The 115343-nt window shown below is 70.2% G+C and carries 95 protein-coding genes and 1 pseudogene (1 of these 96 running past the window's edge); 42 read left to right on the top strand and 54 right to left on the bottom strand.

What is annotated here, in order from left to right; genetic code table 11:
• Both arsB and ACGFIQ_RS30115 read left to right on the top strand, forming a co-directional pair.
• Nucleotides 1-139, top strand: the 3' end of a protein-coding gene (gene arsB / locus ACGFIQ_RS30120) for an ACR3 family arsenite efflux transporter (protein ID WP_393248875.1). The gene continues 959 nt to the left of window position 1, outside the view; 139 of the gene's 1098 nt are visible here — the last part of the coding sequence; its start codon lies off the left edge, out of view; the stop codon is at nucleotides 137-139.
• 17 nt (nucleotides 140-156) lie between these two features.
• Entirely contained in the window at nucleotides 157-564 is a 408-nt protein-coding gene (locus tag ACGFIQ_RS30115; protein WP_393248874.1) for an arsenate reductase ArsC, read from the top strand.
• A 140-nt stretch (nucleotides 565-704) separates the two neighbouring features.
• On the opposite strand, the gene ACGFIQ_RS30110 is transcribed toward ACGFIQ_RS30115, so the two are convergent.
• Nucleotides 705-3797 (bottom strand): NACHT domain-containing protein, encoded by a 3093-nt coding sequence (locus ACGFIQ_RS30110; RefSeq protein ID WP_393248873.1) that lies wholly within the window; start codon nucleotides 3795-3797, stop codon nucleotides 705-707.
• Nucleotides 3798-4495: 698 nt separating this feature from the next.
• Between ACGFIQ_RS30110 and ACGFIQ_RS30105 the strand changes: the two genes are divergently transcribed.
• Nucleotides 4496-5965: a flavin monoamine oxidase family protein gene (locus ACGFIQ_RS30105; protein ID WP_393248872.1), complete on the top strand. Its 1470-nt coding sequence runs from the start codon at nucleotides 4496-4498 to the stop codon at nucleotides 5963-5965.
• Nucleotides 5966-6080: 115 nt separating this feature from the next.
• On the opposite strand, the gene ACGFIQ_RS30100 is transcribed toward ACGFIQ_RS30105, so the two are convergent.
• From ACGFIQ_RS30100 to ACGFIQ_RS30070, 7 genes are all read right to left on the bottom strand, one after another.
• Complete coding sequence (locus ACGFIQ_RS30100) at nucleotides 6081-7913, bottom strand: acyl-CoA dehydrogenase (RefSeq protein ID WP_393248871.1); 1833 nt, start codon at nucleotides 7911-7913, stop codon at nucleotides 6081-6083.
• A gap of 37 nt (nucleotides 7914-7950) precedes the next feature.
• Nucleotides 7951-8613, bottom strand: coding sequence for a TylF/MycF/NovP-related O-methyltransferase (locus ACGFIQ_RS30095; RefSeq protein WP_393248870.1), 663 nt, complete (start codon nucleotides 8611-8613; stop codon nucleotides 7951-7953).
• A gap of 1 nt (nucleotide 8614) precedes the next feature.
• Nucleotides 8615-9742: a transposase gene (locus ACGFIQ_RS30090; RefSeq protein ID WP_393248869.1), complete on the bottom strand. Its 1128-nt coding sequence runs from the start codon at nucleotides 9740-9742 to the stop codon at nucleotides 8615-8617.
• A gap of 257 nt (nucleotides 9743-9999) precedes the next feature.
• The gene (locus tag ACGFIQ_RS30085) at nucleotides 10000-11370 is read right to left on the bottom strand and encodes an FAD-dependent oxidoreductase (RefSeq protein WP_393248868.1); all 1371 of its coding nucleotides are present in this window, start codon (nucleotides 11368-11370) and stop codon (nucleotides 10000-10002) included.
• An 11-nt stretch (nucleotides 11371-11381) separates the two neighbouring features.
• Nucleotides 11382-13133, bottom strand: coding sequence for a thiamine pyrophosphate-binding protein (locus ACGFIQ_RS30080; protein WP_393248867.1), 1752 nt, complete (start codon nucleotides 13131-13133; stop codon nucleotides 11382-11384).
• Nucleotides 13130-14155, bottom strand: a complete 1026-nt coding sequence (locus tag ACGFIQ_RS30075; protein WP_393248866.1) for a 3-oxoacyl-ACP synthase III family protein — start codon at nucleotides 14153-14155, stop codon at nucleotides 13130-13132. Before ACGFIQ_RS30075 ends, ACGFIQ_RS30080 begins: the two co-directional genes overlap by 4 nt.
• Nucleotides 14152-14691, bottom strand: a complete 540-nt coding sequence (locus tag ACGFIQ_RS30070; RefSeq protein ID WP_393248865.1) for an SRPBCC family protein — start codon at nucleotides 14689-14691, stop codon at nucleotides 14152-14154. The genes ACGFIQ_RS30075 and ACGFIQ_RS30070 overlap by 4 nt, the downstream gene beginning before the upstream one ends.
• A gap of 334 nt (nucleotides 14692-15025) precedes the next feature.
• Between ACGFIQ_RS30070 and ACGFIQ_RS30065 the strand changes: the two genes are divergently transcribed.
• The 8 genes from ACGFIQ_RS30065 to ACGFIQ_RS30030 all read left to right on the top strand — a co-directional run bounded on the left by ACGFIQ_RS30065 (nucleotide 15026) and on the right by ACGFIQ_RS30030 (nucleotide 22748).
• Entirely contained in the window at nucleotides 15026-15277 is a 252-nt protein-coding gene (locus ACGFIQ_RS30065; protein WP_393248864.1) for an acyl carrier protein, read from the top strand.
• Complete coding sequence (locus tag ACGFIQ_RS30060) at nucleotides 15274-16143, top strand: class I SAM-dependent methyltransferase (RefSeq protein ID WP_393248863.1); 870 nt, start codon at nucleotides 15274-15276, stop codon at nucleotides 16141-16143. The genes ACGFIQ_RS30065 and ACGFIQ_RS30060 overlap by 4 nt, the downstream gene beginning before the upstream one ends.
• A complete protein-coding gene (locus ACGFIQ_RS30055; RefSeq protein ID WP_393248862.1) occupies nucleotides 16143-17474 on the top strand; it encodes an NAD(P)/FAD-dependent oxidoreductase in 1332 nt (443 codons plus the stop codon). The genes ACGFIQ_RS30060 and ACGFIQ_RS30055 overlap by 1 nt, the downstream gene beginning before the upstream one ends.
• Entirely contained in the window at nucleotides 17471-18463 is a 993-nt protein-coding gene (locus ACGFIQ_RS30050; RefSeq protein WP_393248861.1) for an SDR family oxidoreductase, read from the top strand. The genes ACGFIQ_RS30055 and ACGFIQ_RS30050 overlap by 4 nt, the downstream gene beginning before the upstream one ends.
• An 11-nt stretch (nucleotides 18464-18474) precedes the next feature.
• Nucleotides 18475-19410: an SDR family NAD(P)-dependent oxidoreductase gene (locus tag ACGFIQ_RS30045; protein WP_393248860.1), complete on the top strand. Its 936-nt coding sequence runs from the start codon at nucleotides 18475-18477 to the stop codon at nucleotides 19408-19410.
• On the top strand, nucleotides 19407-20405 hold the full coding sequence (locus tag ACGFIQ_RS30040) for an acyl-CoA desaturase (RefSeq protein ID WP_393248859.1): 999 nt from the start codon (nucleotides 19407-19409) through the stop codon (nucleotides 20403-20405). Before ACGFIQ_RS30045 ends, ACGFIQ_RS30040 begins: the two co-directional genes overlap by 4 nt.
• A 13-nt stretch (nucleotides 20406-20418) precedes the next feature.
• The gene (locus tag ACGFIQ_RS30035; RefSeq protein WP_393248858.1) at nucleotides 20419-22041 is read left to right on the top strand and encodes an AMP-binding protein; all 1623 of its coding nucleotides are present in this window, start codon (nucleotides 20419-20421) and stop codon (nucleotides 22039-22041) included.
• A gap of 62 nt (nucleotides 22042-22103) precedes the next feature.
• The gene (locus tag ACGFIQ_RS30030; protein ID WP_393248857.1) at nucleotides 22104-22748 is read left to right on the top strand and encodes a hemerythrin domain-containing protein; all 645 of its coding nucleotides are present in this window, start codon (nucleotides 22104-22106) and stop codon (nucleotides 22746-22748) included.
• A gap of 42 nt (nucleotides 22749-22790) precedes the next feature.
• On the opposite strand, the gene ACGFIQ_RS30025 is transcribed toward ACGFIQ_RS30030, so the two are convergent.
• A complete protein-coding gene (locus ACGFIQ_RS30025) occupies nucleotides 22791-23381 on the bottom strand; it encodes a TetR/AcrR family transcriptional regulator (protein ID WP_393248856.1) in 591 nt (196 codons plus the stop codon).
• 195 nt (nucleotides 23382-23576) lie between these two features.
• Between ACGFIQ_RS30025 and ACGFIQ_RS30020 the strand changes: the two genes are divergently transcribed.
• Both ACGFIQ_RS30020 and ACGFIQ_RS30015 read left to right on the top strand, forming a co-directional pair.
• Entirely contained in the window at nucleotides 23577-25037 is a 1461-nt protein-coding gene (locus ACGFIQ_RS30020; protein ID WP_393248855.1) for an MFS transporter, read from the top strand.
• Between the two features lie 222 nt (nucleotides 25038-25259).
• Nucleotides 25260-25790: a hypothetical protein gene (locus ACGFIQ_RS30015; RefSeq protein ID WP_393248854.1), complete on the top strand. Its 531-nt coding sequence runs from the start codon at nucleotides 25260-25262 to the stop codon at nucleotides 25788-25790.
• A gap of 59 nt (nucleotides 25791-25849) precedes the next feature.
• On the opposite strand, the gene ACGFIQ_RS30010 is transcribed toward ACGFIQ_RS30015, so the two are convergent.
• Entirely contained in the window at nucleotides 25850-26911 is a 1062-nt protein-coding gene (locus ACGFIQ_RS30010; protein WP_393248853.1) for an NAD(+)/NADH kinase, read from the bottom strand.
• A gap of 217 nt (nucleotides 26912-27128) precedes the next feature.
• Here ACGFIQ_RS30010 and ACGFIQ_RS30005 point away from each other — a divergent pair, with 217 nt between their 5' ends.
• The gene (locus ACGFIQ_RS30005; RefSeq protein WP_393248852.1) at nucleotides 27129-30176 is read left to right on the top strand and encodes a tetratricopeptide repeat protein; all 3048 of its coding nucleotides are present in this window, start codon (nucleotides 27129-27131) and stop codon (nucleotides 30174-30176) included.
• Here the strand turns inward: ACGFIQ_RS30005 and ACGFIQ_RS30000 are convergent.
• Both ACGFIQ_RS30000 and ACGFIQ_RS29995 read right to left on the bottom strand, forming a co-directional pair.
• A complete protein-coding gene (locus ACGFIQ_RS30000) occupies nucleotides 30130-30609 on the bottom strand; it encodes a hypothetical protein (RefSeq protein WP_393248851.1) in 480 nt (159 codons plus the stop codon). The genes ACGFIQ_RS30005 and ACGFIQ_RS30000 overlap by 47 nt on opposite strands.
• 123 nt (nucleotides 30610-30732) lie before the next feature.
• Nucleotides 30733-30855: a hypothetical protein gene (locus ACGFIQ_RS29995; RefSeq protein ID WP_393248850.1), complete on the bottom strand. Its 123-nt coding sequence runs from the start codon at nucleotides 30853-30855 to the stop codon at nucleotides 30733-30735.
• A gap of 85 nt (nucleotides 30856-30940) precedes the next feature.
• Between ACGFIQ_RS29995 and ACGFIQ_RS29990 the strand changes: the two are divergent.
• Nucleotides 30941-31255: pseudogene (locus ACGFIQ_RS29990) on the top strand (glutathione-dependent formaldehyde dehydrogenase); the annotation flags it as partial.
• A gap of 31 nt (nucleotides 31256-31286) precedes the next feature.
• On the opposite strand, the gene ACGFIQ_RS29985 reads toward ACGFIQ_RS29990, so the two are convergent.
• From ACGFIQ_RS29985 to ACGFIQ_RS29975, 3 genes are all read right to left on the bottom strand, one after another.
• Complete coding sequence (locus tag ACGFIQ_RS29985; protein ID WP_393248849.1) at nucleotides 31287-32414, bottom strand: hypothetical protein; 1128 nt, start codon at nucleotides 32412-32414, stop codon at nucleotides 31287-31289.
• A 283-nt stretch (nucleotides 32415-32697) separates the two neighbouring features.
• Nucleotides 32698-33285 (bottom strand): VanZ family protein, encoded by a 588-nt coding sequence (locus ACGFIQ_RS29980; RefSeq protein WP_393248848.1) that lies wholly within the window; start codon nucleotides 33283-33285, stop codon nucleotides 32698-32700.
• Nucleotides 33286-33365: 80 nt separating this feature from the next.
• The gene (locus ACGFIQ_RS29975; RefSeq protein ID WP_393248847.1) at nucleotides 33366-34610 is read right to left on the bottom strand and encodes a serine hydrolase domain-containing protein; all 1245 of its coding nucleotides are present in this window, start codon (nucleotides 34608-34610) and stop codon (nucleotides 33366-33368) included.
• A 118-nt stretch (nucleotides 34611-34728) separates the two neighbouring features.
• On the opposite strand from ACGFIQ_RS29975, the gene ACGFIQ_RS29970 reads away from it, so the two are divergent.
• Both ACGFIQ_RS29970 and ACGFIQ_RS29965 read left to right on the top strand, forming a co-directional pair.
• Nucleotides 34729-35385: a response regulator transcription factor gene (locus ACGFIQ_RS29970; protein WP_393248846.1), complete on the top strand. Its 657-nt coding sequence runs from the start codon at nucleotides 34729-34731 to the stop codon at nucleotides 35383-35385.
• Nucleotides 35382-36491: a sensor histidine kinase gene (locus ACGFIQ_RS29965; RefSeq protein ID WP_393248845.1), complete on the top strand. Its 1110-nt coding sequence runs from the start codon at nucleotides 35382-35384 to the stop codon at nucleotides 36489-36491. The genes ACGFIQ_RS29970 and ACGFIQ_RS29965 overlap by 4 nt, the downstream gene beginning before the upstream one ends.
• Nucleotides 36492-36689: 198 nt before the next feature.
• On the opposite strand, the gene ACGFIQ_RS29960 is transcribed toward ACGFIQ_RS29965, so the two are convergent.
• Nucleotides 36690-37100 carry a winged helix-turn-helix transcriptional regulator gene (locus ACGFIQ_RS29960; protein WP_393248844.1) on the bottom strand — a complete coding sequence of 137 codons (411 nt, stop codon included), beginning with the start codon at nucleotides 37098-37100 and terminating at the stop codon, nucleotides 36690-36692.
• On the opposite strand from ACGFIQ_RS29960, the gene ACGFIQ_RS29955 reads away from it, so the two are divergent.
• Complete coding sequence (locus ACGFIQ_RS29955; protein WP_393248843.1) at nucleotides 37092-38024, top strand: NAD(P)H-binding protein; 933 nt, start codon at nucleotides 37092-37094, stop codon at nucleotides 38022-38024. The two genes, ACGFIQ_RS29960 and ACGFIQ_RS29955, sit on opposite strands and share 9 nt — an antisense overlap.
• Before the next feature lie 106 nt (nucleotides 38025-38130).
• Here the strand turns inward: ACGFIQ_RS29955 and ACGFIQ_RS29950 are convergent, their stop codons facing one another.
• The 7 genes from ACGFIQ_RS29950 to ACGFIQ_RS29920 form a co-directional block, all read right to left on the bottom strand.
• Nucleotides 38131-39348, bottom strand: a complete 1218-nt coding sequence (locus ACGFIQ_RS29950) for an iron-containing alcohol dehydrogenase (protein WP_393248842.1) — start codon at nucleotides 39346-39348, stop codon at nucleotides 38131-38133.
• Nucleotides 39349-39435: 87 nt separating this feature from the next.
• On the bottom strand, nucleotides 39436-40896 hold the full coding sequence (locus ACGFIQ_RS29945) for an NAD-dependent succinate-semialdehyde dehydrogenase (RefSeq protein WP_393248841.1): 1461 nt from the start codon (nucleotides 40894-40896) through the stop codon (nucleotides 39436-39438).
• Nucleotides 40897-41244: 348 nt separating this feature from the next.
• Nucleotides 41245-42321 carry an ABC transporter ATP-binding protein gene (locus ACGFIQ_RS29940; RefSeq protein ID WP_393248840.1) on the bottom strand — a complete coding sequence of 359 codons (1077 nt, stop codon included), beginning with the start codon at nucleotides 42319-42321 and terminating at the stop codon, nucleotides 41245-41247.
• Nucleotides 42321-43388 (bottom strand): ABC transporter ATP-binding protein, encoded by a 1068-nt coding sequence (locus tag ACGFIQ_RS29935; RefSeq protein WP_393248839.1) that lies wholly within the window; start codon nucleotides 43386-43388, stop codon nucleotides 42321-42323. The genes ACGFIQ_RS29940 and ACGFIQ_RS29935 overlap by 1 nt, the downstream gene beginning before the upstream one ends.
• Nucleotides 43388-44299, bottom strand: a complete 912-nt coding sequence (locus ACGFIQ_RS29930; protein ID WP_393248838.1) for a carbohydrate ABC transporter permease — start codon at nucleotides 44297-44299, stop codon at nucleotides 43388-43390. Before ACGFIQ_RS29930 ends, ACGFIQ_RS29935 begins: the two co-directional genes overlap by 1 nt.
• Nucleotides 44299-45246 (bottom strand): carbohydrate ABC transporter permease, encoded by a 948-nt coding sequence (locus ACGFIQ_RS29925; RefSeq protein WP_393248837.1) that lies wholly within the window; start codon nucleotides 45244-45246, stop codon nucleotides 44299-44301. The genes ACGFIQ_RS29930 and ACGFIQ_RS29925 overlap by 1 nt, the downstream gene beginning before the upstream one ends.
• Nucleotides 45243-46676, bottom strand: coding sequence for an extracellular solute-binding protein (locus ACGFIQ_RS29920; RefSeq protein WP_393248836.1), 1434 nt, complete (start codon nucleotides 46674-46676; stop codon nucleotides 45243-45245). The genes ACGFIQ_RS29925 and ACGFIQ_RS29920 overlap by 4 nt, the downstream gene beginning before the upstream one ends.
• Nucleotides 46677-46945: 269 nt before the next feature.
• Between ACGFIQ_RS29920 and ACGFIQ_RS29915 the strand changes: the two genes are divergently transcribed.
• The 3 genes from ACGFIQ_RS29915 to ACGFIQ_RS29905 all read left to right on the top strand — a co-directional run bounded on the left by ACGFIQ_RS29915 (nucleotide 46946) and on the right by ACGFIQ_RS29905 (nucleotide 49184).
• Entirely contained in the window at nucleotides 46946-47689 is a 744-nt protein-coding gene (locus ACGFIQ_RS29915) for a GntR family transcriptional regulator (protein WP_393248835.1), read from the top strand.
• An 84-nt stretch (nucleotides 47690-47773) separates the two neighbouring features.
• Nucleotides 47774-48343: a DJ-1/PfpI family protein gene (locus tag ACGFIQ_RS29910; protein WP_357078339.1), complete on the top strand. Its 570-nt coding sequence runs from the start codon at nucleotides 47774-47776 to the stop codon at nucleotides 48341-48343.
• Between the two features lie 19 nt (nucleotides 48344-48362).
• Nucleotides 48363-49184, top strand: coding sequence for an alpha/beta fold hydrolase (locus ACGFIQ_RS29905; protein WP_393248834.1), 822 nt, complete (start codon nucleotides 48363-48365; stop codon nucleotides 49182-49184).
• A gap of 246 nt (nucleotides 49185-49430) precedes the next feature.
• Here the strand turns inward: ACGFIQ_RS29905 and ACGFIQ_RS29900 are convergent, their stop codons facing one another.
• From ACGFIQ_RS29900 to ACGFIQ_RS29885, 4 genes are all read right to left on the bottom strand, one after another.
• Nucleotides 49431-50177, bottom strand: a complete 747-nt coding sequence (locus tag ACGFIQ_RS29900) for a hypothetical protein (protein ID WP_393248833.1) — start codon at nucleotides 50175-50177, stop codon at nucleotides 49431-49433.
• A 148-nt stretch (nucleotides 50178-50325) separates the two neighbouring features.
• Nucleotides 50326-51657, bottom strand: coding sequence for an amino acid permease (locus tag ACGFIQ_RS29895; protein WP_393248832.1), 1332 nt, complete (start codon nucleotides 51655-51657; stop codon nucleotides 50326-50328).
• 122 nt (nucleotides 51658-51779) lie between these two features.
• On the bottom strand, nucleotides 51780-51944 hold the full coding sequence (locus tag ACGFIQ_RS29890; RefSeq protein WP_393248831.1) for a hypothetical protein: 165 nt from the start codon (nucleotides 51942-51944) through the stop codon (nucleotides 51780-51782).
• A gap of 120 nt (nucleotides 51945-52064) precedes the next feature.
• Nucleotides 52065-52814 carry a phosphotransferase gene (locus ACGFIQ_RS29885; RefSeq protein ID WP_393248830.1) on the bottom strand — a complete coding sequence of 250 codons (750 nt, stop codon included), beginning with the start codon at nucleotides 52812-52814 and terminating at the stop codon, nucleotides 52065-52067.
• Nucleotides 52815-52991: 177 nt separating this feature from the next.
• Here ACGFIQ_RS29885 and ACGFIQ_RS29880 point away from each other — a divergent pair, with 177 nt between their 5' ends.
• On the top strand, nucleotides 52992-53753 hold the full coding sequence (locus tag ACGFIQ_RS29880; RefSeq protein ID WP_393248829.1) for an ABC transporter permease: 762 nt from the start codon (nucleotides 52992-52994) through the stop codon (nucleotides 53751-53753).
• A gap of 33 nt (nucleotides 53754-53786) precedes the next feature.
• A complete protein-coding gene (locus ACGFIQ_RS29875) occupies nucleotides 53787-54365 on the top strand; it encodes a hypothetical protein (RefSeq protein WP_393248828.1) in 579 nt (192 codons plus the stop codon).
• A 108-nt stretch (nucleotides 54366-54473) separates the two neighbouring features.
• Here ACGFIQ_RS29875 and ACGFIQ_RS29870 read toward each other — a convergent pair whose 3' ends face one another.
• The 4 genes from ACGFIQ_RS29870 to ACGFIQ_RS29855 form a co-directional block, all read right to left on the bottom strand.
• Nucleotides 54474-55679 (bottom strand): esterase-like activity of phytase family protein, encoded by a 1206-nt coding sequence (locus ACGFIQ_RS29870; protein WP_393248827.1) that lies wholly within the window; start codon nucleotides 55677-55679, stop codon nucleotides 54474-54476.
• 133 nt (nucleotides 55680-55812) lie between these two features.
• Nucleotides 55813-57144 (bottom strand): M1 family metallopeptidase, encoded by a 1332-nt coding sequence (locus ACGFIQ_RS29865; RefSeq protein WP_393248826.1) that lies wholly within the window; start codon nucleotides 57142-57144, stop codon nucleotides 55813-55815.
• Nucleotides 57141-61049 carry a Pls/PosA family non-ribosomal peptide synthetase gene (locus ACGFIQ_RS29860; RefSeq protein WP_393248825.1) on the bottom strand — a complete coding sequence of 1303 codons (3909 nt, stop codon included), beginning with the start codon at nucleotides 61047-61049 and terminating at the stop codon, nucleotides 57141-57143. Before ACGFIQ_RS29860 ends, ACGFIQ_RS29865 begins: the two co-directional genes overlap by 4 nt.
• 87 nt (nucleotides 61050-61136) lie before the next feature.
• Nucleotides 61137-61634, bottom strand: a complete 498-nt coding sequence (locus tag ACGFIQ_RS29855) for an alpha/beta fold hydrolase (RefSeq protein ID WP_393248824.1) — start codon at nucleotides 61632-61634, stop codon at nucleotides 61137-61139.
• A 22-nt stretch (nucleotides 61635-61656) separates the two neighbouring features.
• Between ACGFIQ_RS29855 and ACGFIQ_RS29850 the strand changes: the two genes are divergently transcribed.
• Entirely contained in the window at nucleotides 61657-62379 is a 723-nt protein-coding gene (locus ACGFIQ_RS29850; RefSeq protein WP_393248823.1) for a fatty acid desaturase, read from the top strand.
• A 52-nt stretch (nucleotides 62380-62431) separates the two neighbouring features.
• Here the strand turns inward: ACGFIQ_RS29850 and ACGFIQ_RS29845 are convergent, their stop codons facing one another.
• Nucleotides 62432-63142 (bottom strand): siderophore-interacting protein, encoded by a 711-nt coding sequence (locus ACGFIQ_RS29845; RefSeq protein ID WP_393248822.1) that lies wholly within the window; start codon nucleotides 63140-63142, stop codon nucleotides 62432-62434.
• Nucleotides 63143-63319: 177 nt separating this feature from the next.
• On the bottom strand, nucleotides 63320-64888 hold the full coding sequence (locus tag ACGFIQ_RS29840; protein WP_393248821.1) for a mucoidy inhibitor MuiA family protein: 1569 nt from the start codon (nucleotides 64886-64888) through the stop codon (nucleotides 63320-63322).
• A 131-nt stretch (nucleotides 64889-65019) separates the two neighbouring features.
• Between ACGFIQ_RS29840 and ACGFIQ_RS29835 the strand changes: the two genes are divergently transcribed.
• From ACGFIQ_RS29835 to ACGFIQ_RS29825, 3 genes are all read left to right on the top strand, one after another.
• Nucleotides 65020-65685 carry a GAD-like domain-containing protein gene (locus ACGFIQ_RS29835; RefSeq protein WP_393248820.1) on the top strand — a complete coding sequence of 222 codons (666 nt, stop codon included), beginning with the start codon at nucleotides 65020-65022 and terminating at the stop codon, nucleotides 65683-65685.
• Entirely contained in the window at nucleotides 65682-66038 is a 357-nt protein-coding gene (locus ACGFIQ_RS29830; protein ID WP_393248819.1) for a hypothetical protein, read from the top strand. Before ACGFIQ_RS29835 ends, ACGFIQ_RS29830 begins: the two co-directional genes overlap by 4 nt.
• Before the next feature lie 79 nt (nucleotides 66039-66117).
• A complete protein-coding gene (locus ACGFIQ_RS29825; protein ID WP_393248818.1) occupies nucleotides 66118-66693 on the top strand; it encodes a hypothetical protein in 576 nt (191 codons plus the stop codon).
• On the opposite strand, the gene ACGFIQ_RS29820 is transcribed toward ACGFIQ_RS29825, so the two are convergent.
• Complete coding sequence (locus ACGFIQ_RS29820) at nucleotides 66665-67822, bottom strand: hypothetical protein (protein ID WP_393248817.1); 1158 nt, start codon at nucleotides 67820-67822, stop codon at nucleotides 66665-66667. The genes ACGFIQ_RS29825 and ACGFIQ_RS29820 overlap by 29 nt on opposite strands.
• A gap of 159 nt (nucleotides 67823-67981) precedes the next feature.
• Between ACGFIQ_RS29820 and ACGFIQ_RS29815 the strand changes: the two genes are divergently transcribed.
• The gene (locus tag ACGFIQ_RS29815; protein ID WP_393248816.1) at nucleotides 67982-71665 is read left to right on the top strand and encodes an NACHT domain-containing protein; all 3684 of its coding nucleotides are present in this window, start codon (nucleotides 67982-67984) and stop codon (nucleotides 71663-71665) included.
• Between the two features lie 32 nt (nucleotides 71666-71697).
• Here ACGFIQ_RS29815 and ACGFIQ_RS29810 read toward each other — a convergent pair whose 3' ends face one another.
• The gene (locus ACGFIQ_RS29810) at nucleotides 71698-72609 is read right to left on the bottom strand and encodes a GNAT family N-acetyltransferase (RefSeq protein ID WP_393248815.1); all 912 of its coding nucleotides are present in this window, start codon (nucleotides 72607-72609) and stop codon (nucleotides 71698-71700) included.
• Nucleotides 72610-72734: 125 nt separating this feature from the next.
• Between ACGFIQ_RS29810 and ACGFIQ_RS29805 the strand changes: the two genes are divergently transcribed.
• From ACGFIQ_RS29805 to ACGFIQ_RS29795, 3 genes are all read left to right on the top strand, one after another.
• Nucleotides 72735-73571, top strand: a complete 837-nt coding sequence (locus ACGFIQ_RS29805; RefSeq protein ID WP_393248814.1) for a TIGR02452 family protein — start codon at nucleotides 72735-72737, stop codon at nucleotides 73569-73571.
• Nucleotides 73564-74079, top strand: coding sequence for a hypothetical protein (locus tag ACGFIQ_RS29800; RefSeq protein WP_393248813.1), 516 nt, complete (start codon nucleotides 73564-73566; stop codon nucleotides 74077-74079). Before ACGFIQ_RS29805 ends, ACGFIQ_RS29800 begins: the two co-directional genes overlap by 8 nt.
• 114 nt (nucleotides 74080-74193) lie before the next feature.
• Nucleotides 74194-74448, top strand: coding sequence for a hypothetical protein (locus ACGFIQ_RS29795; protein ID WP_393248812.1), 255 nt, complete (start codon nucleotides 74194-74196; stop codon nucleotides 74446-74448).
• Between the two features lie 67 nt (nucleotides 74449-74515).
• Here the strand turns inward: ACGFIQ_RS29795 and ACGFIQ_RS29790 are convergent, their stop codons facing one another.
• Both ACGFIQ_RS29790 and ACGFIQ_RS29785 read right to left on the bottom strand, forming a co-directional pair.
• Entirely contained in the window at nucleotides 74516-75205 is a 690-nt protein-coding gene (locus ACGFIQ_RS29790) for a cation transporter (protein ID WP_393248904.1), read from the bottom strand.
• A gap of 19 nt (nucleotides 75206-75224) precedes the next feature.
• Nucleotides 75225-75569 carry an ArsR/SmtB family transcription factor gene (locus ACGFIQ_RS29785; RefSeq protein WP_393248811.1) on the bottom strand — a complete coding sequence of 115 codons (345 nt, stop codon included), beginning with the start codon at nucleotides 75567-75569 and terminating at the stop codon, nucleotides 75225-75227.
• Nucleotides 75570-75715: 146 nt separating this feature from the next.
• On the opposite strand from ACGFIQ_RS29785, the gene ACGFIQ_RS29780 reads away from it, so the two are divergent.
• The gene (locus tag ACGFIQ_RS29780; RefSeq protein WP_393248810.1) at nucleotides 75716-76636 is read left to right on the top strand and encodes a cation diffusion facilitator family transporter; all 921 of its coding nucleotides are present in this window, start codon (nucleotides 75716-75718) and stop codon (nucleotides 76634-76636) included.
• Nucleotides 76637-76723: 87 nt separating this feature from the next.
• Nucleotides 76724-77572 (top strand): hypothetical protein, encoded by an 849-nt coding sequence (locus tag ACGFIQ_RS29775; protein ID WP_393248809.1) that lies wholly within the window; start codon nucleotides 76724-76726, stop codon nucleotides 77570-77572.
• Here the strand turns inward: ACGFIQ_RS29775 and ACGFIQ_RS29770 are convergent.
• Nucleotides 77569-77898, bottom strand: coding sequence for a DUF6223 family protein (locus ACGFIQ_RS29770; RefSeq protein WP_393248808.1), 330 nt, complete (start codon nucleotides 77896-77898; stop codon nucleotides 77569-77571). The two genes, ACGFIQ_RS29775 and ACGFIQ_RS29770, sit on opposite strands and share 4 nt — an antisense overlap.
• Before the next feature lie 192 nt (nucleotides 77899-78090).
• Between ACGFIQ_RS29770 and ACGFIQ_RS29765 the strand changes: the two genes are divergently transcribed.
• A complete protein-coding gene (locus ACGFIQ_RS29765; RefSeq protein ID WP_393248807.1) occupies nucleotides 78091-79197 on the top strand; it encodes a sensor histidine kinase in 1107 nt (368 codons plus the stop codon).
• Nucleotides 79194-79856 carry a response regulator gene (locus tag ACGFIQ_RS29760; protein WP_393248806.1) on the top strand — a complete coding sequence of 221 codons (663 nt, stop codon included), beginning with the start codon at nucleotides 79194-79196 and terminating at the stop codon, nucleotides 79854-79856. The genes ACGFIQ_RS29765 and ACGFIQ_RS29760 overlap by 4 nt, the downstream gene beginning before the upstream one ends.
• Nucleotides 79857-79879: 23 nt before the next feature.
• Here ACGFIQ_RS29760 and ACGFIQ_RS29755 read toward each other — a convergent pair whose 3' ends face one another.
• Nucleotides 79880-80275 (bottom strand): VOC family protein, encoded by a 396-nt coding sequence (locus ACGFIQ_RS29755; protein ID WP_393248805.1) that lies wholly within the window; start codon nucleotides 80273-80275, stop codon nucleotides 79880-79882.
• Between the two features lie 15 nt (nucleotides 80276-80290).
• On the bottom strand, nucleotides 80291-81061 hold the full coding sequence (locus tag ACGFIQ_RS29750; protein WP_393248804.1) for an ArsR family transcriptional regulator: 771 nt from the start codon (nucleotides 81059-81061) through the stop codon (nucleotides 80291-80293).
• A 122-nt stretch (nucleotides 81062-81183) separates the two neighbouring features.
• Between ACGFIQ_RS29750 and ACGFIQ_RS29745 the strand changes: the two genes are divergently transcribed.
• Together ACGFIQ_RS29745 and ACGFIQ_RS29740 are read left to right on the top strand one after the other, a co-directional pair.
• Entirely contained in the window at nucleotides 81184-84138 is a 2955-nt protein-coding gene (locus ACGFIQ_RS29745; protein ID WP_393248803.1) for an ATP-binding protein, read from the top strand.
• Between the two features lie 247 nt (nucleotides 84139-84385).
• Nucleotides 84386-90571 (top strand): S8 family serine peptidase, encoded by a 6186-nt coding sequence (locus ACGFIQ_RS29740; RefSeq protein WP_393248802.1) that lies wholly within the window; start codon nucleotides 84386-84388, stop codon nucleotides 90569-90571.
• A gap of 61 nt (nucleotides 90572-90632) precedes the next feature.
• Here the strand turns inward: ACGFIQ_RS29740 and ACGFIQ_RS29735 are convergent, their stop codons facing one another.
• Complete coding sequence (locus ACGFIQ_RS29735) at nucleotides 90633-91523, bottom strand: helix-turn-helix domain-containing protein (protein ID WP_393248801.1); 891 nt, start codon at nucleotides 91521-91523, stop codon at nucleotides 90633-90635.
• On the opposite strand from ACGFIQ_RS29735, the gene ACGFIQ_RS29730 reads away from it, so the two are divergent.
• Entirely contained in the window at nucleotides 91522-92502 is a 981-nt protein-coding gene (locus tag ACGFIQ_RS29730) for a GNAT family N-acetyltransferase (protein WP_393248800.1), read from the top strand. The two genes, ACGFIQ_RS29735 and ACGFIQ_RS29730, sit on opposite strands and share 2 nt — an antisense overlap.
• A gap of 90 nt (nucleotides 92503-92592) precedes the next feature.
• On the opposite strand, the gene ACGFIQ_RS29725 is transcribed toward ACGFIQ_RS29730, so the two are convergent.
• Both ACGFIQ_RS29725 and ACGFIQ_RS29720 read right to left on the bottom strand, forming a co-directional pair.
• Nucleotides 92593-93951 carry a carbohydrate-binding protein gene (locus tag ACGFIQ_RS29725; protein WP_393248799.1) on the bottom strand — a complete coding sequence of 453 codons (1359 nt, stop codon included), beginning with the start codon at nucleotides 93949-93951 and terminating at the stop codon, nucleotides 92593-92595.
• Between the two features lie 200 nt (nucleotides 93952-94151).
• A complete protein-coding gene (locus ACGFIQ_RS29720) occupies nucleotides 94152-96362 on the bottom strand; it encodes a hypothetical protein (RefSeq protein ID WP_393248798.1) in 2211 nt (736 codons plus the stop codon).
• A 211-nt stretch (nucleotides 96363-96573) separates the two neighbouring features.
• On the opposite strand from ACGFIQ_RS29720, the gene ACGFIQ_RS29715 reads away from it, so the two are divergent.
• Nucleotides 96574-97776, top strand: a complete 1203-nt coding sequence (locus tag ACGFIQ_RS29715; protein WP_393248797.1) for a low temperature requirement protein A — start codon at nucleotides 96574-96576, stop codon at nucleotides 97774-97776.
• Nucleotides 97777-97822: 46 nt separating this feature from the next.
• Here ACGFIQ_RS29715 and ACGFIQ_RS29710 read toward each other — a convergent pair whose 3' ends face one another.
• The 6 genes from ACGFIQ_RS29710 to ACGFIQ_RS29685 all read right to left on the bottom strand — a co-directional run bounded on the left by ACGFIQ_RS29710 (nucleotide 97823) and on the right by ACGFIQ_RS29685 (nucleotide 104631).
• Nucleotides 97823-98698, bottom strand: a complete 876-nt coding sequence (locus tag ACGFIQ_RS29710) for an FkbM family methyltransferase (RefSeq protein WP_393248796.1) — start codon at nucleotides 98696-98698, stop codon at nucleotides 97823-97825.
• Nucleotides 98699-98759: 61 nt separating this feature from the next.
• Nucleotides 98760-99902 (bottom strand): glycosyltransferase, encoded by a 1143-nt coding sequence (locus ACGFIQ_RS29705; RefSeq protein WP_393248795.1) that lies wholly within the window; start codon nucleotides 99900-99902, stop codon nucleotides 98760-98762.
• A gap of 33 nt (nucleotides 99903-99935) precedes the next feature.
• The gene (locus ACGFIQ_RS29700) at nucleotides 99936-102197 is read right to left on the bottom strand and encodes a glycosyltransferase (protein WP_393248794.1); all 2262 of its coding nucleotides are present in this window, start codon (nucleotides 102195-102197) and stop codon (nucleotides 99936-99938) included.
• On the bottom strand, nucleotides 102187-102942 hold the full coding sequence (locus tag ACGFIQ_RS29695; RefSeq protein WP_393248793.1) for a sulfotransferase family protein: 756 nt from the start codon (nucleotides 102940-102942) through the stop codon (nucleotides 102187-102189). Before ACGFIQ_RS29695 ends, ACGFIQ_RS29700 begins: the two co-directional genes overlap by 11 nt.
• A gap of 38 nt (nucleotides 102943-102980) precedes the next feature.
• The gene (locus ACGFIQ_RS29690) at nucleotides 102981-103865 is read right to left on the bottom strand and encodes a glycosyltransferase domain-containing protein (protein ID WP_393248792.1); all 885 of its coding nucleotides are present in this window, start codon (nucleotides 103863-103865) and stop codon (nucleotides 102981-102983) included.
• A gap of 16 nt (nucleotides 103866-103881) precedes the next feature.
• Nucleotides 103882-104631: a class I SAM-dependent methyltransferase gene (locus tag ACGFIQ_RS29685; protein WP_393248791.1), complete on the bottom strand. Its 750-nt coding sequence runs from the start codon at nucleotides 104629-104631 to the stop codon at nucleotides 103882-103884.
• 534 nt (nucleotides 104632-105165) lie between these two features.
• Here ACGFIQ_RS29685 and ACGFIQ_RS29680 point away from each other — a divergent pair.
• Genes ACGFIQ_RS29680 through ACGFIQ_RS29670 form a run of 3 tightly spaced genes read left to right on the top strand, consistent with a single transcriptional unit; the run spans nucleotide 105166 to nucleotide 107752 of the window.
• Nucleotides 105166-106512 carry a glycosyltransferase gene (locus ACGFIQ_RS29680; RefSeq protein WP_393248790.1) on the top strand — a complete coding sequence of 449 codons (1347 nt, stop codon included), beginning with the start codon at nucleotides 105166-105168 and terminating at the stop codon, nucleotides 106510-106512.
• Between the two features lie 25 nt (nucleotides 106513-106537).
• Nucleotides 106538-106867 carry a LuxR C-terminal-related transcriptional regulator gene (locus ACGFIQ_RS29675; protein WP_393248789.1) on the top strand — a complete coding sequence of 110 codons (330 nt, stop codon included), beginning with the start codon at nucleotides 106538-106540 and terminating at the stop codon, nucleotides 106865-106867.
• Nucleotides 106868-106912: 45 nt separating this feature from the next.
• Nucleotides 106913-107752 carry a hypothetical protein gene (locus ACGFIQ_RS29670; RefSeq protein ID WP_393248788.1) on the top strand — a complete coding sequence of 280 codons (840 nt, stop codon included), beginning with the start codon at nucleotides 106913-106915 and terminating at the stop codon, nucleotides 107750-107752.
• Between the two features lie 33 nt (nucleotides 107753-107785).
• Here ACGFIQ_RS29670 and ACGFIQ_RS29665 read toward each other — a convergent pair whose 3' ends face one another.
• From ACGFIQ_RS29665 to ACGFIQ_RS29645, 5 genes are all read right to left on the bottom strand, one after another.
• Nucleotides 107786-109102: a glycosyltransferase gene (locus ACGFIQ_RS29665; protein ID WP_393248787.1), complete on the bottom strand. Its 1317-nt coding sequence runs from the start codon at nucleotides 109100-109102 to the stop codon at nucleotides 107786-107788.
• A gap of 59 nt (nucleotides 109103-109161) precedes the next feature.
• Entirely contained in the window at nucleotides 109162-109917 is a 756-nt protein-coding gene (locus ACGFIQ_RS29660) for an ABC transporter permease (protein WP_393248786.1), read from the bottom strand.
• A gap of 30 nt (nucleotides 109918-109947) precedes the next feature.
• Entirely contained in the window at nucleotides 109948-110895 is a 948-nt protein-coding gene (locus ACGFIQ_RS29655) for an ATP-binding cassette domain-containing protein (protein ID WP_393248785.1), read from the bottom strand.
• A gap of 37 nt (nucleotides 110896-110932) precedes the next feature.
• Nucleotides 110933-112162, bottom strand: coding sequence for a cytochrome P450 (locus tag ACGFIQ_RS29650; protein ID WP_393248784.1), 1230 nt, complete (start codon nucleotides 112160-112162; stop codon nucleotides 110933-110935).
• The coding region (locus ACGFIQ_RS29645; RefSeq protein ID WP_393248783.1) for a thioester reductase domain-containing protein at nucleotides 112128-115343 on the bottom strand (3216 nt) is incomplete at its 5' end. The genes ACGFIQ_RS29645 and ACGFIQ_RS29650, both read right to left, overlap by 35 nt.

Below are 115343 nucleotides of genomic sequence, written 5' to 3'. Positions count from 1 at the left end.
CTTCGGCGTCACCTCCGGCCAAGCCCTCGCCGGAGTCGTCGGCCCCCTGATCGAGGTGCCCGTCCTCGTCGGGCTCGTCTACGTCTCCCTGTGGGCACGCCGCCGCTTCTTCACCCCCACGAACTCCGCAACCGCGTAACCCGGAAGGCACCCGCCGTGAGTGACAAGCCCAGCGTTCTGTTCGTCTGCGTCCACAATGCCGGCCGGTCCCAGATGGCCGCCGGCTGGCTGCGACACCTCGCCGGCGACGCCGTCGAGGTTCGCTCCGCCGGCTCCGCCCCCGCCGACACCGTCAACCCCGCCGCCGTGCAGGCCATGCGGGAAGTCGGCATCGACATCACCGACCAGACCCCCAAACTTCTGGAGTACGCGACAGCGGAGTCCTCCGACGTCATCGTGACCATGGGCTGCGGCGACGCCTGCCCCGTCTTCCCCGGGAAACGCTACGAAGACTGGAAGCTCGACGACCCCGCCGGCCAGGGTGTCGAGGCCGTCCGTCCGATCCGTGACGAGATCCGCACCCGGGTTCAGGCACTCCTCGCCGACCTCGTCCGCGCCCCCTGAGTCACACGCACCCGCCCCCGCGCGGGTTGACTCGATGTCTCAGCAGGCGATCTGGCTGCTGCCCCACCGGTGCCCCTCGCCCACACCGGTAGCCGTGTTGTAGAGGACGGTGGTTGGGAGGATGCTGACGCAGCGGCTGCTCATCCGGGGGAATCCTCGACCAGCCGCTCCTTCAGCTCCCGGTGGCGGAACTGGTAGGCGGCGCCCGAGCTGCGCAGCATCTGCTTCGCGCGGTGCGCGTCGTCGAGGAACGTCATGGACCGCCACGGCAGGAGCCCGTGGTAGGCCAACCGGGTGCGGGCCACGAGGAAGGTCGGGAAGCGCGTCGACGTCTCGGCGATGACCAGTCCGGCGGACACTCCGTACGTGAGGATCGTGCCCAGCCCGGCGAGGAACGCGACGGGGAGGGAGCCGGCGACCGACATGGCGCGCGCCATCACGGCCAGGCCGATGACCAGCGCCACCACCGCAGTGAGGAACAGCGACGCGGCCCGGTCCTGCCGGTACGAGCCCAGCGGGGACACGGGTGCCGTCCGCTCCGGGTCGCGCGCGTCGACGCCGAAGGCGAAGGCACCGGCCACACCGCTGGTGACACCGATGGCCAGCAGCCACACCGGCGCGGTGCCGTTGTAGGCGGCGCCCATGAGCGGCACGCTGCCGAGCAGGATGCCGGCTCCCGCGCCCCGCAACGACGGCCGGGGCGAGGCGCCGGAGGGCTGCCGGCGACGGGCGATGTCCCGCGCCACCCGGCAGCCAAGTGCGGCGACGACGCCGACCAGCAGGCCGTACGCGAACCCCGCGAGGAGCCCGACGAGCGACAGCGCGAAGATGCCCACCTCGACCGGGGACGCGCCTGCGGCGCTGGTCTCGACGTGGCGCTGTGCCCGCCGTGCGGTCAGGAAGACCAGCACCAGCCCGATGCCGACCGCGGTCGCGACGCCCCGCGCGACGCCCGCGGAGACCGCGTCGAGCGCACCGGCAAGGAGTGCGATCGCGACGGCGGGAGTGAGCCGCAGGAGGTGCCGTGGCGGCGGGGGAGTCCCGCCGATGTCGCGGGCGGGCGTCCTCCTCCCGGCCAGGTCGAGAGCGAGCCAGACGAGCGCGGCGCTGCAGATCGCTTCGGACAGGGCGCGGGACCAGCCGGAGTGGATGTCGGTGCGGGTGGAGTAGCCGACGGTGTGGAGGATGCAGGCGACCACTCCGACTACCACGCCGGCCAGCGGCGGCCGGGGCAGCCGGCGGGGCCTGGTGGGCTCGGACCACAGGTGGATCCAGTGCGACACCCACCACACGGCGAGCCCGGCGGCGAAGCCGTCGGCGGGGGCGATCAGCCAGGCATGCTCCACCTTGCCGAAGCGGTCCGCCCAGGAGTTGACCGCGGTGACCACGACACCGACCGCCAACCCGTGCACCAACGGACGAGCGAGCCAACCCCGTACCTGAAGGGCGGTCCGCCCACGGTCGACGACCAGGCCGGCCCAGGCGGTCAGTGTCACGACCAGGCCGGTCGCCAGGAAACCGTTGACCTCCTCGTCCCAGCGGCTGGTGAAGCCGTCGACCGAGCCGCTGGCGAAGCCCGTGGTCAGTGAGGGTGTCAACGGCAACAGCTCGCCGGCGCCCCGGATCGCCGCGGCGGCGACCGCGGCCGCCGCTCCGACGAGCACCGCGTCTCGTAGTCTGCCGCGACGCATCCGCGGGAGCTCGCCATGCCAGGAGAAGCGCCACGAGAAGCCGACGACGAGCCCGATGACGACGGCCAGGTCGTACGTGCCACTCAGGCAGCCGGCGATGTAGGCGCCGACGGACGCCAGGACCGCGTCGCTGTAGGCGCCGGTCAGGTAGAGGAAGACGAGGTACACGAGCAGTGCCGCCGCGGAGATCCGCAGCGCGTTAGTAACGCCGGTGTATGGCTCGGTGAAGATCCATTCGTTGAGGAGGCCGGCGGACAGGGCCGTCCAGGCGACGACGACGAATGCCGTTGCCACGTTGCGGACCCACACGCCCTGGGTCGCTGCGGCTGGCACCGGCAGGTCCCACCAGCGGATGTCGTCCGAGTCGGTCGCGGCGGCCAGGTATCCAAGCCACCGGCGGGCCTGCCCGACCCGGGGCCACCTGCCGGAGCGATCCGTCGGATACCGTGCCGTCACGACGTCACCGAGGAGGTGGTGCGCCAGCGCGGCGCCGTCCCGGTAGGCGAGAAGGTCGCTCGGCTCGGGGACGTTGCTGCCGTCCTTGCGGCTCGGCTCGGCGTTGTAGATGGCGTCGGCGAGCGTGACCATCAGCGGCGTCTCGAACGCCTTCGTCAGGACGGGGGCCCGTGGAATGCGATTCTCCACTTCGGCCCACCGCTCGGGCGACTCGCTGCGGTTCTTCAGGTAGCGCATCACCTGCTCTCGCCGTTGAGGTTTGATCACGATGCCACGAGCGTCGGTGAGCACTCTGCCGACGTTGCGCAGCGCCTGGTATTCCGAGGTCCGGCTGCTCAACAGGACTGGCCAGGCCGAGGGGAGGGTGTTGAGGCTGCGCAACACGTCGGCCCGGTGCTCCGGCGCGATCTCGTCGAACCCGTCCAGGATGAAGATCAGCCGGTTGTCCTCCGCGAGCGCGTGCGCAAGCGTCCGTCCGTCGTCGGCGGAAACGGGTTGCCTGAGGAAGCCGTGGTTGGTGGTCAGCCAGTCCACGAGCCAGCGCCGCGGGTCGTCCGCCGATCGCCACGCGGTCATCGGGACGAAGACCGGGACCCGCCGGTCGTCGCCGGACCTGTCCAGGAGCGACTGGAAGGCGCCGACGAGCAGCTCGGTCTTGCCGCTGCCCGCTTCGCCGAGGACAACCAGTCGCGACGGTGCGCCGGTGGCGGTCACCAACGCGGCGAGGCGGGCGCCGTCCCCAAGGCGCTTGCGCTCCTGCCAGGCCCGATTGTTGGCCGGGAAGAGCGCGGTGGGGACGGCGTCCCAGCGGACGGGTAACCGGTCGCCCTCGCGTACGCTCCGCCACACCGGATCGGTCATCCACCGCCGCTGCAGATCCCGCCGAAGCGACGTGACGGCCCGACCCAGCGGGTCCTTCTCCACCGGGCGCCCGAGCCGCCAAGCAATCGCGCCACCCACGATGCTGACAAGGAGCAGCGCCATCCAGATCGCGATGCGGCCGAATGCGCTCTCCACTTCGACGCCGGCCGTCGCGACGTTGACGAGCACACCGACAACCGCGGTGATCAGCGGTATCACCAGCACAATGACGACCGCGCGGTGTCGAGGGCGCAACCGTTTCCCCTCCGGACTGCTCGCCGGCCCCCAATCTCCCATCCCGGCCCATCCGTCCGGTGTCATCTGTCGGGGAGTTGACGAAGCCGCCGGTGGCTGAGGTCGTAGCCGACGCGCTGACCATCCAACTAGCCCGTGCTATCCATAATTGGAAGAAGCCCTCCGAGGTATTTGCCTCGTCGCGGCGAGGTGCCGCAACGACTCCCAGGGCTCCACCCGGCGGCCTCGGCTGCGGTTGGGCGGTGAGGTTGCGGCGCAAGGAGATGCGTCTGTCGGCGGCGAGCGTCCCTCTATTCGTCTCCGCCGCGAAACGCGGATATGGCGGTAGTCGTCGGCCGACATTGACCGGACTCGCAGAGCCCGCCCGAGTCCACCATCTACGCACTTCGAGAATTGACGATGATGGGTCCACCGATTCCCGCGTGACCACGTTAGAATGACCACTTCCGGTATAGGGGGAGGCCGGGGCATTGCGTGTCGGATGAGTTAGCCGCGGCCATACGGGTGATTTGCGCACGCGGCCGTTCCCCACCGGCGATCGGTTGTCAGATCGAGTCACAGGAACGAGCGGGGTCCGGCCGATCGCCGAGGGGGCGATGGTGCTGCCGTCGGCCCGCGCCGCAGATTCACCCTTCCTCATCACCGACGTGCGATCGGGGTTCAAGCGCATGGAGAGGTTCACCGCAGGACCGGGCCGAGGCGACGTCACAGATGCCACGATCGCCGTGCTCGGCGCCGGTGTGGCCGGGCTGGTCGCGGCGTACGAACTCGTCCGCCGCGGGCACCGCGTCGTAGTGCTGGAGGCCGACTCGCGGGTGGGTGGCCGGATATTCACCCACCGGTTCGGCGGCGACGCCGGACCGGTGGTCGAGCTGGGCGCGATGCGGATCCCCGGCGACCACGAGCTGACTCTGCGCTACATCGACGAGTTGGGCCTGGGCGACCAGCTGCGTCCGTTCACGAACGTTCTCACCGATCCCGACAATCTGCTGCGTATCGGCACGCGGTTCGTGCGGGCACGCGATGCCGCGGACGCCCTCGTCCACGAGACGGCACGATCCTGCCCGGGAGTGGCCCACCGGCCCGACGCACTGCTCTTCGTGGGCTGGATGCACGCCATGGTCCGGGCGCTGGCGCCACGCGAACAGCGCGACATCATGCGCGCCGATCTGGCGGGTCTGCTCGACGTGGTGGGCGGCCTGGACGTGACACCGTTCCTTCGCGACGGACGCGCCGATCTCAGTGCGGCGTTCCGCCGGCACCCGGAGCTTCGCGCTGCCTGCAGCGGTGCCCTGAAGGGCTTCCTCGATGACATTCTGCGCAGGTTCAGCACCGGGATGGTGTGCCTTCCCCACGGCATGGATCAGCTACCCAACGGTCTGGCGAGACGACTGCCGGGCCGGATACACCTGCGTCATGAGGTGACCGCCATCGACGTACGCCCGGAGGGCGTGACGGTCGGGCTGGCCACCGAGCGGGGGCGGACGGCAGTGACCTACCCCGCGGTCCTCTGCACCCTCCCCTTCTCCGTTCTGCGGAACCTCCCGCTGCGGGGATTCGATGCCGACAAGGTGGAGACCATCAAACGGCTGGACTACGGGTCCGCCACCAAGGTGGGGCTGCTCTGCGCGGAGGCCTTCTGGAACCGGCACCGCACCGTCGGCGGCGGATCAGCATCGGGCGGCAGCATCCGGCAGACCTACTACCCGGCTCCGATCACCGATCCGGCCGGTGGGGCGGCACTTCTCGGTAGCTACACCATCGCCGAGGATGCCGACCAACTCGGCCGGCTCTCTGTCGAGGAGCGGCACCGGATCGTCGTGGACGAGTTGACGGCGATGCACCCCGAGCTGCGGGCCGCGGGAATGATTCAGGACGTCGTCAGCATCGCCTGGGGAGAACGGCGCTGGAGCCGAGGGTGCGCGGCAGTCCGGCAGGGGCTCACCGGCGCCGAGCTCGAGCAGGACGCCGCTCAGGCCATCCGCGCGCAGGGCGGCCTGTTCTTCGCCGGCGAGCACTGCTCCGTGACACCGGCCTGGATCCAGGCCGGCATCGAGACCGCACTGACCGCGGTACAACAGATCGACAGGTTCGCCGCCGTGGTCGCCGAACACCGGGGCAGCACGGCACTCCGGTGAATGTCCTCGATCCCGGGGCTCCCCGCCGCGGTTGCCGGAGCTTGCCGGGTGTGGTTCGGCGAAAGCCCCGCCGTACCGGTGGGTACGGCGGGGCCGGATCGGTCGCGGACGGTCGTCAGAGCTCCGCGGCACTCATCGCCATCAGGGTGCCGCCGCTGTTCTCCACCAGCCGGCGCCGCACGGACAGCTCGGGCAGCACCGTCGTCGCGAAGTACGTCGCCACCGCGACCTTCCCCCGATAGAAGTCGGCGTCCGGCCCCGACGCCCCGGCATCCAGCGCGGCGATGGCGACATCCGCCTGGCGCAGCAACAACCAGCCGATGACCAGGTCACCGATGCTCATCATGAACCGGACTGTGTGCTCCCCGACGGCCAGCATCTGGTCCGGGTCGCTCTGCACGGCGAAGAGACGCTCGGCCAGCTTGGCGAGCATGGCCTCGATGTCGTCGGCCGCCTCGCCCAGAAAGCTCCGCCCCTCCTTGAGCCTGCCGTTGCCGGCCTCGCCGCTGTTGAAGGCGCGGATGTCGCTGATCAGCGCGGTCAGCGTCTGCGCGTTGTCCCGCACGATCTTGCGGAACAGCAGATCCATGGACTGGATCGCGGTCGTGCCCTCATAGAGCGAGTCGATCCGCTGGTCCCGCACGTACTGTTCGAGCGGATAGTCCTGCAGAAAGCCGGAGCCGCCGAAGATCTGCAGGGCGTGTTGCAGTTGCTCCGCGGCCCGTTCCGCGCCCACACCCTTCACCAGCGGCAACAGCAGCTCGTTGAGGCTTCGGGCGAGCCGCACGTCACCCTCGTTCGCCTCCACCTGGTCCAGGAGCGTGGCGGCGTACAGGTACAGCGCCCGCAGACCCTCCGCGTACGCCTTCTGCAGCAGCAACGAACGGCGTACCTCCGGGTGGTCGACGATGGGGATGCTCGGCGCACCCTTCTCGAAGATCCGCCGCAGGTCCGAGCCCTGCACCCGTTGCTTGGCGTATTCGACGGCGTTCAGGTGGCCGGTGGAGAGCGTGCCGATGGCCTTGATGCCGACCGTCATCCGGGCCCACGAGATGACCTGGAACATCTGGGCGATGCCCTCGTGCACGTCGCCGAGGAGCCAGCCCTGGGCCGGCACGCCGTGTTGACCGAAGGACAACTCGCAGGTGGCGGACCCGCGAATGCCCATCTTCGACTCCAGGTTTGTCGCGTACACACCGTTGCGCGCCCCAGGAACGCCGGATTCCGGGTCGAAGAGGAACTTGGGCACGAGGAAGAGACTCAGCCCCTTCGTTCCCGGCCGTGACGTGATGCCGGGGCCCTCCGGCCGGGCCAGGACGAGATGCAGGATGTTCTCGGTGATGTCATGGTCACCACCGGTGATGAAGCGCTTCACCCCGTCGATGTGCCAGGAACCGTCGGGTTGCCGGATCGCCCGGGTCCGGGCAGCACCGACCTCGGACCCCGCGTCGGGCTCGGTGATCACCATCGTGGCGCTCCAGCCCCGCTCCACCATGAACCGCGCCCATCGCCGCTGCTCCTCGGTGCCGGTGCGGTCGATGATGGCGGCGCAGTTCGGCGCGGCGCTGAAGTACAGGTGCAGTGCCGGGTTGGCGCTGACCAGCAGCTCGACCGCCGCCCACTGGACGCTGGGGGGCACGCCGAACCCGCCCAGCTCACTGGGGAGCATGAGACGGTGCCAGTCATCGGCCCACAGCTGCCGGTACATCCGGGCCAGCGAGGGCGTGACCGTCACACTGTGTGACTGCGGGTCGAACACCGGTGGGTTGCGATCGGCGTCCGCGAAGCAGTCGGCCACTGCCCCGGAGGCCAGCGCCGCTGTCTCCCGCAGGAGACGCCGTGCGGTGTCGGCGTCCGTCTGCGCGAACGGCCCCCGGCCGATTCCGGTGTCGAAGACCTCGAAGAGGTTGAACTCCAGGTCCCGTACGTTGCTGCGGTAGTGCCCCAAGACTGTCGTCCCCGTTCCTGTGCATGGCGTCGGCTGATCAGTGCCCCGGGGGCGCCACCCAGCCCTTACGGATGTAGCCGAAAGCGAGGTCGCCCGACCCGACCAGCACGGACACCTTCTCCGGCTTGTCGGCGAAGAACTCGTCGCACGCTCGCTTCGGGCCGGAGAACCGGTCGAACGCCTGCGGATTGCGCCCGCTGTCGCAGTAGTCGTCGACGATGAGGATGCCGCCGTCGCTGAGTCGCGGGTAGACGTGCTCGAGACTGACCCGGATCGAGTCGTAGTAGTCGCCGTCGAGATAGGCGAAGCAGACCCGGTCGGGCAGCTGGGTGGGCAGTGTCTCGTCGAACCACCCGGCGTGGACGTTCGGGAGCGGTAGCTCCCACTTCGCGAACGTGGCCTTCAGGTCGGTGAGATCCACCTTGAGCGCGCCCTCGGTGAGGAACGTGTCGTGTTCGCTCGGCTTCGGCAGGCCCTCGAAAGAGTCGTAGAGGTGCAGCTCGCGCTCGGGAGCGAACTCCTTGATGAGCCGTTGCAGGAAGACGCTTGTGTTGCCGGCATGGCAGCCGGCCTCCACCACGTCCCCTGCTACCCCCTGCACCAGGGCGCTGGACAGTGCCCAGTAGATGTTCACCAGACGGTCGACATCGCCGTACTCGACGTTGTCGGCCGCCAGCTTGAGGATCATGTCGTTGTCCACGTCAGGCTCCGAGTTCTCCGTCAGCCGGACCGGCCAGGGTCAGCTCGTTGGCCAGCTGCACGGTCATGGCGAAAGTCATGTGCCGGTACCAGCCACGCCAGCTGCGCACCTCGTACCGGTCCATCCGGATGTCGCTCCGGATGTCCTTCCAGCGACGCTCGACGTAGCGACGCTCCGCGATGCTGCGGACCACGTCGTTGGTGAACATCGGGTAGCCGGCCCTGGCTTGGTAAGGGCTGGCACCGCGGCCATCTCGGCTGTTCACCGGCGCGAACCGTACGGTGACGGGGCCGCGTGGGAGGGCTTCACGGCCGCGCTGCGCGATGTCACCCGAACGCCGTGCGTCGTCGCGCGTCGCCGGGCCCGCGTCGATCCGGGCCACCCTGCTCAGTTCGTCGAGGCTGAGGCCGGTCAGGTGCGGGATCTGACGCTGCTGCAACGCTTCCAGCACGCCCCGGTCGTCCCTGCAGTGCAGGGACAGGTAGACCCGGTCGGGCCGGAAACCGTTGTCCATGGCAGAGAGGATCAGGTCCCGAGCTATCGCTGATTTCGACCGGTAGGTCAGGCCGTCCGGGATCCGGCCGCGCGCGCGTCGGTCGCGGTCGGTGATCCAGGCGGGCGGCAGGTAGAGACCGAGGTCCAGCATGAACAATCGGATATCCGGCGTGACGTGCAGCAGAAACAGCGCACACTGGCAATTCTGTGCCCGCCCGCTCTCGGGCCGGTACTGGTATTCCACCCCGGCCGGGGCATTGCCCTTCTTGGGAAACGTCGCCTCGACGACGTAGAGGCAGCCCGCCGCTCCGACGCTGGACCGGACGACCTCGCGCAGCTTGCGTCGCGCGTCGGCGTCGTCCCACTGCGCGGTGGTGAGCAGGCGCTGTGCGCCGTCCGCGCGTGCCTCGCGTGAGTAGCTGGCGACATTTCGCCGGCCGGCCGCATCGACGCCGGATCCCCCGGCGAGGCCGAGGAGATACTGCAACGCTCGTTCCCGCGGTTCCGCTCGGGCGAAGCAGCCGGAGATCCGGCCGTGCAGTCGCCGCAGCATCGTCTCCACATTCAGAGCCAGGTTGGGATAGACGTTCCCCAGCCTCGGATCGCGGTCCAATTTGTCGAGTTCCCGAACCATTTGCAATGGATATCCCCATCCCCGATTGGAGCTATCTTCTACACGTTGAGAATTCCACGACCTGCACTGGAATTGATCAACTTCATGTTCCAGTCACCCCGGGTTGCGTCCCCCCACCTCTCTTGATCAAGAGTGTCGACTCCTCCGGGGCCCCCTCCGGATGGCACGTGAAACGATCAATCCACCCTGAATGGTGGCACGGTAACGACTTCCCGCAGTGATACCAAGCCGAAAGCGCGGATATGGCGGGCTCGGCCTCAGAGCGGAACCCTCGACCATCGGCCCGCGCGAGCCGCCGCTCTCTCGGCCCGGCCGCCTTGCCAGGCACGTTGCCATACTCGGCGCGCCATGGCCGCCATCGTTATCAGGGAAACGGCGATATCCGCGCCACAGCGGCGCAACAGGCGGTCCTGCTGCTCGGCGCGTGCCACGCAATCCATATACGGCGTGGCAGAGTGAGCGATCATCGTGTATATGGGCACAATCCGGCCACCTGACCGCCTGTACAGCCAATGCAGCAGATACTTGCGGGCCGCTACCCGGTGCTGCGGACCGGACTCGCGCATCTCCGCGAAGTTGTCGAGGGACAGCTTCGCCAGAATCGCGCTCTGCGGCTCCCTGCGGCGCTGGTAGGTGGCGAACGCGGTCGCCCGGTCGGGGGTTTCCGCGATGCACCGGCTGAGCTCCAGGCAATCCTCGAACCCGGCGTTCATTCCCTGCCCGAAGAACGGCACGACACTGTGGCAGGCATCGCCCACCAGCACCACCGTGTCGCCGTGGTACCACTGCGACGTGAGCATGGTCGGAAACGCGGAGACAGGGCTTCTGGACACCTGTTCCTCCAGGTCAGGAATGAGCCTGGAGACATCGCCGAAGGTCTCGTCGAAGCAGCGACGGATCCGCTCCGGCGTGTCCAGCGCGTCGAAGCCGTCGGCTTCGCCGGCCGGCAACACGCACACCCCGTTGAACGTGCCGTCCACGTTGGGCAGGGCGAACATCATCCGGTCCCCGCGCGGCCACGCGTGCAGCACGGTAGGGTCGAGTTCCCCCTTGATGACGATCTCCTTGTACCGCCAGGGCACGTAGTGCATCTGGAGGTCGGCGAACGCGCCGTGCTGGACGTGCCGGCGGACCGTCGAATGGGTGCCGTCGGCGCCGACGACGAGATCACCGGTGAAGCGCCGACGCCGGCCGGTGGCGGTCTCCAACCCGACCACTGCGGGCGCCGTCCGGTCCACCTCCAGACATTTCACGCCGAAGTGAAACCGTACGCCGTGGCACTTCTCCGCCGCGTCGACGAGCAGGGAGGACAACCCGGCGCGGGACACCGCGTAGAGAACCTGCTCTCCGTTGTGCCCGTAGGGCAGCAGGTTTACCGCGCCGCTGGCGAGGTGTACGGCACGAGCGCGCAAGGGCTGCCCGAGTTTGGTGATCACCTCCTGCTCGAGTCCCACTTCGCGCAGCGCACGCAGGCCACGTTCCGACAGGGTCAGGTTGACCGACCGCAGCGTCCGCTCGCCGCCGAGCCGCAGGTCGGGTCGGCCCTCGATGATGTCCACCTCGTAGCCACGACGCGCCAGGAGCATGCCGAGCAGCGGACCGGTGAGGCCCGCACCGACGATCACCACTCGGCCGGCTGTCATGATCGGTCTCCCGGACGCACCCGCCGCCCGGTGAGCGCGTGGGTGGGGGCGTCCGCGGCCACGAACGGCATCATGGGCGGAATCTCGTCGCGAGGCAGCCGCAGCTCCAGCACCCCGGGCCGATCGTCATGGCCCGCGTGGTAGTCCGCCAGCAGTGCGCGCAGCTCAGGAAGTGCCCCGGCGGAACCTACCCAGAGATCGTCAGGCCGCCCCAGCCCGCGCGCCACCGAGACGACGTCCACCGGGTGGTAGAGAGAGCCTTCGATCCGGCCACCGAACATCTGCCGTTGCCGGGACGCGCACATGGCGTGTCCCGCGTTGTTGAAGACGACGTACAGGATCGGCAGGCCCAACTCGACTGCCGTGTGGATCTCCAGGCCGTTCATGAGGAAGGCACCGTCGCCGAGCATGACCACGGTGCGTCCGGACGGAGCACCCAGTTGCATGCCGATCGCGGCGGGCACCGTGTACCCCATCCCACCCATGCCGAAGGCCGTGAACGCCCGTCCTCCCGGCGGCAGCGTCATCAGGTGGGCGGCTGCCGCCCCGCAGTTGCCCGCGTCGGTGAGCACCCGGTCACCCGGCCGCAGGTACTCGCCGAGCAGGTCGATCGCCTCGCTGGCCAGCAGGGAGTCCTCCGCCGGCACGACGCTCTCCACCTCCAGCTCCGGCGTGTAGTGGCGCAGCTCGTACTCGAACGGTGGGGCTTGGAAGGGCTCAGCGGTGAGCAGGTCGCCGAGGGCCCGGAACATCCGACCGGCATCGGCCTCGAGAACCAGGTCCGCCGAAGCGGACCGGCGGGCAACCGACCCGTCGTGAGCGATCACCACCACGCGGTCGGGCTTCAGGTCGAGGATCGGGCCCCGGGTCAGGAAACCCAGGTCCGAACCGGCCGCCACCACGAGGTCGGCCTGTTCGAGCAGGTACCGGTGCACCGACGGGTGGCCGGCGACGCCGACGACGCCGAGGTACAGCGGATCGTCCTCGTCGACATCGCCACGGTTGGACATCGAGGTCGCCACCGGAATACGGGCCCGGCGAGCGAAGGCGACCACCGCGTCCCCGTCCGGCGACGAGCGCAGTTCCGGGCCGAGGAGCAGCACCGGCGCGACGGCCCGGCTCAAGGCGTCGAAGACCTCCCGCAACGGCCCCGGGGGCACGTCCTGGCGCGCGACGAACTCCGACAACCCGGCCGGCCAGTCCGCCGGTGCCGGGCCGGCCGGCGCCGCGAACACGTCCCGCGGCACCAGGAGCGCCGCCGGGCCGGGCCGGCCGGACAGGGCCGCGGTCAGCGCCGCCCGCAACTGCACCCAGCAGTCGTCGCTGCCGGTGATCCGGCCCGCGTACTTGGTGATCGACCGCAGCAGGCCGTGCGCGTCGACCGTACCGGGCCGGCCGGTGGACTCCTGGAAGGCGCCGAGCCCGTCGGAGACGGCGGGCGACTGCCCCACCAGGGCGAGCACCGGAATCCCGTCGTTGTGCGCCTCGGCCAGGCCGACAGCCAGATTCATCATGCCGCCACCGGACGTGCAACAGCACACACCAAGCGTGCCGTAGGCCCGGGCGATCCCGTCGGCCATGAACGCCGCGCCGTCCTCCCGCTTGGCCAGAAACGAGCTGATTCGGCCGGCGCCCCGCTGGTGCAACGCGTCGAACACGTGCTCGATGTTGGCCCCGCCGACCCCGAACACGTGCCGTACGCCCAGGTCGTCGAGGGCGTCGATGAGCGCGCCGGCGATCGTCCTCATGCCGCGGCCCTCCACCGCAGGGCCGCGGCGGCGGCCAGGTCTCCGGCATGGGCGAAGCCCGCCACGACGACCAGCGCGCCGGCCGGGATCGTGTCCTCCTCGATCGCGTGGGACAGCGTGATCGGCGCTCCGGCACCGAACAGGTTGCCGTACCGGTCGAAGGTGTCCAGGTGCCGGCCAGGTGGCAGTTGCAGCGCCTCGGACCAGTTGCGGAGGAACATCCGGTTCGGCTGGTTGGTGACGAGGACGTCGATCTCGCTGGGCTTGGCGCCGATCCGCTGGCAGACCGTTTCGACGACCTCGGGGACGAGCCGGTTGCCCCGCGAAATGATCTTCGCGACGCTGGCCTCGGTGAACTTCACGTTCAGTTCGGCCTCGCCCGGCTCCCAGTACAGGCTGCCGTCCTCGCGCTCGATCTGCATGTCCGGCGCCGCCTCCGGCCGGTTCACCACCTCGACATCGAGGACCGGCGACTCGGCAGAGGCGGTCACGTAGGCCACCGCGGCGCCGTCGCCGGGGATGGCCGACGGCGGATTGCGCAGGTTGTTCGGCTGGGTGAAGACCAGTCCGGCAGAGTTCTGCACGTTGCAGAGCAGAGCCGAGCGCGCCGGCGTCGTTTCGATGAGCATCTTGGCGAGCCGCAGCATCACGACGAACGACGCGCAGCCCGCGTTGTGGATGTCCAGGACCCAGCTCGGGCTCGCGCCGAGCCGGTGTGCCACAGTCGCGCCGGCACCGGCGTGCGGCATGTCCGGCAACAGCACGTTGGTGAGGACGATGTCCACGTCCCGGCGGGCCTGCCCGCCCAACCTGGCGAAGAGCGTGTCCGCCGCCCGTTCGATCATGTCCGCGGCAGTGGTGTCCCGGTCGACGAGATGTCGCGACTTCGGCGGCACGAACATGGGATTTTCCCAGTTCAGCCTGCTGTCCGGAGCGATTCGCTCGGCGAAGTACTCGGTGCCGACCGGCTCGCCGGGGAGATACCGGGCGATGTCGACGATACTGACCGGCGTGGTGGTCACTGGGCGACCTGCCGTGCCCCGCTCCCGTGCCGCCGCTCCAGAATCGCCTTGAGATTGGCCAGCTCCACCGCGTGGCCGGCGTAGAAGAGACCCCACATGTCACCGACCCAGGTCCGGTTGGGGCTCGGCGAGAGTTCGGGGTACGGGTTCTTGTCGTAGTTGGGGTGGTGGCAGTTCGTCCACACCAGGACCGTTCCCGGCCGGTTGAGAACGACATTCGCGTCGATGAGCCTGATCAGATAGACCATCCAGAGGTCTTTGCCCTGGTCCCAGGCGCAGTGGTAGTCGAGCGTACGGGCCTGCGGGTCAGCCTGCACTCGCATGTAGATCTTCGTGTCGTCGACCAGGGTGTCCACTCCCACGAACAACCCGTCCTCGTCCGTCTCGTCGAACCCCCGGGTGCTGTACGTCCACTCGTTGAGGTTCTGGATGTCGGCCAGGTAGTCGTAGACCTCGTCGATCGGCGCGTCGATGTAGTCCTGAAGCGTGCAGAACTGGCCGTAGATCTGCTCATGCGAATAGACGGCACGCGTCATGTCGGCGGCCAGGGCGAATCCCTCGTCCCGAGTGGTCGTCTCGCACCGGATAAGGCCCGGGATCTCCGCTAATTCAATTTTCTGATATGCCATTTCAAACCCCTCACCTGAGCCCGACGCTCGCTGAACGGCCCACGTAACCACAGGGCGGCGAGATCAGGCAACGGCTTACGGTGGCTAAACAAGGGAATGGCGACAAGCGCGTAATTAGCGGCCGGCCACTCCCGCAACCGCAGCTATACGGCCTTGCCCACGCCCGGCCCTCCGTGTCAGGCTCTGACCACAGGATCGAGTGAGTTAATTCAGTTTGAAACCAGAATTTGGGGAGACCACTGTGTCGGTTACGGTTCAGGACGTCGTCGATCTGATCAACGCGAAGCTCGGCAGCCACGCCGACCACGGCCTCGACGCTAATTCCTCACTTCGCGACATCGGCCTTTCAAGTCTGCAGACGGCGGACATCGTATTCACCATCGAGGACCGCCTGGGAATCGAGTTCGACGCCGGCCGTGCAGCCGACATCGTCACCATCGGCGACCTCGTCGAACTGGCGAACAGCACCGCCCTGACCGAAACCCAGTCATGACGACGGGTTACCTCGGAGCAACCGCCAAGGCCATCACCCACCACTACGACGTCTCCAACGAGTTCTTCGGGCTGTGGCTGGACGAAAGCCGCACCTACACCTGCGCCCTGTGGGAACCCGGCGACACCCTTGAGCGCGCCCAGCAGCGCAAGCTGGACTACCTGCTGAACGGCGCCAAGGCCAGCATCGCGGAGCGACTTCTGGACGTGGGCTGCGGCTGGGGCAGTGCGCTGCGCCGGGCGGGGTACGGATACGGCGTGCGGCAGCCGATCGGCCTGACGCTGAGCCCTTCCCAGGCCGAGTGGGTACGCGACCAGGCGCAGCCGCCGGGCCTCGACGTCCGCGTCGAGAACTGGATCGATCACCGTCCGGACGCGCCGTACGACGCCATCGTGTCCATCGGCGCGTTCGAGCACTTCGCGCGGTTCGACCTGCCCCGGGTCGAGCGGATGCGCGCCTACCGGTCGTTCTTCGAGTTCTGCCGCGAGTCGATGCGCCAGCCCGGCAACCGGCTGGCCCTGCAGACCAACGTCAAGGGCAACAACAACCGGATGGACCGGCAGACGGTCCGGGACATGATGTTCATCATCGAGACGATCTTCCCGGAGTCGGTCCTGCCAACCATGACGGAACTGGTGGAGGCCAGCGAAAACCTGTTCGAGGTGGTCTCCGTGCGCAACGATCCGGATCACTACGTGTCGACCCTTCAGGAATGGCTGCGCCGGCTGAAGCGCAACCGTAGTGAGGCGATCGCGATCGTCGGGCCCGAGGTGGTGGCGGACTACGAGCGCTACCTGAGCGCGGCCGCCGAACAGTTCCAGCGCCGGCACCTGGGCCTGGCCCGAGTGGTCTACGAGGCGGTGTGATGGCCACGAGGACTTCGACGCCGCGCCGCAGCCCGATCTTCTGGCAGGACGGCACCACGGACGCCCCCGCCGCGCCGCTGGAGGGCACGACGACCGCGGACGTGTGCATCGTCGGCGGCGGCTTCACCGGGTTGTGGACTGCGTACCTCCTCAAACAGGAGGCTCCGGCACTGAACGTCTGCGTGGTCGAACGCGACCTGGTGGGTGGTGCGGCATCGGGCACGGCCGACGGCTTCGTCACGCCGACGATCGGCAAGGACCTCGAACAGATCGTCCGCCTGCACGGGACGGAGCGGGCCGCCGCGGCCTGCGACGCCATCGGCCGGTCGATCCTCGACATCGGGCGGTTCCTGCGCCGCCACAGCGTCAACGCCGACTACGAGGCGAACAACTACCTCATGGTGGCCGTGAACCGGGCCCAGGTCGATCGGCTCAAGGAGGGCCAGGCCCTGGCCGCGCGGCTCGGCCCCCGGTTCGAGATGACAGTGCTCGACGCCGCGGCGGCGCGGGACCACATCGGGTCGCCGGCGATCCAGGCCGCCGTGCTCACCGGAGGCGCGATCGTCAACCCGTTCAAACTGGCCCGTGGTCTGTACGCGACGGTACGCGCCATGGGCGTCACCGTGTACGAACAGACGCCTGCCGACGCGGTGGAGCCCGCGGCCGGCGGCTGGCGGGTCCGCACGCCGCACGGCCGGGTCGACGCCGCGAAGGTCGTGCTCGCCACCAGCGCGGCACAGCACCGGCTCCCCGGGTACGGCCGTCAGGTCCTCCCGGTGTGGAGCTACGCCATGGTCAGCGAGCCGTTGACCGACGAGCAACGGGCCAGGGTGCACTGGCCGCGGCGCGAAGGCCTGGTGGAGACCCGGACGTTCCTCAACTGTGGTCGGTTCACCGCCGACAACCGCGTCATGTGGGCCGGTGGCCCGGCCCGGTACCACCTCCGCCGTGACATGGGTGCGCGGCGGGCAAGCGACGCTGCGGTCTTCGCCGATCTGCGGGCGTCGTTCGCGCGGTACTTCCCGATGTGGTCCGACGTGCGGTTCAGCCACACGTACGGCGGTTGTGTCGACATCACCCGGGACCTCGTCCCGCACTTCGGCAGTCGCCAGCCGGGCCTCTACCACGGCTACGGCTACTGCGGTAACGGCATCGCCGCCAGCCACCTGGGCGGCAAGGTGCTGCGCGACCTCGTGCTGGAGAAGGACTCCGACTTCACCAACCTGTTCTTCGTCAACGGCCGGGAGCCCCGCTTCCCGCCGGAGCCGCTCGCCTTCGTCGGTGTACGGGCGATGAGCCGGCTGATCGAGTGGAGGGAAGCGAACAGATGACCGCGCGAGCCATCCTGCTCACGGGAGCCGCCGGGGTGGTCGGGCAGGCCCTGCTGGCCGAACTGACCGGCCGACCGGTGATCTGCCTGCTGCGGCGCGGCCGGCTGCCCGCCGCCGGGCCGGAGGTGGTGACAGGTGACATCTCCCGTCCGAGCTTCGGCCTGCCACCGGAGGTGTACGAGTCCCTGACGCGCCGCGTGGGTACCGTCATCCACTCCGCGGCGCTCACCGAGTGGGGACGGCCGGCCGAGGACTACGAGGGCGTCAACATCGCCGGCACCAGGCACGTCATCGACTTCGCGCGGGTCGCCGGGGCCTCCGTCCACTACATCAGTACGGCGTTCGTCGCCGCGCTGGCCGGCGAGGCGCCCGTGCGGCTGCGCCCCGACAACGTGACCACGAACTACGTGCTGTCGAAACGGGCATCCGAGCTGCTGCTCGCGGAGTCCGGTGTACCGCACAGCGTGTACCGGCCGACCAACCTGATCGGCCACTCGACGACCGGTTGGACCAGCAAGCCACAGATCGTCCAGCTGGTCGCCGACTGGGTGGGCCGGGGTCGCGCCGAAGTGTTCCCGGCGCACCCGGGCAACCTCATCGACGTCGTCGCACAGGATCTGTGCGCCAAGGCGGTGGCGGAGGCGATCCGCCGGGACGACGTGGGGCGCCAGTTCTGGCTGACCTACGGCAAAGCGGCGATGACCGTCGACGAGGCCGTCGAGCTCCTCATCGAGCATGCCCGGTCGACGGGCCGCCGGATCCGGATCCCCCGCATCGTTCATCCCGCCGACCTCGATGAGGCGGAACTGAACGCGCTGCCGCCGTCCTCACGGCGGTTCGTGCAGGTCCTCGGCGATGTCAGCGAGGTGACCGCGGCCAGCGGCGGCATCCTGCCGAGTTCCATGAGCGAGCTCGTCGAGGAGTACGGCCTGCCCGAGATCGGCGACAAGGACGCGTTCCGGCGCAGCCTGCTGGCCGCGGCCAACTGACGGAGGACAATGTGCAGGACGTTTGGCAAGCACCCGATCTGCGGTCCGTGGTGGCCGTGGTCACCGGCGCCAGCCGCGGAGTGGGCAAGGGCGTGGCCATCGCGCTGGGATCGGCCGGCGCGACCGTGTACGTGACCGGACGCAGCACCAAGGGCAAACCGACCACCGAGGACCTTCCCGGCACTGTCGACGACACCGCCGCCGCCGTGTCCCAGGCCGGCGGAACCGGCATCGCGGTGCGCTGTGACCACACCGACGAGGGCGAGATCGCCGCACTGTTCGGTCGGGTCGAGGAGGGGCACGGGCGGATCGACCTGCTGGTCAACAACGCCTGGGCCGGGTACGAGAGGTCCACCGACGCGAAGTTCGACGCCCCGTTCTGGAAGCAGCCGGCCTGGCGGTACGACCTGTTCGCGGCTTCGCTGCGCGGCCAGTACGTCACCAGTCAGCATGCCGCCCGGCTGATGGTCGCCGCGAAGCGGGGCCTGATCGTGTCGATGAGCTACCAGGACGGCGACACCTACCTCGGCCAGGTCGCCTATGACACGTGCAAGTTCGCGGCCACCCGGCAGACCTTCGGGATGGCACGGGAACTGGCCCGGCACGGGGTGGCAGCGGTCAGCCTGCTGCCCGGCTTCGTGCGTACCGAACGCGTGGAGGCCGCCTGGTCGGCGCTGGGCGAGGGGCCCGCCGCGGTGATGCACACGCCGCAGTACGTCGGCCGCGCCGTCGCCGCCCTGATGGCCGATCCGGACCTGGTCCGCCACTCCGGCAGCACCCTCGCGGTCGGTGACCTGGCGGCGGAGTACGGCTTCACGGACGTCGACGGCCGGCAGCCACCGGCGTTCCGGTTGGAAGGGCTGATGTCCCTGGCCACCCGCATGGATCGACTCAACCGGGTGGTCGCCGCCGCGGACGCCCGAACCAGAAAGGAAGACGCCGCATGAACGGCAGAGAACACCGTTGGTTCATCCTGGCCGCGTCGGTCATCCCGCTGTTCGGCATCGCCGCCGCGATGGCGCTGCTGTGGAACCGCATGTTCGGCTGGTCGGACGTGGCCGCCCTCGTCACCATGTACGTCCTCTGCGGGCTCGGTATCTCGATGGGCTATCACCGGCTCTTCGCGCACCGCGCCTTCGAGACGACCAAGGTGATCCGGTACTCGCTGGCCACGGTCGGTTCGATGGCCGGGCAGGGACCACCCCTGATCTGGGTGTCGCACCACCGGCACCACCACCGGGTGGCCGACCGGCCCGGTGACCCGCACAGTCCGCATCTCGATTTCGAGCCCGGCTTCCGCGGCATGATGGCCGGCCTCTGGCACGCGCATCTGGGCTGGCTGTTCAACGAGAACCTGGAATCCAGTCCGATGCGGTACTGCCCCGACCTGGTGCGGGAGAAGCCGATGCGGTGGATCAGCGAGCACTTCGTCGGCATCGTGCTGGCCGGCATCGTGCTGCCGGGAATCATCGGCGCGGCGATCGGGCAGAGCGTGACGGCGTTCCTCACCGGCATGCTGTGGGGCGGGCTCGTCCGGATCTTCCTGGTCAATCACATCACGTACGCCGTGAACTCCGTCGGTCACTACTTCGGCAAGCGGGCGTACCCGACAGAGGACGAGTCGCGCAACGTGGCCTGGCTCGCCCTGCCCTCGTTCGGCGAGGCCTGGCACAACAACCACCACGCCTTCCCCCGCTCCGCCCGGCACGGTCTGCTCTGGTGGCAGATCGACGTGACCGCGACAGTCGTCTGGGCCCTGGAGCGGGTGCACCTCGTCACGAAGGTGATCCGGATCGACCCGGAACGAATGGCGATCAAGGCGGCCGGCGGCAGCCTCGTCGCGGCCGCCGCGGACCGCGGCGTGTCGTTCCCGGTCGCCCCGGACATCCCGCTCGCCAATCGGGACCGGACGCACGTCATGACCGTCACGGACGTGGAGTGACAGTGGTGTCATCGTGCTGATCTGGGACATGCTGACCGGCGGTCGGCCCCGCCGTTCACTGCGCACCTGGGTGGACGGGCAGTGGGCCGAGCTGCCGTGGGCCGAGGTCATCGACCGTGCGTACCGGGCCGCGACCCACCTGCGCGAGCAGGGTGTACGCCCGGGCAGCCGGGTTGCCTGCGTACTGACCAACACGGCGGAGGCCGTCGTCGGACTGCTCGCCGTGTGGCTGGCCGGGGGAGTGGTCGCCTCGCTGCCGCTGCCGAGCCGCGGGATGAGCGGGGAAGAGTACGCCGGGCTGGTGAACCGGATCATCGATGAGCTGGACGCCGAACTGTTGCTGCTCGACGACGACGTGCGCGCGAAACTGGGTGACCCACCACCGGACGCGGTCACCACGCGGTCCTGGGCCTCGCTCGCGGGCCCCGGCGAACGCATCGACCCGACGCTGCCCGCCGGCAACGAGATCTGTTTCATCCAGTTCTCCTCGGGAAGCACCGGACGGCCGAAGGGTTGCGTGCTGACGGCCGACGCGGTGTCGCGCCAGCTTTCCATGATCCACTCGATGCTGGGGGCGGAGCATCGCACGGAACGGGTGGCGTCCTGGCTTCCGCTCTCCCACGACATGGGCATCTTCGGCTGCCTGCTGTACACCTTCGGCTTCGACAGCGACATCTGGCTCTCCGCACCGGAACGGCTGTTCTCGTCACCCCGGAGTTGGTTCCGCGACCTCGCCGAGCACGGCATCACGATGACCGCGGGCACGAGCACCGGGCTGCATCTGGCGACCAGGGCGCAGGGCAGGCATCCGCTGTCGAAGCAACTGGCGCTGCGGGTGTGCGTACTCGGTGCCGAACGCGTTGATCACGCGGTGCTGTCCGCCGCGGTCGCGACCTTCGGGTCGTCCGGGCTGCGGATGGAACACTTCATGCCGGCATACGGCCTCGCCGAGGCGACGTTGGCGGTCACCGCCTGCGACCACCGCGAGAAGCCGCGGACGATTGTCCTGGACGCGGTCGAGCTTGCCGACGGGCGGATCGTCGAGACGTCCGCGGAGCACGAGCACGCCACAGTCGTGGTGTCCGTGGGCCGGCCTTGTGCGGGGGTTACTGTGGAAACGGCGGAGCCTGGCCGGCTCGCGGAGATCGTCGTCAGGTCACCGAGCCTGGCCGAGGGCTACCACAACGATCCGGAGCGGACCGCCAGAGTGTTCACCGGCGGTCGCCTCCGTACCGGAGATCTCGGGTTCCTCGCCGACGGCGAGCTGTACATGGTGGGCCGGACCGACGACATGCTCTCCGTCGGCGGTCGCAAGGTGTACGCCAGGGAGTTGGAGGCCACGGTGGAGAGCCTCGGCACGGTGCGGGAGGGCTGCTCCGTGGTGCTGGACGAGCCGGGTGTCAGCCCGGGCCTGGTCCTGTTGGCGGAGCTGAAGCGCACGTCGAGCGACGCGGGGCTGGTGGCCGCGGAGGCCGCGGCCGCCATCCGGGTCAAGTGCGGGATCGCCCTGACCCGTTGCCTCTTCGTCAACAGGAACGGACTGCCCCGGACCCCGAGCGGGAAGATCCAGCGGTTCCAGACCCGGTGGCTGCTGGAGCAGCAACGCCTGCCGGTCACCGCCACTGTGGACTTCTAAGGCCCCCGAGCAGCTCACCAGCGCAGTTAGAATCTCCCAAACGAATCGAAGGAGGCAGACCATTGGGCACGACAACCGAACCGGTGGCAAACGGCTACCTCGTGATGGTCGTCGTCCACCGGGCGATGGCGCGCGACCTGCAACAGATCAGCGACGCCGCGCGGGAGTTGTCGCAAAGACCTGACGATCGGCGGACGGCGGCCCTCATCCAGTACGCGGACCGGGTCCTCCAGCTCATCGATCACCATCACGAGGGCGAGGACGACGTCCTGTGGCCGATGCTGCGCGAGCGCGGAGCCCCGGCCGAGGCACTCGAGCTGATGACCTCCGAGCACCACGAGCTGGCCGAACTGCTCCATCAGCTACAGAAGACCATCGGCTCGGTGGGTGACGACCCGGCGGTGCTCGCCGAGATCGCCGACAAGACGGCGACGTTGCGGCAGTTGTTGGTGGTGCACACCGCCGACGAGGAGCGTGAGCTCAACGGCCGGCTGAAGCCCGCGCTGGGCAAGAAGGAATGGGACGTCTTCGAGCGCCAGATGGTCAAGTCGGCGCCGAAGTGGACACTGAGGTTCATGCCGCCGTGGATGGCATCCGCCGCCACCACCGAGGTGGAGCGCAAGGCGCTGCCCGCCGCGCCGGTCGCCTGGCTGATGCGTGGCTGGCTCCGGCGGCAGCGAGAGGCGGCGTTTGGCGCCTCGGCGTGAGCCGGCAGCGAGTCACCTCCCCTCGGCCACTCACCTGTTCGATCAGTGGGTGGCCGAGGTGTCTCCGGTCACCGCCCGCAGGAGGCGGGTCAGGAACGTGGCGAGGTCACCGCTCTCCATCCCGCTCGGACTGATCAGCAGGCCCAGCAGGACACCGTCGAACGCGGACATGAAGAACCTGGCCGCGCCCACGGGATCAACGGCTCCCATCTGAGCCATCATCGGCTCCAGGAGCTGAATGAAGTTTCCACGCCAGTGCGCCACGGCAGCTTCGGCTTGCTCCGGCCGCCGGGCGGTGTAGAGGAAGATCTCGTACCGCGCCAGGGAGAGGGCCCTGCTGCGGCCCACGAACTCCTCGACCAGGCCGGCGAGGAGGCGGCCGACCTCCTGCTCCGTAGCCGCCTCCCGGAGCAGCTCCAGGATCGGGGACTGCGCCAACGCGGCCTGATCGCGCTCGGCGAGATGTTGCAGGACGGCGGCGATGAGCCCGTCCTGATGCTTGAAGTAGTAGATCGTCGAGCCGTGCGAGGCCGAGGCTGCCTCTTCGATCGCGCGGAAGGTCAGCGCACGGAGGCCGTCACGCGCGATGATCTCGATCGCCGCGTCGAGCATGCGGGTGCGAGTCGATGACACAAGTCCGGCTCCATTCATCCAGTGCGGATCAAGGTACACCGCCGGAAGACCACAAACGTGGCACGAGGGCCCGGACGGGTTGACGGCTCATACCGGGCGTCCTAATCTCTTCTCCAGTTGGAGTAATACTCCACTTGGAGAAGAGTGGGGAGAGTGCGCTCAACACGGGACACGTCAGCCCAAGGAAGGCCCGCCATGTCGGTGACAAAGCCGCCCAGGGTGTCAGCCACCCGCACCCTGCGCCCCGGACTGGTGCTCGGCATCACCTGCACCGCGCAATTCCTGGTGATCGTCGACGAGACGGTGGTCAACGTCGCGTTGCCGTCGATCAGCAGCGACCTCCATTTCGCCAACCCGTCCGCGTTGGCCTGGGTCGTCGGCGCGTACATGGTGCTGTTCGGTGGTTTTCTCATGCTCGGCGGACGCGGGGCGGACCTCTTCGGCCGTCGCAAGGTGTTCGTCACCGGGCTTCTGCTCTTCGTCGGCTCGTCTCTCGGCGCGGGTCTGGCGGACACCTCGACCCAGCTCATCGTCGCCCGGGCCGCCCAGGGTCTGGGTGCGGCACTGATGAGTCCCGCGGCACTCAGCCTTCTGGTCGCCACGATGACGGACCCGGCCAAACGCCGGCAGGCACTCGGACTGTGGGGCGGCCTGTCCGGCATCGCCGGTGTCTCCGGCGTCGTCCTCGGCGGCCTGCTGACCGATTCGGTGAGCTGGCGGTGGGTCTTCTGGGTCAACGTGCCGATCGGCATCGTCCTGGCCGCCGCCACCCTGACCCAGCTCCCCAGGGATCCCGGCCTCCGCGAATCCGGTACGAGCGGCACGAAACTCGACTGGCTCGGCGGCGTTCTCATCAGCGGCGGTCTGGTCCTGCTGCTGTACACGGTCATCAACACCGAACATCGCTCCTGGGGCGACTCACTGACCATCGGCGGGCTCGTCGGAGCGGCCCTCCTTCTGCTCGCATTCGTCCTCCACGAGCGTCGCGCCGCCGATCCCCTGATCCGGCTCGGCATCTTCCGGCACCGCGCCGTGTCGGTCGCCAACGGGCTGATGCTGCTCGCCGCGGCCGGGCTGTACGGGATGTTCTTCTTCACGACCCTGTACCTGCAACTGGTCCTGGGCTGGGAGCCCTTGCAGGCCGGCCTGGCCTTCATCCCGATCGGCGTCAGCATCGCCGTGCTCAGCGGCGTGGCCATCCAGCTGATGCCCCGGATCGGCGCCCGTGCGCTCCTGGTGCTGGGCCTGACCACCGCCGCCGCAGGGCAACTTCTGCTGCTGCGGACGACCACGGAGGGCAGCTACGTCGGCCAGATGCTGCCTGCCCTGGTGCTGTCCGGTTGCGGATTCGGGCTGTCCCTGGTGCCGGTGATCAATGCCGCAGTGAGCGGACTGCGCCGTGACGAGACCGGCGCCGGATCGGGCCTGATCAACGTCTCCCAGCAGGCCGGAGGCGCGATCGGAGTGGCGGTCCTGGCCGCCGTCGCCACCAACCAGTTCGAGAAGAACCTCGCCGGTTCCACACCACCGGCCGCGATGCTCGACGGCTTCCACACCGCCTTCACCGTCGGTGCCTGCCTCACCCTGGCCGCCGCCCTGCTCGCGTTCGCCCTACCCGCGCTGCGCAAGGAGGTTGATCTGGAAGCGATGGTCTGACGGACTCATGATGACACCGTGGCCACGCCTCCTTCGACCACCGCTACCCGTCTCCTCCGGCTGACCCGCCACCCTGGACGAGCGCGCCGCCAGAACCCCCGTGTCTGGCGGCGCGCTCCCGTGCGGCCACCTCGACCATCGCGAGCGCGTCGGCAAGGGCCGGATGGTGATATCGGGCTGGTTCAATGAATACGGTGGTGGAGCTCCCGGGGGGTGATGGACATGTCCGTTGGCAAGGCGGCCGGGGCGAAGGCGCTCCAGGCGCTCGCGGTGTGCATCGTGTCCGCGCCGTGCCTCGTGCTGTGGGGCGGGCTGGTGTACTGGCACGACGAGAGCACGGACCCCACGCCGGGGCTGACCTACCGGTCCGGTGACCGACCCCGCGAGCACAACCGCCCCATCTGCGTCCAGCAGGGCGTGCCTCATTGCCCGCCCCGGCAGATGATGTGGACGGTTCCCGGCGGCGGGTCGGTCACCACTCAATTTGCGCTCGACGATGCCGAGGACACTCGGGTGACCGGGTCGTTCGAGGTGCGGGGCGGCTGCTCGCCGGTGGTCGACTGGACGATCACCGCACAGGGTCGGACGATCGCCGGGGCCAGAACGCGGGTCCGGCTGGTGGACGAGCAGTTCCTCGGCGAGGCCCGGTTGCTGCCGGGCGACCGGGCCGTGACCCTCACCGCGCGGCGTGCCGATCGCGGCTCCTGCGAGGCCGTACTCGTGTGGAACGCCGCGGGTACGACGACTGACTAGGGTCAGTCCCCGGCGCGGCGGCTTCCTCGTCGCGGGGCTGGAGGCGTGCGCCGTGAGGCTCAGGCCGGATCGGAATCCTCTGCCGGCAGGTGCAGGTGTTGTAGGTCCTCCGGCACCGGCAGGTCCGGCCGGTAGACCAGCAGCGGGGGCTGGCTGTCGGTGTCGGCGCGGGCCGCGGGAGCATCGGCCAGCGAGAACTGGTCCCGGAGCCGGCCGAAGAAGTCGTCGACGTCGGCGACGATGAGCTTCGCGCGGCGTCGGGCAGGGTAGACGGCGACCCAGTCGCCGGGGTCGAGGATTCCGTGTACGCGCCCATCGACGACGACGGCGACCTGACCCGATCGCGGAAGCACCTGGACACCCACGGGTTCGTCCGGGGCGGTGACCATGCTGCGGTTGAACGCCATGTGCGGGGCGACCGGGGTGAAGACGAGGGCGTTGAGGCGCGGCGACAGGACCGGTCCGCCGGCCGCGAACGAGTACGCGGTGGAGCCCGTCGGCGAGGCCACCAGGACGCCGTCGGCGGAGTAGGTGGCGAACAGCCGACCGGACAGGTACACCGCCACGCTCGTCTGCCGGTCCCGGCCAAGCTTTTCGAACACGACGTCGTTGAGGGCGCTGAGGCCCAGCGGGACACCCCAGCCCACCTGGTCGGACGTGCCCGGTCGGGAGATGGGTTGGGCGGGTGCGGGACCGCGGCCGTAGCGCAGCAGGGTTCGCAGCTCCGGCGGGACCTGCAGCGGGCGCGACGCCCGCAGGGTGAGGAGCATGCGCTGCTGGATGGGTGCGCGGCCGGTCAGGGCGGCGCCGAGCACCCTCGGCAGGTCCGTCGCGGCGAACGGGGTGAGGAAGCCGACCCGGCCGGCCTTCACGCCGAGAACTGGTGCGTCGGCCTCGACCGCGACGGCCAGCCCGCGCAGGAGGGTTCCGTCGCCGCCGATGGTGACGACGAGCTGCGGTCGCCGCGTCATCCCGGCCAGCACGTCGGCGGGGCTCTGCTCGTCCTGCCAGACGTCCAGGGTCTGCGACGCGGCACCGTGCTCGGCGCAGATCCGCGACACCAGCTCCGCCGTCTCAGCGGCCTGCGGCCTGGTCGGGTGTACGACGACGCCAACGAGCATCCGACTACCCACCTCCTCTCGGCTGTCGACGTCATCTGACGTGACCACTGCGGAAATACTCTACGGACAACAGGCCTGGGCACCTCACCACCGGCGCAGATGGGTCCCGTCGGCGGCGCGGGCGAACGCGTTTGGCGAGCGGAGGGACCGCGGACGCTACAGTCCACAGCAGCCGCGCGTGAGGCGGTCGCGTGGCCCAGAAGAGGAGCCGGGTGGCATGGGTGCGAGACGATCGCGCGACCGCCGGATCATCCTCGCCGTCGCCGGGCTCGCGCTGCTGACGGCGACGCCCGCGGCCCTGGTCGCGGCGAACGTCACAAATCTGTGGATCGTCGCGGCGGTGACGGCGATCGCCGCCGTCGCTGCCGCGCTAGGGGCGATCTGGCAGGGGCGGGCGCAGCGGTACGGGCAGCGCCGCGACGACCAACAGTTGGGTGTCGTCGACGGTTGCCTGGTGCTGCGCGGCCGGCTGCCCCGGGTGCGGGAGGTTGGCAGGCCGACCTGGCTGGGCGTCAACCCGGCGGTGGCGGCAGCCGACACGTCGGCACCGGAGCGTCTGCCGCCGTACGTGCCCAGGGACATCGACGCCGAACTGCGCCGGCAGCTGACCGGAAGCGTGTTCGTGCTGCTGGTCGGTGACTCGCTGGCCGGCAAGTCGCGTGCGGCGTACGAGGCGATCCGAGAGCTGCTGCCCAACCACGTCCTGGTGGCGCCCAGCACGCGCGACGCGATCCCACACGCGGTCGTCGCCGCGGCAGGGGAACGTCGGAGTGTGCTGTGGCTCGACGACATCGAGCAGTTCCTCGGTCCAGGTGGGTTGACCCGAGCCGGTGTCGCCACCGTCCTCGGCGCGGGCCGCGGTCACCGGGTCGTCATCGCGACGCTGCGGGCCGTCGAGGCCGAACGGCTGGCTCGTGACCGACTCGCCGCCGACGACGGACAGCGGCAGGCCCACAAGGAAGCGCGTTCCGCGCTCGCGCAGGCGTACCGGATTCGGGTGGAACGACAGTTCACCAGAGCCGAACGGACCCGCGCCCGAGGCATGGCCGGTGACCGTCGGATCGGGGACGCGCTGGCCGTTGCCGACGACTACGGCGTCGCCGAGTATCTCGGCGCCGGACCGGATCTGCTCAGTGCGTGGGAGAACGCGTGGAGCCCGAACCAGGACCCCCACGTACCCAGTCACCCGCGCGGCGCCGCGCTCGTCGCCGCCGCGGTCGACGTGCGGTGCGCCGGTTATCCGTCGCCGATCCCACGGGCGGTGCTGGAGCTGCTGCACCACCGGTACCTCGACGACCGTGGCGGCGAGCGCCTGCGGCCGGAGACGGTGGCGGAGGCGTGGAACTGGGCTACCCAGGCCCGCCGGGTCACCACCGCTCTGCTGCAACCGGCCGCCGACGAACGGATCAAGGTCTTCGACTACCTCGTCGACGCCGTCCAGCGCGGTCGCCCGCCCGACCACCACGTCCCGGAGCCGGTGATCCGGGAAGTCCTGTCGATCAGCTCGGCCACCGAAGCCGACAGCATCGCCGCGGTCGCGCAGCAGCAGGGCCGCCCACACCTGGCCAGGCTCGCCTGGCTTGTCGCGTACGAGCAGCGCGTCGAGCACCTCGGCCGCACCCACGCCGACACCATCGCGGCGCATGGCAGGCTCGCCACCGCCGTACGGGATCTCGGGCACCGAGCCGAGGCGGAGGCCCTGTACCGCGCGGCCCTCGCGGACAGCACCGAGACGCTCGGCGTCACCCACCCCCAGACCCTGCTCCTGCGCGGCAACCTCTCCATCCTTCTCGTCGATGCCGGTGAGTACCGCACAGCGGAGGGCGAGCTGCGAGACGTCCTCGCCGCCTGCCTCGAAACCCTCGGTCCGGCACACACGCACACCCTGCAGATCAGAACCCACCTCGCGCTGGTCCTGCTGGCGACTCACCGCGCCGGCGATGCCGTGGCCGAGCTGACCGAGGTGGTGTCGGTCCGGACCCGTCTGAACGGACCCGACCACCCGGACACGCTGTCCGCCCGGCACCACCTGGCCGGCGCCCACGCCACACTCGGCCACCAGGCACAGGCCGAGACCGGCTACCGCGAGGTCCTGACCGCTCGCGCACGGGTTCTCGGCCCGAACCACCCGGCCACTCTCGGCACCCGCGAGGCACTCGGCCTCCTCCTGGAGCCGGTGCCGTCGTTCAACGTCGTCCTGCTCGGCACCCGAGGCGCGGGAAAGTCGGTACTGCTGGCGTCGATGTTCACGCATCTTCGCGGCGACGCCGCGATCGACGGTGTGCGGGTACGTGGCGACATGGCCACCACCATCCAGCTCACCTCGCTGTACCAGGACGTGGTCGACCGGGACGGCTGGCCGCCAGGCACCGCCATCGCGGACCGGAAGGTCTTCTCGTTCGGGGTCCTCGCCCGTCACGAGCATGCCGAGAAGCCGATGCTCACCATCAACTTCCTCGACTACGCGGGCAGCCTGCTCGAATCGCGGGAGCCAGGAGACCCGGCCGTCGCCGACCTGGCCGCGGCGGTCGCGAGCGCCGACGCCCTGTTCGGAGTGCTCGACGGCCTGCGCCTGCGGCGCTGCCTGCGCGGCGAGCCGGTCGGCGACCGGTACCTCGACACCATCGTCGATCCGCTGCTGTCGGTCATGGCGGCGGCGAAGGTGCCAGCCCACCTGCTCGTCACCAAGTGGGACGTGTTTGGTGGCACGGAGGGCAGCGGTGACCGTGAGGTACTTCGGCGGATCCGTGACCTGCTGATGCGGCGCCCGCACTTCCAGGATGTCGTGAGCGACCAACCGGTGAGGCTGATCCCGGTCAGTGCCGTCGGCCGCGGGTTCACCACCGTCGACGACGACGGCATGGTCCACAAACGCCCCGGCGGGCAGCCAGCACCGTTCAACGTCGAGATCCCGTTCTGCACGGTGGTACCGGACCTGTTCGACCGGATCGAGCGCAACCTGGACAGCGCGCTTCGGGAGGCGACGGATCGAGGGCCCAGGTGGGACTGGCGGGTGGCCAGCAGACTGCGGCAGGGCATCCTGGCGTACGTCGTCACTCGCGCCGCATTCCGCAGGCGCGACAGCCGGTGGGACGATCTGGGCCCGATGCTCGACGACGATGTCGCCGCCACCGACGGCTCCCGGGCCCGCCAAGCGCTGCTGCACCGGCTGCGATCCGTCATCGCCGCGTTCGAGGCCCAGTTCCCCGAGGCGATGGTCACCCGAAGCGGCAGCGACGATCCGACCAGGACCGAACGGCAGTGACGCCGCGGCCGGCTGTCCGTCCAGTGACGTCTGGCGCACTGTGTGGTGTACTCACCGGGTTTCGCAACCCGACCGACAGGGTGCTGTGCGCGCCGGCCTGGGCGGCGGTCTGGGTCCAGCCGGGCCACCGCTGCTCGCTGCCGGTGTCCGGCACCATCAGGCTGGTGGTGCTCTCCGCGGCCTGCAGGCACGGGCCGTAACCACGTTCGTACGGCTTCTCGGCGAGCGCGAGAGCGAGGGCGCCGGTGAACGCGGCGGTCTGCGGCTTGTTGCCGTGCAGCAGGGTGACACTGACCTCACTGGCCCCGGGGATCGTGCGCTTGGCCAGCTGGGCGATGCTGTCCAGCAGGGTGTCGAGGTCGATGTCGGCGAGTCGGATACGGCCGAGCTCGGCGAACGCCTCGTGCGGGTCCATGGGGTCGACGTGCGTCATCAAAGCGTCCTTAGCGAGGGCGCGTACCACCACCAGGCGCCTGGGGTGGGGTGCGCGGATCGCTGCAGGCCCCTGATTTCGGAGTCCGGGATCCGCGCCGCTTTTTGACGCAAACCAGCGCCTTCACAGTCGTCCCTCCCGCCGACGCTGTTGGGTGGCCATCCGCAGTGGTTTGTTCATCGGAGTCGGCTCGGTGGTGGGTGGGCAGTCCGGGTGCAGGACCTCACTGGTCTCGGACGTGTGCATCGAGGCAGTCGGTATGGAATCGCACAGCAGCGGTCCGCAGTTCTGGTACGACCAGGTCAAGCAGCAGCTGCGCATCGAGTCCGACCGCCCGATCGCTGCCCGCGAGGCGATCTACAACTGTCGCAAGGGTGGCAGCGTGTTCGTGTTGGGCGTCTTCGCCGGCCTGGTGGACAAGTTTCCGCTCGGAGCGGTGATGAACAAGGGGCTGACACTGCGCGGCGCACAGCAGCACGGACAGCGCTACATTCCCATGCTGCTGGAGCGGATGGCCCGCGGTGAGCTGGTCACCGAACATCTCGCGACGCACACCATGCGGTTGGACGACGCGCCGCGCGGCTACGAGATGTTCAAACAGAAGATCGACGACTGCGTACGGGCCGTCTTCCAGCCCACCAGCTGACCGTCGCGACTCGGACGGGTGCCCGCGCCGCCTACCTGCCGCGGTGGGACTGCCCGCCCTTCTCGTCCCGCCAGCCGTCGGGTTGCGGATGGTAGCCGTACGCGGCAGCCCGGACCGTCTCCTCGTTCTCCAGCCCGGAGCCGATCGCGCCGCCGACGGTGGCCAACGAACTGGTGATCCAGGCGAGCGTCAGATAGTCGGTGAAGTCGACCGGCCGCTGCAGGATCTGTTCCAGCACGGATGTGTCGATCAGCAGCGCCGCGACGAGCACCGTTCCCACGAACAACACCACATAGGACACCGCCGTCGCCAGCGTGAGAGTGAGGACCGTACCCAGGTTGAACAGCCGGGCCAGCTCGGTCGGTGTCTCGCGGTCGGGTTTCTCCCACAGGTCGTGCGCGACGATCAGCCAGGCCACCAACGCGGCCAGCCCGAGCAGCATGATCACGGTGAGCCGGAGTCCGCCGAGGGCGTCGCCCATCTGCCAGATGGTGTCCGTGGTGAGCGCGAACGCGGCCGTGCCGAACGCGCCGACCAGCAGCTTGGACAGGCCCAGCAGGGCGCGTCCCGGGCGGTTGGCGCGGACCATGCCGGTCACCAGCCGCGCCCGGCCGATCAGCCCGGAGGCGACGTAGCGCCGCTCGCCGGTGTCGGCCTCGCCGACCACCCGGTGAACGGCGGGCATCCGGCGTGCCATCTCGGCCGGTGCCTGGGCGGTCGGAGGCACCCGCTTGTCGGACGCATCGGTCAGCAGCCTGTTCACCAGGTCCGGGACGGCCGCACGTGCCGCTCGTAGCTGGCGCAGCCCCAGCGCGGGCAGGGACACCACCGCGACTCGACGCCGAGCGGAGGTCTGCGCGACCAGCGGCACCCCCTCGGCATGCAGCGGCAGGTCGGTCAGACAGATCGCGACGTCCCACTGGTCGTCGGCGCGCCGCTGGGCAAGATCGTCAAGTAGTGCCTCGACGCCGTGGTCGCGGCGCGGCGCCACGTCGCCCCAGCCTTCCCGGACGATCCACCGTACGTCTGCGTCAACCCGATCGGCGAGCCCACCGGCCAACTCGGCCCTGAGCGGTGCGGCCACCCGGGCGGGGTGGTCCGGCGGGGTCGCCACCAGCCCGACGACGATCTCCGGGCGATGGTGTTCGCTGTGGGTCATCGGTGCTCCTCACCTTTGGCGGCCCGGCCGCCGGCGGTGAACTGGGGCGTCACCGCCCTCGTGGCAGCTCCCTGCCGACTCACCCAGTGGTAGAGCCAGGCGACCGAGAGGGGCGACCAGTCCGTACAGCGCCGACGCGACGCCCTCGTCGAACCGGGCGGCCCGCCCACGCAGCCTAAGAGACCACCCCGAAGGGTGCAGTGGATTCGGTGGAAGGCGCTCTCGCGGCTCGCACCACCACCGGTGCACGAGGCCGGCAGTTGACCAGCCCCGCCCAGGCCCTTCAGTCAGTGATCGCGCGGTTTCTGGTGGCCAGCTGCCGCGTTTGGTCCCGGGCCGTGGCGCGCCACCAGCGACGCGCCGCCAGCGCGGCCAGCCCGGCGCCGGCGGCATTGAGCAGTACGTCGTCCACGGACGACACCCGATCCAGCCGCAGGACGTACTGTGCGGTCTCGACCAGGACCGAGCAGCCCGCCGCGAGCGCCACGATCCGCGGCACCGACGTCAGCGCCGCGAACCGCAGCGGGGCGAGGAATCCCAGTGCCGCGAAGACGATCAGGTTGCCGACGACCTGGCCCGTCAGTGTCACCGGCCCTCGGTCGGTGAGGATCGTGAGCAGGTCCCGCAGCGGTACCAGGCTCGTCCCGGCCCGGGTGCCCGGCAACAGGATCATCCATACCCACGGCACCGTCCCGTAGACGATGCCGATCTCGGCCAGCGACATCCGCCACGCCCACCCGGGCGTGGCGCCGGTGGCGATGCGACGGCGTGCCAGAACCGACACCGCCAGCGCGGCCAAGGGCAGTGCGGCCACCGTGGTGTGGGCCACGCCGGTGAACGTACCGATCCAGTCGTGCCAGTCTCTGCGCATGTCAACCCCGCTTCCGTCCGTACACTCGGGGCCGCCCCTGCTCGGCGGTCACCACCCACGAAAATGTCCGGAGAGTCGCGTCAGCCGCCCCCACCCGGCCCGCCGCCGGGCGAACCCCCGGTGACGGCCCGCATCTCCCGCTGGCTCATCTCCTGTAGCGGCGCGCCGTCGCTGTTGCTGAGGATGACGCCGACCCAGCCGGTGTACGGGTAGATGCTCCAGCTCGCACCGACACCGGGGTTGCCACCGGCACGCGCGAACATCCACTGGTCGTTGACGATGCGGACTGGAATCGTGTATGACCCGAACGACGCCGGCCCGTGCGGGATCTTGGCGGCGGTGAGCAGGTCGGCCCAGGGCTGGTTCAGCACCGTGCCGTCGCCCAGTGCGTGCGCGAACCGGACCAGATCCGGCGCGGTGGCGAAGCCGCCGTCCCCGGGGGCGTCGATGAAGGCGCGGCCCGGGTTCTTGCCGGCCAGGTACGGGCTGCTCTGGTCCAGGTTGCGGACGGCGTCGACCCGGCTGCCGTCGGCCAACAGCATGTACGGGTGCGCGATGTGCCGGTCGGTGAGCCACTGGGGCCTGGTGGAGAACGCCGTGCCGGTCATGCCGCAGCGCCGGAAGATGTTCTCCTGGACGTAGTCCCAGTACGTCTCGCCGGTCACGGCCTCGATGATCAGCGCGGGGATGGCGACCTCGGCGCCGGCGTGGTCGGTGGGAGTGCCGACGGGGGCCACCAGCTTCGACTGCCGGGCCCACTGCTCGCAGTACTCGCGCACCTCCTCCCGGCTCTGGAAGACGCGTTGCGTGTCCTCGGCCGGCGTGTTCATCCCGGAGTTGCCGGCCAGCATGTGGTGAATGGTCACCTGCTCGGCGATGTCCTTGGTGAAGCCCGTCAGGTACCTGCCCACCGGGTCCGTCAACTGCACCTTGCCCTGCTGCGCCAACTGCAACATGGCCACCGCGTGGAACGGCTTGCCCGCCGAGCTGAGGCTGAACGCGATCCCCTCGTGGTTGCGGATCCCCTTCTCCCTGTCGGCCATGCCGTAACTGCGGGACAGCACCGTCCGTCCCCGGTGCGACAGCAGCACCACACCGGAGAACCTGCCCTCCGCGGCCAGTTGCGCCACGTACCGGTCGTAGGCCCCACCGGGCAGGGCGTCCGGTGGGATCCGGTCGTGCCCGGACGGGCCGGTCGAGGCCGGGGCTGCGTGGCCGACCCCGGCGCTCACCAGCGGCACTCCGGCCACTGCGCCGGCGGCGGCCAAACCGCCCCAGCCGACCAGCCGCCGCCGGTCGATACCACCTACCGAAGCCGATTCCATGAGCACGGTCCTTTCCCGATCGACACACGGACCGTTGCAGGTCTACCGACGACCGCGCATCGGCAACCGATCGCCGACCCATACACCACTCATATGCGCTGCTGGGGATACTGGGCGGATGCGGGTGCTGCTGGTCGAGGACGAACAACCCCTGGCCACGTACGTCGCGGCTGGGCTGACCAAGAATGGCTGCGCCGTGGACGTGGCACACGACGGTCAGCAGGCGCTGGACAAGTGCGACATCATCCCGTACGACGTGGTGGTCCTGGACCGGGACCTTCCGGTCGTGCACGGTGACACCGTGTGCCGGCTGTTGGCACAGCGCGGCGCGGCGCGGGTGCTGATGCTCACCGCGTCCGGTGCCGTGTCCGACCGGGTGGACGGGCTGGCCCTGGGCGCCGACGACTACCTGGCCAAGCCGTTCGCGTTCTCCGAGTTGGTCGCCCGGGTGCGTGCGCTGGCCCGGCGCAGCACGCCGGCCCGCCCTCCGGTGCTGCGCGCGGGGGATGTCGAACTCGATCCGTCCCGGCGCACCGTCGAACGGGCTGGCCGGCTGCTGTCGCTGACCCCGAAGGAGTTCGGGGTGCTGGAACGGCTGCTCGCCGCCGACGGTGCCGTGGTGAGCGCGGAGACGCTGCTGGACAAGGTGTGGGACGAGCACGCCGACCCGTTCACCAACGCCGTGCGGATCACCGTCAGCACCCTGCGGCGCAAGCTCGGTGATCCACAGCTCGTCGAAACCGTGACCGGCGCCGGGTATCGGATCGCCTCATGATCCGGCGACTGACCGCCCGCAGCCGGCTCACGCTCGTGTACACCGGCCTGGTGCTGGCCGCCGGGTTCCTGCTCCTGGCACTGACGTACGTGCTGTTGGTGCGGGGCGACCTGCGGCTGCCTTCCCCGGGTCCGGACGGCAACATCGGTGGGCGGCTGCGGGAGGAGGTGCTCGCCGATCTGGTGGCTCGGGCCGCGCTGGCGCTGCTGGTGGTGACCGCGCTGGCCGGGGTGACCGGCTGGCTGGTGGCCGGGCGGATACTGCGGCCGATCCGGACGATGTCCGGTACGGCGAACCGGCTGTCCGTGGAGAAACTGTCCGAACGGATACCGGTCCACCGACCCGCCGACGAACTCGCCACGCTGGCCGCCACCATCAACGGCATGCTGGACCGCATCCAACACGGCATCACCGAACGCGACCGGGTCCTCGACAGCCAACGCCTGTTCGTCGCCAACGCCGCGCACGAACTCCGCACCCCGCTCACCACCATGCGCACCGCCATCGACGTCACCCTCGACGGCGAACCCGACCGCGCCGAACTCGTCGCGATGGCCGGCGACATCGCCACCGCCGTCGAAACCAGCCAGCGCACCCTCGACGGACTCCTGGTCCTGGCCCGCAGCCAGGCCGGCCCGCCCCGCCGAACCCCCGTGGACCTGGCCGACGTCGCCGCGACAGTTGCCGACGCCGCCGACCGGGCGGCGAACGGTGCCGTCACCCTCCGTACCGACCTGCGGCCGGCGCCGGTCAGCGGCGAGCCGGTGCTGCTGGAACGGATGGTCGGCAACCTGCTGGAGAACGCGCTGCGCTACAACCACGCCGGCGGAGACGTCACGGTGACCTCCGGCATCGCGAACGGGCTCGCGTTCCTGCGGGTGGTCAACACCGGCCCGCTGGTCACGCCGGAGGAGGAGCGGCGGTTGTTCGAGCCGTTCGTCCGGGGCACCGGCAACGGCACCCGCGGGGCCGGGCTCGGCCTGTCCATCGTCCGGGCGGTCGTTACCGCGCACGACGGAGAGATCTCCAGCGCCGCACGGCCGAGCGGCGGTCTGGACATCGCCGTACACCTGCCGCCGGCCCTGGAGGCCGCTCCCTCCGGATGAGGCCCCCGCACGGCATCTCCGCGACGGACGGCCTAGGGCCTGTGTCAAAGCCCTCGGTCGAGCCGAGGCGGAGTCCAGGCGGCGATCCGGCAAGGCGGAGATTGGCCCGGATACCGGTGTTGTATCCGGGCCAATCTCCAACGCGGCCGGTCGTCGTCTGGGCCCGCCGCAGGCCGGCCAGGGGCTTTGACACAGGCCCTAGCGCAGGGGCCGGCGGCTGCCGACCCGGTGCGTGGCGTCGTAGTGCCGGCGGGCCTGCTCGACCTTGTCCAGGTTGCCCGACCAGTGGGCGAGGGTGGCGAACAGCGGTGCCAGGCTGCGTCCCAGCTCGCTGATTTCGTACTCCACGCGCGGTGGGACCTCTGGGTGGTAGGTGCGCGTGACGAGACCGTCGCGTTCCAGTTGCCGGAGCCGCTGGGTCAGCACCTTGGGTGTGATGGTGGTGATGCGGCGCTCCAGTTCCACGAATCGATGACGGCCGTATTCGTTGAGGGCCCACAGGATCGGGGTGGTCCAACGGCTGAAGACGATGTCGACCACCGGGGCGATCGGGCACGCCTGCTCCGGGGCGACCTCGGCACGAGTCGCCGGGTGCATGTCGTGGGTCACAGTTGGCCTTTCTCCCATTACTTTCCTGTAGGTACCTACTATCACGACGTTGATAGCTTCCGTCGAGCCGCAGAACTCGACAGCAGGGGGCAGACAATGATTGTGGTAACTGGGGCAACCGGCAATGTCGGACGGCCGCTCGTGCGGGCGCTCGCCGAGGCCGGCGAACACGTGACGGCGGTGTCGCGGCGGATTTCGGCGTTGGACGTCCCGGCGGGGGTGCGGCATCGGCAGGCCGACCTGGCCGATCCGGCGAGTCTCCCGTCCGCGTTCGACGGGGCCGAAGTGCTGTTCCTGCTGACCTCGGGCGACTTCGTGTCCGCCGGAGGCAGGGTCAGCGACGTGCTCGACGCTACGCGGGCGGCGGGGATCCGCCGCGTCGTCCTGCTCTCCTCCCAAGGCGTTGCGACGGGAAGCCATCCCTCCACGCTGGAGGACCCCATCGTGCAGTCGGACCTGGCATGGACAATGCTGCGACCAGGAGGTTTTCACTCGAACACGTTCGGGTGGGCGGAAATGGTCCGGAGCCAACGGATGGTCGCCGCCCCGTTCGGCGATGTCGCCCTGCCGACCATCGACCCCAGCGACATCGCCGAGGTGGCCGCCGCGGTGTTGCGGGACACCGCGCACGTCGGCAGGGCGTACGTGTTGACCGGTCCCGCACCGATCTCACCCCGACAGCAGGCGTCGGCGATCGCCGACGCGCTGGGTGAACCGGTGCGGTTCGTCGAGCAGAGCCGCGCGGAGGCTCGGGCACAGATGCTGCGCTTCATGCCCGAGCCAGTCGTGGAGAACACCCTGACCATTCTGGGCACGCCGAAAATCGGCGAGCAACAGGTGAGCCCACACGTCGAACGGATCCTCGGCCGTCCGGCCCGCACCTTCGCCGCGTGGGCCGTACGCAACACCTCGGCCTTCAAGTAGTCGATCGAGCCCTGGGTCGGCCGCGGTGAGCGGGCAACCACCGCGGCCGGGCCGATCGGTCTTGCTCGTCGTCAGGTGGAAGGCCGGTCACTGTCTCCGCTCGACGTCAGGACTTCCGGGTCCGGTCCCCGGCCCAGGCCGCTTCGAGGATCGCGGTCAGGCTGTCGGTGTCGGTCGGGCCCGGATGGTTCTGGATCAGGCGGGTGACGCCACTGGCCATCTCCGCGAAGCGCGGGAGGTCGGCGCGTGCCACGCCGATGTCGGCCAGGGTGGGAGGGATGCCGATGTCGGCAAGGAGCCCGTCGAGCCAGGTGAGGAACGTGTCCGCGGCCTCGGCATCCGAGGCGTCGGCCACGTCGAGGCCGCACACCCCGGCGAGGACGGCCAACCGGCCGGCGATGGCATCCCTGGCCGCGTCCAGCGCGTAGGGCAGCAGCAGCCCGACGCCCAGGCCGTGCGGCGTGTGCGTGGCCGCGCCGATGGGGTACTGGAGGGCGTGCGGGGCCGCGTTGCCCGCGTGGGAGAAGGCGAGCCCGGCGAGCATGGACCCGTAGGACATGTCCGCGCGCGCGTCCGTGTCGCCGCCGTCCCGGACCGCCCGACGCAGACTACGGGCGATCCGCTCCGCGGCCAGGAGCGCGTAGTGGTCGGTGATCGGGTTGCGGCCGAGGAACACCTGCTCCACCGGGTCGCGTGGTCCGTGGGCCCGGGGTCGCGCGGTGTAGCTCTCCACCGCGTGGCAGAACGCGTCGATGCCGGAGTGGGCGGTGACTGTCGCCGGGCAGCTGTAGGTGAGCTCGGGGTCGACGATGGCGAAGTCGGGCACGATGTGGACGCTGGAAACCCCCACCTTCAGCTCGCGGTCCGGGTCGGTCAACACCGAGACGGGGGTGAGCTCGGAGCCGGTGCCTGACGTCGTCGGGACCGCGACGAGAGGCATCGTCGGCCCCGGCACCTTCGACTCGCCGTAGAAGTCGCGCGGTGTCCCACCGTGGCGCCGGATGACGCCGACGATTTTGGCCAGGTCGATCACCGTGCCACCCCCGATGGCGAGGATCACGTCGGCGTTCACCTCGGCGGCGACCGAGACGGCCAGGGCGACATCGGCGAGTGGCACGTCCGGCGTCGCGTCGGAGAACACCTCGACGGCCTGGACCTTCTCCCGCACGGCGGCCACGATCTCGGCCACGCCCGGCTGTCCCAGAAGAACCTGGTCGGTCACGATGAGGACGCGCGAGCCACTCTCGGCCACCACTCGCGGGATGTTCTGCGCGACCCCTTCGCCCACGATCAGTTGGCGTGGTCCGCGGACGGTCTCAAGCATCTCGGTGCCTCTCCGGAACGTCGGCGGCGGTTTGCTGGGCGCACGGGGCGCGGTGATCCTCGGCGGGCGCCCGGAGCAGCAGGCCCGTCACGGTAGGTCGATCGCCGCGTAGGTGAGGTCGAGGTACTCGAGGATGCCCTCGTGAGACCCCTCCTTGCCGATCCCGGACTGCTTCACGCCGCCGAACGGAGCCGACGGGTCCGAGATCAGACCACGGTTGATGCCGACCATCCCCGTCTCCAGACCCTCGGCGAACCGGAGCGCCCGCTGCAGGTCACGGGTGAAGATGTATCCGACCAGTCCGAACTCGGTGTCGTTGGCCTTCGCCAGCACCTCGTCGTCGGACGTGAACGAGATGATCGGCGCCACCGGGCCGAAGACCTCCGCCGCCAGCATCCGCGCATCGTCGGGCACGTCGACGAGGACCGTGGGCGGGTAGAAGTGGCCCGGCCCATCCGGTCGCTCGCCGCCCACCAGGACCCGGGCGCCGCGCTCGACCGCGTCGACGACGAGCTCGTCGATCTTGGCGACCGAGGCCTCGTCGATCAACGCCCCGACGTCCACGCCGTCGTCGAGACCATGGCCCACCGAGAGCGCGCCCATCCGCTCGGCGAAGCGCGCCGTGAACTCCTCGCGCACCGGCTCCTCGACGTAGATCCGGTTGGCCGCGATGCAGGACTCCCCGATGTTGCGCATCTTGGCCACCATGGCGCCGTCGACCGCCACGTCCAGGTCGGCGTCCGCACACACGATCAGGGCCGCGTTGCCGCCCAGTTCCATGGAGGTACGCAGCACGTTGTCGGCGGCCTGTCGCAGCAGTACGCGCCCGACCTCGGTCGACCCGGTGAACGAGAGCTTGCGGGTCCGCCTGTCGGCCAGCAGTGCGGAGACCACCTCGCCGGAACGCTTGGTGGTCACCACGTTGACGACGCCCGGGGGAACGCCGACCTCCTCCATGATGCGGGCCAGCAACAGCATGGTCAGTGGCGTCTGACCAGCCGGCTTGGTGATCGTCGTGCAGCCCGCGGCCAGCGCGGGAGCGATCTTGCGGGCGCCCATCGCCAACGGGAAGTTCCAGGGCGTCACGAAGACGCACGGCCCGACCGGCTTCGGCACGGTGAGGATGCGATATCCACCCGCGGGAGCGGCGCTGTAGCGCCCCTCGACGCGTACCGCCTCCTCGGCGAACCACCGGAAGAACTCGGCGCCGTAGGCCACCTCGCCCCGAGCCTCGGCGAGCGGCTTGCCCATCTCGAGCGTTATCAGCCGGGCGACGTCCTCGGACCGCTCGGTCAGTGCCCGGTACGTCGCGGTCAACAACTCCGACCGTTTCCGTGGCGGTGTCGCCGCCCACTCCGCCATTGCCCTGCTCGCCACGTCCAGAGCGGCGAGCCCGTCCACGACGCCGGCGTCCGCCACCTCGGCGATGGTCTTGCCGGTGGCCGGGTCCTCGACGGCAAAGGTGGCTCCGCTCGCGGCGTCGCGCCAGGCGTCGCCGATCCGGAGCCGCCGGTGTTCGGGGGCCAGGACGTTCATCGGGTCACTCACTGCGTCGCCTCCTGTGTTCTTCTTGGTGCTGTCCGGCGTGCCTCAGTGATCGCGACGCCCCGCGCCACCGATCGCCTTGTCGGAGCACGTCCGTCCCCGTGTCGTCAGGCCGTGCGCACCGGTGACGGTCCGTCGAGGCTCGACCGCCACGTGCGGGCGCATGTCGCCGTCGCCGCCAGGCCCTAGGGCCTGTGTCAAAGCCCTCGGTCGAGCCGAGGCGGAGTCCGGGCGGCGATCCGGCAAGGCGGAGATTGGCCCGGATACCGGTGTTGTATCCGGGCCAATCTCCAACGCGGCCGGTCGTCGTCTGGGCCCGCCGCAGGCCGGCCAGGGGCTTTGACACAGGCCCTAGCGCCCAGCCTCGGACAGCGACAGCCCGGTGCCCGCGTCGAACAGGTGCGCACGGTCCAGGTCGACAGTGACGTGCAGCCGCTCGCCCTGCGTACCGGTGACTGTGGGTCGTGCCTTGACCTTGAGGATCTCCGTCCCCACGAGGACGTCGACCACCGTGCGGTCACCGAGCGGCTCAAGCCCGTAGAGCTCCCCGGACAACGACGCGTCCCCACGCTGCTCGACGGACAGGTCCTCCGCGCGTACGCCCAGCAGAAGCGCACGACCGTCCTCGGCCGTGGTCCAGCGCGGCCGGGGCAGCGTCCAGCCTTGCGCACCGACCAGACGATCTCCCTCGGCGTGGCAGGCCAGCAGGCTGATCGGCGGGCTTCCGACGAATCCGGCGACCCACTTGTTGGCGGGACGCTCGTACACCTCGGTCGGTGTTCCGACCTGTTGCACCTTCCCCTCCTTGAGGACCGCGACCTGGTCGGCCATGGACAGGGCCTCGACCTGGTCGTTCGTCACGTAGACGAAGGTCGCCCCGAGGCTGCGGTGGATGCGGGTGAGTTCGGTGCGCATCTCGACGCGGAGCTTGAGGTCGAGGTTCGTCAGCGGCTCGTCCATGAGAAACGCGCGCGGGCTACGGACCAGCGCCCGGGCCAGGGCGACACGCTGCATCTCACCACCCGACAACTGCGCGGGACGACGCTGCAGCAGACGTTCGATGTGCAGCAGGTTCGACATCTGCTCGACGGCAGCGGCGATCTCACTCGACGAACAGCGGCGTGCCCGCAGCGGCGAGGCGATGTTCTCGTACACCGTGCGTCGCGGGTAGAGGGCGTAGCTCTGGAAGACCATGGCCAGGTCGCGTGCGGCCGGGGTGTCATTTGTCGCGTCCCTGCCGTCCAGATGCACCGACCCGGCGTCGAGCTTGTCCAGCCCGGCGATCGCTCGCAGGGTCGTCGTCTTGCCTGCCCCGGAGGGCCCGAGCACGACGAAGAACGAGCCGTCGGGCACGTCCAGCGTCACCCCGTCCAGGGCCTGGACCTTACCGAAGGACTTGCACAGCCCCTGTACTGCCACGGTTCCCATCAGGCCACCAGCTCTTCCGTGCGCACGTCGTAGACCACCGGGGTCCCACCGGTGTGCCGCAGCCCGACCTTCGCGTCGGCGGCGAAACGGACGGTCGGTGGCATCCGAACCCGTACCTCGCGCTGGCCGCTGTGGTCGACCACGTAGATGATCTCGTCGCCCAGCCACTCCGCCGAGACCACGCGGGCCGGGACCGACCGTTCCGCCCCTGGCTCGGTGACCTCCAGCGCCTCCGGCCGGACGCCGGCGACCAGGGCACGGTCGCGGGGCAGGCCGGGCGGTGGGGTGAGGACCAGGCCGCCCTGACCGCGTAGCTCCCCGTCGGCCACCTCCACCTCGATGAGGTTCATCGGCGGGGAGCCGATGAACGCGGCGCAGAAGAGGCTCGCCGGACGGTCGTAGACCTCCAGTGGCGTGCCGACCTGCTCGACGCGGCCCTTGTTGAGGATGGCGATCCGGTGACCGAGCGACATCGCCTCGACCTGGTCGTGGGTGACGTAGACCATCGTCGCCCCCAGCTCCCCCTGTAGGTGCTTGATCTCCGTGCGCATGTCCGCCCGCAGTTCCGCGTCCAGATTGGTGAGCGGTTCGTCCATGAGGAATGCGCGCGGTCGTCGCACCAGGGCACGAGCGAGCGCGACGCGCTGCTGCTCCCCGCCGGACAGCTGGCGTGGTCGCCGGTCCAGGAGTGGACCAAGCTGCATCAGCCGGGCGGCCTCCTCGACCCGCCTGTGCACCTCCGCCTTGGGCAGACCCTCGGCCCGCAGTGGGAAGGCCAGGTTGTCGCGGGTCTTCAGGTGCGGGTAGAGAGCGTAGAACTGGAACACCATGGCGATGTCCCGCTCGGCGGGCGGCAGGTCGTTGACCAGCGTGTCGCCGATGCGGATGTCGCCGGTCGTCTGCCTCTCCAGGCCGGCGATGGCCCGCAGCGTGGTCGTCTTGCCGCAACCCGAAGGGCCGAGCATCACGAACAGCTCGCCGTCACCGATGGACAGGTCCACGTGCTCGACCGCGACAGTCCCGTCCGGGTAGCGCTTGTGCAGGGCGGTCACCTCGATGCCCGCCATCAGCGTCGCACCGCCCCGAGCGTGACACCGGCGATGAGGTGCTTGCGCACCAGGTAGGCGAAGACGAGCACCGGCAGGGCGAACACCACGGAGGCGGCGGCCACGAGACCCCAGTCCGTGGTGGTGCCGCCGATCAGGCCGGCGATGGCGGGTGGGGCCGTCCGGACGCTGTCGCTGGAGGTGAGGAAGGTGGCGAACACGAACTCGTTCCAGGAGAAGATGAGGGCGAAGACCGCCGTCGCGGCGATGCCGGGCACGAGCAGGGGCAGGGTGAACAGCCGGAACGCCTGCAAGCGGGTGTAGCCGTCGAGCATGGCGGCATCCTCGTACTCGGCGGGCACCTCGTCGACGAATCCCTTCATCATCCAGATCGTGAACGGGACGTTGAACGCGGCGTAGATGAGGATCAGGCCGAGCTTGCTGTCGATGAGTCCGACCTGGCGGTACATGAGGAAGATCGGGACCACGACCACCACGGGCGGCATGAAGCGGGTGGACAGGATGAAGAAGAGTTGGTCCTTCTTCGCCTTCACCGCGAAGCGCGAGTAGGCCCAGGCCGCCGGGACCCCCAGCAGGGTGGCCAGCAGCGTGGAGACCCCGGCGACCACGACGGAGTTGAGGAACGCCACGGACAAGGCCGAGCGACCGCCGCCGGGGGCGACGAACACGTCCTTGTAGTGCTCCAGGGTGACCCTGAAGTCGAAGAACTTGGCGGGGATGGCGTAGACGTCCCGGTTCTCCTTGATGGACGTCTCGATCATCCACAGCACCGGAAAGAGCATCACGACGGCCAGCAGGGTCAGCAGCGCGATCTCCAGCACCGAGCGGCCCCGGCCGCCCAGGCGTCGCGTCGGGGGCGTGTGATCCCGGGCCGGACCTGTGGCCACGGCCTCGTCGACGGAGACGGCCATCAGCCCTCCTTGAGCTTGTTCAGGTAGCGCAGGTAGAGCTGCGTGAGGACGATGACGACGAGGACCATGAGGATCCCGTACGCCGAGGCGGTGCCGGTGTTGAAGCCCAGGAACGCGACCTTGTAGATGTGGAACGACAACGTCTCGGTGGAGACGCCCGGGCCTCCGTTGGTGAGGATGTAGACGAGGTCGAACAGCCGGAAGGCCTCGATGGCCCGGAACAACACGGCAATGAGGAGCAGCGGCCACACCAGCGGAAGAGTGATGGTCCGGAACCGGAACCACTCGGACGCCCGGTCGATCGAGGCGGCCTCGTACAGGTACTTGGGGACCGCGGTGAGGCCCGCGAGTGCGATGAGCATGATGAACGGCGTCCACTGCCAGGTGTCGACCACGATCAGGGAGATCAGCGCCGTTCGCTGCCGGGTGAGCCACTCCACCTGCCCCAGGCCGAGCGAGCCGAGCATGCTGTTGACCACGCCGAACTGCGCGTCGAGCATGAACCGCCAGAACAGGCCGACCACGACCGGCGACAGCATCATCGGCACCAGGAACAGCGTGGTCAGCACTCCTCGCCCGTGTGTGCGCCGGGAGATCAGGTAGGCGATGCCGAAACCGAGCACGGTCTGCAGACCTACCGCGCCGACCACGTAGATCAACGTCGTCAGGGCCCTCGTGTGGACCTGCGCCGACGTCAGGATGGCGGTGTAGTTCCCGAACCAGACGAAGTTGGCGGGCCCTCCGCGGGTGGCCGAGTAGTCGGTGAACGACAGGTACAACGCCCACAGCAACGGGAACACCGACATCGCGAGCAACAGCAGCAGCGCGGGGGAGACGAAGGCCACGGCGAGCCCGCGGTCGCTCAGCCGGCGGGACCGCCCCGGTACAGGTGGCGTCGCGGACGCCACCTGCCCGGGGTCGGTCGTCAGAGGGACGGAGTCACTCACAGTCCGCCGCCACCCTTGCGGTTGCTGGAGTCGAGCACGCCCTGCTGCTCCTTGGCGATGTCGTCGAGCGCATCCTTCGGCTTCTTCGCGCCGTTGAGAGCCGCGTTCACGTTGGTGTTCTCGATGTTGACGAGACGCGCGTACTCGGGGACGTTCCACATGTCCCGCATCCGCGGAACCGAGTCGGTGTACACCTGGTTGAACGGCCCGGCATTGAGGAACTCGGGCGACTGCAGGGCGTCCGTACGCGACGGCACGCCACCGGCCGCGGCCCACTTCTTCTGGATGTCAGCCCGCTCGAACCACTCCATGAAGTTCAGGGCCTCCGCCTGGTTCGCCGCGGAGGAGTAGGCCGACACGTGCATCCCCATGCCGCCGAGCGGGACCAGGTTCGTCTTCTGGGTCGGCAGGGTGGCAAAGCCCAGCTTGTCGAGAATCTGCTCCCGCGTGGTGCCGAGCGTCGACTCCTTCGGATCGAGCAGGCCGCCGCTCGCGGCGATCCAGTTGAACGCGATGCAGGCCTTGCCCTGGGCGACCGCCGCGTTCACCTCGTCGATGAACCAGTTGCCGGAGCCCTTGGCGGTCAGCGGTTTCATCTTGTTGACCAGGACGTCCATCGCCTCCTGGCCCGCGGTGTCGTTGAGGATGCCGTCGATCTTGCGCGCCTTGGGGTCCCAGAGGTTGCCGCCGTAGACGCCGTTGACCGTGTTGTAGGTGACGGCCGCGGCGTCGGAGCCGTTGGCCTGGTGGAAGGCCAGTCCGCTGACGCCGGGGTTCTCCGACTGGCACTTCTCGGCGGCTGAGATCATCTGGTCCCAGGTCTGCGGCGGCTTGTCGCCGATCAGGTCCTTGCGGTAGATCATCGTCCAGGTGTCGCCGAGCAGCGGCAGTCCGTACAGGCTGGCGTTCTCGTCGCGCTTGCCGGTCTCCGCCTGGGGGTACTGGCCGTAGGCCGCCAGGAGGTACGGGTTGTAGGCCGTGACGTCGATGTTCTTCTTGACGAAGTCGGTGAGGTCGAGGATGTTGCCGTTCGTCACGGCCTCGCCGATGTGTTGCGAGTCCAGGATCGCGATGTCGAAGTCGGTCTTGCGCGCCGCGAACTGGGTGAACATCGCGTCGTGCCAGTTCGCGTTCGGCACGGTGTTGACCTTGATGGTCGCGTTCGGCCGCTCCTTCTTGTACTCCGCGTTCGCGAAGGCTTCCAGTGCCTTGGCGGGCGGCCAGTCGAACCAGATGAAGCTGAGGGTCAGCGGATCCTTGGTGAGTTCCGGGATGGTCGCCGGCGCCTTGGGGGCGCTCGCCTTCGTGCCGTCGTCCTTGCCGTCGCCGCAAGCCGTCACGGTCGTGGCCACCAGCAGCATGGCCACCGTCGCCAGCCGCACCTTTCGCCCGGGAACGGATATTCGTCCTATTCGCTTCGGATACCGCATCTTCTCGCCTGCTTTCTGGGTGGGGACTTCTAGAGCCTCGCTATGTGGTTCGCCGAGCAGGTGCTGGGTTGTTCAGGCGTGTTGCCAGGCTGTTGCGGGGGAGTTCCGGGTGATCGAGGTGAAGCGCTGGCGGGGTGGTTCCGCGATGGTGCAGGATGGCGATCATCCGGCACTTTTCCTATACGATCCCGTGGGGGCGTCAGCATCCCGCAGCGTTGTGACTGATGTCAACAGGTTCCCGAAGGCGCAAGAAAGGACCTCACGTCACGATGGTCGAGGAAGCGATGAGCGCGCGGGGCCGTAGGGCCGTGACGGGCGGAACGCCGCCGGCAAGAGCTGGCGGCCGGCTTGCCGACGAGGTGTACGACACGCTGCTCGGACAGCTGATGTCGCTACGGATCGAGCCTGGCTCCCGCGTCACGATCGATGTCCTCGCCCGAGAGCTGGGGGTGTCGCAGACGCCGATCCGAGACGCTCTGAACCGGATGGAGGCCGAGGGTCTGGTCGTGCGTGTGCCCCATGCCGGCTACCGCATTCCCCCCCAGATCACCCGTCACCGATTCGAGGACATGCTCGAGGTCCGCCTGCTCCTTGAGCCGGCTGCGGCGCGGAGATCCGCCGAACGCGCGTCCTCTGAGCAGGTGGCCGGTCTGCGACGAATGCTGGAGGAGATGGCGGAGTTGGAGGGGGGCGACGGACCCACGGCCTATGGCGCCTTCGGGCTCCGCGACGCCGCCTTTCACGATCTCGTCGCCCTGAGCGCGGAGAACCAGGTCATCCGTGAAGCGCTCGCTCGCCTGCACAGTCACGTGCACCTCTTCCGGCTGCACCACGACACCCAGGTCACCCACCTGGCCATGGCCGAGCACGAGGAGGTGGTGGCCGCGATCGCCGCGCGTGACCCCGACGCCGCCGCATACGCGATGCGTCGGCACATCCTGCGATCCGGCGAACGTTTCCGACGATTGTTCGACGAGGTCAAGGACGCGGACGCAATGGCGGTAGAGGCTTGACGGGCGGGCTGGGCCGAGGAATGCTGTCAATCGATCGGATCGGATTGGATTCCCCTCACCACCACCAGACGCGAGGAGAAGCAGGTGCCCAGAGCGCTGCTCCTGACCGGCGACGCCGCCGAGGAGCTCGACACCATGTATCCCTACTATCGCGTGCAGGAGGGCGGCTGGGACGTCGACGTCTCGTCCCGGACGTTGCGTGACGTGCAACTGGTCATCCACGAGTTCGACCCCAACTCCGACGCCTACGTGGAGAAGAACGGCCGGAAGCTGCCGGTCGACGTGCCGTGGGCCGAGGTCGACGTCGAGCGCTACGACGCCCTCATCATCCCCGGGGGGCGTGCTCCCGAGTGGATCCGGGTCGACGCCGACGTCAGGCGCATCACCGAGCACTTCTTCGCGCGCAACCTTCCCATCGCACTGGTGTGCCACGGTGCGCAGGTGCCAGCGGTGTACGGGCTGCTGAAGGGTCGGAAGACGGCCTGCTTCCCGCCCATCACCGGTGACATGGAGAACGCGGGCGCGACGGTCATCGACGCTCCCGACGTCGTGGACGGCAACCTCGTCTCCTGCCGGGGATGGCCCGACATGCCGCAGTTCGGCAGGGCGATGATGGAGCTCTTCGCGAAGTCCGTCAACTCCGCATCGGCATGAGCGCACCCGGCCTGCCCCGGTGACGGCACTTCGGACCGTCACGGTCGACGGCTCCCCTGTCCACGTCCTGGAGGGCGGCGCCGGGCCCGCGGTATTGATGCTGCACGGCTCCGGACCCGGTACGACCGGGTCCGGCGCCTGGGCAGCGACGGCGCAGGCACTGGGCACGTCCTGGCGCCTGGTGGCTCCTGACCAGGCGGGGTTCGGCCGTACACCCGTCCCGGCGGGCTCCAGGGGTGGGCTCCGGCTGTGGACGGAGCAGGCCGCGGGCCTGATGGATGCTCTCGGCATCGAGCACTACGCCGTGGTGGGCCACTCCATGGGCGGTGCCGTGGCGTTGGCGTTGGCGGCCGCGCGCCCTCAGCAGGTCACCCGTGTCGTGGCGGTCTCGACGATGGGCGCCCCCGGGGCGCCGCTGTCCGCCGACCTCGACGCGGTCTGGGCCGCCCCCGCCGGCCCGCTCGGGGCACGAGACATGCTGAGTCGCCTCGTCCTCGACCAGGCGCTCGTGACCGATTCGGCAGTCGAAGCCCGAGCGGCCGCGATGCGAGCGGCGGAGGCCGCATTCGCGTCGTTGTTCCCTCCGCCCAGGGCACGATGGGTCGACGATCTCACCCTCTCGGCGCAGACGCTGGCAGCGGTACGCGCGCCAGTGCTGCTCGTCCATGGCGCCGAGGACCGGGTCACCCCGCTCGGGACGGCAGCCACGCCCATGCTCGAACACCTGGCCGATGTCCGTCTGCACGTGTTCGGCCGATGCGGGCACGTGCCGGCGATCGAGCACCCGCACGAGTTCAGGCAACTGCTGTCGTGCTTCCTCCGCCGGGACCGGGACCAGTAGGGCGTGTATCGGAAGCGCCGGCCGGCCTGCGCCGGGCCAGCCGCCGCCCGGCGGCGCTGTCGCGGTGTGCGCATGGACCGGTTCTGGCAACGAGCTCCGCGGTGTTGCCGGTAACTCGCCGACGAGCTGGGTCGCCCTCATCGTCGGTGGCCCGGTCCTGTTCGTGCTCGGGCGAATGAGCTCCGAGTACGTACTCCTCGGTCAGCTCCCGCGGTCGCGGGTGGGCTGGTAGGAACGACCGGGTGTCTACTTCTTGAGACGCCGGCTCCCTGCGTGCCAGTCCTCGACCTTGCCCGTCTCCTGCGCGGGGACTCCGCACGACGGCAGTTGTGGCTGCTCGCGCAGGCTGCGCTTGAGCTCGGCAAAGCCGGGAAACTGGGCGAGGCCGACGACGTGGTCCCACAGCTGTGCGGCTTGCTTCTCGTCGGGCAGCCGGCTGATCACCGGCCCGAAGAACGCGGCGCCGTCCGGCGGCTCGAAGTGCACGATCGGCGTGCCGACGTCCTTACCCGTCAGCGCCAGCGCCTCGTCCGACTCGGCCTGGATCTCCGCGTCACGGGACGTGTCGTCGAGGAACTCGACAAGCGATTCTGGCAGGCCGGCCTCGGCGAGCGCGACGGTGGCGAGGTCGGGAGCACCTTGCCAGCCCGGCTCCCGGCCGTCGTCGGGGCCCACCTCCAGGATGTGGGTGCCGTACGCCGTGTACAGGGGGCCGATCGCCTCGCGGCCGTGCCTTTCGCGCACCGCCGAGGCCATCCGCAGCAGACGCAGCCCCGCCGTGTGCTCGGCTTCGTACCCTGGCGGGAAGTGGCTGTCGTAGTCGATGTGCGAGTTGATGAGGCGCAGCGAGATGAACCGCCAGTCGACGGTGTAGTCACGTTGTGCCTGCACGATCCTGATCCACTTGCTTGTCATCCACGCGAATGGGCAGATCGGATCGAAGTAGAAGTTGATGTCGGCGGCCCTGGCTGAGCCCGCGCTCGGAGATTCCATGTGTGTGACCTACCCACTCGTCCATGCCGACATGCGTGCGCTGCTAACGGGTCGCGACCGTGACGTGGTCGACAACCGGGTCGACGACATCGCCCTCGTCGGTAAGCGGTGCGGGCTGCGGACCGGGGGAGGGCGATGTCGTCGTAGGTCACGGTTGCGGGCGCGGGCGCCGTACCGTTCGGGTCAGCGCGTACGTCACCACGATCACCACCACGGTCGGCGCGCCGACCGTCCACGCGACCCGGAACGTCTCGACGAACAGCATACTCACGACCACCGCCGCCATCGCGACCGCCGCCGCGGCACTGGTGCGCCAACCGCCGGGCAGTGACAGCGGCGACCGGCGGGCCTCGTCGGCGGTGCGCGGGCGGCGGCGGAAGGCCACGTGGGTCGCGAAGATGAGCACCCAGGTCGTGGCGACGCCGAACAACGCGATGCCGAGCAGCTTCGCGAACGCGTCGTCGGGCGAGACGAGGGACACCGTCACCGCCAGGGGAAGCCCGATGGCCGACGCGGCGACCGCGTTCACCGGCACGCCGTGCCGGCTGACGCGTCTTGCCCAGGCCGGCGCCTGGCCGTCGACCGCGAGCGAGTGCAGCGTGCGCGTCGACACGTAGAAGGCCGTGTTGAGGGCCGACAGCGCGGCGGTGAGCACCACGAAATTCATCACCGCGGCGGCGGCCGGCAGCCCGGTCCACTCGAAGACCAGCACGAACGGGCTGGTGGTCAGCGCGCCGTCCGGCGCCCGGCCGACGGCTTGCGACACCGACAGAATGACCACCATGCTGAGCAGGTAGTACAGGCATACGCGCAGAATCGTCCCGCGAGCGGCGCGCGGTAGGTCGCGCCCTGGGTCGGCCGATTCGGCGGCGGTCAGCGCCAGCGCCTCGGTGCCGCCGAAGCTGAAGGTCGCCACGATCAGCGCGACCACGAGGCCGGTGAGTCCGTGCGGCAGGTAGGACGGCGCGTCGGTGACCGCCGACAGGCCGGTCGCCGGCCGGTCGGGCAGCCCGACGGTGAGGAGCACAGCGCCGAGGACGAGGAACACCACGATCGCGGCGACCTTGACGGACGAGAACCAGTACTCGACCGTGCCGAAGGCCCGCACCGGAAACACGTTGACCGTGATGACCGCCGCGGCGGCGAGCGTGACCGGTATCCACAGTGGCACCTGCGGCCACCAGTACCGGACGTAGATCCCCACGGCGACGGCCTCGGTGCCGGCGCCGATCGCGACCACACCCCAGTACAGCCAACGTTGGGTGAACCCGGCGAGGGGGCCGAGGTAGCGGTGGGCGAGCGCGCCGAACCCGTGCAGGTCGGGATGGGCGACCGCCATCTCGGTGGCGGCGTAGGTGAGGGCGATCGCGAGGAGCCCACCGACGACGAAGGTGAGCAGCACGGTCGGTCCGGCCATGGAGACGGCGAGGCCGGAGCCGAGGAACAGGCCGGTGCCGATGACCCCGCCGATCGTGAGCATCCCGATCTGGCCCGACGTGAGGCCGCGATGGAGCGATGACGTGACAACAGAGGGTGAAATGACCATGCCACAATGCAAACAAGCAGGTCGGGGCCGAACAACGAAGGAAAATACGCAGGACGTCAGGCAGGGTCGGTGCCGTCGAGGATGGCCCGCGTCGCCCGGGCCTTGCCCCGCAGGACGAGCGCGAAGGTAACGCGGTCGTCGTCCCGGTTCTGGAGTGCCCGTCCGGCCGCCCGCAGCGCGGTCGGCGGCGTCTCCGGGATGGAGACTCCGCCGGCCGGCACGGCTGCGTTCCGGGCCAGTGGCTGTCGTGCTCGAACGCGTACCCGGTGCCACGCTCGACCTGGTCGAAATGCTGGCCTTGCTCCGCGCGGCACCCGACAAGGCGGCACTGTGACCGGCGATCACTGCAGCGCGGTGTTCCACGCCTCGCGGTGCGCGTCGAGATACTCGGCCGTGGCCCTCCAGTACGGGCCGTCCTCGTCCCAGATCCTGGCCCACGGTTGGCGCCGCTGCCGGGCTCCCTCGTGCAGCAGGTCGTACATGGCTCCGGCTCGACGGCCCAGCATGCCCGCGAGTGCCGGTCGTGCGGCCGGTTCGAGGCCGTAGCCGTCGACGAATGCCCGCAGTCGGGCCGCGGACTCCGCGACGGGACGGTCCGCCCGCAAGCCGGCCATGCTCTGCGCGGCGTAGGCGATGTCCCACAACCGCGAACCCGGCGCGGTCGCATCCCAGTCGATCAGCACCCAGCCTCGGTCCGATCTGACGAGGTTCCACGGGGCCACATCGTTGTGGTAGATCATGTCCTCCCGATCCGGCGGAATCAGTCGGTTCCACACCGCGTCGGGCGGCGGCACGAAGTCGGCCAGCGCTTCGTGCAGTTCCGCCAGCATCCGACCAATCGAGAACAACTCCGCCGCCGGGTACGTGCCGGACGCCGCGCCCACCTCGCCGGAGACATACTCCAGCACCTGCCGACCCTGCGCATCGCGGCCCAACGGTCGAGGTGCCCCAGTGAATCCCACCGCCCACAGGTGCCCCAGCACCGCATCGACCGAGTCGGTCCACGGCCCGACCGGACGGCGAACGGTCTCGCCGATACGCACCACCCCGGTCGTGGTGTTCCCCGCCAACGGCTCCTCGTCGCTACTCACTCCAAGATCATGACTCGGCCCGACGCGGACGCCAACTCGCCTGCACTCACTCTGATCGTTTGGTACGGCACCTGCCGAGCGGCCACCACGACAGCGCGCCGAGGCACTACGGCACACGCTCGGCTGGGGTCCGGCGGCGCGTGCGTCCCTGGCCGGGCCTGAAGGGACACTTGTCGCATGTCCTCGACGATGCTCGTGGTCGGCCCGAAGCTCGGTGTCGCGCTGGTTGTGCTGACCCTTGTGGCGGCGGCCGTCGTGACCCTCGGAAAGCTGGGCCACGGTCGGCAGGTCGTGGTCGCCGCCGTCCGTGCTGCGATCCAACTGGGTGCCGTGTCGCTGCTGATCGTGGGCATCGTGGTGTCGCTGTGGGCCACGGCCGCGTTTGTCGTCCTGATGTGTGTGGTGGCGACGGTCACGTCCGGTCGGCGGGTCACCGGCGGCAGCCGGGGATGGTGGGCGGGCGCGCCGATCGTCGCGGGCAGCATGTCGGTGGTGGCGGGGCTGCTGTCGGCGGGCCTGGTGCCGACGCGCGGTATCGCGATCATCCCGGTCGCGGGGATCCTGATCGGCGGGGCGATGACCGCGACGTCGCTGGCGGGTCGCCGCGCGCTTGACGAGTTGACCAGTCGGCGGGGTGAGGTGCAGGCCGGCCTGGCCCTGGGCCTGCTACCTCGCGACGCGGTGCTGCTGGTGTGCCGTCCGGCAGCGGGACAGGCGTTGGTCCCGGCGCTCGACCAGACCCGGACGGTGGGCCTGGTGACCCTGCCCGGTGCCTTCGTCGGGGTGCTGCTCGGTGGTGGGAGCCCTCTCGTCGCAGGGGTGACACAGTTGGTGGTCCTCGTCGGACTCCTTGCCGTGGAGGCTGTCGCCGTCGTCCTCACCGTCGAGTTGGTGGCCCGCGGCCGTCTCCGGCCCGCCGGATCGCAGACGGGCCACTGACCCTCGCCCCGCCCGCCGCTGAGGTGTGTGCGGATGCCAGGTGCGGTGCCGACCGGGTATTTTCCAGGCGTGACCGGGTACGCCACTCTGCTGCACGCCTACGGCCTCGCCGCGGACACCCCCGGCCATCTGGCGGCGCTCGCCGGCGACGACCCGGCGGCCCGCGCGAGGGCGATCAAGCACCTGTGGTCGGCGATCGTCCACCAGGGAACGCCGTGGACCGCGACCGCGCCGGCCGCCCTCGACGTGGCCGCGCTGCTCGCCGACCGGCGGGTGACCGACCCCGACCTGCGCGCCGAATTGCTCAACTTCCTGGCCGCGGTGGCCGAGGCGGGCAGCAGCACGGACAGGGAGCTGCCCGAGCCGGACTTCGACGTGGACGCCGCTCTGGCCGAGGCGCTTCGCGACGGCGGCGAGGAGGGGATCTGGGAGGACGGGCGGTTGCAGGGCGCCCTCTACGTCCGGGCCGTACTCGGCTGTCGGCAGATCGTGCCGGCGTTGCTGGCCACGGCCACCGCGGCGTTGTCCGATCCGTCCCCGCAGGTCCGGGCCGCGGCCGCGCGCACGATCGGCGCCTGCGGTGGGGTGACGCCTCCCGGCCGGGGGAGGTGACCGGCCGGCCGGGCCGTACGGCCGGGGCCCCTGTGGGCGGATGCGCTGGCTGGTGTCCCGCTCCAGGGGTGGGTGGCGGAACAGGCCACCCACCCCTGGGTGTCCGGGTCAGTAGCGACGCAGGACGCGCCTGTCGGCGTCCAGGCCGCGGTCCAGCCTGATCACGATGAACTCGTTGTTGTCCGCCTGGCCGGCCGTGCGGCCCGAGGAGGACGGGAAGTTGTTGTCGTTGAGGACGGCGATCGTGCGGTCGTCGAGGATCACCACGTCCTCGATGGTCTGGAACGGGAACGTGAAGGTGCTGCCGAACCCGCCGACGTGCCGGGGGTTGGCGATGTTCATCAGGTCGGCGACAAGCGTCTTGTCGAGACGCCCGTCCCGGTTCCGGTCGCGCTTGTCGGCCAGGTAGATCCTCTTCACCTTCGCCGTCGCACCCTGGCCGTTGTCCCGCTCGATGATCAGGAAGCGGTCGCGATCGACCATGATGGCGTCACCGATCGCGTGGTCGGCGGCGTCGAGCGCGTAGGTCCAGTGCCGACCGGTGTAGGTGTTGGTCCGGACGTCGAACTCGTTGAGCCGGAGTGTCCCCGTCGGGTCGCCGGCGACCGTGCCCTCAAGCAGCGGATAGAGCGTGCCGCCGTCCGGTGACTGGGCCATGCCCTCGAAGCCCTTGCTGCTGGACAGGTTGGCCGGGGTCGTACCGCGGGTCGGGTTCTCGGGAGCGAACACGCCGGGCAGTTGCACCGGCGCCTGCAGGAGACGGCCCGCGCGGTCGAAGTGCAGCAGGTACGGACCGAATTCGTCACCGATCCAGTACGTGCCGTCGGCCGTCCGAGTGATCGACTCGACGTCGAAATCGGCACCGGTGAGCACCCGGTCGGCGCGGGTGAGAGCGAACGGGACCTTGCCGTACGGGTCGGTCAGGTTGATGCCGCCGACAACGTCGACGGCGCCGCTGGCGAAGCCGGGCGCGACCCGCTGGACCCGCAGCAGGAAGTCGGCACTGTTGGCCTTGTTGCCGAAACCGTTGTCGGACAACACGTCGAAGGTGCCGTCGGTGTTGCGAAGGACACCGCTGAACCCCTGGACCGGTTGGTCGGCGAACGGCGGGACGATGCCGTTGATCGGGGCAGTGCCCAGCGACGAGCCGGACGGTTCGCTACCGGGAACGAAGGTCGCCGCCGGCAGCACGGCGAACTTGATCAACTCGGCCCGGTGCCGCGTGCTCTGCTCGGCCGCGGACGCGGCGCCCGGCAGCGTCAGGACCAGCGCGGCCACCGCGGCACCCAGGCCGACCCGCTTGCTTACTGCCATCAATCCTCATCTCGTCAGGAACGAAGGATCATGGTGATCCGATGGCACGGTAGAGAGACCCGGTGAACTCGGACTGGCCACAGGGAATCCGCGCCCGAACCGTGCGGTGACCCTTCAAGGCGGGTCCGTGGTGTCAGCGGGGCAACGGGGGCAGCGTCGGGCTGTCGAGCCAGGCGGCGAACAGATCGGCCAGGGGCTCGCGGGCGAAGCGCTGGGCGTGCAGCCGGAACTGCTCGGTCGTCACCGTCGCGTGCTGGTGCTCGGCGACCCAGGCTCGCAGCAGCGCGAAGAACGACTCCTCACCGACCCTCCTGCGCAGGGCGTGCACCGCGAGCGCGCCACGCTTGTAGACAAGCGGGTCGAACATCCGGTCGACGCCGGGATCCGCGACGATGACGTTCCGCGGGCGCTCCGCGACCCACGCGTACCACCGCGCGGCCAGGGCATCCGTCGGCAGCTCGCCGCAGACGCCGGACCACAGCCACTCGGCGTACGTGGCGAAGCCTTCGTTGAGCCAGATGTGCCGCCAGTCCGCCACCGTGAGGCTGTTGCCGAACCACTGGTGGGCCAGCTCGTGCACCACAAGTCGCTCGTGCGTGCGCCGCCCGTCGACGTGGTTGCGACCGAAGACCGCCATGCCCTGCGCCTCGACCGGATCGTCGAGGTCGTCGTCGGCGACCACGACGACATACCGCGTGAAGGGGTACGGCCCGAAGAGCCGCTGTAGCGCCGACATGATCTGGCCGTGCCGGCCGAAGTCGTGAGCGGCGTTCCTGCGCAGCGCGGGCGGGATCGCGGCGCGCTGCACCACCTCGCCGACCGCCAGGTCCACCAGCTCGTAGCGTCCGATCTGGACGCTCATCAGGTACGGCGAGGTGGGCTCGCGCCGCTCGTACACCCACGTCGTGCCGCTCGCGCCCCGGCGCTGGAGCACGGGATCACCGGTCACCAGCACCGTGTACGGGGAGGAGGTCGTGACCGCCACCCGGAAGGTGGCCTTGGCGCCGGGCTGGTCATCGCACGGGAACCACGATGGCGACCCGTTCGGCTGACTGGCCACCAGCACCCCGTCGGTGAGCTCCTCCCACCCGAGGTTGCCCCAGCGGCCGGAGATGGGCACCGGCTTACCCGCGTACCGGATCTCCACCCGGAAGGTGTCCCCGGCGCCGATCGGCCGCTCGGGTTTGATCTGTAGCTTGTCCGGGCGGTGCAGGTACTTCGCCGGGCGCCCGTCCACCCGGACGTCCTGGACGCGCAGCCGACCGAGATCGAGGGTGAACCGCGACAACGACTGCACGGCCACCGCGGTGAGGTCCGCCCGGCCGGCGAGGCGGTTGGACACGACCCGGTAGTCCAGGTCGAGGTCGTAGTGCCGCACCCGGTAGCCGCCGTTGCCGTGCTCGGGCAGGTAGGAGTCGCCGGAGCGTTCGGCGCCGGGCGTCGCCGACGCCGCCTTCGGATTCATGCCGACCGTGCCGCTGGCGCCGGCCAGGTGGTGATCGGGTTACCCAACCACCGGCTGTCGCACGGCACGGCGTCGCCGCGGGTCACCAGCGAACCGGGCCCGACAGTGGTCCGCGCCCCGATGCTCGCGCCCGGCAGGACGATGCCGTGCGGGCCAAGCGCGGCTCCCGCGCCGAGTGTCACCTCGTCCATGCTCATCACACGATCATGGAACAGGTGGGTCTGCACCACACAACCGCGGTTCACCGTCGCGCCGTCGCCGAGGCGCACCAGGTCGTACTCGGGCAGCCAGTAGGTCTCCAGCCACACGCCGCGGCCGATCTTCGCGCCGAGCGTGCGCAACCATGCGCTGAGCAGTGGCGTGCCGGTCGCGAAGCGGACCAGCCACGGCGCGGCGAGGACCTCGACGAACGTGTCCGCGAGTTCGTTGCGCCAGACGAAGGAGGTCCACAGCGCCCGCTCGGCGACCCGGAAGCGCCCGACCAGCAGCCACTTCGCGGCCGTCGCGAGGGCGGCGGCAGTGATCGCCGCGCCGAGCAGCACCGGCCCGGCGGCCAGCGCCGCCGCCCACCACCCGCCGGCCCGCCAGACGATCGCGAGGACGGCCAGGACGCCGACCGCCAGGGCACCGGCGCACATCACCGGGACGATCCGGCACAGCTCGATCGCGGCCCGGGCCAGCTTCAGCCGCAGCGGCGGGTCGAAGGTGCGGCTGGTGTCGGCCGCTTCCACGGTCCGGCGCAGCGGCATCGGCGGCGCGCCGAGCCACGACGAGCCCTTCTTCGCCTTGAACGGCGCCGACGACAACACGCCGACAAGCCCGCGCTTGGGCACCGAACGCCCGGGTGCCGCCATCCCCGAGTTACCGAGGAACGCCTGCTTACCGATGCGGGCCGGGGCGACCCGCAGCCAGCCGTGGCTCAGCTCGTAGGTCGCGACCATGGTGTCGTCGGCCAGGAAGGCCCCGTCGGCGACGGTGGTCATCGCCGGCAGTGCGAGCACGGTGGACGCCTCCACCCCGCGCCCGACCCTGGCGCCCAGCAGCCGCAACCACACCGGCGTGAAGAGGCTTGCGTAGAGCGGGAACAGCCCGACCCGCGCCATCCCCATCAGCCGCTCGGTCGTCCACACCTGCCACGCCACCCGCCCCTGCACCTGGTGGTATCCGGCGCGCAGGCCGATGCTGAGCGCCCGCACCGCCCCGAGCACCAGCAGCGTATAGCCCACCAGATAGGCGACGGTCGCCACCGCGACGGCGGCCAGCACCGCACCGACAGTTGGCCGGACGGCGAACGTCCAGCCGAGCAGGGTGAGCGCCGGCAGGGCGGCCACGACCGGCAGCAACCCCAGCAGCTGGGCGGTCAGCGAGTACGCGATCGGCCAACCGCGAGACCGCAGTCGCGTTCGCACAGGCCGCTGACCGGGCCACTCGGCGGGATCCTTGGCAGCGGGGGCGGCAGGTGAGCCGGCCCAGCGCTGATTCGCCGGTACGGCACCGGTCACGGTCGAGCCGGCGGCGATGCGCGCGCCCTTGCCGACGCGGGCGCCGGGCATCAGGGTGCTGCGGGAACCCACCCGGGCACCCGCGCCGACGCGGACCCTGCCGACGTGGACGAGATCACCGTCGACCCAGTGGCCGGCCAGATCGACCTCTGGCTCGATCGCCGCGCCGCGGCCCAGTTTCAGCAGGCCGGTGACCGGCGGTGCGGAGTGTAGGTCGACGTCGGGAGCGATGGACGCGCCGAGCGCCCGGGCATACGTGATCATCCAGGATGCCCCGGCGACGCTTGTGGCGCCGGTCAGCTCGGCGAGGCGTTCGGCGGCCCACAGCCGCAGGTGCACGCCGCCGCCGCGCGGGTAGCTGCCGGGGCGCACCCCGCGCAGCAGCAGTCGCGCTCCCGCGGCGGCCAGGGCGATCCGGCCCAGCGGGCTGAACAGCAGAAGCCAGCCCAGCGCCACCCACCACCAGGACACGACAGGCGCCCAGGGTGCCGGCGTGAGCAGGGTGAGCACGTTGCCGAGGGCGGCCAGGACGGTCAGCCACCGCAGCCCGACCAGCGCGAGCATCGGCACCATCAGCGCGGCCTGGATCAGCCCGGCACGCCTCGGCGTCGGCCGGACCTCCCGGCGTGTCGCCGCTGTGCTGTCGAGCGCGTCGAGCATCGTCGCGAGCCGTGACAGTCTCGGGTGGAGGTAGATGTCCGCCACCGAGACCCGGGGGTGCCGGCGCCGGATCCAGGCCACCAGTTGCGCCGCGTTCAGGCTGCCGCCGCCGTGGGTGAAGAAGTCCGCGTCCGCCTCGGTGGGGCGTACGCCGAGGATTTCCGCCCAACCGCCGGCGAGCCACTCCTCGGTCGGGGTCAGCTCGCCCGCGGTGTCCTGCCCGGTGGCCAGCGGCCAGGGCAACGCGGCCCGATCCACCTTGCCGGACGTCCGGGTCGGCAACGCGTCCACCACGGCCAACAGCGGCACGAGCGCGGCCGGCAGTTGGTCGCGGATCCGCAGCGCCGCCGACGCGGTGTCGAAGGTGACGCCGTCGTGCGCAACGACGTACCCCACCAGCAGTTGGTTACCCGCGGCGGTGCGCCGCACGGCCGCGGCGGCACCGGCGACACCGGGCAGCGCCTGTAGTGCGGCGTCGATCTCACCCAGCTCGATCCGGCGTCCGCCGAGCTTCACCTGTTCGTCACCACGGCCGACGAACAGGAGCCCTTCGGGCTCCGCAAGGACGATGTCACCGCTGCGGTACGCCCGCTGCCAGCCGAGCGCGGGCAGCGCCGCGAACTTCTCGGCGTCCTTGCCCGCGTCCAGGTAGCGGGCGAGCCCCACCCCGCCGATCACCAGCTCGCCGGTCTCACCCATCGCGACCGGAGCGCCGGAGGCGTCGACCACCGCGAGGTCCCAGCCGGCCAGCGGCAGCCCGATCCGGACCGGCCCCTCGCCGGTCATCCGCGCGGCGCAGGCCACCACTGTCGCCTCGGTCGGCCCGTAGGTGTTCCAGACCTCGCGGCCCTCGACGGCCAGGCGCTGCGCCAGCTCCGGTGGGCAGGCCTCGCCACCGAAGATCAGCAGCCGGACCTCCTCCAGCGCCTCGACCGGCCACAGCGCGGCGAGCGTCGGAACCGTCGACACCACCGAGATGCGCTGCTCGGCCAACCACGGACCGAGGTCGACGCCGCTGCGGACGAGCGACCGCGCGGCCGGCACCAGACAGGCACCGTGCCGCCACGCCAGCCACATCTCCTCGCAGGACGCGTCGAACGCCACCGACAACCCGGCCAGGACCCGGTCCTGCGGGCCGATCGCCTCGCTGGCCTCGTCGGCGAGGAACAACCGCGCCTCGGCGTCGACGAAAGCCGCCGCCGCGCCGTGGCTGACCGCCACCCCCTTCGGGGTGCCCGTCGAGCCGGAGGTGAAGATGATCCAGGCGTCGTCGTCCGGGCCGGGCCGGCCGATCCGACCCCCGGGGGTACGCCGCACCGACACCGCCAGCCCGTCACCGAGCACCGCCGCGACTCCCGCCTCGGCGAAGACGAGCTCGACGCGTTCCTCCGGATCGTCCGCGTCCACCGGTACGTAGGCCGCGCCCGCCGCGAGAACGCCGAGGATCGCCAGGTAAAGCTCGGTCGTACCGGAGGAGATCCGGACGCCCACGCGGTCGCCGACACCGATGCCGTGCCCGGCCAGCGACCTCCGGACGGCCTCGACCTCGTCGGCCAGGTCGCGGTACGTCAGTGCCGTGACGCCGTTGTCGAGTGCGAGAGCCTCGGCGTGCGCGCGCACGGAGTCGTCGAGAATCTCGACGAGTGTGCGGCGGGCTGCCGCCGGGGAGGATGGGAACACCGCGGGGATCCTCGGTGCGGCAGTTGTCGGCGGTAGCGACACCACCTGGGGTTCACTCGTCACGGGCACCCGGCGTTCACCAGCTTCGTTTCGGGGATCGGCGTCAACCAGGCATGCGGCATGCGGACCCGCCCTGGGCAGCCCTCAACGCTACGTCGCACCGGCCGGAAACGACGGCGAAGTAACGGCTTCGTGTCCACCACCACAGCGATCCCTCCCACGAAAACCGATCGGCCGCGACATGGCCGCCCAACACCATCGCCAGCCGCTCGGCAAACGGGGCGTGGCGGAGTCGACGCGGAGCAACTGCGCGACGGCGTCCGGGCGGTCCAGTGGCACGATGTGGCCGCTGCGCGGAACCAGCTCACCGGAAAGGTCGTCGGCGATGGGGGTGAGTTGCCGGTAGAGCAGGTCGCCGACGACGTTGCCGCTGACGGCCAGGGTGGGCGTGGTCAGCCGACCCGCCGCGGAGATCGCCGCCGCGTTCTGCTCGGCGGCGCGGTAGTAGCCGAAGCCGCAGCGCAGCGCCTCTCGACCGGTGTACGCGCTGACGAATGCGTCTCGGATCTCCGGGGGCACCCCCCGGCGTTCGAAGGTGCCGGCCAGGAGGAAGAAGTCGAGGTGTTCGGCCTCGTGGCCTTCGAGCACCGTCTCGGCCAGCCCAGGGGCCGTGTGGAAGCCGAACCACCACGGTGGTGCCGGGAAGCCACCAGGCAGGCCGGGCAGCTTCCTCGGCAAGCTCGGGATCCTGGCCCTGCTCACCGCGGCCGGGGCCACCCTCGCCCTGCGTCCCGAGCCGGTCGCGGTCGTCGCAGGCGTGCTGCTGCTCGCCGCCATGTACACCCACGCGGTCGAGCTCCAACACCAGGCACTGCACCACTCCGCGTTCCGCAGGGCCTGGCCCCACCGCATCCTGGTCGTACTGAGGGACGTCGTCCGCAGCGCTGCCGGCCGGTGGAACTACGAGTTCGGCGACATCAGCCCGAAGATGCGGCGTCACGTCGTGCAGGAGCACCTTGTCCAGGGCGCCGCGGTTCTCACCGCCACCGGTCTGGCCCTCGCCGGTCTCGGCGAATATGTGTTGCTGCTCTGGGTGCTGCCCGTCGTCGCCGCCGTGCCGATGCACTTCCTCGTTGAGCTGCCCGAGCACATTCTCTGCGACACCGAGACCACCGACGTGCTGCACAACACCCGTTCGATCCGCGGTAGCTGGTTGAGTACCTGGTACACCAACGGCAACAACCTGCACATCGAGCACCATGCCGCGATGAGCGTACCCATCAACCAGCTCCCCGCCCGGCACGAGGAGACGAGGCGGTTCGCCAGACACGTCGAGCGGACGTACACCGACTTCTACCGCACGCTGTGGCAGGCGCTGCGCGCCCCGAAGTAGCACCCCGAGCAGCCGCGAGAGGACCGCGGGACCGCTGCGCGGCCTGCGCGGATCAGTCGAGGCCGGTGCGGCCCTCGGCCCAATACGCCTTGCCCATGACCTGTCGGGGTCTCCGCTCCCACCCACGGCTGTCCCGCCGCACCGCGTGCACCGTCGCCGCGTCGCCGGTGACGACGAGGGTGTACGGCGCCTGGACGGCCGCTGTGCGCCCGTGCTGGAGAAGCTCGACCCGGTCGGCGTCCTTCCCGACGACCGCCACTCGTTCGGTGATCCCCAGTTGGGCGAGTACGTCGGTGAGCGCGCGGGGATCGCGTGCCTCGAAGACGTACGACGTCTCGGCGGGAATGGTGCGCAACGCGTGGGCGAGCGCCACGCTCGTCTCGTCCCCGACGAAGAGCACGGGACCGGTGGCCCCGCGCAGGTCGAGGGAGCGCCGTGGCCCGAAGACCGCACAGGTCTGGCCCTCTGTCACCCGCTCGAACCACTGCGCCGCCGGACCGTTTCCGTGCGTGTACACGACCAGCTCCGTCACACCCCGGTCGGCGTCCCAACTCGTGGGTGTGTAGGTGCGCAGGCTCATCGAGCCGCGCCGGGGGCGGAGCTGGAGTTTCGCTCCGGGCACCCAGGTCGCCTTTCGGAACGCCTCGGCCGACAGCGTCATCCGAACGAACTCGGGGGAGAGGTGGCTGAGGCCGGTGACGTCGGCGTTGTCCAGCATGACGCCACTGGCGAGGTCGGCCAGGCGTTCGGCGAGTCCGGGCATTTGGTCCTCAATTCAGGCGTTGTCGTGGTGTCGTTCATCGGCGTGAGCGCCATGCCGGCGCAGGCGTGGGTCCCCGAGTGCCCTGTCGATTCGGAGTGTGGCGGTTGCGGTGAGGGCGGCGGCGGCAGCACCCCGCCCACCCCCGACCTACAACCCTCCGACCACGAGATGCGGTGTCTACTCCCGCCAGCCGGTCAGCTCCACCCCCTTGGCCAGCTCCACCCGGAAGCCGATGCTGATCTCAGCGCTGTCGCCCGGCGCGAGCGACAGCCGCCAGGCCAGCTCTCCCAGCTCCGTACGCTCCGCCGGTGCCGGCGCCAGGTTCGTCTCCCGCACCACCACCGCCTCGTCGCGGGACACCGGCAACTGGTCGCGTACCTCGACCGTCGCCGACCGCGGCGTGTGGTTGGCGACGGTGATCCGGTAGTCCACCTCCCGCCGCCGCGTCGACCCGAGCGCGGCCCTGGTCTCCGAGCGCCGGTGCAGCTTCCGCTCCACCCGCAACCGGTCGTCGACCCCGAGCCCCAGCTCGATCTCCTCGCCCGGCGCCCACATCGGCAGCCCGGTGGCCGCGACGAAATCGGCGCCGTGGAAGACCGCCGCCGGACCGGGCAGCATCGTGTGCTCCGACGTGTTGCGTACCGTGGCACGCAGGTGCGCCTCGGCGGCGCGGACCGGCACGGTCACGTGGTCCAGTCGGGTTGGCAGCTCCAGCACGGCGATGGTGGCTCGGTGCGCGCTGCCGTCGGCCGGCACCGCCGCCGGCCGGGCCGGCCGATAGGTGGCCGCGCTGACGCCCTGTTCGACCTGGGCGACGCTCTCCTGCAACCGTTGCCGGGGCGCCGCGGACGGGGCCGGCGCCCCACCCGGTGCCGGGGGCGGCATCCCGACCGGCATGGCCGCCGCGGCGCCCGCGACCGGCATCGGTCGAAGCCGGTCGAGATACCAGGGCGACAACTCGGGTACGACTGTCGTCGCCGCTGGCCGGGCGGTCGAGAGCCGGAGCTCGCACTCCGGCCAGTCCTCTCCGGTGCTCTGGCTGACCAACCCGAACCAGGTGACGGTCATCGTGTCCTCGACCAGCCGCAGGTCATAGGAGGGCTGCCACACCGCACCGTCGACCAGATAGGTCAACTCCAGCTCCACCTCCGCGTCGTCGGCCGCCACCGAGACCGTCACCTCGGCGGCCAACCGGTCCGGCGTCCGCTTGCCACGCGCGGCGTTCAGGTCGCGCTCGACCGCGGCCACCTCCGCGGCCAACTCGGTGCGCCGCCGAGACAGTCCGCGCCGCCGGCCGCGTGACTCGGCCAGCTGACCGGCCACCGAGTCGCTGAAGGCCGCCACGTCGGTCGGCGCCGCGTCGCCGGAGGCCAACGCACGGGCGTACGTGCCACCGGCTCGCTCGGCCAACCGGGTGAGGAACTCCCCGCGCTGTTCCTCGATTTCGTCCGCGTCCGAGACCTCGGCCAACTCGTCGACCAGCTCGCGGCGTCGCTGTTCGAGGTCGACGATCTGCGGGTCGGCGCTGCGGGCCTGCCGCCAGGTGGTCACGTCCACACCGAGCACCGTGGCCGCGCCCCGCCCACCGACCCGGATGGAGTCCCGCCGCAGGCCGAGTGGGAGTGGCGCGACGCGTAGACGGTGCTCGCCGGCGGTGAGCCGAGGGCTGCCCCGGCGGGTGACCCGGGCCCGGTCCGGGTAGACGGTGACGCCGACGATGGGTGCGTCGATCTCGGTGCTCTCCACGGCGCGAGGGTAGTCCAAACGCCACGTCGTCTTCGACGCGCGGCACCGTACGCTGCTGCCCGTACTCGCTGGACCTGTGGTGTTCTGGTCGGGCAGGCAGTTGATTCGCGGTACGAGGAAAGGGCGACGCGATGGCGCATGGTGACGTAGCGGAATTGGCTGAGATCTGGGGACCTCCCACCTGTTCCGCTCCGGTCCGCGCTGATCGGCTGGCTCAGTTTGCCGGTGTCGTGCCCGATCTGCTGCTGGCGTGTTGGCGTGAGTACGGATTCGCCGGCTTTGGCGACGGATCGTTCTGGTTGTGTGATCCGGAGGTGTGGCAGCCGGCGGTCGACGCGTGGACAGACGGCCTCGAGCTGCCGAGAGAGGAACGATGGGTCGCGGTGAGCCGCAGTGCGTTCGGCGACCTGCAGGTGTGGGGGCAGCAGACGGGTTCGCGGTTGACGATCAGTGCGCACCACGGGTGGGTGATCCCTTCCGATCATTCCGGCCGCGCGCTGTCCGACGATGGCCGCGATGACCGGCTGTACACGCTGTTGATGTGCCAGGACCGCCGCAGTGTCGACCTTTACGGTGCCGACAGGGGGCCGTTGTTCGAGCGGGTACGCGCACTGCGTGGCCCGGTGGGCCCGGACACCATCTACGGCTTCGTCCCGGCCCTGGGTCTCGGCGGGGCGCTGCGTCCCGAGCGGGCCGAGATCTTCGACGGCCCCGTCCACCTGGAGTTGCTCGCGGAGCTCTCCGAGCGTCGCGTCGTGGACAAAGAGGACCTGCTGCACATGTGGATCGGTAAGTGACCGGCCCAGGCGCTGCCGAGGATCCGACGGCAGTTGAGCACCCACCGAGCACGGCCGCGCCGCGGGTGCCCGTCGAACAGCCGAGCGGACCGGCGTTGACGGTGTGGCGGCCGGTGCGGGCCACCGAGACGGGCCTGAGTGGACGCCCCGCGCGCCTCCTGACCAGTGAGCCGACCGACGACGCGGGATGGCCGGCCGACCTGCCGGCCGACGTGCTGGACGTGGTCATCGTCGAGGACACTCCCGGCCCGACAGCCACTCTGAAGGTGCGGACCAGCGGGAACGCCGCGCCGAGGACCGCGCGGGTCAGGTTTGACCAACTCGCTGTGCACGACCCGTTCGGAGGAGGGTGACCGCCGTCGCGCGACTGCCGGATCGGGGTGACAACGGGCGGTAGGGTGAGTTACCGATCACTATGAACGGTGGTGCCGGTTGAGTCTGATCCAGGCGGGTGTCACCGCGGCGACGACGATGCTGGCGGTCCTGATCGGCGGGTGGCTCACCGTCCGGGCCCAGGACCGGCTGTGGCGGCGCGACCAGGATCGCCAGTGGCGTGACATCCGGCTGAGGGCGTACACCGACTTCGTCGGCGCGGTCCGGGAGTACGTGGCCTTCGTCCTCAACCCGGCAGCCCGCATCACCGCGGTGCCGCGCCCGCGTGCTCCCGGTGATCTCATGCCGTTCTTCGACGAGGAGGGCAGCCGCTACCGGGAGCGGCTGGAGAGCACCAAGACCGCGCTTCGGCTGGTGGCCGGCCAGGTTGAGGTGGTGAGCGGCTCGTCGGAGCTGGTGCGCCAGGCCCGGCTGTTGGCGTCCGCGCGGGCAGGCAGCGGCATCGAGGCGTTGCCCGCCGATCGGTTCGACGCCTTGTGGCAGGCCGAACGCCGGTTCATCGACGTGGCCCGGGCCGAACTCGGTCTGCCCTCCGCGTTCGCGCCAGGACCGGTGAGCGCCCAGTTGCCGCCCGACACCGAACGTCTCATCGGCCTTCGTCGAAGGACCGGATGATGTGCGGGGCGAAGACCTCCCGGCGGACATGGGTGAAGCTGGGCCGGAGCAGAGCGTGCGGGGAGCGGGCACGCTCGATGAGATAGCGGTCCCGAAACTTTCGCTCGAAGGCGCGCAGCCGAGGACGGCACCCTCGCTCGTCCCAGCGCAGGTCCAACAGGGGGAGCAGGATCGTCTGCAGGAAGCCCGGGCAGTAGCAGTCGGCGTCGTCGAACTGGCAGGCGGTGGTCGACCGCAGCCAGCCCGAGGCTGCCTCCGTCAGGTCCGCGAGGACCGGAAGCTCGCGTCCCGCGAAGGTGCGCGGCAGGTCGGGACGGGTGGTCCTGGTGTCCCGGTAGGCGCGGACCGTCCGCACCCCGCCTACCGTGCTCCGCTCCAGTGTGGGGCTCGACTCCACCAGCGCGTAGCCGAGGACCCGCTCGGTGATCAGGTGCAGGCTGAGCGGATAGTCACCGGGAAGCCCCGCTCCGACGAGCATCGAGTCGTCCCGATCGGTCCACAGCCGGATCTTGTGGCTCAGGATGGTGCGGCCGTCGTCGTACCGGTCGCGGAACAGCCCGGCCCGGGTCCGCAGCAGTTCGACCGAGGCTGGGGCGACGCCGGGGAGGCCGCCCAGCCGGTCCGCGACGACGGCGGCGGCCGCGGCTGTCTCGATCACGATGACGAAGTCCAGGTCGGAGGTCGAGCGCACGTTGTAGAAGGGTCCGTAGCTGGTGGATCCGCAGAGGATGCCCGACGTCCCCGTACCGGCGAGGGCGTCCTCGATCCGCCACGCGTCGCGCAGGCGCCGAGCGGTCTCGACCGCGGCTTCGAACAGCGCGGGCAGCGGCTCTCCCGGCGCGGCCCGGCCAGGGCCGTAGTGCCGGCGGAACAAGCCGACGTCGAACACCTCGTCTCGGGAGACCTCGGCGATCACCGCGAGCACGTACGCGACGAAGCGGTCCTCCCGTCCGCGGAAGTCACCCACCAGACCGGTCAGGCACTCCGCCAGGGCGTCGCGGAGTTCGGCGGGCAGGAACGGCAGGTGCCTCGCCTGTTCGATCAGGGCGCGTAGCCGGCTCAGGTCGGTGGTCGCGTACGCGGACGCCAAGATCTCACCGACGCTGTCGAGCTGCTGTGGTCTACCCACCTCGGCCTCCTCGTCCTGGGGTTCGACGAGAGCAGGCTCGGGCCGCCGCAGGCCGTCTCGCACACCGGCGAGACGCTCGATTCGGCGTTGTCGCCCGTCAGTGGCCGCGGCGATAGCATCCGGAGGCGAGACGCCACGAGACGCACGAGACGAGGCGACATGACGGGCCTTGACCCGGTGCGCGAAGCCGTCCACCACTTCCTCCGCCACTGGGAGCCGCGCAGCGCGACATCGCTGATGGCGAAGGCGGCACCACAACTCGACCGGCGCGGGATCCCCGGCGGACGTAGCGCGAAGGCGCTCAGCGCCTGGAAGACAGGCCGCCAGCGACCCCTGCCGGGAGCCCTGCTCGTGCTGCGAGATGTCGTCGGTTGCAAGTGCAGAGACGAGTACAGCGGGTTCCCGCTGTTCGGCGAGGCGACGTTGACGGCCATGCTCACGACGACCCGGAGCGTCGACGCCGACCTGACGGAGGCCGATCTCGCGGCCGTCGACCGGGTGGTGGCGCTCAGCTCGGCAGCCGCCGAGGATTGCGACGTCGTGGCCGACGGGTTCCGGCTGAGCGACGTCTACGTGCGGCGCGACGTGGAGCAGACAATCGCCGAGTTGATCCGGCCCCGGTCGTTGATCGCCCTGCGCGGTGAGGCTGGCTATGGCAAGACCGCGCTGATGTGGCACCTCCATCAACGGCTCGGCGAGGCCGGCCGGCTGGCCCTGCTGATTCCCGCCACGGCACTGCTGCGAGGTGCGCGCGGCGATCGGGACGCCGGTGCCGTCACCGTGAGCGAACTGTGGACTGCGCTGCGGGCAGCGGTCCGGCATCGGCGGGACCCGGTGCTGCTTGTCGACACCATTGATCTGCTGACCCACAGCGAGGAAACCCGGGTCGAGGTGCGGCGGCTGATGCGCACCGCGGTCGAGTGTCGGGTGCCGATGGTGGTGGCGTGCCGGCCGGCCGAGGCGGCACTGCTGCACCTGGACCAGGACGGCGACGAGTCGTACGGCGTACCGATCCGTCCGATGTACCTGAGCGCGTTCAACGAGCGGGAACGCCGGGAGGCGATCGAGTCGTACGCCTTGTCCGCCTACCCCGACGACGGCGGCACGGTGATCGCCGTCGTGCAGGACGCCCAGGTCCGCGGCCGTCCCCTGCGCGAGGTGGTGGCGAACCCGCTGACCCTGCGCATGCTCTTCGAACTGTATGCCGGCGACGGTGAGCGCCCGAACAGTGACGTCGACAGCATCGGTCTCTACAACCTCATGTGGCAGCGGAGGGTGGTGACCGACCGGCGGGACCGGGCGACCCCGGGCGGCGGCCCCGATTTGAGCCGAGTTGTCGAGCAGACCGCCCTCGCCATGCTGAGCGCTGGCCGGATCGCTCTGCGGCACAGCGAACTCACCGCCTGGTTGGACGGCATCCGCCCGGTCGACGAGGCGCTCAACCTGCTGGTCGCCCGCGCACTCGTCACCCAGCGCCGGGAGTCGCCATGGCTGTGGTTCTGGCATCAGACCTGGTTCGAGTACACGGCGGCCCGAGCCATCGCCCGGCGGGGCGAGATGACCGCGGCGAAGCTGGGCCGGTTCGTCGCTGAGGAGCCGTACGACCTGTTCTACGGCGAGGTCGCCAGCCAGCTGGTGCTGCTCGCCGGACGCACGCCGCTTGTGGAACGGGACCCGGCGGAGCGGCTGCTCGCTGCGTGGCTCGTCGACGGCAGCCCCGGGCTACCGGCGCTCGCCCTGCGCACGTACGCCCGCTTCCGGGAGCCGTCGGCGGAACTGCGAGCGCACGCCGCAGGGGCGTTGCGTGCGGCCGACGACCGGGTGACCAAGGACTTCCTGCGCCTTCTCCCGTCGGTCAGCCATCCCGACTCCGAGCGGTGGTCCGCCGACCTCGCGGTCGCCTGGGAACGGGTCAGGGCACGCCTCGTCGTGCTCGACGCGTTGACCCGGTTGGCGGCCGCCGATCCCTGGGCGGCCCGGCGTTTCGTCATCGAGCACGGGTGCGTCGACTGGTTGCTCAGCCGGCCGGTGAAGCAGTGGCGCGATCATGACAGTCCGCACCTCAGCCTGCTCTCCGCGGTCGCCGGGGTGGACCCTCGGTGGGCCGCCGAGCAGGCGATGCGGTTCTGGCAGCCGCTCGCCGCCGAGGGGATCGTGGGCGGGCTGGCCGACATCGTCGCCTTCGTGGCCCGCCACGACCCGGCCGGTGGCACACCGGGCGAGGAGTATCGCCGCACGATCGCGGCGGCGCTGCTCGCTCCGCCGAGCGACGAGTCCACGGTGGAGTTACAGATCGCGTACGCCGACCTGGTGACGGCGGCCGATGATCTGCCGGCCGATCCGGAGGCCGCGTTGCGCGACACGTTGCGCGACGATACCGGCGGAGAGACATGGCGCCGAGCCTGCCTGCGTGTGGTCGGCCGCGCGGCGTTCACCCTGCCCGAGCCCGACGCCTTCCTGGCGGCGCTGCTCGACACCCGGAATCCGGCCGAGGCGAGCCACCGCGCGACGGTGCTCGCCGAACTGTTGCGCGGGCCCCGTGGGACCGTGGCCGAGCCGCCGATCACCCGGCTGGTACGGGTGGCGAGCCGGTTGACGCTCGGGTCGGAGGAGGCGGATGCCGCCCGGGTCGACCTCTTCGTCACCGCGGTCGGCTACGCCAGGCTGGATGGGGCGGTACTCGCCCGGATCCTGCCGGACGCCGACGCCGACCCCCGGGCCTGGTTCGGCCAGTTGCGCCCGTTGCTGGTGGAGGCGGCCGCGTCCGGCGGGGGCGGCGCGGAGGCTGCCCTGCGATGGGCGGTCACCGCTGAGGCAGCGGATTACGTCTCCGCCAGGCAGTTGCGTGATCTCGGCTCCGGCCTGCGTGACCGGGTGGAGAACGCGCCGCGGCTGCTGACGTACCTGGTCGGGATCGCGCGGGTGACAGGCAACCCGGCGTCGCTCGTGTTCGCCCTTGACCGGATACCCGCGGACGTGTCGGCCGACCAAGCCGGAGTGCTCGAAGACGTCCGGGCGCTGCGGGACGAACTGGTGGCGCAGCCTGAGCCGCATCAGAGTGCCCAGGGGTACATGCTGTGGCGGGCCCTGGTTCGCAACGGCATGGACACCCCGCCCAAGCCGGACCGGCTCGCCAGTCTCCTGTCCGCCCGGGCCGCCCCGCTGCGCCAAGCGCTGTTGGGCCTGGCGATGGAGGCCGTGGAGCGGGACGCCTGGCCGGAGCAGGACGTGTCCAGCCTGACCACGGCGCTGTCCCGATACCTCGACGACAACGACCGGCAAGCCCGTCAGGTTCTCGTGGGGCTGCTGTCGCGGACGGCTTCGTTGTCGCCCAATCCGGGCGAGCGGGCGGACCACGCGTCTCAGGCCATCGAGTATGTCTTCGCGGCGGGCTACGACGTGCGAACCAAGGAGGGCCTGCACGATTTCACCCCGTGCGTGACGGTGCTCGGCCGGCTTGTCGAGCGCCTGCTCGTGGTCGACCAGCGGCACGCCGCGCAGGTGTTGATCACCATCGTTGACCGGCTGCACGCCCTGCATCCCGAACCGGCGCACTGGCGGCAGACGCTGGCGGTCAAGTGGCGTTACGCCGTGACCGCGCTGGTCGAGGCGCTGCCCGGCGACGATCGGCGTACGCTCGCCGAGCATCTGCTGCGTCGAGATCCGTACCTGGTCGCCGACGCTCTCCTGGCCTGTGTGACGCGGGAGCAGGTGGTGGCGCCGTGGATTCTCGGTCTCACCGAGGAGCTTCCCGACACCGCTCGCGGCCGTCTGCGGTCCAAGCTCTTCGTGGCGGCCAGGGAGAGGAGCACGCGCAGGTTTCCGGTTCCCGTCGCCGGCTGACGACCGGCGGGCGATCTCGCCGCACTACGCCGTCAGTGGACGATGACCAGGTTGGCCATGTCGACGACCGGCCGGTAGCCGAGGGCGGCGTAGATCTTGTTCGAGGTCGGGTTGGCCTGGTCGGTGAACAGGCAGGCCCGCGCGCCCTCGGCCTGGATCCGCCGGGAAACCTCGGCGACCGCGTTGCTGGCCCAACCACGTCCGCGCTGGGCCGGCGGCGTGTACACCGGGCCCAACCGGGCCACCCCGAACGACGGCGGGTTGGCCCCGGTGAGGTGCACGGGCTCCCCGGCCTCGTCGACCCAGAACCACAGCCGTCCACCCCGGATCCGGCGCAGCAGCTCCGCGTGGTCGGGCACTTCGTGCGCACTGGTACCGCGCGGACGGCCCGCCTGTTCGTCGGCGTCGCCCGCGAACGCGGCGCACCACTCGGTGACCAGTGCCACGTCGGCCTCGGTCGCGACCACCAGGCCGCCCGGCACCGGCGACGGCCACGCCAACTCGCCGAGCTCGTGCAGCCGGGTGTGCTGGGTGACCTGGACTCGACCCCCGCCGAGCCGGGTCAGCTCGGCGGCGCACAGGTCAGCGGCGGGCAGGGCCCCGTTGACCCCGAGGACCTCCTCCTCGCGCTGGTGTAGCACGTGGGCCAGCGCGACGGCCGCCTCGTCGGGCATGGGCAGCAGGAATGGCGGGTAGGGAGCGTACGGCGCCGTGCGCATCCCGGCACCGACCACCGTGCCGGAGTCGTCGCTGACCACGAGCCACCAGTTGCGGTCGGGCTGTCCGATCCCCTCGGCCCGTTGCGACAGCAGACGGTGCGTTATGGAGGTCACGACCGTGCTGACGACCGGATCGGCGCCCAGGTAGTCACCCGCAGCGGCCAGGAACTCGCCCGGGTCGGTGTGGAACCGCAACCGCAGCCCGGCAATCGGAACGGTGCTCATCCGCGTACGCTAGCCACCGCCCCGCCCCGGTGACACCGATATTCGGGCCGGGTTGCCGGTCGGGGCGCGACTGCTAGCGTCGTCATCGTGATGAACGAGGGCCGTGGCACGGACGGGTACGCCGGGTGAGCGACCGTCTCCGCGAGATCGCCCGGCAGACTGTCGCAATCGCTGATTCGGGGCGCTATCGCAATGGCGCCGGTGACGAGGTCGGCGTGGGCGAGGGCGTCCGCGTCGCGGTCGCCGGCACTCGTCTGCACCCGCCGGACGAGGCGCTCGCGGCGGGAGACGCGGAGCCGGGCGGAGGCAGGGTGGAGGTGACGGACGAGTCGACGTTGCGGGCAGCCCGTCGGCTGGCGCCCGGAGCGGCCTGTCTGGTGTTCGCCTCGGCGAAGAGCCCGGGTGGTGGCTTCTTGAGCGGAGCGGAGGCGCAGGAGGAGAGCATCGCCCGCTCCTCGGCGTTGTACGCGTGTCTCCGTGCCGCCCCGGAGTTCTACGCGTTCCACCGCGACCAGCGGGACCTGCGGTACAGCGACCGCGTCATCTTCTCCCCGGACGTGCCGGTGTTCCGGGACGACGAGGGCAGTCTGCTCGACCAGCCGTACACGACGTCGTTCCTGACCGCCGCGGCGCCGAACCTGGGCGCGATCCTCCGCGAGCAGCCCGAACACGCTGCGGGCGTGCCGGCGGTGCTGGCCCGGCGTGCCCGCCGGGTGCTGGAGGTCGCCGCCGCGCACGGACGTCGGACGTTGGTGTTGGGCGCGTGGGGATGCGGGGTGTTCCGCAACGATCCCGCTACGGTCGCCGACGCCTTCGCCTACGCGCTGCGCGAGGTCGACCGCTTCGACCACGTGGTGTTCGCCATCCGCGACAACGTGCCGGGAAGACCGGTGTACCGCACGTTCGTGGAACGCTTCCCGGGCACCGCCGCGGATCCGACGGTGGGGAGCGGGCGTGGCTGAGCGGCACGGATCCACGCCCTCGTCGCGAGACGAAGCTGTGCGGGAGCAGCAGTCGACCTTCGATGCGACGCTGACCCGTATCAACCACGGTGTGCAACTGCATCATCATCAGGGCCAGCGTGCGGCTGCCCGCGACCTGTTCACGCAGATCTGGGACGAGATCGGCGGGGACCGCGGCGATCCTCTGCACGTCTGCGTCCTCGCACACTCGATGGCCGACGTGCAGGACGACGTCGAGCAGGAGCTGATCTGGGATCAGCGAGCGCTGGCGGCGGCCGACGTGCTCACCGATGCCCGCCTGGCGCAGGCTGGGGTGCCGATGTCGGTGGCAGGTCTGTATCCGTCGTTGCACCTCAGCCTGGCCGAGTGCTATCGCAGGATCGGCGATCTCGACCGGGCCCGTGAATACCTCAGGCGTGCCCGGGCGGGGATCGGTGCGCTCGGCGACGACCAGTACGGGCAGCTGATCAGGGGCGGCCTGGACCGGCTGACCCAGCAGCTGACCTAGACGCGCGCCGCCTTTGGTCACCCGGCGTGGGAGGTGACCGGAGCGGACGGTACGGGGGCAGGGCCTCGTGGTGGGTGGGCAGCGGCCGGCCGGCGATACGCGGACAATGGGGGGATGAAGCGAGACGTACGCCTGATGCGGTTGACCGGGACGCGCGCCGACGGCGCGGTGGCGACGGGTGCGCGGGCCGCGGGAGCGGCGTCGGCGGGTGCCCTCGCCGTGGGGGCGCTGGCGGTCGGGGCCGTGGCCGTGGGGGCGCTGGCCATCGGACGGCTGGCGATCCGCCGGGCGGTCGTGCGGGAGCTGCGTGTCGGCCGGTTGGAGATCGACGAGTTGGTGGTGCACAGCCGACCCACCGCCGAGGGATGACCGTCACCTGACGGCAGCACACCCGCCGGCATCGCCGCCCCGGCACGCGGTCGTCTTGGAGGTCCGCTCAGCGCTTGTCGGTGGTGCAGCACCCGTCGTCGCATCCGCTGGCGTCGCCAGCGGGGGAGCGCAGGGCAGCGCCGGGGGCGCAGCAGTTGTCGCCGCGCCAGGCTTCGCGGCCTTCCTTCACCGCGACCGCGGCGATGATCAACGCGGCGGCGGGGTCGGCCCACCACCAGCCGAACAGCGAGTTGACCGCGAGCCCGACCAGCAGTACCGCCGAGAGGTACGTGCACAGCAGTGTCTGTTTGGAGTCCGCGACGGCCGACGCCGAGCCGAGTTCGCGTCCGGCGTGGCGTTGCGCGGCCGACAGGACCGGCATCACCGCCAGGGACACCGCGGCCAGGACGAGGCCGATCGTGGAGTGCTCCGCGCGGTCCGCGCCGACGAGGGCGCGCACCGATTCGACTGTCACGTACGCGGCGAGGGCGAAGAACGACAACGCGATGACGCGCAGCGCGGCGCGTTCCCGGCGTTCGTGATCGGGTCCGGAGAACTGCCAGGCGACGGCGGCGGCGGAGGCCACCTCGATGACGGAGTCGAGCCCGAACCCGATCAGCGCGGTCGAGGAGGCCATCCTGCCGGCGGTGATCGCCACGACTGCCTCGACGACGTTGTAGGTGATCGTCGCGGCGACGAAGAGGCGCACCCGCCGGATCAGGAGCGAGCGGCGGGCCGGCGACGGGGCGACCGACATCAGCACGGTGGCGCGTCCATCAGCAGCACCCCTCGGACTCGGCGGCCGGGCAGGCGGCCGGATCGACGGCCAGGACCAGGCCGAGGAGGTCTCCGAGGGCGTGCGCGAGTCGGGCGTCAGCCAGTTCGTAGCGGCTACGCCGGCCTTCGGGCACCGCGACGACGAGGCCGCAGCCCCGCAGGCACGCCAGGTGGTTGGACAGGTTCTGCCGGCTCGTGCCCAGCAGGTCGGCGAGGTCCGCCGGGTAGCCGGGCCCCTCGCGCAGAGCGAGCAGGAGCCGGGCGCGGACCGGGTCGGACAGGGCGTGACCGAAGCGGGCCAGGACCTGCCCGTGCGTCAGAGTCTCCACCACGCAACAGTACATCGCCTGATGAATAAACAAAATGCTGAACTATTTGGTCATGAGCCTTGACGTGCCTTGAGCCAATCATCTTAGTATGCGCATGTGAGCATGATTTCCGATCTGATCGCCCGGTGCGACGGTGCCGGCATCGCGAGGGAGACCCACTGATGGGCCACGACCACGGCCACAGCCACCAGGTGACGGCGACCGGGCGACACCGCCGAGCACTGGCCGGCGTACTCCTGGTGTCGGTGTTGATCTTTGCGGTTGAAGTCGTCGGTGCGGTCGTCACCGACAGCCTCGCGTTGCTCGCCGACGCCGGGCACGTGCTGGCCGACGCCAGCGGTGTGGCCCTCGCTCTCGGCGCGGCCATGCTCGCCGCCCGCCCGGCGACCGGGCGGCGCACCTTCGGCTGGGCGCGGGCGGAGATCCTCGCCGCCGCCGTCAACGGCCTGATCCTGGCCGGGATGGGCGTCTATGTCTTCGTCGAGGGCGTCCGGCGTCTGTTCGAACCGGTCGACGTGCGACCCGGCGGCATGGCCGTCTTCGCCGCGATCGGTCTGGTCGGCAACCTCGTCGGGGTGGCGTTGCTCTACCGGGCCCGCGACGCGAGCCTCAACATGCGCGGCGCATTTCTCGAGGTCGCCACCGACACCGCCACCTCCGTCGGCGTCCTCGCCGCCGCCGCGGTCATCGCGCTGACCGGCTTCACCCGCGCCGACGCGATGGTGTCCCTGCTCATCGGCCTCGTCATCGCCCCCCGTGCGCTGCGGCTGCTGCGCGACGCGGTCAACATCCTGCTCGAAGCGGCCCCCGCGGAGGCCGACCTCGAACAGATCCGCCGGCACATCACCGACGTCGACCACGTCCTTGGCGTGCACGACCTGCACGTGCACACCGTGACCTCGGGGCTGCCGGTTCTCACCGCGCACGTCGTCGTCGACGACTCCTGCTTCCACGACGGCCACGCCCCACAACTGCTCGACGCCCTGCAGACCTGCCTGGCCGGGCACTTCGACGTCGAACACTCCACGTTCCAGCTCGAACCGGCAGGCCACGTCGATCACGAACACCCCACTCACCCCTGAACAGCGCGGATCGAGGCCCCTGCTTGACCGGCGCCCAGGTCGCTGGCGCGCAGCGGCGGCTCACGCGGCTCGTGGCAGGATGCGCCCGTGCGTCCTCGGCTGTTCCTCCTGTCCGCCGCGGCGGTGTGCGCCGCCGTCCATGTCGCAGGCGTCCTGACGGCCCGTCCGATCTGGCGATACGCCGAGGTGCTGAGCATCGGTCTGCTCCTTGCCCACGCCATGGTCAGCCGATCGCCGGTCTCCCGCTGGGCGCTGGGCGTGTCCCTCGCGGTCCTGCTCGTGGACGCGGTCCGGACGATGCCGACCGCTCGGGACAGCGCCGGCTACGGCGTGCAGGTGTTCGTGCCGGGCCCGGCCCCGGAGACACCGTCCGCGTTCGAGTCGGGTCTCGCCCTCTGCTGGCCTTCGTTCACCGCCGTAGTGCTGCTGCTCGTCGCGTGGCGCCGCGGTGGTTGGCGTCGGCGGACGGCGGTGCCGGCCGTCGTGGGGGCAGCGCTGATCACCGGGTACGCGGCCGTTCGTGTTGTCGCCACCTGGCGTACCGCTGCTGCTGAACCTCCGCGAGCGACACGCACCGACGTGGCCGATCTGACGACGGCCGTGAGCACGGCGGTCCTACCGCCACTGGTTCTCGGGATTGCCGCGCTGGCACTCGCCTCGGCGCTTCTCGGCCACGGTCGGCGGCTCGCCTCGACCGGCGCGGCGCTGCTGGCCCTCACGGCGCTGCCACTGATGGACAGCTGCATCGCCGCGGTCCCGATGCCCCTGTACCTGTGGAGCGACAACGCCGGGTTCGTCTGGGATGCCATCACGCCCACGCTGGCCCTGCCGCAACCGATGCCGGCGCTCACGGCGATGGCCGAACTGACCGCGTACCTGCTGCTCGTCGTCGGCCTCACCCAACCAACCGGCGAACGGCATCGGACTGTGCCCTAGGCGGGGTGCGGGGATCGGGTCGCCGCGATCCCGCCGAGGACCACGGCGAGCACACCCATCGCCAGCGCCGCATAGCCACCCACGACTCCGCTGCCGCTGCCGGGACCTCCGTCGGCGGTGGCCACCACCCACCCCCCGACGACCGTCCCGATCATCCCCGCCACCAGGGCTACTGTCGTTCCCCGGCGTCCGACACGGCGGGCGAGCGCGAGCCCGCCGGCAATCGCGCCGGCCAACGCCACAAACGCGGCGGTGGTGGCCAGGAGGCGCCCACCGGTGAGGGTGTACGCGTCGACAGTGGACGAAACGATGTGCTGGACCGACATGGAATTCTCCTTCGATCGGGCTGGACGTCGCCCAATCCTGTCCCTCGGCACCATCCACCGGCGTCGTGCGGACGCGGTCACCTGGCGCTGCCGCGAACGCGGTAGGAGCGACGAACTACCGCGGGTGCGGTAGGTCGCCACTCCTTCGCGGGCACGAGTCGACCAGGGCGGTCTCCCCGCTAGAGTGCCCACATGAGCAGGGCCCGCATCGGCGTCCGGGACTGGGCGGTTGCGGTCGGTGTGGCGACCGTCGTCCTGGCCACCGGGCTTTCCGAACCGCGCGGCCTCGAACCGCTCGGCGGTGTGCTGCTGGCGGCCGGGGGTCTGGCACTTGCCGCGCGTCGCCGCGCCCCGCTCCCCGTGCTGGCGTTCACCGGGCTGTGCGCCGTGGCCGGGCAGTGGGCCGGGGTCGACGTGCCGGCCGTCGCGTACCTGTTCGCGGTGTACGCCGCCGTACGCGCGGGGCACCGCACCGGCACTGTGGTGGCCAGTCTGATCACGCTGGTCGCCCTTCCCGTCGCGGCCATGGCGTCGGGCCGGTACGACCCGAGCGAGGCGTTCGCGCAGGCCCGAGGCGTTCTCGAACTGGCCTGGCTGATCGCCGCGGGTGCGGCCGGGGAGGCGCTGCGCCAGGCCGAGCGGCGGGCGGACGAGGCCGAGCGCACCCGCGAGGAGAGCGCGCTGCGCCGTGCCGACGAGGAACGGCTGCACATCGCGCGGGAGTTGCACGACACCCTCACCCACCAGATCTCGGTGATCAAGGTGCAGGCCGAGGTCGCGGTGCACCTGGCCCGGAAGCGGGGCGACCCGGTGCCGGACGCGCTGTTGGCGATCCGGGACGCCGGTCGCGAGGCGTCCCGCGAACTGCGCGCGACCCTGGAGGCGCTGCGCGACGACGGAGACACGCGGTCGTGCGGGCTCGACCATGTCGCGGACCTGGTGCGACGCGCCCGGACGACCGGCCTGGACGCGACCCTGACCGTCGAGGGCCACCGCGCCGACGTGCCAGCCGCGGTGGACCGGACCGCGTACCGGATCGTTCAGGAGTCGCTGACCAACATCGTCCGGCACGCCGCGGCCGCCACGGCGTCGGTCCGAATCGACTACCGGCTCGACACGGTGGCCATCCGGGTCGACGACGACGGCGGGGCCACAACGGAGCTGGTGCCGGTGGCCGGGGTCGGGCTGCTGGGGATGCGCGAACGCGTCACCGCCCTCGGCGGCCGCCTCCGTGCCGAACCGCGCAGCGAGGGCGGCTTCACCGTCCAGGCCGAACTCCCACTGGCCCGCACGCCGTGATCCGGGTCCTGCTCGTCGACGACCAGGTGCTCATCCGTAGCGGATTCCGCGCACTGCTCAACGCCGAGGACGGCATCGAGGTGGTGGCCGAGGCCGCCGACGGTGCCGCCGGTGTGGCGCTGGCCAGGCAGCATCTGCCGGACATCGCGCTCATCGACATTCAGATGCCGTTCGTGGACGGTATCGAGGCGACCCGGCGCATCGCGGCCGACCCGACGCTGGCCGGGGTGCACGTCGTCATCCTGACCAACTACGGCCTGGACGAGTACGTCTTCGACGCACTGCGAGCCGGCGCGGCCGGGTTCCTCGTCAAGGACATCCGGCCGGAGGACTTCCTGCACGCCGTCCGCGTCGCCGCCCGGGGGGACGCGTTGCTCGCGCCGGCGATCACGCGCAAGCTGATCAACCGCTACGTCTCCCAGCCGCCGCAGCTGGATCCCGGCCTGGCGCTGACGGTCCTGACCAACCGTGAACGTGAAGCCGTCACGCTTGTCGCGAGGGGTCTGTCCAACGACCAGATCGCCAACCGTCTGGTGATCAGCCCGGCGACCGCGAAGACCCATGTCAACCGGGCCATGGCCAAGCTGCGCGCCCGCGACCGCGCGCAGCTCGTGATCATCGCCTACGAGGCCGGTCTGGTGACCCCGGGCGACAGTTAGGACGTGTGCCGCTCGTGGTGGGGTCAGCGTGCGTCCGGTCGGCGGGCGGGTTGGAACAGTTCGATGAGGTTGCCGGCGGGGTCGGCGAGCAGGATCTGGCGTCCGCCCGGGCCGGCGATCACGTCGCTGCGGAACGACAGGCCCGTACCGCGCAGTCGGTCGATCTCGGCATCCAGGTCATCGACGGCGAGGTGGATGCGGGTGCGTCCGCCGTGGGTCACGTCGTCAGGGGTGGCGCGGGCGCCGGAACTGGCCGGCCCGGACAGCAGCAGCCGCAGCGGGCCGCGCACGACGTCGGCGAAGGCGGGCACGGCGCTGCTGTGCAGGGTGAAGCCGAGACGGGTGGTGTAGAAGTCGATGGCCGCCTGGACGTCATCGACGATGTAGCGGACGCTGGCGTGCTGGTCGGGCAGTGTCATGGCGGCACCTCTTCGTCAGGGTCGGGTGGCGTTGAGGACGGGTATCAGGTGTCTGACGCGGGTGGCGATGTCGGCCGCGGTGCGCTGGAAGGCCGGGTAGCCGGCCTGGTCGGTGTCGTCGGCCGGGGCGGGGTCGGGGATGCTCCAGTGCGCGCGCCGGGGATGGCCCGCAAAGTCGGGGCATGCCTCGCGGGCCTTGTCACACAGGCTGATGACGTAGTCGAACCGGCGACCGGTCAGCGTGTCCCAGTGCCGGGGGCGCTGGCCGGTGATGTCGAGGCCGAACTCCTCACGGACCACCCGTATGGCATTGGGGTGCAGGCGGGGTTTGGGCCGGGTGCCGGTGCTGGCCACCTCCACCCGACCGTCGGTGTGGTGCCGCAGCAGGGTCTCCGCGATCGGTGAGCGGGCACTGTTGCCGGTGCAGACGAACAGCACGCCGAGGCGGGGTGCCTGCCCCAGGTCCACCGGGACTGCGTGCGGCGCGACGGGTGCCCGGCGCAGCGCCGGATGCAGCGCGGCGCCGGTGTCGGCCAGCGCCTTCGCGCACCGGTCCAGATCCAGGTGGTAGTAGCTGTCGCGGCCGTCGAAGCTGCTGCGGGTGGTGGCGACCAGGCCGCCGTCGCGCAGCAGTCGCAGGTGATAGGAGACCAGGCTCTGCGGCTCGTCCACGAGCGTCACCAGCTCTCGGACCCGGTAGTCGCTGGCCGCGAGCGCGGTCAGCAGCCGCCACCGCAGCGGATGGGCGGCGAGACGCACGAACGCCGGAGCGGTTTGACTCGACATCACCACAACCGAAAGATACATCAACCAGAGATGATCCATCAAATGGTTTTGATGGATTGGCGGCAGAGTGGCACCTGCCGCCAGTACTTGCGCCCGAGCAGCGAAAAGCGAGATCATCACGCATGCTCGACCCCTCGCCCGAGGACGACGGGACTACGCCGACGGTTTCCACACCGGACTTCGTGGGCCGTGCTCGGGAGATGGCGGCGCTCCGGGGCGCCCTGGCCCGGCCACCGGCGATCGTGCTGGTGGAGGGCGAGGCCGGCATCGGCAAGAGTCGACTGCTGCGCGAGTGGTTGGCGGCGCCGGGCCAACGCAGCGCCCTGGTCTCGGTGTGCCCACCGCTGCGTGAGTCACTGACCCTGGGGCCGATCGTCGACGCGTTCCGTGGGATCGACCACCCGGTGTCGCGATTGCCGCTCACCGCGCTCGCGGGTGCGCTACGGCCCCTGTTCCCGGAATGGTCGGCGGACCTGCCGCCCGCGCTACCGCCGTTGGACGACGCGAAGGCGGCCCGGCATCGGCTGTTCCGCGCCCTGGACGAGCTGCTGCGGGCTCTGCACGTCGACGTTCTCGTGCTCGAGGACGCCCACTGGGCCGACGAGGTGACCCTGGAGTTCCTGCTGTTCGTCACCTCCCGGCAGCAAACGGACGGACCCAGCCTCGTGATCTCCTACCGGCCGGAGGAGGTGGATGACGGGTCGCTGTTGCTGCGGCTGACGTCCCGGTTGCCTGCCGGCGTGACCCAGCTGCGGATCGCCCTGGCGCCGATGCGACCCGACGACACCGCGGCGCTGGTGTCCTCGATGCTGGACGGCAACCCGATATCGCAGGAGTTCGCCACGTTCATGCACGAGCGGACCGGTGGGGTTCCGCTGGCGCTTGAGGAGTCGGTTCGCCTCATGTACGACCGCGCCGACCTCGTCTTCCGCGACGGGCAGTGGGTCCGGCTGAAGCTGCGCGAGCTACGGGTGCCGCCGACGGTGCGCGACTCCACCCGGGAGCGGGTGGGCCGTCTGTCGCCGACGGCGCAGCAGGTGTTGCGCGCCGCGGCGACGTTGGCTGAGCGGTCGTCGGTGGCCACGATCGCGGTGACCGCCGGCCTGTCGCCCGCCGCCTGTCGCGGCGCCATCACGGAGGCGGCCGGCGCCGGTGTCCTGGACGGAGACGACCGCGGCCAGTGGCGATTCCGGCATGTGCTGGCCGCCACGGCTGTCTACGAGGCGATCCCGATGACCGACCGCAGACACGTCCACCTGCTGGCCGGCCGGGCCTTGGAGAACATCCATCCGCCGCCGGTGGCACGCCTTGCCCACCACTTCCGTGAGGCGGGCGAGACGCAGTCCTGGGCGCGCTACGCCGAGCAGGGTGCCGAGCTGGCCATGGCGTCGGGCGACCACACCAAGGCTGTCGACATGCTCGTCGACCTGTTGTCGTGGGCCGTCCTGCCGCCGGTGGACCGGGCACGGATAGCGCGCATCGCCGGAGTGGCCGCACTGGGCCGTCGCGAACCGGTCGACCAGGTCCACCAGCGGGTGATCCGTACCCTGCGCTCGGTGTTGGAGACCCCCGGTCTCTCCGCCCGCCAGCAGGCCGAGATCCGCAACCCGCTGGGTCGGTTGCTGATCACCGCGGGTGAGGCGCAGGCCGCACTCGGCGAGCTTGAGCAGGCGGTGGCCAACCTCGACCATGACCCGGTCGAGGCGGCCCGGGCGATGACCTACCTGGGCTGGGCCTACGCGGGACCGTGGCCGGCGTCGACCCACAGGCGTTGGTTGGATCGCGCCGCTGAACTCACCACCGAGTTCGCCTCGCCCGCGGAACGGCTGAACCTGGCCGGCAACCGAGCCGCGGCGCTGCTCATGCTCGGCGAGGAGGAGGCGTGGGACGTGGTCGCCGGCCTGCCCGTCGACGGCGCGACCTCGGCGGAGCGTCTGGACGTGGCCCGCATTCACACGAACGTCGGGACCGGCGCGGTGATCTGGGGCCGGTACGCCGACGCGGACGACCACCTCGCCGTGGCCATGCACCTTGCCGAGACCGAGCAGGCGTCCCGGTTGCAGCACAACGTCCGACTCGAACAGGCCAACCTGGCGTGGCTCACCGGCCGGTGGGAGGGCCTCGCCGAACAGGGCGCGGCACTCGCCGACGCGGACCGTGACCGTCCGGCGCACTACCTCGGCAGCATCCGGCTCGCGGCCCGGCTGGCCGCCGCAACCGGACGGCGGCGCGCCGCCGAGGAGCAGTTTCGCCTGGTCCTCGAGGAGTCCGCCCGTCTCGGCGCGGCCGACGACACGATGGAGGCCGCCGCCGCGCTGGCCAGGCTGTGGCTGACGGACGGAAACAGCGGCCGGGCGCTGCAGGTCACGAACGAGCCGATGGACACCGTCCGGAGGAAGGGCATCTGGATCTGGGCCACCGACCTGGTCCCCGCCCGGATCGAGGCGCATCTCGCCGCGGGTGACCTCAGGGCCGCGACGCGCCTGGGCGACCAGCTCGCCAGAGGACTGCGGGGCCGTACGGCGCCCGCGCCTCGCGCCGCGCTCGCCGGATGCCGTGCCCTGCTGCTCGCCGCGGCCGGCGACCACGCCCGCGCGGCCACGGCGTGGGATCGGGCGGCGCGCGCCTGGAGCGCGTTGCCGCGCCCCTACGACGCCATGCTCGCCCGCGAGCGGCAGGCCGAGGCGCTCATCGCGCACGGCCAACTCGAACACGGCCGAGAGCTGCTGGCCGCACAGTACGAGCAACTGTTCAGGCTCGGAGCCCGTGGCGACGCGGACCGTGTCGCACAGCGGCTTCGCGAACACGGCGCCGAGGTTCCGCGACTGTGGCGTGGCGGCCGACGAGGGTACGGCGACCAGCTCTCACCGCGCGAGCTCGACGTGGTCCAACTGGTCGTCGCCGGCAAGACCAACCGGGAGATCAGCCGGATCCTGGCCAAGTCACCGGCGACTGTGGACCAACAGTTGCGTGCGGCGATGCGCAAGTTGAAGGTGACCTCCCGGACCGCGCTCGCGGTCAAGGCGGTGGAGGCCGGAGTGTTCGCCGAAGAGGACTCCCTCGACGTCCCGTCGTGAATATTGACGTATCCGCTGGATAGCGACGGCCACTGATCCCGCCGAGCATGGCTGCATGATCCATAGCCCTTGGGCAATGCGTGCCTGAGCGACAAGTCGCGCGTGACGACGCCGCCATCGAGCATCCGCCACCACCTGAGCCGCCTCGCGAGCCGCACGTCAGCGCCCCCGACGCCCATGACGCCGACGGTGCCGACGACCACATGAACCACGACCCCTACCAACCCCTGTAGGTCGAAGGACTCTCATGAGAATCACAGCCCTCGCGGCAACGCTTGCCGTAGCGGTCGGCCTGAGCCTGATCCAGGCGCCACCGGCGTCCGCCGTCGAGCCGGATCCCGGCTCCGCCACCGACAAGATCGCCGCGAACCTGAAGGACCGCTTCCGCGCGGAGCCGAAGTCCGACTTCTGGATCACGTTCGACACCAGGGCCGACCTCGCGCCGACGAAGAAGATCACCGACTGGACCGCTCGCGGGCAGTTCGTCTACGACGCGCTGACCGCGGCGGCGAAGACCTCCCTGGCCTCCGTGTCCAGCGAACTCGACCGGGCCGGCGTCAAGTACACCTCCTACCCGATCGCCAACACGGTGCTCGTCAAGGGCGGCAACGAGAAGCTCGCCCGCACCGTGGCCGCGAAGTCGCAGGTCGCCGAGATCCACGCGACGCCGCAGGTCGCGCTGGTCAAGCCCGTCGACGAGAAGAGCCCCGGCGACCAGGAGGCCCGCCCCGCCCCGAAGGCCGCCGCCGAGGCGGGCACCACCACGTGGGGTCTGGACGCCATCCACGCACCGGAAGCCTGGGCCATGGGCGCCACCGGTGCGGGCATCACCGTGTCCAACCTCGACTCGGGCGTCCAGTTCGACCACCCCGCCCTGCTACCGAAGTATCGCGGCACGAAGCCCGACGGCACCGTCGACCACAACTACAACTGGATGGCCGGCCGCGGCACGTGCGTCGAGGCGCCGTGCGACGACAACGGCCACGGTACGCACACCATGGGCACCATCGTCGGTGACGACGGCACCAACCACGTCGGCGTCGCCCCGGACGCGCGGTGGATCGCGACGAACGGCTGCTGCGAGAGCACCGGCGTCGAGTCGCTGCTGCGGTCCGGCTGGTGGCTGCTCGCCCCGACCGACGTCCACGGGAACAACCCCGACCCGTCCAAGCGGCCCCACGTCATCAACAACTCGTGGGGCCAGACCGAAGAGCACAGCTTCAACGACTTCTTCCAGGCCATCGACGAGGCCTGGAGCGCCGCGGGCATCTTCAGCGTCTGGTCGTCGGGCAACACCGCGCCGTACGCGGCCTGCGACACCGTCTCCTCGCCCGGCTCCGCCGAGAGCGCCTACTCCGTCGGCGCCACCAGGTCGGACGGCACGCTCGCGCTGTTCTCCCGCAAGGGCGAGGGTGAGGGTGGCCGGATCAAGCCGGAGATCTCCGCACCGGGCGACGGTGTCCGTTCGTCGTACCCGGGCAACGGCTACGTCGAGATGTCCGGCACCTCGATGGCCGCCCCCCACGTCGCCGGCGCCGTCGCGGCGCTGTGGAGCTACGACCCGACCCTCATCGGGCAGGTCGAGGAGACCCGCCGCCTGCTCGGCGAGTCGGCCGTCGACGTCGACGACACCGAGTGCGGCGGCACCGCCGACGTCAACAACAAGTTTGGCGAAGGCCGGCTCGACCTCGTCCGCCTGCTCGAACTCGCGCCGCGCAAGGGCGGCACCCTCACCGGCGTCGTCACCGCCAACGGCGCCCCGGTCCCCGCCGCCGACGTGACGATCAGCGGACCGTTCAGCCGGTCGATCGGCACCGACAAGGACGGCCGGTTCACCACGAACCTGCCGGTCGGCGACTACCAGCTCAGCACCAGGGTCTTCGGCTACCTGACCGCGACCGCGAACGTCACGATCACCCTCGGCCAGGACACCTCCGTCAAGCTGCCGCTCACGGCCGCCGTGCGGCACGACATCAGCGGCAGGGTCGTCGACGACAAGTCGCGGCCCGTCCCGAACGCCGACGTCTCGGTCCGGGACACGCCGCTGAAGCCGGTACGCACCGATGCCAACGGCGCGTTCACGATCGGCGCCGTCCCCGAGGGTGGGTACACGCTCACCGTCAAGCCCAACGCCTGCTTCTCGGCCACGACCGTCGCACTGACCGTCGGCGCGCAGAACGAGGCGCGCGAGATCCCTGTCGGGCTCGTCGTCGACGAGGGCGGCTACAGCTGCGCCGTCTCCGAGGGCGAACACCTGCGCGGCACCGACCCGGTCACGTTCGGCAGTGGCGTGTGGGCGACGGTGCGGCTGCCGTTCCCGATCGCGCTCTACAACGGCAGCCACGACACCCTCGGTGTGGGCCTGCGCGGCGTGATCGCCCCGGACGGCGCCACCGGACCCGGCTTTGGCGGGGCGGGCATCTTCCCGTTCTACGTCGAGACCCCCGTCGAGTTCGCCCCCGGCGGGGGCGTCTTCACGGCAGCCACCAAGGTCAACGGCGAGGACGCGTTCGTCGTCGAGTACCGCAACGCCAAACTCTGGGCCTATCCGGACCGGACGGAGTACACGGAGCCGGTCAGCTTCTCGGCCACGCTCACCCGCTCCGGCACCGTGATCTTCGGCTACGGCGACGGCGTCGGGTCCGACGACCCGGTGACCGCCGGCTCCCACGCCGTCACCGGCATCCAGGGCTGGGCCGGCGTCAACGGCATCCGGTTCTCCGACAGCGCCCCCGTGCTGCGCGACGGGATGATCGTCACCTACGACCTGCCGGACTTCGGGTACCTCGACGCGACGGTCGTCGACCAGAACGACGCACTGCCGGTGGCCGGGGCCAAGGTCTCCTTCACGAACAAGTCCGGGCTCGTCGAGACCGTCACGACCAACGGGACCGGCATCGTGCACCGCCAACTTCCGGTCGGCGACTACACCATGACCGTCGAGGCGCCGAACTACACCACCACGGCGTACCCCTTCTCCCTCGACAAGCTCTACGCCAAGGCCACGATCGACGCGCGGCTGACCACGGGCGCCGCCGGTCTGAAGGCCGACGGCCTCGACGCACTGCTGGGCACCGACCAGAACGGTGTGGGCTCGCTGACGCTCACCAACAACGGTTCCGCCCCACTCACGTACGACCTGGGCGAAGCCGCCCGGCACCCCGAGCTCGACGCCGCCGGCGCCACCACGCGCACCGGGAAGGGTGCGAACAGCACGATCGACCTCACCGCGTGGAAGACCGGTGCGAGCGGCATGAAGCCGTCGAACGTCGACGGCAAAGTGGCGACGGTGAAGGCGGCGGAAGCACAGGCGGCCGCCGAGGTCGGCGCGACCTCCGGCGGTGACGTCATCACCCGGATCGCCATCCCGGGCACGATCGAGAAGAAGGAGCCCTCCGGCATCGGGTACGACGGCGACGTCTGGGTCCACGACTACAACGCCCGGACCAACACCGCGTACACGGTGACCGGCAAGCCGACCGGGAAGGCTTTCGACGCGTCGTGGAACCCCGCGTACCGGGCGTTCGACATGGCACTCGACACCAAGACCGGCGACATGTGCCAGATGGAGGACAGCCCGGCCAGCTACATCCACTGCTTCGACCGGACGACCGGGAAGGAGACCCGGCAGATCAAGGGTGACTGGTCCACGCTGCAACTGACCGGGCTCGCCTACAACCCGACGCAGGACGTGTTCTACGTCGGCGGCCGGAGGAACGGCCTGATCGGCACCGTCGCCGGAACGTCGCACGACAAGCCGGGTGCGCTGCTGTCGTTCTGCGCTCCGCCGCTGCCCGAGGTGATGGGCCTGGCCTACAACCAGTCGTCCGACACCATCTGGTACACCGATCTCACCTCGAACCGGCCCACCCGGCTGTTGCAGGTCGACCCCGACGACTGCTCGCTGGTGAACGCGTGGTGGTTCCCGGGCCAGAAGGTGGGCCAGGGCGGCGGCCTCGAAACCGACTCGACCGGGGCGCTGTGGGCGACGGACCAGCTCGCCGACGACGTCGTGCTCGTCGACGTCGAGGACGACCTGATCACCGACCTGCCGTGGCTGTCGCTCTCCTCGACCGGCGGCACCCTCGCCCCGGGCGCGTCGACGACCGTCAAGGTCACGGTCTCCTCGAAGAACACCAAGCCGGGAGTCCTCGGCGCGAACATCGTGGTCAGGTCCGACTCCGGACGCCAGTCCAAGACCTACGTCCCGGTGACGCTCACGACCACGAAGTACCAGGTCGGCGTCAACGCCGGCGGAGCGTCGTTCACCGACGGCTCCGGCTACACCTGGGCCGCCGACCAGCCCGCCGGCAAGAAGGCGTGGGGCTACGAGGGTAGGACGAAGGCCGCCGCCACGAAGGCCGCGATCAACGGTACGGCGGACGACGCCCTGTTCCAGTCGCAGCGCACCACGCAGGAGAAGCAGCTGTTCTACAAGTTCCCCGACGCGCCGAAGGGCACCTACGCGATCGATCTCGGGTTCGCCGAGATCGAGAAGGTGGCCAAGGGTAAGCGGGTGTTCGACGTCGTCGTGGACGGCTCGCTGACGGAGTACGCGTACGACGCGGCGGCGGCCGTGGGGCCGAACACCGCCGACTGGCGCACCGCCGTCGTGCAGCACGAGGGCGGTCCGCTGACCGTGGAACTGCGGGGCTCGAAGGGCCTGAAGGCCCCGACCGTTGCCGCACTGCGGGTGACGCTCGACCCACGCGCGGACGCGGCGGAGCCGGAGCCCCAACCCGAGCAGCCGGAGCCGGGCCCCGTGCCGGTGGCTCCCGCCGGCCGCTCGTACTCGATGAAGGTGACCGACGGGCTCTACCGCCAGGGCACGCAGGAGTCCGGGTGGCACGGCGACGACCTCTGCGGCCCGCTGTGGTTCGACTCCAGCTTCCTGGCTCCGTTCTACGACACGGCCTGGGACGGTGTGTGCGTCACGACGAACGGCACGCTGACCTTCGACCGCGCCAGCACGCTGGGGAACAACACGGCACTGCCGTCGCCGTACCCGATCGACGCGATCTATCCGCTCTGGGACGACCTCATCGTCGACGACGAGGCAGGCATCTACTACGGCACGACCCAGGTGGACGGGCTGGCCGCGCAGGTCGTCGAGTGGCGCGACGTCGCCTTCTACAGTGACCGGACGGCTCGGGTGAGCTTCTCGGTCACCCTGATCGCGGACGGGCGGATCCAGATCGGGTACGGCGACGGGATCGGCGGCGACAACCCGCTCACCCGCGGGTCGTCGGCGACTGTCGGCGTGGAGAGCCTGAACCGCAACCAGGCGAGCCAGTACTCCTTCAACCAGCCCGTCCTGAAGGCCGGCCTGGGGCTGGAATACACCCTTCCGGCCGCGGGCACGATCGAGGGAACGGCCACCGACGCGAACGACGGCAAGCCGATCGCGGACGCCATCGTCACGCTCAGCGGGCCGAGCGGTGAACGGGTCATCACGACCGACGAGTTGGGCCGGTGGAAGGCCCAGGCGCTGGTCGGCGAGAACACCGTGCAGGTGTCGGCGCCGAACTACGTCACCGCCAGCCGCCCGGTGACCATCGCCAGGAAGGATCAGGCCGAGGTGGTCAACACGGGGTTGACCACGGGCGTCGCCACAGTCACCGGCGGTGCCCTCGACTGGCTCCTCGACAAGGACCGGAAGGCGACTGCCGACGTGACAGTGACCAACACCGGCTCCGCCCCGCTCGACGTGCGGATCAGCGAGCAGAAGCGCACCGGCGACGGCGGGCACGAAGCGGCCGACCTGCCGTGGCTGACCCTCACGGGCGCGGCCGCGACCGGCACTGTCACGCTCGCGGTCGGCGCGTCCACCACTGTCACGGCGACTGCCGACAACGCCGGCGTCAAGCCCGGAGTGCTCGTCGGCGACGTGCTCGTGGCGTCCAACGCCGGCAAGGGCGAAGCCCAGCTCAAGCCGGTGCGCCTGGCGACCTCGGCCTACTGGAGGGGCGTCGACGCGGGCGGCTCGGGGTACGTCGATTCCGACGGCTTCTTCTGGGCGCCCGACCAGGCGCTCGGCTCGCGGCCCTGGGGCTACGTCGGCGGCAAGACGCGTACCACCAGGGCCGACATCGCCGGCACCGAGGACGACGCGCTGTTCCGCACCCAGCGGACCGGCGAGACGTTCAGCTACGTGTTCAAGAACGCCCCGGCCGGAAAGTACCGCGTCGCCCTCGACTTCGCGGAGATCGAGAAGGTCAAGGCCGGCAAGCGTGCCTTCGACGTCCTCGTCGATGGCAAGGTCGTGCTGTACGACCACGACGTGCAGGCGACCGTGGGCACGCTGACCGCGGACACCAACCTGGTCACCGTCGAGCACGCCGGTGGCGATCTGAGGATCGAGCTGCGCCGCGACAAGGGCGAGCACGACCCGATCCTCAACGCCCTCATGGTCCAGCAGGATCCGCGCCTCTGAGCTAGCCGAGTGGTCAGAGCCTCCGCGGCGAAGGATTGCCGCGGAGGCTCTGACCGTGCTGTCACGGTGTGGGCAGCCGAGAGGTCGCCGTTGGGTCCGTGCGGCTGTACCGGGCCGGCGTGGTGGCGGTGTGTCGGCGGAAATGCCGGGTCAGGTGGGCCTGGTCGCAGAAGCCGACGGCGATCGCCACCTCGGCCGGCGGGATGCCGGTGAGGAGTAGTTTGCGGGCGGCCTCGATCCGTCGCCCGATGATGTACGCGTGCGGACTGATCCCGAAGGTCTGGCCGAAGCTGCGGATCAGGTGCGGTACCGAACGGCCCAGGAGGCGAGCGGCGGCGGCGAGGCTGACGGCCTCCACCGTGTGCTCGTCGAGCAGCGCCCTCAGCGCGCGGGCGGCCTGCGGCTCCAGCCGGGCAGGCGGAGCAGGCACGGCGGTCAGATGGTCGGTGAGTCGTTGCCTGACCATGGCGAGACGGGCTTCGGCGTTCAGCGGGTCCTCGTCGGCAGCAAGGACCTGGTGGAGCCCGGCGAGGGCCCGGCGCAGCGGGCCGTCGCGGAGGACGGTGTGGTCGACGGCGGAGCCGATCAGACTGGCGGGCAGGAACGCCGGGTCGAGGTACAGGTTGCGCTTGCGGAAGCCGGGCGCGTCGGCGGCCGGGCGACCGTCGTGGACCACTCCGGGTGGCAGAACAGCGACATAGTCGGTGCCGCTCACCCCACAGTGTCGGTTGTCGAGGTCGTAACGGAGGGCGCCGGCGTCGAGGATCAGCACCGTCCAGGTGTCGTGGGCGTGCGGCGGGTAGGCGTAGTCGACGATCTGGGCGTGGAACACCTCGCTGATCTCGGGGACCGGTGGCCGCCAGGCCCGGACTCGGCAACCGGGCGGTCGGGTGCCGTCGGCATCAAGAACGTCCAAGACCGGCGCGGCGGCCCCCGGGGATGCTCGGTCCATGTCGATCACTCCCGCTCACCTGGCCGTCGTGAATCTGTCCGAGGCGCTTGCGTCGTTCGACGACGTCTACAGCCCGCGAATCGTGACTCGGACAAACGATTATGACGTGCGGATCGCCCACACCCGGGGCGAGCACGTCTGGCACGTCCACGAGGACACCGACGAGTTCTTCCTGGTCCTGGACGGCCAGTTCAATGTCGCCTACCGCGACGCGGCCGGGCAGGAACACACAGTCGTCCTGCGTCAGGGCGACACCTTCGTGGTTCCCAAGGGCACCGAGCACAAGCCGTCCTCGCCGGGCGGGTCGATTCTGATGTTCGAGCCGACCGGGACCTCCACCACCGGCGATCGCCACGAGGGTGCGGTTCCCGACCACGTGGACAGCACGGCGGGGAAGGCCCTGACGACCCCGGGGAGGGGGCCCACCCCCAACGGCCCTGACGGTGTCCGCCACGACCGCTGGGCAGCCACGCTGATGACGGCCCGTCTGCTCCTGCGGCCCTACCGGGAGTCAGAACTGCCGGCATTTCTCCTTCTGGCTCTTGATCCGGAGGTGACGCGTCTCGTGGGCGACGGCGCCCCGTGGAGCCAGCAGCGCGCGGTCGACCGGTTCCACCGGGGCCGGGCCGCGCACGAACAGGGCAGCGGAGTGTGGCTCCAGGTGGCAGATCGCCACACCGACGAGCAGGTCGGCGTGGTGGCCGTCGAGCGTCGGGCGGACGACCTCGAGATCGGGGTCTGGATCACCCCCGCGCGGTGGTCGAACGGCTATGCCCGCGAAGCGCTCCGTGCCGTGCTCGGTCAGCTCCGGATCACCCGCGGCCTCGCGGGTCCTCCGATCGTCGCCGAGATCGACAGTCAGCACGTCCGGTCCTCGCAGCTCTTCCAATCCCTGGGCTTCCGGTTGGGAGGGTCGGGCATCGGCCGGTACGGCAATCGCGTCGACAGGTACGTCCTGGACCGTCATCGACTCCGATGAGCAGGAACGGACGAGACGTCGACCGTTCGAGGCGCCGGGCCCCCCTGCCTGTCGGACGACCGGCTGGCGGTGGGCCCGGCGCCGTCGCCGTCAGCGGCCCTGTAGGCGCTTCACGTTGTCGCCGAAGGTCCAGCCCTTCGACCCGTCCCAGTTCGCCGACCAGGTCATCAGGCCCTTGAGGCCGGGCACGGAGTTCCAGGCCTGTGTGACGAGCGACGTCGACAGGTGGCCGCCGCCCGCCCCGATCTGCGCGGGCAGGCCCGGGACCTGCTTGTCGTACGGCACGCGGATGGTGGTGCCCTGGATGGTGAGGCCGTTGTTCAGGCACTGCGTCTGCACCGTGAAGCCCTGCACGGTGCCCGCCGGGTACGAGTCGCCGGCGCAGCCGTACATGCTGCCGTTGTAGTACTGCATGTTCAGCCACCAGAGGCGTCCGTTGTCGACGTACTTCTTGATGATCGGCAGGTACGAGCCCCAGATCGAGCCGTAGACCACACTGCCGCCGGTGACGTACGCCGTCTCCGGTGCCATGGTCAGGCCGAAGTTCGACGGCATCCGGGCCAGCACGCCGTCGATGATCCGGATCAGGTTGGCCTGCGACGTGGACAGGGTGTTGATGTTGCCGCTGCCGGTCAGGCCGGTCTCGATGTCGATGTCGATGCCGTCGAAGTGGTAGGCGGTCAGGATCGGCACGATCGTCGCGACGAACCGGTCGGCGACCGCGGTGGAGCTCAGATCGATGCCCGCGGCGGCCCCGCCGATCGACATCAGGATGGTGGCGCCGGCCGCCTTGGCCTGGCACATCTCGGCCGGGGTGGCCACCTTCACGCCAGCGTCCATGCCGTTCTCCCAGAGGACCGTGCCGTCCGGGCGGATCACCGGGAACGCCGCGTTGATCACGTTGTAGCCGTGCTGGTTGAGCCGGCTGTCGGTGATCGGGATCCAGCCGAGGCCGGGGTGTACACCGTTGGAGGCCCCGTCCCAGTTCTCCCAGTAGCCCTGCAACACCTTGCCGGTGGGCCGCGACTTCACCGCGCAGGTCCCACCGGTTGGCGGTGGCGTGGTGGGGGGAGCGGTGGTCGGTGGCGGTGTGGTGGGTGGCGGGGTCGTCGGTGGTGGCGTGGTGGGCGGTGGTGGCGTGGTGGGCGGTGGCGTGCTTCCCGAGCACGCGCCGAGGTCACGCCAGAGCGACGGGGTCGCGGCGGGGTTCCAGCCCGCGCCGGGGTGCGCGGTGTGCGTGACGAGCGCCTGGTAGAGCCGGCCGCCGTAGGTGACCTGGGCACCCGCCTGGTAGGTGGGACCTTCGGCCCAGGCCGGGGCGGTGCAGGCGACCAGCGGGACGGCGTTGGCCGAGGGCACGGCCGCCATGCTGCTGGGGACGAAGGCGACGGCGGCCGTGACGGTCATCGCCGCCCCGGCCACCACTGCGAAGATCCGACGGCTTCTCATGGCTCACTCCCCAGGCTTCGACGACCCGCGACCTCCACATATTGACGTTTGCGAAGCTTAATATCAAGGGTTGTTTACAGATCCGGAAAGTGGGGGAGTGGCCGGCTGATGGCGTAGCGACGGCGCCGTTCCGCACGTCCCGACCGCCTGCCGTACGGGCAAGCCGCGGTCATCGACGTCCTCCCGATCCTTCCTGTCGCTCAGCGGAGGTGGCCGGCGAGGTTGCGCACCGCCTCGGTGAACGCCTCGTCGGATTCGCAGGGGCTGTGTCCCTTGATCGGTGGCGGAAAGATGTCGCCGGCCGGAGCCGTGACGTCGCGGGGGTCGCGGAGCCGTCGGTCCACCGTCGCCTTCCGCTCCGATGCGGCGGGTGCCTCGTCGGGTCGGTGCGGCGGAAAGACGCGCCCGCCGACGGGGTCGGTGTCCCGCCACAGATTCACCCACCGCCAGTCCACCCGATCGGCGATCTCGCGAATCACCTCGTCGTTGACGTACGCGGGAAAGAGCCGGGCGTACAGCCGTCGCAGCGGCGAGCCGTGGGTCAGCAGGGCGATCCGGTCGGTGACCCGCGGCGGCAGTTGGAGCACTGTCGCGGCGAGCAGGACCGAGCCGTGGCTGTGTCCGGTGAGCACCACCGCGTTGCCGGAGTCGACGAGGTGGGTGATCCGGCAGGTCAGCTCGGGCACGGCCCGTTCGGCATAGCACGGTGGCGCGAACGGGTGTGCGGCTCGGGGCCAGAAGGTGCCCAGGTCCCACACCACGCCCACGTACCGACGAAAGCCGGGGGTGCGGTAGGCGAAGATTCCGCCGACGACCAGACCGGCGATGATGGCGGCGATCAGGTAGCTGCCGACACCGATGCCGAAGTCGACGAAACTGGCCGGCAGCCCCACGTACCGCTGGATCAGCTCGTCGGCAGGCGTCGGCAGCAGGCCGAGGGCGACCGCCGCGATGCCGATTCCGGCGAGGCAGGCGTAGAGCACCGCGAGCGGCACCAGCCGCTCGGTGAACCGGGCGCGGGCGATGGCCTTGCGCACCTGCCGCAGCCGTGGCCTGGCCTCGGCCGGCGCGTCCGGGAAGTCGCGCGCGACGATCGACGCCGCGGCACGGATCCGTCCCGGTCGTGACGCCAGCGACACCACGCCGGCGACGGCCAGCGTCACCAGCACGGCCAGCGAGAAGCCGAGGATCGCCCAGATGCAGGCACGGGGAGGGCTGGTGATCAGCGCCTCCGCGGTCGGCGCGCCCCTGTTCAGGACGTCGGACACCCGGTAGACCAGTTCGGCGGAGAAGGTGAGGGCCAGACTGATCGCGGCGACGGAGGCCGCCAGGGCACCGAACCCGAGCGAGGGTGCGACAACGGGCTTCCGATCCCGGTGCCAGAACAGCACCGCCCCCAGGGCGGCCAGCAGCACCGCCTGACCGATGAACAGCCCGATGACCGTGAGGTTGTAGCCGGGCAGCCCGTTCCGCTCCGGCCACGGGGCGGAACTGGTCAGGACGTGGAGCCAGACCACCACGGTCAGGCCGAGAGCGGTCGTGCGCAGTACGCCGACCAACCGGTCGAGCCGCCACTCCGTGGGCGTGGTCAGGGGTGGGGTGCAGAGCAGAACCGCACACGTGATCAGCAGGAGGCCGCCGGCTACCCCCAGCGCGACGGTGCCGATCGACAGGCCCTGTGCCGCCCGGGCACCGAGCAGGCTGAGATCCAGCGTGGCGAACGCCGCCGTGACGTGAATCGAGCGCAGCCGACCGACCAGCGGCTCGTTGTCCCACCGACCGACTGCGGTGAGCCGGTGCGCCGCACGGGGCTGGTCGACCGCACGGAAGACGGGGAAGGGGAGCGCCGGGCGGGCGCTGAGCACCCACACCAGGCTGATGGCGGCAGCCGGCGCCAGCGCGAGCACCGCCAGGCGCAGTCCGGCCGGACGCCCCCCGAGCCAGGAGAGCCAACTGCGCCCGGCCAGGCACTCCGGCGAGGACATGCACTTCCACGCGATCACATCCAGCGAGATGCCCACGATGCTCAGCACGTACATCCCGGTCAGGGTGAGTGCCAACAGCCGGCAGAGGGCCTTGATCACCGGGTCGGGGCCGGCCGCGGCCGGCCGCATCCAGATGGCGAGGTTGATCAGCATGAAGGGCAACAGGATCACCATCGACAGCGTGCGGATCGCGGTGCCAGCGGGCAGATTGTTCCAGCGGTAGGCCTCCAGCGTCGGTCCGCCCGCCGCACCGTCTTCGTGGTTTCCCGGTCGTGGCCGGTAGAAGCCGCCCCTGCGGTCACCCGCCACCTGCCGCACGTGCGGCCGATCCAGCAGGTCGTCCGGGCCCGTGGCGGACACCCCGTGCACCCGCAACTCCACGAAGCCGTCAGCCCCGGCCCGCGTGCCCACCTCCCGCTGATCCATCCGGTACCGGTCCCTCGGCGTGTACGCGGCTCACACCGACCCGCTCGGCTGATCCGACGGCGCCCGCGTGGCGCAGCGGGGTACCCCGGGAAGGGAGAAGCAATCCTGAGCCGCGGGTGGGGTCTTCGGCATTCTTCGACTATCGCTTCGACGACCCGCCGGGCGTGGTACCAATACCCGGACAGGCGAAGCCGGTAGAGGTGGGCAGCCCATGTCGACAAGGGCAGCGGCGCTGCTTCGCAAGCCGGGGCAACCGCAACGGCCGAGCCTTCTGGAACTCTTCTTCGACCTGGTGTTCGTCTTCGCTCTCAACCGGGTCTCACAGCGGCTGGTCGAGGAGCTCACCGAGCGGCGGGTCGTCCTCGTCGAGGCCGGCGAGACGTTGCTGTTGCTGCTGGCGTTCATGGTGCTGTGGTTCGTCACGGCGTGGGTCACCGACCTCTACGACCCGCAGCGGCCGCAGCTCCAGTTGCTCGTCTACACGGCCATGCTCGGTGCGCTGGTGATGGCAGTGGCGGTGCCGCAGGCGTTCGGCGACCGGGGCATGGCGTTCGCTGTCGCGTACGTCGCGGTCCACATCATTCGTGGTCTGGTCATCGTGCCGATGCTGCGCGGCCACGAGGCTCAGCGTCGGGCGGCCGGGGTGTTCTTCTGGTTCACGTTGTCGGCCGTGCCGTGGATCGCCGGAGCGATCGCGGCGGACCTGGCCCGCGGGCTGTTGTGGACGCTCGCGATCGTCATCGACTGCGCGGCACTGCTGCTGTTCTATCCCGCGCCCTGGACCCGCCCCACCCAACGGCAGTGGCCCGTCCTGGCCGAGTACCTGTCCGAGCGCTACCGACAGTTCTTCATCATCGCGCTCGGCGAGCTGATCCTGACGACAGGTTCGGCCTACAGCGACACGTCCTTTCGGCACGCCGGATCCGCGGCGGCCTTCGCGGTCGCGTTCGTCACGACAGTGCTGCTGTTTCGCGTCTACCTCTTCCGGGCGGGCCAGCTGTTGCCCGATGCGATCAGAGCCAGCGCTGAGCCCGCCCACCTCATCCGGGAGGCCTTCCTCGCGCACGTCCTCATGGTGACGGGGATCGTCGCCGTCGCCGTCGGGTACGAGATCGTGATCGAACATCCGTTCGGGCACACGGAGGCGGCGTGGATTCTCGTCGTCCTCGGCGGACCGATGCTGTTCCTGATCGGGCGGGCCCTGGTGGAGCATGCCGTGTTCGACCGGGTGTCGCACTCCCGGATCATCGGCGCGCTGGCGCTTGCCGGCGCCTCGCCGTTCATGATCTTCCTGCCGCCGCTGGCCGTGGCCGGCACCGCCGTCGCCGTCCTCGCCGGCATCGCCGCTTCCGACGCCGCTCGTGCCATGGGCCAACCACCCGAACAGCCGCACCCGCCCAGATCCCGGCGGTGAGTGGCAGACCGAGCCCCACCGGGAGCGGCCGGTGCCGTCGTGCGGCTCAGCCGACCAGCCGGTCGACGTATGACTGGATGTCGGCGTCGGTGACGACCCCGCGGGCGGCGAGAATGTCGAGGCACCGAATGGCGAGTTCGAAGGAGAAGAAGACCGCGTCGGCGAAGATGGCGAGATTCTTCAGCTGCTCGGTGGTCATCTCCGGTGCGACCGGATTCCTGATGTAGACGGCATCGCCGTCGACCGCCTGGTTCACCGTCAGCTCCTTCGGCAGTCTGCCGAACCGGGAGTGGTTGATGAGTGTCGACTTGACGAACAGGAACTTGTGGAGCATGAACCCCTGGGCGCGCAGGTATCCGTCCAGGCCGCAGAGGTTCGGCTCGTTGTCGTACAGCTGCAGGAACCGGACTTCCGGGATGATCGTGACCGCGCCCGCCAGCCGTTTCTCCGCGCCCCGCATCGCCTCGACCTCGTAGCCCTGGCAGTCGATCTTGAGCAGGTCGATGTCGACGATTCCCGGCAGGTCGTCGATCCGATGGGTTTCCATGTCGATCGTCTCCACCAGCGTGGTCTCGTCGCGCCACCTGTCGAGAAAGTCGATCGATGGCGGATGGATCGGGTACATGCTGCTGAAAGCACCGTTCCGGAAGACGTGCAGGGTCGCCGGGCCGCCCCGGCCGATGGCGTACGGCAGGTAGTGCTCGTTGTCCCGCCGGGTCCTCAGCAACTCCCGGTACGCGCTCTCCTGCGGCTCGAAGCCCCACACCTCGCACAGGCCCTGCTCGACGAGAGTCTGGTACGGGGGCCGGTCCAGGGGGTTGGCGAGCGGGTTGGCGCCGACGTCGAGGATCCGTGGCCGCCGCTCGGGCCGCAGGATCTCGACCAGCGCCGTCGATCGTGCCGGGTCGATGTGGTCAGCCATGATCGGGTCACCTCCGGGCGTACGACGGGTCTTGTCGGGTGCGACGGGTTCTGCCGACGTGTCACCGCGCACCGGTCAGCAGTTCCGCGGCCAGCGCGGTGACCACCTCCGTGGGGGATGGCATGGCGGCAATCTGGTCGGCGATCCTGCCGGCGTTGGTGCGGTAGCTGGGTGTGCCGAGCACCGTGTCCACGGCCCGGGCGACAGTCTCCGGGGTGATGTCGTCCGGCCGGAGTTGCACGGCGGCGCCCGCGTTGGCTGCCCGGCCGGCATGCATGGACTGGTCCGCTCCCTGCGGCACGACCACCATGGGTAGCCCGGCGGACAGCACGCCGAGCACGGTTCCGGCGCCGCCGTGACACACCACCAGATCGATGTCGGCCAGCAGGTCGTGCAGTGGCACGAACGGCTCGAAGACGACCGCCGCGTGGTCGACGTCGAAGTCGTCCGCCGAGGCGGTGAGCCCGACGGGCACCCGTAGCGCCGCGCCGGTGCAGGCGAGCGCTCGCAGGATGGGGTCGAGCCGCCGGGCGTCGGTGAAGAGGGTGCCGAAGGTGACCAGGATCCGTGGCTGCCCGACAAGTGCGCGGAGCACGGGGGCGCGCTGGCCGGGTGGAGCGCGGTGGGCCTCGGGGCGCAGTGGCCGCCATCGTTCGGGGGCCTGCCAGTCGTCGCGCCGCATCGCCGGAGGGCAGACGTCCAGCACCCAGCGGGCCGGCCGAGGCGTCAGTCCACGGCTCTCGTACTGCCCGGACACCTGCTGCCGCAACCTCTGCTGGAACTCCGGCGAACCCTCCGGCCCGACCGTCAGCGTGGCGGTGGGCACGTCCAGGGCGGTGGCGACGAGCGGCCCGAGAACGTCCGTCGGATCGGTGACGATCAGATCCGGCCGCCAGGCCCGAGCCGCGGCCAGGCTGTCCGCCGCGGAGAGGTCGATCCTGGTGTTGCCGAACGCCTCAAGCTGGGCGGCGAGTGTCGCCCCCGCCATGACGTCCTCACCGGTACGGCGGAGAACCTCGGCACGGAGGGCACCCGCATCCGCGCCGGTGGGAAGCATCTCGAACTCCTCGCCGCCGAAGACCTTCGTCACCGACTCCGGCACCAGCACCGACACCGCGTGCCCCTGGTCGACGAAGGCTCGTGCGGTCGGCACCTGGTGCAGGAGGTGGCCGAGCAGCGGCACCCCGGTGAAGATGACCCTCATGGATCGACGCCTCGGTGTGTTCATCCGTGCCGCTCAGACGAACGCGTGGTCGAGTGACGGGCCGAACGACACGATCCTGGTCTGCGCGAGCAGGTCGAGGTCTGCCGGCTGGTAGGTGTGTCGGGAGGTGTCGGTGTGGCGTACGTAGACGTAGTTGAAGCGGTCGGTCGCGTAGGTGGCGTACCCCTGTTGCGCCGCGTCGATGACGAACCTGATGTCCTCGCCTCTGGTCTGGTCGGCGAACTTCACCACATCGCACAACTCGCGGCGCATCAGCAGTGTCCCACCGCACAGGGGTGTGCCATAGACGTGCTCGGTGCCGGGGAAGATCACGCCGAGGGCGGGAAGCCTCTCGAGGAAGATGAACCTGGTCCATTTTCCGACGATGTCCGCCTCGGTGTACTCGAAGGCGCGCAGTTGGTCTTCCAGATAGTTCGGGCCGTAGTGGTCGTCGTCGTCGAACCGGGCAACGTACGGCGCGGTCGCCGTCTTGATCAGCTCGTTGCACACGGACCCCAGTGACAGCTCACTCGGTAGGCGCACCACCGTGAGGTGCTGGATCGACTGGGCGGCTGCGGCGTCGCGGATGCGAGACTCCGGTTCGTCGACGCCGTGCAGGCCGAGGATCAGCTCCAGGTCGGCATGGGTCTGGCGGCCGACGTTTCTGATGATGCTCTGGTATCCGCCGAGTCGATGGGTCGGTGCCACGATCGAGACGCGGGGCCGCGGCTGCGGGCTGGAGCGCAGGCCGACCGTGCGCAGGAGATCGTCGACGCGGTCCGCGTAGGTGTGCTCCCGCATGACCCACCGGACCCCCCGCACGGCCTGACGGTCTCTCAGCTCGGTGCTGGACAGGAGGGCCTTGACCAGCATCTGCGGCGACGACCTGTCCGCGATGGCCTCCACGCCGCCGGGGCCCACCATCGCGACGGCCGCCGGTGACGGGCCACCGAGCACCGGAGTGCCGCAGGCAAGTGGCTCCAGGAGATCGGGCGAGAGCGTCGGGGAGTCCGAGACCGGGTCCACCTGGAGGAAGACCCGGTAGCGCCGGTACGCGCTCAGCAGTTGGTCGTACGTCACGTGACTGGCGACGTGATCCTTGAGGTCGGGGGAGAGCGCGGGGCGTGACCCGGGCTCGTCGAGCAGGAGGACGTGCAGCCCGAGACCGGCGGTGGCGCTCAGGAACTCGGTGCCGACATCGTGACGTGGTGCGACGTACGCGATGTCGCCGACGGCGTGCGAGAAGGCTCCCACCGGATTGTGGATGCGCGGTTGGATCGCGAACGGCAGGACGCCGACCCGCTCGTGCCCGAGGTCTGCCCGGTATCGGCGCGCGCAGCTCGGGTCCACCGTGAAGACCCAGTCGAAGTGGCGGGCGACGGGCAGAAACGGCTCGTAGCCGGACGGGTCGTCGTTGTTCCAGAAGAGAGTGGGAACAGCGTGCTGGCGGCAGTGGTCCAGCAGCTCCACGACCCATGGGCGGAGCCCGCCGTCGGGGGTGAACGGCCCGTCCGCACCGTCGGCCGGGCAGCGGGACTCGACCAGGAGGAGGTGCGGCGGATCCGGCCGAAAGGCCGCATGCCACGAGCCCCGCGAGACCGGCTGCACACCGAACTCGTACCGCAGCGCCGACCGGGACCGTTCACCGAGGACGGCCGCGACGCGCAGGTCGGGTCGTCGCGGTGGCGTGCTCGGAAGGCTGGCCGACTCGAACCGGACCGCGTGCGCCGGTGCGCTGTCGCCGGTTGCCACCTCGATGCGCCAGGGCCGGCCGGTCGGCGGCGAGCCGTCGTCGAGGGCGGGAGGCGTCGCGCTCGGCGGTGCCTGCGTTCGCACCCGTTCGATGTCGCGGTCGCGCATCATGAGCAGGAGCGCGGCTGCGGCGTCGGCTGTCGAGTCGGTGGTCCCGATGGTGACGTCGCCGGGTCGTCTCGCGGCGTCGTTCTGGGTGCGGACGACGAGGAGACCGTCGTTCGACGCGATGGCGGAGACGTCGAACGCCCGCAGGACCGCCGCGATCAGGTCCGGAAAGCGCATCTTCAGGCCGTCGACGGACTCGTCGTCACGCACCACGAACTCGATCGCGCCACCGTCGACGACCACGCGACCCAGTTCGTCGAACAGGCGCGGGAGCCGCGCGGCCTGTAGAGCGTCCAACCCGACGACGGCACGATCGAAGGTGTCCGCCTGGAACGGCAGGACGTCTGGCGTGACACGAGCCGGCCAGAGGGCGGACGGCGGCGGAAGCCGGGACAGGTCGAGCGTGCGAGTGGACGTCGGGGGATCAGCGGGCATCCGGTGCCTCCGGTGCGTAGCCCCAGCGAGCGCATCGTTCTTCGAGGTAGTCGGGCACGGGTTGCGGGGTCGTCGTCTCCGGCCGGGGCTGCACCTGACCGGAGCGGATGGCGTCGCCGAAGTCGCCGATTCCCGGCTCGAACGGGCCGTGGTCCGCCTGGCCGTACTCCAGCATCGTCGGTTCCCAGTCGACGTCGAGGTAGGCGCAGACGGCCTTCGTCGACGCGACCGGGTCGGACAGCAGGTCCTCGTACCGAATCGTGAGGCCGGACAGCTCGCGCCGCGCGTCCTCGACCCCGTCGATCATGTCGAGCACGATCGGGATGACCGTGGACTCCGGATCAGGCCCGACCCGCAGCGCGGACCGCACGATGTCCGCCGGGTTGCGCAGCAGGAAGATGTAGCGGGCACGCGGCCAGCACGCGCTGAGCCGGCGCCAGGACAGCGAGTTGCCGGGTGTCTTCTCGACGAGCACCGACTTCTTGCTGGCCTCCAGCAGACGGTGCAGGATCCGGTCCCACAGGAGGAAGGCGAGCTCCTCGTCGGGGAATCCCGCGGTTCGGAGCGCCAGCTCGGTGTACCAGGTCGTGGTGTCGACCCTCGTGTGCGGCAGGTGGAGCTCGTGGGGCGCGCAGATCTGTGAGTGTGTGTTGAGAATGCAGCGCAGCAGGGTCGATCCGGACCGGATGGCCGACAGGATGAAGGCTGGCTCCTCGACGAGCCGAGCTCCCGGGTCAGCGTGCACACGTCCTCCGTCTGTTGTTCACCTGGGCTCGTGCGTGTTCACTTGCCGACCAGTTGGTCCACCGCGACGACAGTCGCCGCCCGAGCGGCAGGTGTCGTGGACCCGGTGACCTCGCGCAGCCAGTCGGGCAGCTTTCCCTCGTCGAGCAGGTCCAGTGCGGCGGCCTTGCCCATGGGATTGGAGAAATGGATGTGCGCGGCCTGGCTGGGGGTCTTCAGCACCTCTTCGAGACGCGCACGTTCCTGCCCGTAGCTGGCCGCCTTCCGGTCCTGCGTGTAGAACTCGTAGTGCCCGAGCAGGATCTGCAGGTCCCACACGTCCGGTATGGGTGGACCGAGGTTTTCGAAGAGCTGGCCGCTGTGGTCCAGCGCCACGGTCTCGCCTTCGAGAAGCTGGACCAGCGTCCAGTAGTACTGGTCACTGAAGGCGTACCGCTCGTTGGTGTCGTAGCCGAACTTCCGTAACTTCCGCAGGAGCTCGAACCGGTCACTCGGCGGCTGCGGGTATCTGTCGAGCAGGTCGAGCAGAACGCCGGCCGGGCCGATGTATCCGCCGCTGTTGAGGAAGGGGTACGGCGGGGTGGGGGGAGCATCCAGGATGGCGAATCCGAGGGAACCCAGTGGCCAACTGCCGACCTCGGCGCTGAAGACGACCGGCTGTGCAAAGGTCTCGTAGACCTCTTCGATGTGCTGTTGTCCGCGAATGAACAACGTGTCGTACGCGTCGGTGAACACGATGAGCTCATCGGCCTCGACGTGCTGCGCGAGGTAGCCCGTGATGATGGACCGCTTGTCGCTGTGCCGGAAGCCGTCCTTGGTGGAGTGCAGGATGACCAGGTCGAGTCCGAGAATGCCGCAGGACGGGATCAGGAGGCGTTGGAGGAACGGCTGGTCGAGGTCGGATGCTATGGTGACGATCTTCATGTCGGCCCCTCGGGTCTCAGACCGTGAATGACGGCCGTGAGCGGCCGATTCCGATTCCGCCGGCCAGGATCTGTCGTTCGAAACTGATGTCGAGATCCTGCTCCCAGCGCTTCATGATTTCCTGCTCGCCGGGCCGGTCGATGTCGTCGAGAATGATTGCGTAGTCGTCCGCGAGCAGCGAGGCGAAGAACGGGATCGCGGGATACCGGGAGTGTTGCCGGGCGACGTCGCTCGCCGGCGGGCCGTCAATGATGAGCAGGTCGATCGGCTGGTCGGCGATCCCGCGGCGAATGGCGTCCGTCTCGTACCACGCGTTCTCCTCGTGGGGCCACGCGGACGCCGTCGGCGCCAGGGGTGCGCGCACGACAGTCACCACGTCGTCCAGCGACTCGTCGGCGAGCTGTTGCTCGATGGTGTCGGCCCACTGTTCGTCGTGCTCCACCGTCCAGACCTGTCCCCCTCGCTGCCGGGCCAGGCGTCCCAGGTAGACCGACGAGATGCCACTGCCCAGCTCCACGATGTGGCGCCGCCGGTTGATGACGACCTCGTTGAGCACGGCGACGACACCGCTGGGACGCATTGCCGCCACATTCCAGGGCAGATAGCTCGATGACAGCGGGGCGAGAACCTGAAGTGCCAGCAGGTCGTGCCAAACTTGATCATTCATAAACTCTCCGCCCGGGGTAGGGATTGCGCCACCTGGGGATCGCTCCGGCGCGGCCTGAAGTAAACAATCGATGGCCGACGATGGCAGCCATTGTGCCATTGCCGGGGCGAGTGCGGTAGGTGTCGGCGCCCGAGTTTCGTTGGCGGCAGCCGGCCGGTTCTCCCGCGATTTCGTCGTGGTGTGGCTTTGTCCGGTTCGATAATGGAATCGCCTGTGTTGTGGGCTGGGTGGTAAATGGGTACGGCTTCTGCTGGTCTTCGGTTGTCTGCGCCCAAAGATGGCGTTCAAATCCGCTGGTTGCGGTGTCCTGGCTGGTGGGGCGTTTCTCCAGGTCACCACCTCTGCGGCCTCCGCAGCCACAACGACGTCTTCGCCGTTCAAAATACGTTACCAAGCCGGACAAACGCTAACTGTGACGGAGACTTGTGGGGGTTTCCCCTGCCTTGACCACCCGCTGGATCGTGGCTAACATATCAACGTCCATCGTTAGGCGGAACGAGTATTCGATGGATTGGATGCAGTTCGGGCGACGTTGCCTGCGATTCTCTTCTTCTGGTTTCTCGTCTCTCGGCTCCCGTGCGGGTGGGTGCCTGGTGGACACTGTTTCGGCAAAATCAGCACGAGGAGGGCCGAGTGTCGAAAAAGGGCGGTGAGTCGACCGCGGAATCGTCCTTCGTCGGCGGCGACACGACACCGCGGGTTTCCGTTGTCGTGCCCACCCACAACCGCGCCCAGGACCTGCGCCGCACGCTCGAGAGCCTCTGCGAGCAGACACTTGGAGTCGACGAGTACGACGTGATCGTCGCCGACGACGGCTCGAACGACGAGACGCGGTCCGTCGTCCACTCCTTCGCCGGCCGACTGCGGCTCAAGTACCTCTTCCAGGAGGATCTCGGCGCCCGGGAAGCGCAGGTCCGCGACAACGGCGTCACCCGGCTGCGCAACGCCGGCGCCCGGCTGGCCACGGCACCACTGCTGGTGTTCCTGGACTGTGCCACGCTGGCCGGCCCGGACCTGCTCACGGCGCATCTGCTCGCGCACACACCACCCACCGTGCCCGGCCGGGCGATCGCCGGGTACGTGTACGCATACCCTCCACGCAGGGTCGACGACCCGGGCTACGCGCCCCCGGCCGGGCTCGCCGAGGCCGTCCGGACGCTGACACCGCAGCAGGTGGCTGACCGCTACCGGGACGAGCCGAGGTTTCGTGACCCCCGGCACGAGGAGTTCGAGAAGGTCGGGTTCGACCTGGGTGACCGCATCTTCCCGGAGGAGCTGTTCTGGAGTTCGAACTGCTCGGTACCCGCCGTCGACTTCTGGGCGGTCGGCGGCTTCGACGAGGACTTCCGCGGTTGGGGCCTGGACGACGTCGACCTGGGCTACCGGCTGGCCCGTAACGGCACCGCGATCCAGCTGAGCCTGGACGCGTGGGCGATCGAGTCGCCACACGAGCGGGACGGCGCGGTGAACTTCGCGGGCCTCCTGCGCAACGCGGAGAGCTTCTTCACCAAGTACCGGTTCGCCGAGCCCTCACTCGAACTCGGCTGGCTGGTCCTGCAGTCGCCCACCGAGCCTGCCCTGTGCACGGTGGAGATGCTCAGCCGTCGGGTCGCGGACTGGACCCGCCACTGTGCCGGGCGCATCGTCACCGCCGAGTTGGAGAAGGCGTTCGAGTCGATCGCGCCCGACGCACGCGTCGCCGTGCTCGGAGCGGGGGCCGTCGTGCCCGCTGTCCGGCAGTCCTGCGTACTCGCCGACTTCGACCGGCAGGTCGTGGACCGGCTTGTCGCCGACGGTGCCGGGACCCGCCACGACGTGCGCCACAACATGGGCGTCCGCACCGGGCTGCCGGACAAGGCGGTGGACACCGTCGTGATCACCTCAAGGCTCGACGGGCTGTGGAGTGACTTCGGCCCGGCGATTCTCGCCGAAGCGCGCCGGATCGGCACGGGGGACCCCGTCCGCACGGGGGAGCGCTAGCGTGACGCGCCTCCGGGGATCCGCGATGCGGAGCGACGACGAAGCGCAGGGGATCGAAGCGGTGGAGCGGGTCACCCCGCACGCGGCGAGGCCCGTGCCCGCCCGCAAGGTCCCGCCGCTGAACGTCCGGGACGCGGGCGTCCTGGAGGGCGTCGCCTCGGGCGCGTCGAGCGTGCAACTGGCGGCCAGCCTCTTTCTCAGCCGGCAGGGCGTGGAATACCGCATCGGACGACTACTGCGCAAGTTCCGGGTGACGAACCGGACGGCGCTTGTCGGCAGGGCGTACTCCCTGGGCATCTTCGAGAGCGGATCGTGGCCGCCCAAGGTGCGGCGGGAGTTCGTGGCCGGTGAGTAGGATCCGTCGACTCAGCCCGCCCTCCAACTCAGGGAAAGACCGGGGATGAACGAGACGGTGAAGTTCTCCTGCGTCGTCGACGGCTCCCCGAGATACCGGCACCAGGCCTGGATCTGGAGTACGACGCTGCTGCGCATCGCCCGACGCCAACCCCACGAGGTGGTCATGCACCTCGTCGAAGGGGTCGACGGCCGCGAGTTCGACGTCCTGCGTGACCTGGGCGTGGAGATCCGCACCGTCCCGCCGTTCGACGAACGCCATCCGTACTCGAACAAGCTGAGCCAACTGCACAGCGAAGCGCTGCGAGACGCCGACCTGGTCGTCCTCACGGACTGCGACATCGCCTTCGCCGACGACGTCGACAGCCTCTTCGCCGGCCTGGAGATGATCGCCGCCAAGACCGTCGACCTCGCGCGACCGTCGTACGACCACTGGCGGCGGATCTTCGCGGCGGCGGGCTTCGACTCCGAACCGGGACTCGCCCTCGCCACCCACTCCGGAGAGCCGACCTTCGCCCGCAACTTCAACGGCGGGGTGTACGTGCTGACGCGCGAGGCGTTCGCGGCCCTCGGGAGCGCCTGGCCGAGATGGAACAGGTGGCTGCTCGACCGCCCGGAGATCCTCGGCGACCTGACGTTCCACACCGACCAGGTCGCGTTCGGGCTGGCGACACACGAGCTGGGCCTGGCCGTGTACGACCTTCCGCCGAGGTTCAACTACCCGACGCACCTCGTCGACCCGCTGCCCGCGGATCCCGTGCTGCTGCACTACCACCAGCACCTCGACGATGCCGGCTACCTCAGACCCGTCGGCCACGATGCCGTGGACGCCAAGATCCGCCGGGTCAACCAGGTCCTGGCCGCCGAGCGGCACGCGGCGTCGTAACCCTCGTCGTACCGTGGATGGTGTGTGCCGTCCTCAGTGCGCACCACGGCGGCGTGCGGTCGCGGCATCCAGCACCACCCGGGTCGCTGCCCGCGCACCGTCCGGGAAGCGCGCGTAGGCGGTCATCAGTTCGCGGGCGCGGGCGCGGTAGGCCGGCCGGGTCAGCACCGTGTGCACGGCGTCGCGCATCTGCTCGGCCGTCTGTCGCTCCTTCCGCAGCCAGAGGCCCGCGCCGGACCACCGCACCCGGGCGTTGTTCTCCATGTGGTCCTCCGAGTCACCGACCGCGACAAGCGGCACCCCCTGCGCCAGGGCGGTCTGCACGCCTCCGAAACCGCCGTTGGTGACCATCAGGTCCACGTGCGGCAGCACCTCGGTGAACGGGATGTACGGCTCCAGCACCAGGTTCGGCGGACGGCGGTCCGCGGGCAGCACCTCCTGCGGGTCGCGCCCACCCGACGTGGCGACCACCAGCACCTCCTCGGCGGCCAGCCCGTTGATCGTCGGCAGCAGGAGGTCGAGCGGATCGGTGGCGGCGGTGCCCTGCGTGACGAACACCACCGGCCGGCCGGTGGCCCGTGCCTGCGCGATCCGCCCCCACCACGCGGGCTCCTTCCAGTCGTCCAACCCCTCCAGCCGCGTCGGTCCGCAGAACACCACCGAGTCGGGCAGGTCGCGCCGGGGATACTCGAATTCGGGGATGCTCGACTGGATGTAGCGGTCGACGATCTGCTGCGGCCAGGAGAAGAAGAAGCCCGGCAGCGGCCGCAGGCCGAGCGCGGCCCGGATCCGGGTCGCCTCCCGCTGCGGATCGCGCATGACGACCCGCCGGACCAACTGGTAGAGAAGACGGTTGCGCGCCCGGCCGAGCGGCCCGCGCGCCGGCGGCAGACCGGTGCCGTACGGTGCTGTGTCCACACTCGACACGTGCAGTGCGCTGGTCGAGAAGGCCACCAGGGGGATGTTCCGTCGTTCGGCCGCGAACATTCCGGCCAGGAAACTGTGGTCGGACACCACCACCTCGGGCGCGAACGAGTCGATCAGCTCGTCGATGTCCGCGACGAAGGCCTCGACGGGGCGGACGAACACCTCCAGCACGGTGGTGCCGTAACCGCCGACCCCGCCCGCGCGGTCCGGTGCGCTCTGCAGCGCGTCACGTGCGCCGGCATCGGCCCCGGCGCGCGTGGTCATCGGGGCGAACCTCGCGCCGGTCCCGACGACCAGGGGTTCGAACGCCCTACCGGTGTACCAGAGCACGTCGTGGCCCGCGACGACCAACTCCCGTACCAGGGGTGTCGCGTAGCGCAGGTGCCCGGTGATGGCGTGCGTGGTTACCAGAATCGAGGTCACGTGGGGATCACCCTCCTGTGCCAGTGGCCAACTCCGCCACGCCGGTGACACCGGCGCGGTCACTCAGCGGTACGCGCGAAGAGCCGTCCGGTGTAGGTGAGCGACACGACCGCACCAACGATCGCCAGGCCGTACGCCCAGGCGACGCCACTGTTCCAGGCGTGTCCCGCGTACAGCTCGCGGGCGCCCTCCACCACCGTGGTGAGCGGGTTGGCCAGGGAGAGCCAGCGCAGCCAGTCCGGTGCGTACGTCATCGGCACGAAGATGCCCGACAGCAGCGTGAGCGGCATGGTGATCAGGCTGACCCCCGGACCGAGCACCTCGTTGGTCTTGAAGATCAACGCCAGCGCGTACGACAGGGGTGCGATGCCCAGGGCGAGCAGCAGCAGCAGACCCGCCATCTGCAGCACCTGCAGGGGATACAGGTGCAGCCCGAACGCCACCGCCGGCAGGGTGATCATCACGCACTGCATGAGCAGCACCGACGCGTCGCGCATCGTGCGCCCGAGCAGCAGGGCGAACCTGCTGACCGGGGTCACCTGGAACCGTTCCAGCACACCGAAGTGCGTCTCGGCGACGAGCGAGAAGCAGGCGTAGAGGCAGGTGAAGATGGCCAACTGCACCAGCAGACCCGGGACGTACAGGTTGAGGACCTTGTCCGGGTCCGCCCCGCGCAGGCTGCTCTTGAGCAGGGGGGCGAACAGGATCAGGAAGAACAGGGGCTGGACCGTCATCACCACCACCCCCCGGAAGCTCTGGAAGGTGCGGATCATGGCGCGCTGGTAGACCAGCCAGGTCTCGGTGAGCAACTTCACGGTGCACTCCTTGGTTGTGCGGGGAAGGCGTCATTTCGCATCGCGAAGCGACCTGCCGGTCTTGCGGAGGAACACGTCGTCCAGCGACGGCCGCTCCAGGGCGATCGAGGTGAGGTCCGCGCCGTGGGCGTCGAGCAGGCGCATCACGTGCGGCAGCGCGGTCTCGCCCTTCTCCACGAACAGGCGGACGGTCTGCGGATCGGGTTCGTCCGCGTCCCGAACGAACGGCTGCTCGGCCAACACCTTGCGGATGGTCTTCGCGTCGCCCTCCACCCCGACCACGATGATGTCGCCCGCGATCTCACGCTTGAGGTTCTGCGGGGTGCCCTCGGCGGCGATCTGGCCGCGGTCGATGATGACCAGCCGATCACACAGCGCGTCCGCCTCGTCGAGATAGTGCGTCGTCAGGAAGACCGTCATCCCCTCGTCGCGCAGCCTGCGCACCTGGACCCACAGGTTCGCCCGGCTCGGCGGGTCGAGGCCGGCGGTCGGCTCGTCGAGGAACAGCAGCCTGGGCGAGTGCATCATGCCGAGCGCCAGGTCGAGACGCCGACGTTGCCCGCCCGAGTAGGTGCCCGTGCGCCGGTCCGCGCACTCGCCCAGTTCGAAGGCGTCGACCGCCCACTGGGCGCGGGCCAGTGCCGCGGACTTGTTCATCCCGTGGAACCGACACTGGATGATCAGCTCCTGCCAGGCCGTCATGGACGGGTCGGTGCCGCCCCGCTGGCCGACGTAGCCGATGTGCTTGCGGACCTCGCGGGGCTGCTCGACGAGGTCGGCGCCGCAGACGGTGGCCCGGCCGAAGGAGGGACGCAGCAGGGTCGCGAGCATGCGTACCGTTGTCGTCTTGCCCGCGCCGTTGGGCCCGAGGAAGCCGAAGACCTCCCCGGCCTGCACGACGAGGTCCACGCCGCTCACCGCCTCGACCTTGCTGCGACGGCCGCGGAAGGTCTTGCCCAGCCCGATACTCTCGATCATGTCTCCCGCTCTCAGGGTTGTGGCGGTCTCCGCGCACTCACGCCACGTCGGCCCGCGATGCCGGTTCGATGAGCACACCCATGTGCTCGATGCCGTAGGTGCCGGGCCGTGATCGCAGACGCGGCGGACGCTCCGGGTCGATCGACATCCGGTCCAGATGCGGGTAGAGAGCGCGGAATGCCCTGCCCGCGAACATCTTGCCGAGCACGGCGCCCGGACAGAAGTGCGGCCCGGCGCCGAAGGCCATGTGGTCTTCCTTGTTCGGGCGGTCCAGGTCGAACACGTCTGGGTCGGGGAACTTGCGCGGGTCGCGGTTGGCCGCGGCGAGCAGCGCGTGCACGAGGGCGCCGCGGGAGATCACCGTGCCGTGCAGATCGACGTCCACCTCTGCGCGACGCAGCAACCATGGCGTCGGAGTATATAGACGAAGGTATTCGTCGATAAAGTCGTCGGTGCGGTCGGGAGCGGCGGTGAGCACCCGACCCAACTCCCGGTCCTCCAGCAGCATCCGCACCCCGCCGCCGAGCAGGTTCATGGTGGTCTCCATGCCGGCGGCCACATAGGACCAGCCGAGGCCGACCATCTCGTCGTGGTCGACGTCCCCGGACTCCTTCCGACTGACCAGATCGCTGAGGATGTCGCCGCGGTGCGGGCAGCCCACGCGCTCGGCGGCCAACTCGTCGATATACCCCACCAGGCCCATGAAGTCCTCGAAGAAACCCGGCACCTGTTCGGGGTCCAGGCCGCCCATCACGGAGAAGACCTCGATGACGGCCTGGGACCAGCGCTGCATCTCGGCCTTGCGCTCCATCGGAAAGCCGAGCATGCCGCCGACGACCCGCAGTGGCAGCGCGGTGCTGAACTGGTCGACGAACTCCACCGAGCGCTGGGCGAGCAGGTCGTCGACGAGTTCCTCGACGGTCTCCTGGATCCAACCGTTCAGGGTGCCCAGGGCGCGCGGCCCGAAGGCGCGGTTGGTCACCCGGCGCAGCCTGGTGTGGTCCGGGGCGTCCCGGTTCACCATGATCGGCAGATCGAGGAAGTCGCCCCGGCGCACGTGCGAGGAGAACTGCCTGCGGTCGCGCAGCGCCACGGCCACGTCGTCGTACCGGCTCAGGATGTAGAAGTCCTCGCCGTCCGGGGCCGTGGCGGTCGCACGGTGGACCGGGGCCTCCTCGAGCAGCCGGCGGTACATCGGCCAGGGCAGGACGCGGTGCGCGGGATCGGCCGGGTCATAGTTGATCGGCTCGTACGTCACGGAGTGCACGGACTGCTCCCTTCGGAGGGTCGACGAACCGGGCGGAGACGAACCGTCGCAGGTAGGTGTGCAGGAGCCCGGTGGTCAGCGGCGGGCAGGTCAGTCCGAGCCCGGCCAGGGTCTGGCGGGTCGACGTCGACTCGAACCGTGGCACCCGCGCGTCGTCGATGGTGTCCACGAGGAAGGGCACCAGGCCGAGCAGAGCCATCGTCCCGGACCGCGAGCCGGTGATCCGTTCGCGCCAGTCGTCCCAGGTGGTCAGATCGATCGGGTACCCGAACGCGCGGACCATGTCGAACAGTTGCGGCCAGGTCAGGTCGCTGTCGTTGACCAGGTGGAAGGTGGCGCCGTTCAGTTCGGGGCGGCGGGCCGCCTCCACCACGGCCGCCGCCACGTAGTCGATCGGCGCCGGTTGGAGATGGATGTTGACCTCGCGCGGCCCCACGCCGGCCTCGATGCAGCCCTTGAGCATCATGTTGAGGTGGTCGTGCCGGTTGAACGCCCCGGTGCGGCTGTCCCCGCCGGCGTTGACCCGGTGGATCGTCATGGGTACGCCCCGCTCGTGCGCGGTGCGGACCATCTGCTCGGCGACCCACTTCGACTGCGCGTACCCCACCGACAGCGGTCCGCTCTCGATCGGCAGTTGCCACTCGTGGACGCTGTCCGGCTCGTACTGCACCGAGGAGAACACGCCGACGGTGGAGATGAGGTGCACCGGGCGTGCCGGGCCGGCCAACGTGGCGAGGCGCAGCACCTCCCGGGTGCCGTGCACGTTGGCCCGTTCCAGCGCCCGGTACGGATAGGTCCACTTGACCTGGGCGCCGCAGTGCACGATGTCGCCGCACCGCGCGTGCAGGTCGGCGAACGCCTCGTCGCCCAGGCCGAAGTCCGGCTCCGTGAGGTCACCGGGCACCGCGACGATCCGGGACCGGTGCCGGTCGACGTCGATGCCGTAGGTGTCGAGGTTGGTGAGGATCCGCTCCAGCGCACGGTGCGCGTTGCTGGCCCGGGCCAGGCAGTAGACGTCGCCGTCGCGCCGTTCGAGCAGTTCGGCAAGGAGGAAGGCACCGACGAAACCTGTCGCGCCGGTCAGCAGGCTGGCACGCGGGGCGCTGTCGGGATGCCACGCGGACGTGTCGGCGGCGATCGACGGCGGCAGCGCGGCGCGCGCGGCCATCTCGTCCACGCTCATCCGGGTGAGCTTGCCGGTCTTCAGTATCGACAGCGGGCGGGGTTGGGCGGCGAGGACGGGATCCAGCGCGTGCGGCGCCGGGGCCGCGACCGGGTCTCCGTCCTGCGCGGGCACCCCGGGGTCGGCGGCGCGGATCTCGTCGGCGAGCATCGTGGCGAGCGTGGCCGGCGAGGCGTTGTCGAAGAGGACGTCCAGCGGAACCCGGACGTGGAGATCGCGTTCGATCGCGCTCCGGAACTCGGCGATCATCAGCGAGTCGGCCCGTGCGGTGACCGGCCCGGCCGGGTCGATGTCCTCCGGTTCGCATCCCTCGACCGAGGCGAGCAGCGCGGCGAGGTACCGCTGGAGGCGTTCGCGTGCCTGCTGCGGGCTCGTCCGGCGCAGTCGCGACACGTCGGGCCGGGCGACCTTCGGGCCCGTCTGGGCCCGGGTCGGCGAGCCGTTCGACAGCGAGGACGGCCCGGCGGTCAACCGCTCGACGGTCTCCGGTGTGAGTGGGCTGAAGGACACGCCACTGATGAGGGCGTAGAGCAGGCCGTCCTCGTCGGTGATCGACACGTCGCCGACCAGACCGTCGTCGTGGCCGGGGGCGTCGCGCAGAACCGCCGTGCAGCGTATCTCGCCGTCGGTGAAGGCTCGCTGGACTGTCATGCCCGCGAAGCCGGTGCCGACGTACAGCGGTCGTTCGGGTCCGGCGTCCGCCCCGGCCGCCACCGCGATCAGTTGCACGCAGGTGTCCAGCAGCAGCAGGTCGGGCCGTACCCCGGCGGTCAGCGCGGCGCACGACGGGTCCGGCGCGGCGACGTACCCGACCGCGGCGGCCCGGCCGCGCAGCGCCGACTGCACCAGCCGGAAGCTCGCGCCCAGGGCGAAGGACGGATGCCAGGCCCGCTCGTAGAACTCGTCGTGGTCGAGATCGTCGAGGCACCGGCCGCGGGCCCGCTCGAACTCCTCCGGTTCCAGCTCGTCGGTGTTGCCCGAGTCGGTGTTGCCCGAGTCGGTGTTGCCCGAGTCGGTGTTGTCCGCGTCGGCGGCGACGATGTCGGCCTCGATCAGTTGCTGCCAGCCGCTGTCCGGGTCGTGCGCGAAGACGCGGACGCGGGCGCCACCATCGTCATCCGGGTCCAGGATGGTCTGCACCGTGCGCGCGGCGTCGTCCGCGAGGAGCAACGGTCGGCTGAACGCCAGGCGCCCGACGGCGAACGGCCCGTCGAGGGCGCGTTGCGCGCAGCGGTGCACCAGTTCGAGGAAGACGATGGCGGGGACCAGGATGCGGTCGTGCACGCGGTGCTCGTCGAGCAGCGGCAGCGCCGCCAGCGACAGGTGCGTCTCGGCGATGAGCTGCCCGGACGCCGTGTCGGTGAAGTGCGGCAGCAGTCCGGTGCCCGCGTCGGCCGGTGCCATCTCGTGCCGCGACGTCGGCACCGGGATGATCTCGTGCCGCAGCGTGGGGACCCAGTAGTCGCGGTGTTCGAACGGGTAACGCGGAAGGTGCGGGATCCGCTCCGGACGCTGGCAGACCGCGGACCAGTCGACCGGGACTCCTCGGGTCCAGAGCACACCCAGCGACTCGTGCATGAGGCGCCGGTGTTCCGGGTCCGGGTCGTCGGGGGCGTAGGTCGGCAGATAGAGGGCGGTGTCCCCGCCGGGAGAGTCCCGGACGAGATGCTCGAGGCCACGGGGGCCGAGCTCGATGAGCAGCGCGGTGCCGCTGGCCGTGGCCGCTTTGACCGCGGTGCGGAACTCCTCGGGATCGCGTTCGGTGAGCACCGTGTCCGCGACGACCCCGTGCGTGCGCCACCAGGTGACCAGGGGTTCGGGGTCCGGCGACGCGGCGGGTACGAGGAAGGTGATGTGGGTGGTGGTGGTGGGTGGGGTGTGGTGTTGGGTGAGGTGGGGGTGTCCGGTGTTGGTGGTGAGGGCGGTGAGGGCGTGGGTGAGGTGGGTGGGGTTGGTGGTGGTGATGGCGGCGCGGTGGGGGTGGTGGGTGCGGGTGTG

The organism is Micromonospora sp. NPDC048898, from assembly GCF_043198035.1.
Lineage (GTDB): Bacteria > Actinomycetota > Actinomycetes > Mycobacteriales > Micromonosporaceae > Micromonospora.
Note: the sequence above shows the minus strand (reverse complement) of the source record. Positions and strands in the feature narration are given on the sequence as shown.

Bases quoted from the DNA above. Each gene is read 5' to 3' on its own strand.
- ACGFIQ_RS30105 (WP_393248872.1), top strand. From the start codon at position 4,496: ATGGAGAGGTTCACCGCAGGACCGGGCCGAGGCGACGTCACAGATGCC.
- ACGFIQ_RS30090 (WP_393248869.1), bottom strand. From the start codon at position 9,742: ATGGTTCGGGAACTCGACAAATTGGACCGCGATCCGAGGCTGGGGAAC.
- ACGFIQ_RS30080 (WP_393248867.1), bottom strand. From the start codon at position 13,133: ATGAGGACGATCGCCGGCGCGCTCATCGACGCCCTCGACGACCTGGGC.
- ACGFIQ_RS30070 (WP_393248865.1), bottom strand. From the start codon at position 14,691: ATGACGCGTGCCGTCTATTCGCATGAGCAGATCTACGGCCAGTTCTGC.
- ACGFIQ_RS30060 (WP_393248863.1), top strand. From the start codon at position 15,274: ATGACGACGGGTTACCTCGGAGCAACCGCCAAGGCCATCACCCACCAC.
- ACGFIQ_RS30055 (WP_393248862.1), top strand. From the start codon at position 16,143: ATGGCCACGAGGACTTCGACGCCGCGCCGCAGCCCGATCTTCTGGCAG.
- ACGFIQ_RS30050 (WP_393248861.1), top strand. From the start codon at position 17,471: ATGACCGCGCGAGCCATCCTGCTCACGGGAGCCGCCGGGGTGGTCGGG.
- ACGFIQ_RS30040 (WP_393248859.1), top strand. From the start codon at position 19,407: ATGAACGGCAGAGAACACCGTTGGTTCATCCTGGCCGCGTCGGTCATC.
- ACGFIQ_RS30020 (WP_393248855.1), top strand. From the start codon at position 23,577: ATGTCGGTGACAAAGCCGCCCAGGGTGTCAGCCACCCGCACCCTGCGC.
- ACGFIQ_RS30015 (WP_393248854.1), top strand. From the start codon at position 25,260: ATGTCCGTTGGCAAGGCGGCCGGGGCGAAGGCGCTCCAGGCGCTCGCG.
- ACGFIQ_RS30010 (WP_393248853.1), bottom strand. From the start codon at position 26,911: ATGCTCGTTGGCGTCGTCGTACACCCGACCAGGCCGCAGGCCGCTGAG.
- ACGFIQ_RS30005 (WP_393248852.1), top strand. From the start codon at position 27,129: ATGGGTGCGAGACGATCGCGCGACCGCCGGATCATCCTCGCCGTCGCC.
- ACGFIQ_RS30000 (WP_393248851.1), bottom strand. From the start codon at position 30,609: ATGACGCACGTCGACCCCATGGACCCGCACGAGGCGTTCGCCGAGCTC.
- ACGFIQ_RS29995 (WP_393248850.1), bottom strand. From the start codon at position 30,855: ATGCACACGTCCGAGACCAGTGAGGTCCTGCACCCGGACTGCCCACCC.
- ACGFIQ_RS29985 (WP_393248849.1), bottom strand. From the start codon at position 32,414: ATGACCCACAGCGAACACCATCGCCCGGAGATCGTCGTCGGGCTGGTG.
- ACGFIQ_RS29980 (WP_393248848.1), bottom strand. From the start codon at position 33,285: ATGCGCAGAGACTGGCACGACTGGATCGGTACGTTCACCGGCGTGGCC.
- ACGFIQ_RS29975 (WP_393248847.1), bottom strand. From the start codon at position 34,610: ATGGAATCGGCTTCGGTAGGTGGTATCGACCGGCGGCGGCTGGTCGGC.
- ACGFIQ_RS29970 (WP_393248846.1), top strand. From the start codon at position 34,729: ATGCGGGTGCTGCTGGTCGAGGACGAACAACCCCTGGCCACGTACGTC.
- ACGFIQ_RS29965 (WP_393248845.1), top strand. From the start codon at position 35,382: ATGATCCGGCGACTGACCGCCCGCAGCCGGCTCACGCTCGTGTACACC.
- ACGFIQ_RS29950 (WP_393248842.1), bottom strand. From the start codon at position 39,348: ATGCTTGAGACCGTCCGCGGACCACGCCAACTGATCGTGGGCGAAGGG.
- ACGFIQ_RS29940 (WP_393248840.1), bottom strand. From the start codon at position 42,321: ATGGGAACCGTGGCAGTACAGGGGCTGTGCAAGTCCTTCGGTAAGGTC.
- ACGFIQ_RS29935 (WP_393248839.1), bottom strand. From the start codon at position 43,388: ATGGCGGGCATCGAGGTGACCGCCCTGCACAAGCGCTACCCGGACGGG.
- ACGFIQ_RS29930 (WP_393248838.1), bottom strand. From the start codon at position 44,299: ATGGCCGTCTCCGTCGACGAGGCCGTGGCCACAGGTCCGGCCCGGGAT.
- ACGFIQ_RS29920 (WP_393248836.1), bottom strand. From the start codon at position 46,676: ATGCGGTATCCGAAGCGAATAGGACGAATATCCGTTCCCGGGCGAAAG.
- ACGFIQ_RS29915 (WP_393248835.1), top strand. From the start codon at position 46,946: ATGGTCGAGGAAGCGATGAGCGCGCGGGGCCGTAGGGCCGTGACGGGC.
- ACGFIQ_RS29900 (WP_393248833.1), bottom strand. From the start codon at position 50,177: ATGGAATCTCCGAGCGCGGGCTCAGCCAGGGCCGCCGACATCAACTTC.
- ACGFIQ_RS29895 (WP_393248832.1), bottom strand. From the start codon at position 51,657: ATGCTCACGATCGGCGGGGTCATCGGCACCGGCCTGTTCCTCGGCTCC.
- ACGFIQ_RS29880 (WP_393248829.1), top strand. From the start codon at position 52,992: ATGTCCTCGACGATGCTCGTGGTCGGCCCGAAGCTCGGTGTCGCGCTG.
- ACGFIQ_RS29875 (WP_393248828.1), top strand. From the start codon at position 53,787: ATGCCAGGTGCGGTGCCGACCGGGTATTTTCCAGGCGTGACCGGGTAC.
- ACGFIQ_RS29870 (WP_393248827.1), bottom strand. From the start codon at position 55,679: ATGGCAGTAAGCAAGCGGGTCGGCCTGGGTGCCGCGGTGGCCGCGCTG.
- ACGFIQ_RS29865 (WP_393248826.1), bottom strand. From the start codon at position 57,144: ATGAATCCGAAGGCGGCGTCGGCGACGCCCGGCGCCGAACGCTCCGGC.
- ACGFIQ_RS29845 (WP_393248822.1), bottom strand. From the start codon at position 63,142: ATGCCCGGACTCGCCGAACGCCTGGCCGACCTCGCCAGTGGCGTCATG.
- ACGFIQ_RS29835 (WP_393248820.1), top strand. From the start codon at position 65,020: ATGGCGCATGGTGACGTAGCGGAATTGGCTGAGATCTGGGGACCTCCC.
- ACGFIQ_RS29815 (WP_393248816.1), top strand. From the start codon at position 67,982: ATGACGGGCCTTGACCCGGTGCGCGAAGCCGTCCACCACTTCCTCCGC.
- ACGFIQ_RS29810 (WP_393248815.1), bottom strand. From the start codon at position 72,609: ATGAGCACCGTTCCGATTGCCGGGCTGCGGTTGCGGTTCCACACCGAC.
- ACGFIQ_RS29795 (WP_393248812.1), top strand. From the start codon at position 74,194: ATGAAGCGAGACGTACGCCTGATGCGGTTGACCGGGACGCGCGCCGAC.
- ACGFIQ_RS29790 (WP_393248904.1), bottom strand. From the start codon at position 75,205: ATGTCGGTCGCCCCGTCGCCGGCCCGCCGCTCGCTCCTGATCCGGCGG.
- ACGFIQ_RS29785 (WP_393248811.1), bottom strand. From the start codon at position 75,569: ATGTACTGTTGCGTGGTGGAGACTCTGACGCACGGGCAGGTCCTGGCC.
- ACGFIQ_RS29780 (WP_393248810.1), top strand. From the start codon at position 75,716: ATGGGCCACGACCACGGCCACAGCCACCAGGTGACGGCGACCGGGCGA.
- ACGFIQ_RS29770 (WP_393248808.1), bottom strand. From the start codon at position 77,898: ATGTCGGTCCAGCACATCGTTTCGTCCACTGTCGACGCGTACACCCTC.
- ACGFIQ_RS29765 (WP_393248807.1), top strand. From the start codon at position 78,091: ATGAGCAGGGCCCGCATCGGCGTCCGGGACTGGGCGGTTGCGGTCGGT.
- ACGFIQ_RS29755 (WP_393248805.1), bottom strand. From the start codon at position 80,275: ATGACACTGCCCGACCAGCACGCCAGCGTCCGCTACATCGTCGATGAC.
- ACGFIQ_RS29750 (WP_393248804.1), bottom strand. From the start codon at position 81,061: ATGTCGAGTCAAACCGCTCCGGCGTTCGTGCGTCTCGCCGCCCATCCG.
- ACGFIQ_RS29745 (WP_393248803.1), top strand. From the start codon at position 81,184: ATGCTCGACCCCTCGCCCGAGGACGACGGGACTACGCCGACGGTTTCC.
- ACGFIQ_RS29740 (WP_393248802.1), top strand. From the start codon at position 84,386: ATGAGAATCACAGCCCTCGCGGCAACGCTTGCCGTAGCGGTCGGCCTG.
- ACGFIQ_RS29730 (WP_393248800.1), top strand. From the start codon at position 91,522: ATGTCGATCACTCCCGCTCACCTGGCCGTCGTGAATCTGTCCGAGGCG.
- ACGFIQ_RS29735 (WP_393248801.1), bottom strand. From the start codon at position 91,523: ATGGACCGAGCATCCCCGGGGGCCGCCGCGCCGGTCTTGGACGTTCTT.
- ACGFIQ_RS29725 (WP_393248799.1), bottom strand. From the start codon at position 93,951: ATGAGAAGCCGTCGGATCTTCGCAGTGGTGGCCGGGGCGGCGATGACC.
- ACGFIQ_RS29720 (WP_393248798.1), bottom strand. From the start codon at position 96,362: ATGGATCAGCGGGAGGTGGGCACGCGGGCCGGGGCTGACGGCTTCGTG.
- ACGFIQ_RS29715 (WP_393248797.1), top strand. From the start codon at position 96,574: ATGTCGACAAGGGCAGCGGCGCTGCTTCGCAAGCCGGGGCAACCGCAA.
- ACGFIQ_RS29710 (WP_393248796.1), bottom strand. From the start codon at position 98,698: ATGGCTGACCACATCGACCCGGCACGATCGACGGCGCTGGTCGAGATC.
- ACGFIQ_RS29705 (WP_393248795.1), bottom strand. From the start codon at position 99,902: ATGAGGGTCATCTTCACCGGGGTGCCGCTGCTCGGCCACCTCCTGCAC.
- ACGFIQ_RS29700 (WP_393248794.1), bottom strand. From the start codon at position 102,197: ATGCCCGCTGATCCCCCGACGTCCACTCGCACGCTCGACCTGTCCCGG.
- ACGFIQ_RS29690 (WP_393248792.1), bottom strand. From the start codon at position 103,865: ATGAAGATCGTCACCATAGCATCCGACCTCGACCAGCCGTTCCTCCAA.
- ACGFIQ_RS29685 (WP_393248791.1), bottom strand. From the start codon at position 104,631: ATGGCACAATGGCTGCCATCGTCGGCCATCGATTGTTTACTTCAGGCC.
- ACGFIQ_RS29675 (WP_393248789.1), top strand. From the start codon at position 106,538: ATGCGGAGCGACGACGAAGCGCAGGGGATCGAAGCGGTGGAGCGGGTC.
- ACGFIQ_RS29670 (WP_393248788.1), top strand. From the start codon at position 106,913: ATGAACGAGACGGTGAAGTTCTCCTGCGTCGTCGACGGCTCCCCGAGA.
- ACGFIQ_RS29655 (WP_393248785.1), bottom strand. From the start codon at position 110,895: ATGATCGAGAGTATCGGGCTGGGCAAGACCTTCCGCGGCCGTCGCAGC.